Source organism: Bacillus sp. MYb209, assembly GCF_002975175.1.
In the GTDB taxonomy this organism is placed as follows: domain Bacteria; phylum Bacillota; class Bacilli; order Bacillales; family Bacillaceae_G; genus Bacillus_A.
This window is the reverse complement of record NZ_PCNZ01000020.1, coordinates 1-93,940: the sequence shown is the minus strand read 5'-3', so window position 1 is coordinate 93,940 and position 93,940 is coordinate 1. Positions and strand designations below refer to the sequence as shown.

Below are 93,940 nucleotides of genomic sequence, written 5' to 3'. Positions count from 1 at the left end.
GTAGAATACAACCTTGCCAAGGTTGGGGTCGCGGGTTCGAATCCCGTCTTCCGCTTAATTACTAAGGGGCCTTAGCTCAGCTGGGAGAGCGCCTGCCTTGCACGCAGGAGGTCAGCGGTTCGATCCCGCTAGGCTCCATATAAATAGGGAAAGCTTACATCAAATGATGTAAGCTTTTTTTGTGTTTAAATTCCACTCCAAAAGGCAACTTTTCCGTATATCGTTTAAAATGAAAAAAAGGGATTGAATAAGGGGGAGGTAATTATGAAAGTTGTCATTGCATCGGATTCATATAAAGAAAGCCTGAAAGCTATAGAGGTATGTGAAGCTATTGAAAGAGGCTTTGCAGCAATTTTTCCTAAAGCAGAGTATGTTAAAGTGCCAGTTGGAGATGGAGGCGAAGGAACGGTTGAATCTCTTGTTGGTGCTACAATGGGGAGAATTATATCACTTAATGTGACAGGGCCGCTTGGAGAGAGCGTGCAAGCCTTTTATGGTATGTCTAAGGATAAGAAGACAGCATTTATTGAAATGGCGGCAGCATCAGGATTACAACACGTTCCAATTGAAAATAGAAACCCACTTATTACAACGACAAAAGGGACAGGCGAACTTATATTACATGCATTAGATCAAGGAGCTAAACACATTATTTTAGGGCTTGGAGGAAGTGCTACAAATGATGGTGGGGCTGGTATGCTATCTGCCTTAGGCGCAAGATTTATAAATAGGAAAGGTGAGGTAATAGAACCTTCTGGAGGGACATTGCATTTGATAACCACTGTTGACCTTTCTAGGATTGATTCACGCCTGGAAGATATAAAGTTAGAAGCAGCATGTGATGTAGATAACCCTTTAGTTGGACTGAGCGGGGCATCTTTTGTATTTGCGAGACAAAAAGGTGCGAATGTAGAGATGATGAAAGAGCTAGATGAGAATTTAAAACATTATGCTAATATACTTAAACAACATGTATCTTTTGATGTATCTGAAATACCAGGTGCGGGGGCAGCTGGAGGAATGGGAGCCGCTGTCGTTGCAGTACTAAAGGGACAGCTAAGAAAAGGGATTGAAATTGTATTAGATTATACAAATTTTGATAAGTGTATAGAGGGTGCCGATCTTATTGTAACTGGTGAGGGAAGAATAGATGAACAAACAGCTTATGGAAAAGCTCCTGTTGGTGTCGCGAAGCGGGCGAAATTTCGTCATATTCCTGTAATTGCTATTGGTGGATCTGTATCTCCGAACTATACAATTGTTTATGAAAAGGGAATTGATGCAGTGTTTAGTATTACGGCTAGTCCAATGACATTAGAAGAAGCATATAAAGCGGCAGAAGAGAATATCGAAATGACAGCAAAAAATATTGCAGCAGTATGGAAACTAGCATCAGAAAAACGCTTCTAAATGTAGAAGCGTTTTTTAATCTATTTATTTGAGGATATCTTGTGTAATTCTAGGTAGTAATGGAGAAAAGCACTGATAAAAATATTAGCTGATAGAAAAGTTAGTTGGTTCATCAAGTTAACTTTATACATAGAATAGTTTAAAAATTGGGATTCCAACGTAAATGTAAGTGAATAAAATGTATATCCATGCAGAAAAATGTCGAGTTGAGTCAGACTATATAAAAGATTTAAAATATTTAGTGAAGGCATAAAAGGGGGATACTATCTATGAAAAAAGAAATCTCAGTTATTGGAGTTCCAATGGATTTAGGACAGATGCGTCGCGGGGTTGATATGGGACCAAGCGCGATCCGTTATGCAGGGGTAATTGAAAGAATCGAAGAAATTGGATATAGCGTAAAAGATATGGGAGATATATGTATAGAGAGAGAAAAAGAAATAGATGAAAATACAAAGTTAAGAAACCTTACACAAGTTGCAACTGTATGTAATGAGTTAGCAAGTAAGGTTGATCATATTATAGAAGAAGGTCGGTTTCCACTTGTATTGGGCGGCGATCACAGTATTGCTATCGGTACGCTGGCTGGTGTAGCGAAACATTATAAAAATTTAGGTGTTATTTGGTATGATGCACACGGTGATTTAAATACAGAAGAGACTTCACCATCTGGAAATATTCACGGTATGTCACTTGCTGCAAGTTTAGGATATGGACATTCTTCACTTGTAGACTTATACGGGTCATATCCAAAGGTGAAGAAAGAGAACGTTGTAATTATCGGTGCACGTGCATTAGATGAAGGAGAAAAAGACTTTATTCGTGAAGAAGGCATCAAAGTATTCTCAATGCATGAAATTGATCGTATGGGTATGACGGCTGTTATGGAAGAAACAATTGCGTATTTATCTCATACTGATGGTGTTCATTTATCATTAGATTTAGATGGGCTTGATCCTCATGACGCACCAGGAGTTGGAACACCTGTAATTGGTGGTCTATCTTATCGTGAAAGCCACTTAGCGATGGAGATGTTAGCAGAAGCTGATATTGTTACATCTGCTGAGTTTGTTGAAGTAAATACAATTTTAGATGAGAGAAACAGAACAGCAACAACAGCGGTTGCTTTAATGGGTTCTTTATTCGGTGAAAAACTGAAATAAATGTAAGAAAAGCAACTGTGAAGTTGCTTTTTTTATTGGAAAATAGGCGTATAATAATGACTTATATTATACTGTAGGGTAAGAAAGTTTGACATCTTACCAATTTAAGCTAAAGAGGGCGTTTGTAATTGTCGTTTGTTTCATGTATGGTATAATTAACTAGTTGTTGGAAATACATACAGATAGAGCATAAAACAATATTTCAATATATGGATAGAATTGCTCGTAAGTAGGAGGAAGGGTTAGCATGCCTTTTGAAGATACGACCATTTTGAAATATCTTAGTACGGCATTAGATATTGCTGTTGTATGGTTTATTATATATAAGCTAATTCTTATAATCCGGGGCACGAAGGCTGTTCAACTTTTAAAAGGTATTACAGTTATTATTGTCGTCCGGATGATCAGTATTTTACTTGAATTGCATACGCTATATTGGCTAACGGAACAAGTATTAACGTGGGGATTCTTAGCTGTTATTATTATCTTTCAGCCAGAATTGCGAAGAGCACTTGAGCAGCTAGGACGAGGTAGCTTGTTTTCGCGTGTAGGAACTCACGAAGATGATGAACCCGAAATTGTTGCAACAGCGATAGCGAAAGCAACGGAATATATGGGAAAACGTAGAATTGGTGCATTAATTACGTTGTCAAAAGAGACTGGGATGGGTGACTATGTGGAAACGGGTATTCCGCTGAACGCAAATGTGTCATCAGAATTACTCATTAATATTTTTATCCCTAATACGCCTCTTCATGATGGAGCAGTAATTATGCAAGGAAGTACAATTAAAGCAGCAGCATGTTATCTTCCGCTATCAGAAAGTCCGTTTATTTCTAAGGAGTTAGGAACAAGGCATCGCGCTGCAATGGGAGTTAGTGAAGTTACTGATAGTATTACGGTAGTTGTGTCGGAAGAAACGGGTCAAATTTCTTTAACGAAAAATGGTGAGTTACATCGTGATTTGAAGACAGAACAGCTAAAGGATATGTTATTAGCTGAATTTAGTGGGAACGAAAAAACGACTTCTTCGTCTTTATGGAATTGGAGGAGAAAGCGTCATGGATAAGTTAATGGAGAATCATTGGTTTTTAAAAGGAATCTCATTACTATTGGCGTGTATGCTTTTTATGTCAGCAACTTTAACTGAAAAAAATACGACATCGAGTATATTACCTTTCGTAAATGAAACGAAAGAAACATTAACTGATTATCCTATTACCCTTAAGTATGATGAAGAGAAATATATTGTAAGTGGTATTCCAGCAGGTGGAGTCAAGGTGAAGTTGGAAGGCCCAAAATCAGCAGTTGCTACAGCAAAAGCAAAAAAACAATTTGATATATCAGTTGATTTGCGAGATAGTCAAAAAGGAACTTATGAAGTTTCTTTAAAAGCGAATGGGCTTCCAGATGATGTGAAAGGAACAGTCCAACCAGCAACAATTAAAGTCACTCTGCATGAAAAAGCGAAAAAGTATGTTCATGTAGACTTGAAATTATCAAATGAAGATCAGATGCCAGCGGGTGCTACTCTTGAAAAATCAGTTATTAAGCCTGATACTGTTGAGGTAGTTGGGACGAAAGAAGAAATAGAAAGTATTTCATCTGCTAAGGCATATATCGATTTAAAAGGTGTTAATAAAACTGTTACAAAAACACCAGACGTTACATTATACAATAAAGAAGGAAAACGCTTAAATGTAAGAACAAATCCATCTAAAATTAGTGTAACGTTGAATGTAGCAACGCAAGCTACAGCAAATAACGTCGAAAAAACAGTTCCTTTAACATATGCGAAAAAAGGGAATTTACCAGAAGGTTTAGCTGTTACAAATATTAGTGTTGAACCAAAAGAAGTAACGATAGCAGGTCCAAAAGACATTTTGGATAATATACAATCTATAGAGGGGGTCGAGGTAGATCTTAGTCAATTGACGGATTCTACAACATTCGATGCCTCTGTTTTATTGCCAAAAGGCGTAACAAGTGCAAAACCAAATCAAGTGAAGGTTTCCGTAGGGGTACAAAAGGTAAAACAAACGAAAAGTAAAACTATTGATGGTATCCCGATTCAAAAAAATGGAATTCCGAATGATGTTACTGCTCAGCTACTTTCGCCACAAGATGGAAAGATAAGCGTTGATATTTCAGGAGAAGCAAGTATAGTAGATAAAATAACAGCTGCTCAAATAACAGCTGCGATTAATCTGCAAAATGTATCTCCGGGGACGAATGATGTTTCTATTCAAGTGAGCGGTCCTGGTAATATTTCGATAGAAGCAAAACAAAAAAGTGCTAAAGTCACAATTGTGAAGAAAGAAAAGCCGGATAAAGAAGTACAAGGTAATATTGAACAACCAGATTCAAAAAACAATCAAGAAAATCAAACTGAAAAACCAAAAAATCCTGAACCGGATCCAGGACAGGATCAGGAAAAAGATAAAGACAAAGATAAAGACAAAGATAAAGACAAAGATAAAGACAAAGATAAAGACAAAGATAAAGAAAATGGCCAAGAAATGAGCCAAGAACCAACAGTAGATAATCAAAAAGGAGCGAATAATAATGGGTAAATATTTTGGCACAGACGGAGTACGCGGGGTTGCAAATAAGGAATTAACACCTGAATTAGCATTCAAAATTGGACGTTTTGGCGGCTATGTATTAACAAAAGATACAGATCGTCCAAAAGTAATTATTGGCCGTGATACACGTATATCTGGACATATGTTAGAAGGAGCTTTAGTAGCGGGTCTATTATCAACTGGAGCAGAAGTAATGCGTCTTGGTGTTATTTCTACACCAGGTGTGGCTTATTTAACAAAAGCTTTAGATGCACAAGCGGGTGTTATGATTTCTGCATCTCATAATCCAGTACAAGATAATGGAATTAAGTTCTTTGGTTCAGATGGCTTTAAATTAACAGATGAGCAAGAAGCAGAAATTGAAGCGTTATTAGACAAAGAGGTTGACGAGCTACCACGTCCAACAGGGACTAACCTTGGACAAGTGAGCGATTACTTTGAAGGTGGACAAAAGTATTTACAATACATTAAACAAACTGTAGAGGAAGATTTCTCTGGTTTACATATCGCTTTAGATTGTGCACACGGTGCGACATCTTCTTTAGCTCCATACTTATTTGCAGACTTAGAAGCTGATATTTCAACGATGGGAACTTCACCGAACGGTATGAACATTAACGATGGAGTAGGTTCTACGCATCCAGAAGTATTAGCTGAGTTGGTAAAAGAAAAAGGCGCTGATATCGGACTTGCTTTTGATGGAGACGGAGACCGTTTAATCGCTGTAGACGAAAAAGGAAACATCGTTGATGGCGATCAGATTATGTTTATTTGTGCGAAGTACATGAAAGAAACTGGTCAATTGAAACATAATACAGTTGTTTCAACAGTTATGAGTAACTTAGGTTTCTACAAAGCACTGGAAGCAAACGGTATTACAAGTGATAAAACAGCAGTTGGTGACCGCTACGTAATGGAAGAGATGAAACGTGGTGGATATAATCTGGGCGGAGAACAATCAGGTCACATTATCTTACTTGATTACATTACAACTGGTGATGGAATGTTAAGTGCTCTTCAACTTGTAAACATCATGAAAATGACGAAAAAGCCATTATCTGAGCTTGCAGGTGAGATGACGAAATTCCCACAATTACTAGTAAACGTTCGTGTAACAGATAAAAAACTAGCATTAGAAAATGAAAAAATTAAAGAAATTATTCAAGTTGTAGAGGAAGAAATGAACGGCGACGGTCGTATTCTTGTTCGTCCATCTGGAACAGAGCCACTTATTCGTGTAATGGCAGAAGCACCAACACAAGAAGTTTGTGATGCTTATGTACACCGTATTGTAGAAGTTGTGAAAGCTGAAGTTGGCGTTGAATAATTTGCTAAATATATTTTAAAAGGAGCACAAGAAGTGCTCCTTTTTCATATGTTTTATAGACAATGAAAAAATTTTCATTGACGGTTTATATTGTTTGTTATACGATTGTCTTGTTCTTTTTCTCAAAGGAAATATTGTAAATTATACAAGCGCCAGAACTACAAGTAGTGTAGTTGACGAGGAGGAGCTTTATCGAGATTTCGGCGGATAACTCCCGGTTGTTCATCACAACCGCAAGCTTTTACTTAAAACATTAAGGTGACTTAGTGGACAAAGGTGAAAGTGTGATGAGAGAAAAGGAACGGATGAATACTAGCTGTATAAGTATATACGGACTTTAACCCAATCGAGAGGAAGGTGAAAGCCGTTACAAGCTTACAGGGCTAGCAATATGTAATCCGTTTTTTAGTACAAATAAAAATGGTATCGGACTATGTCGTTACATGTTCGCAGAGCAGCGTAAGCATTTGTAACGGCGACTAAACATGTGTGGAATCGTAGGATTTATTGGAGAGCAAGATGCAAAGGAAATTTTATTAAAAGGTTTAGAAAAGCTAGAATATCGTGGATATGATTCAGCAGGTATTGCAGTACAAGCAGAGAACGGTGTTGTTGTATACAAAGAAAAAGGCCGTATTGCAAAACTTCGCGAAGTCGTAGATGAGAATGTAGTAGCAAACGTGGGAATCGGTCACACACGCTGGGCTACACACGGTGTTCCAAGCAAAGTAAACGCGCATCCGCATCAAAGTACATCAAAACGCTTTACGCTAGTTCATAACGGTGTAATTGAAAACTATGAATTAGTGAAAAAAGAATATTTACAAGATGTAACGTTCGTAAGTGAGACAGATACAGAGGTTATCGTGCAACTTATGGAACAACAAGTAAGCACAGGACTAAGTGTAGAAGAAGCGTTCCGTAACACGTTATCTCTTTTACATGGTTCTTACGCAATCGGACTACTTGATGCTGAAAATCCAAACATGATTTATGTTGCTAAAAACAAAAGCCCGCTATTAGTAGGTGTTGGTGACAACTTTAATGTTGTGGCGAGCGACGCTATGGCGATGTTACAAGTTACAGATCAATTTATCGAGTTAATGGATAAAGAAATCGTAATCGTAACAAAAGAAAGCATTACAATTAAAAACTTACAAGGTGAAACGATTGAACGTGCACCGTTTACAGCGGAACTAGACGCAAGTGATATTGAAAAAGGAACGTATCCTCATTTCATGCTAAAAGAAATCGACGAGCAACCACTTGTAATCCGTAATATTATTCAAAAGTACCAAGGTGAAAATGGCGAGATTGAACTGGATGAAGATATCCGTAACGCAATTTTAGATAGCGATCGTATTTATATCATTGCATGCGGAACAAGTTATCATGCAGGTCTTGTTGGAAAGCAATTCATTGAGAAGTTCGCGAAATTACCAGTTGAAGTACACGTAGCAAGTGAATTCTCTTACAACATGCCATTATTAACAGAAAGACCATTCTTCATTTATATTTCACAAAGTGGTGAAACTGCTGATAGCCGTGCAGTACTTGTGCAAACAAATGAAATGGGCCATAAAGCATTAACAATTACAAACGTACCTGGTTCTACGCTTTCTCGTGAAGCTGATTATACACTTCCGCTATACGCAGGACCAGAAATTGCAGTTGCATCAACGAAAGCTTACACAGCACAACTTGCAGTACTTTCAATCTTAGCAGCTGACATTGCTAAAGCTAAAGGTGAAATTCTTGATTTCGATTTAACTCACGAACTAGGGCTTGTAGCAAACGCAATGGTAGTACTTTGTGATCAAAAAGAAGAAATGGATGCATTAGCAAAACAATTTTTATCAACAACACGTAACTGCTTCTTCATCGGACGTAGCGTAGACTTCTTCGTAGGTTTAGAAGGTGCGTTAAAACTAAAAGAAATCTCTTACATCCAAGCAGAAGGATTTGCTGGAGGAGAATTAAAACACGGTACAATTGCCTTAATCGAAAATGGTACACCAGTTATCGCCCTTGCTACACAAGAGCACGTAAACCTTGGAATTCGTGGTAACGTGAAAGAAGTAGTAGCACGCGGAGCTAACCCATGTATCATCTCAATGAAAGGCTTAGAAATGGAAGGAGACAGCTTCGTATTACCAGCTGTACACGAAGCACTAGCACCGCTAGTAGCAGTTATTCCATTCCAACTTATCTCATACTATGCAGCACTTCACCGCGAGTGTGACGTTGATAAGCCACGTAACTTAGCTAAATCTGTTACTGTTGAGTAGAAGGTTGGTAGATTTGAAATAAATGTTGCGAAGCTTTGCCCCTTTGGATAGGATTATCTAAAGGGGCATTTTTGTGTCGAAAAGAAAAAGAACATCTAAAATTGATAAGTGGATTAAAGAGGGGCGAGGAACTGGTAGTGGGGCAGATTATCAGCCTTGGCTTAAAATTCAAGATGTTTCCTCAATAGGGCGATCAACAAGATTAAAAGGTATAAAGACTGCCAGACAACATGAGTTTTTATCGAATTTGGAACGGGACTCTTTTAAAATAACCGAATATTCAGATGATGATTTAGATATTCGTGAACAATTTTCTTTATTACCACAAGAAGAGACGATAGATTACTAGACATTACGAGGGGGATTATTAATGAAAGTGAAAGAAAAAGCATATCTAAGTATAGAAGAGATTATTTCATTACCAACCTTATCAAGTACAAACATAAGTGATGATGGCAAAAACGTAGCATTTGTCAAAAAGACAGCTAACTGGAAAGACAATACATATAGGAATCATGTATGGGTATATGAAACAGATAAGGGGCAGAGTTATCCATTAACAACTGGGGATATAGGTAGTACATACCCATTATGGTCTCCAGACTCTAGGGATATCGCATACCTTAGTCTAGTTGGTGATGGGGATAATAAGAAAAATCAGATCTTTGTTAAGTCACTAGATGGTTATGGTGGGGTTCAAATTACTGATGAGAAAGAAGGGATCAGTAAATTCAAATGGGAGTCTACTGGCAGGGGTTTTTATTATGTCGCACAGTCAAAAGAATGTGAGCTGATAAAGAAACGTAAAGAACGATATGGAGATTTCCAACATGTAGGTAAGGAACATCAGAATAATTGTTTATATTACATTGAAATAGAAAAAGTGATACAAAATGATGCATATAAACACGAAAATAACGTTGTTTATCAACTAACTGATGGGAAGGATTTTCATATCCAGGAATTTGATATTTCAAATGATGGGAAGAAAATTGTATTTATGGCTACACCAAGCTCAAGTATGGAAGATTATATAAATGGAGATCTATATATACTACATATTAAAGCTAGAGAGTTACAAAAGCTGAATATAGATAAGTTGTTGGGAGGGAGCGTGTGCTTTTCTCCTGAAGGCAGCAAAATATGTTACTCGGCAAGTATAAGAGAGAAGGAGTACTATAAGACCAATATACAAGACAGTACATTAGAGATATACGATATTCATAATGGAGAGCTAATTCAACCTTTAACAGGTTTTGATAGTACGGTTATGCCATTACGATGGACAGCTAAAGGAATTTTAATAAGATGGCAGGATAAAACGAATTATCTTATTGGGTTGCTATATGAGGATGGCACTGTGGAAGTGTTAAGCGAAAAAGTAGATGGTTTTATAATGGATGCTTCTATAACGAGTGATGGAAATCATATATCCTATAATAAAGCTATAACAAATGAAACCTTTGAAATGTATTTAGACGATAAAAAAATAACGGATGAAAATAGCTTTTTTAAAGGAAGACTTAAAGGTAACAGGAAAATAATCTCATGGCAAAGTAGTGATGGTCTTGAAATAGAGGGTGTTTTATCAACCCCAGTAGAGTTTGATTCCAATAAACAATATCCTTTATTAGTAGTAATCCATGGCGGTCCGGATTGGGCATCCTTTCCCATATTCTCAGACTGCTTTAATGAGAAATACCCTATTGAGCAGTTTATCGAAAAAGGCTTTATAGTTTTAGAGCCAAACTACAGAGGAAGTTCTGGTTATGGTAATGAATTTTTAAAAGCAAACTATAGAAAACAAGGACTTGCTGACTACGATGATGTTATATCTGGAGTGGATAAACTAGTTGATCAAGGGGTTGTAGATAAGGATAGAGTAGGGGTTATGGGATGGAGCAACGGGGGATATATATCAGCTTTCTGTTCTACATTTAGTAGTAGATTTAAAGCTATTTCAGTTGGTGGTGGAATTACTAACTGGAGTACCCATTATGTAAATACAGATATCCCTTACTTTATTAGAATGCATTTAGGAAATACTCCATGGAATGATCCAGAGATATATACTAAAACATCACCAATGACGTATATTAAATCAGCCTGTACGCCTACATTAATTCAACATGGGGAAAAGGATGCAAGAGTTCCAATTCTAAATGCATATGAGCTATATAAAGGATTAAGGGATATGGAAGTTGATACAGAATTAATTATATTTAAAGGAATGGCATATAGTCCTGATCAGCCGGGAATGAATGTAGCTATTATGAAGCAGAATTTGATGTGGTTTTCACACTATATTCTTGGGGAAAGTATGGAGGGTTTTAGGGTTTTATAATGGACGTCCTCACAGGATACATAAGGAAGCTTTTTTCTTAATTAGACTTAGAAGGAAAATTAGATATAAGAAAGGGATACTTCATTACAACTGATTTATCTACGGGACAAAAAAAGATATATTAAATAGAATGATCAAACTTTTTTTAACACCTACATTTATATGAATTTAAAATAAAGCCACCCCTTTAGATAGAGTTATCTAAAGGGGTGTTTTTCTTACGATTAGTCAACTGTTTTTTAGAGTTATAATTGATTAAATGCTAGAGATTTTAAGCCAATTAGAATGCAAACCAAATACCCCTAATATATGTCCATTTTTTACTAGGGGGAAGATATGGTATGCTGGATGAAACTATGGTTTCAGGCGGTTAACCGATAATCATAGTGCATATTATGTGTAATGAGATAGAAGAGAAGCTTCAATAATTTATTTACACATGCAATGGACGCAACTTTATGACACTTGTTATAAGGTTGCGTTTTTAATTTATCGTAATACTCAACAATATGATTTTGTCCGTAACGTCGTTGTTTAATCATGTTCTGGATGATGAGGAAAAGGAGCTTCCGCAAATGTTTATTTCCACGTTTATTGATTTTATCTTTAAAAAAGGTTTTACCTGATTGAAAACGGCGTATATCAATACCAGCAAATGCATTGAGTTGCTTGTTATTGTTAAAACGAGTAATATCTCCTATTTCAGCCATCAAGCGTACTGCAGTATTCGGTCCAATCCCAGGAAGACTGCGAATGACATCGTATTCTTCACGTTGCTCAGCTACATACACCATCTTGCTAATACAGCTTTCTTTTTGGTGAAGAAGCTCTTGATAGCGCCTTGCGTATAATTTGAGCTGGTCACACAGAACATCGTTCTGAGAAACAGCAGGATAGCAAATTTTCGCTATTTCAAGTATCTGAATCGCTTTTTTCTCCGCCGTAATATTTGATATTTTTTTATTGGTGTTGGCACGAATACGATTTTTTATAATGGTTTTAGAAAGACCTAAAACACAATCTGGGTGGGGAAATAGTTGAACAAAATTTAAAAACAAATCAGATCTACTAGTAAATATTCTTTCCAATTCTGGAAATGTTAATTGGATTACTTTATGCATACGGCCGCGAATTATTGATAATTCACCATCCAGTTCACTATATAATCTAGAAAGAGATTTTAACTGATAGAATAAATTATCAGTTCCGGTAGATACCCTTCGGGTAACTGTAAAATGAGTGAGAGCTAATCGGTGTGCGTCGCTTCGGTCTGTCTTATGAATCCGCAAGGAATCACATTGTATTTTGGCTTCTAGTGGGTTTAATAAACAATATGTATACTGGTTATTTTGCATAAATCGTTCTAGCTGTCTGGAATAGATTCCTGTTGATTCGAACACAATTTCAGGTGATTCTCCGGTTTCATCTGTAAGCTTATGTATCTTTTCTTGTAGCTTTTTAAAATCAGGCTTAGTATGCTTGATTTCACTTTCGAATACACATTGTTTTTGTACATTATAAATTACCATATAACTTTTCCCCATACTGACATCAAATGCAATAACGTGTTTCATATAGCTCCTCCTCAGGTGGAATTGAAGTCTTCAACTTACACTTATCGATTCTCATTTCTTATACACGATCTCGAAGACCAACATACTAAAAACTGATTCAAATAAGGTAAGTGAAGAAGGTCAGTTTTGTATACGGATTCAGGATCCCAAAACACCCACGACCTTCTCTTCACTTCTACTATATAAAAAATAGTAGTGCGAACCAATGCCTTGGTCTGCACTACTAATCTTAGTATGTTTTATAGTAAAAAGAACAACTGAAATTGAAGGATTGATTAAGGGACTGTTGAGTGAAAATTAGTTGTTTCGTTTGAGGGCCAGATTGTTGAAAAGTAGATTTAATAAATTATATAATTTATTGTAAACTGAGTTCACACAATTATTGAGACGATTTATTATAAAACATATACTTAAACGATTATAAGTAAACATAATTTGGAGGACTAATATGACAGAGAATAAAAATGTGTTACCGGTAGAAAAACGTGAAGAATTATTCAAATCATTGAAAGCTCGTTTTGAGAAGAATATGAATCGCCATGAAGGTGTTGAATGGGCAAAAGTCGAAGCAAAGCTGGATGCTAATGCTGAGAAATTATGGTCACTTAACGAAATGGAAGTAACTGGCGGTGAGCCGGATGTTGTCGGCTATGATAAAGTGAAGGACGAGTATATTTTCTATGATTGTTCAACGGAAAGTCCTAAAGGTCGCAGAAGCCTTTGTTATGATCGCGAAGCGCTAGAGTCAAGAAAAAAACATAAACCAGAAAATACTGCTATTGATGTGGCAACTGCCATGGGCATTGAACTATTAACCGAAGAACAATATCGAGAGTTGCAAAAACTTGGAAATTTCGATATGAAATCATCAAGTTGGGTACAAACACCTTCAGATATTAGAGAGCTCGGCGGTGCTCTATTTTGCGATTATCGCTTCGGACACGTTTTTGCGTACCACAATGGAGCAGATTCTTACTATGCTGCCAGAGGGTTTCGCGGTTTGTTAAAGGTTTAAGTTTTACGTAAATAAAAAAGAGCCTGCATTCAGGCTCTTTTTCTATTTATATTTTAAAGATGAACTATTACTATGCAGCTTTACTTAATTTATATGTTTTGTGGTTGTTTTTACCGAAAAGTTTTGGGGAAACATAACCATCTAATCCAATACGTCCAGCATTCTGTCCTGCAACTAAAATGAACATAGTTAAAATAAGCAGGTTTGGGTTTACACTAACAGTTCCGCTTAATAAAAATGAAAGGTTCATTATGATTCCGAAAAATGCAGCTGTTTTTGTTAATCCACCTAAAATCAAACCTAGACCTACTAAAATTTCTCCCCATTGAACTAAAAAGCTAAATAGGTCTGCGTTTGGAAGAACAAAATGTTGAAGGAAATCTGCCCACCAACCTTGTACTGCAGGGTGACTACCTGATGCTTGAGCGATAGCTCCTTTTAGAAAACCGCTTGCATCAAAAGACTGTCCAAAAACTTTGCCTATTCCAGCAACGAGCCATGCATACCCTATGTAAAGTCGTAAAAATAATAATATGAAAGTAGCGCGTTTATCAGTTCTTAAAAAATTGATAACCATTGAAATCCCTCCAATGTATTGTATTTACATGTTTATTATATATTCATTGTGAACAAATTCACAATGAATAAAATGTGAACAAAACTTACAATTTTTCATTTGTAAAATTGTACATAAAGTATTGTGAAATTTATTTTTTGGAGGATGAAGAATAGATGAGGGATGGGAGCTCTCCACTAAAATAGATAGCTCCCATAGTAAACAAATTAATGTACGTTCTTTTAAATATCTACTATTAATTTATCTTGTCTTTTCCTTATTATTTCTCTGGTTTTATATAAGGAACTACTTGCGCAGTAGCTCCTACAGAAGCACCACGAATAAAGTCTTGGTTTTCTAACGCTTTAAAGTTTTCTGTTTTCCCGGTTAGCATGACACCTAAAATTTTCACTTGATCAAAGGGTTTGTTTTTGTTTGATTTTAAAAACTTCTGAATGTCTTCGTCATGTCCATCGTCATCGTATGGTTTAAGTGAATCAACGAACTCTTTGTACGCTTTTTTAGGTGATTTTTCTGGGTTGAATCCGTAAACCGGCATACCAGCAGGCCCTTTACTTTCATCCCTAATTGGCGATGTCATATATAGCCATACGATGTTTAAGTTGTCTGGAATTTTTTTCTTTTCCCATCATTTTTCCTCCCTACACTTATACAACGAATAGGTAATGATAAATGTATACACTTAAATTAAAGTTTTGTTCTTTATAAAAATAGGGAAGGCATATAACAATCATATGTTATATGCCTTCCCTATTATATATTTAGTAATTTATTTAGCTAATGTAAATTTAGCTTTTTTACCTTGTGAAATATCTTTAGCTTCTTTATTTCTCATAGGTCCTAGCTCAATCTCAAAGCTTTTATCTTTCCAAATCTTTTCATACTGTTCTTGGTCTAATATATATACTTGTAGTAATTCTCCAGATGTCCCTGTTTTGACCACATCGTTATAAGTATAGTTTAGTAGCATACCTTCGCCAATTGTATATTGTGCACCATCATTAACTCTCAATGTAGAGCTTATAGGAGATAGTGCGACGTCTTGTGTATCTTTGTTATCAAGTTTGAATTTTACTGTTAATAGAACAATACCATTTTTGAAATTTGCAAATCGTGGAGCCTCGACAGAATTTGGCGTGAATTGAGCAAATTGATATCCATCTAATGTAACATTGACAGCACCTAATTCTTGACTATTATTAATGCCGGATTGTTCTTTTAGCATTTTTTTATCGCCCATGTTATTAGCAGTTACTTTATCTTGATAGAAAGCTTTATCTGCTGTTACCTTTTCAGCGCCTTGTTTGTTTAAACTTAATGAAAAGTTTCCAGGGCTTCCAATTGGTGCATCAAATTTTCCTTTATTAGCTTGTGCAGTTGGAACTTTGACGGAGACCGTTGATAGGCTTGAAATTTTTGTTAAATCATCTTTTCCAAATGGATAAGCGATATAACCAGAAATGGTTTCTCCTGCCTTTACTAAATAGTCATTTGTTGGAGCAAGCTTGGATGGTAACTGGTCTTCTTTTGGGATTAAATCTTTATAGTTACTATATACCTTCTGAGCACCAGTAAATGACATGTCCAATGCCGGCATGTAGTAAATATCTTTAGTTGAATTGTTTTTCACACTATAATTTGCAAGGATAACTCCACCGTCTGTTTGATTATTAAAAGGGATATTAAAGTCGGTATGGAAACCATTTAATTCAACTAATGTATAACTATTAAGTGATACTGAAATATCCTCTGCTTTATGGATTTGTGGTTCTTTATTTTCAAAAAGAACTTTTGTTTTACCACCCGTTTCTTTCTCCATATAGGAAATCAGTTTGGAATAATCACTTGAGTTAGTAGTTGTATTTTCAGTTTTTTTGTCTTCGGATTTTTTATCTTCAGTTTTATTTTCTTTTGTTGTATCCGTTTTTTCTGTCTTACTTTCTTTGGTTTCATTTTCTTTTTGATCTTTATTTGTCGTATCGCTTTGACCGCAGCCAGTTATTAGAAAGGCTGCTACGATTACTGTAGAAAATAAAGAAATTACTTTTTTTGACATTTTTTCTTCCCCCAATTTGTTTAAAACTAGATGAGTCTGCATAATCAGACCATTTATAACATCTCTCACATTAGCCCCACGTTTTATTATAAAAAAACAAACCATTATTTACCAGTGTTTTTTGATTATTTGTTTTATTTTAATATCTTAATGGTTATTTTTAATAGAAACATAGTTGAAGCTTATATGTAGGTAAATCACAATATTTTTCCTCCGAAAGAGAAGTAAGATTATCTTTTCTATTTTAAATATTTAATCTTTTCGTTAAAGTAAATAATAGAGATATATTGAAAGGGGATAAAGACTAGATATGTGGATGAACTTGTAATGATTAGAAATTAGATAGATGAATTTTTCTCTCATAAGTGAGGGTTTATTTAGCTATCTGTAAATCATTCAAGGACTGCATATTTGGCTTGTACATCCCTTTTGTAAGGATAGATACCTATGTCGGGAAAGTTTATATCTCTTATATAAAATATGCGTCCTTTAATTTGGAGGAGTATATGATGAATCAATTAAAAAATAAAGTAGCAGTTGTTACAGGTGTAAGTCGTCTAGATGGTATAGGAGCAGCTATTTGTAAAGAATTAGCTGAAGCAGGATACGATATATTTTTTACGTATTGGACAGAGTATGATAAAGAGATGCCTTGGGGCGTTGAGCAAAATGAACAAATACAATTAAAAGAAGAGCTGATACAAAGCGGTGTTAAAGTATCAAGTATGGAGTTAGATTTAACTCGGAACGATGCACCAAAGCAGCTTATAAATACAGTTACTGAACAATTAGGGTACCCTCATATATTAATTAATAATGCAGCTTATTCTACGAATAATGATTTCTCTAATTTGACTGCCGAAGAGTTGGATAAGCATTACATGGTAAATGTTCGTGGGACTACATTGTTAAGTAGTGAGTTTGCACGTGGATTCAAGATGAAATCCAGTGGTAGAATCGTTAATATTACTTCGGGGCAATTTAAAGGGCCTATGGCTGGAGAGCTAGCATATGCAACAACGAAGGGAGCTATTGACGCTCTCACTAGTACGTTATCAGCAGAAGTGGCTCATTTAGGGATAACGGTTAATGCGATTAATCCAGGTCCAACTAATACGGGATGGATGACTGAAGAGATAAAGCGCGGGTTAACACCGATGTTTCCTTTTGGCAGAATTGGTGAACCAAAGGATGCAGCAAGGCTTATTAAGTTTTTAGTGAGCGAAGAAGCCGAGTGGATTACAGGGCAAGTTATTCATTCAGAAGGTGGATTTAAGAGATAAATTTATAAATAAAAAGAAGGTATCTCATTTCAGTGAGATACCTTCTTTTTAATCTTTCTTCAATCTTCGCGCTATACCATTCCCTAATGACTGTAATCCTTGAACGAGAATGATTAAAATAAAGACTGTTGCATACATTACTTCAGGTTCGTAGCGTAAATGCCCGAATCGATATGCGAGATCACCAAGGCCTCCAGCACCTACAAGTCCAGCCATTGCTGTTGCACCGATTAAGCCGATCGTTGCGATTGTTAATCCGAGTACGAGAGATGGACGAGCTTCTTTAACCATGACGTGCCAAATGATTTTTAAAGTAGAAATTCCCATTGCTTGATATGCTTCAATAACACCACGGTCCACTTCTAGTAAAGCCGTTTCCATTAAACGAGCAATATAGGGAGCTGTGAATACGACAAGTGGTACGATAACACCTTGCACACCAATAGATGTCCCCATTAGAAATTTTGTAAAAGGTAAAATAAAGAATAATAGAATGATAAATGGCAGAGAGCGAATGACATTAATAATTGTATTAAGAATCGGATATACGATTTTATTCTCTAGTTGGCCACCAGGTCTTGTTAAAGCGAGTGTTACACCGAGTGGTAACGCAATTAGAATAGAGATAAGTAGTGAAATAGATGTCATTTGAAAGGTTTGAATTGTTGCTTCCCATATTACGTTACCCCACTCATCCAAAAAGGACTTGTTTCCCATAATCTGTTCTACCTCCTTCTACGATGATCCCTTGTTCTTGCAAAAATGATAAGGCACGGTGTACTTCACTTTTTTCACCTTGCATATGAACGACCAGTTTCCCATATGCCTCATGTTTTAACTGCGTAATATTGCCTGATAAAATATTAGGATATACGTGGAAACGTTTTGTAGCAACAGCTAACGCGGGTTCTCCTGAAGAGGTTCCAATAAATGAAAGTGTTACGATTTCTCCAGTACTTTGTAGCTCTTTCTGTACCTCTTCTGGAATTTTAGCTGCAAATGCGCTATTTACAAATTTCTTCGTTGTTACATGTTGTGGATTTGTGAAAATATCTTTTACGGTTCCACTTTCAACGACAGATCCATGTTCCATTACAGCAACTTGGTCACATATACGCTGGATGACATTCATTTCGTGTGTAATTAGCAAAATCGTAATTCCGATTTCTTCGTTGATCTTTAATAATAAATCAAGAATAGAATCGGTCGTTTCCGGATCTAATGCGCTTGTTGCTTCATCACTTAATAAAACTTCAGGCTCATGAGATAGTGCGCGGGCGATCGCTACACGTTGTTTTTGACCACCAGATAATTCACTTGGATAGGCATCTTTTTTATTAAAGAGATCAACAATGCGTAAATACTTTTCTACCCTTTTTTCAATTTCATTTTTTGGAAGACCAGATAGACGTAAGGGTAGTGCGATGTTTTCATAAACGGTAACGGTTTTAAGTAAATTGAATCCTTGAAAAATCATGCCGATTTTTTGTCTCGCTTTTGCGAGTTCTTTCGTCGATAAGGTTGTTAAATCTTGATCGTTTACAATGATATTTCCTGTCGTTGGTTTTTCTAATAAATTTACACAGCGAATTAATGTACTTTTACCAGCGCCGCTATATCCGATGATTCCAAATACTTCGCTCTTCTTTACTTTAAGGGAAGTTGGTTTAAGAGCCTCAACATTCCCTTTTTTTGTTGAGAATACTTTGGAAATATTTTTCAATTCAATCATTATAGTCAGCTCCTACCAAGACGGTAAAACAGAACCATCGAATTTTTTCTCAATGAAATCTTTTACTTCTTTAGATTGATAAGCTTTCTTTAATTTATTTACAACAGCATCATCTTTATTTTCAGTACGAACAACGACCCAGTTCACATAGGGTGAATCTTTTCCCTCGCGGAAAATAGAATCTTTTGCGGGACTTAATTTTGCACCTAATGCAAAGTTTGTATTAATCGCAGCCGCCTTTACTTCACTTAGCTGCGTTGGTAATTGAGATGCCTCTAATTCAATAATTTTTAAATTTTTTGGATTTTCAATTACATCTTTTGCAGTCGCTTTTTCTGTAGCTTTTGGATCGATTTTTAAAACCCCTGCTTTTTCAAATAGCTTTAAAGCACGCAGCTCATTTGTTGGGTCATTTGGGACAGCAATTGCGTCGCCCTCTTTTAATTCTTTTACATCTTTTAAGTTTTTAGAGTATATACCCATAGGGAATGTTACTGTGGAAAATACTTCAGTTAATTTCATATTACGTTCAGCTTTAAATACGTCTAAATAAGATTTAGTTTGGTAGCTATTTACATCGAGGCTTTTTTCATCTAAAGATACGTTTGGTGCTACATAATCATTAAATATCTTTACATCGATTTGGAGGCCATCTTTTGCTGCAACTTCTTTCACCTTTTCAAAAATTTGTTCATGCGGTCCGCCTGTTACACCAACGGTAATCTTTTTCTCATCTAATGCTTTTACCTCTTTATCAGAATTAGCACCACATGCGCCTAACAATAATACAGCTCCACTTACAATACTTAATAATACCTTTTTCATTTATAATTCCTCCTTAATATGCGTTCTAAAATAAAAAGCACCTCTCAAAAATAAGAGAGGTGCCGAATAGACGAAATAGGTTCCTCTCTTATCTTCCAAAACGAAAATCGTTCTGCAGGAATTAGCACCTTAGCTTATACGTTATAAGCTCGGTTGCCGGGCATCATCGGGCCAGTCCCTCCGCCACTCTTGATAAGAGTATGTGTATTTAGTTTTTAAATATGGTACTAATAGTAAATCTTACAAAAAGAATTGTCAATATTATTTTCTGAATATATTTTATTTTAAGGTAATCGAAACATTGCCTTTCTTATGTCCCATCTCTACATACGTATGAGCTTCTGAAACTTCTTCCAATCGGTAAGTTCTATCAATAACAGGTTTTAGCTTTTCTGTTTCAGCTAGTTGTTTTAATAGGCTCATATCGTCTTTACTGACCTTTGCCATTGTTCCATTAACAGATACGTATTTTCCATTAGGCGTTAATGCTTTTTCACAAAGGGATTTTTTATACTTTCCAACTGCATCAAATATTATATCGTAGCACTCGCCTCGTTCAGTAAAATCTTCTTTCGTATAATCAATTGCGTTATCAGCCCCTAAAGATTTTACTAGCTCAAAATTTGAATTACTACAAACAGCTGTAACAGTCGCGCCGAAATATATAGCAAGTTGCACAGCGGCGGTACCTACTGATCCGGAGGCGCCATATATAAGTACTTGCTGTCCTTTTTTTATGTGTCCTTTTCTCAAAAAATGTAATGCTGAAGTTCCGCCGAAAGGAATAACTGCAGCTTCCTCATACGTCACATTGGTAGGTTTTAATGCTATCAATCCGCTTTCATGTACACATGTGTATTCAGCATAACCACCAACGTTAAGTCCTGTTAATGCAAAGATGTGATCTCCCTTTTTGAATTGAGTCACATCTGTTCCTATTTCTTCAACCTCTCCAGCTAATTCTACTCCAAGTATAGGTTTTCTCGGTTTTCTAAGCCCTAATACAAGTCGCATAGGAATCCAAAATAAAAGTGGACTAGTAAAGCTTCGCATTCTACAATCGCCAGTTGTTACACTTGTTGCGTGAATCTTAACTAATACTTCATTCTTTTTAGGAGTAGGTTTCTTTACGTCTTGAAGCTTGAGAACGTTAGGTGGCCCGTATTTTGTGCAAATAATTGCTTTCATAGCAACCTCCTGAATTAAGTTATTTTCCTCTACATCATATTTAAATGTTTTTTTAATCATGCTTATGGTTTCACTTCATAATAAGTAAAAGAAAGATAGTTCTTTTTTAGAGTGTAGTATTTTCCTTTTAAGAAAGTAGGTACAATAAGAATAGAGAGAAGTACTAGTGAGATTAGAATTTCAAACGAGGAGAGTGCCATTTGAAAAAAAGAAAAATAGCGGTTGTAATTGTAGCGTATACAGTGTTGATCACGACATCTATATATACATACAAAGAGCAACTGGATCATCCTATTATGAGTGATGTAGGGAAGTTGCTTCCAACGAAAATTAAACGTGTTGAAAATGCTGAGGATGAAAGTTCATTAAAAAAGTTAGTGCAAGATGCAACTGTTTCTGGAGAGAAGATTTCCATTGCAGGTATGCAACATAGCCAAGGCGGGCAGACGTATTATCCGAACGGTACGATGCTTGATATGAAAGGGTATAATGAAATATTAGAATTCGATCCGGAGAAGAAGAGGATTAGGGTGCAAAGCGGTGTCACATGGAATGACATTCAAAAGAAAATCAATCCGTATGGTCTTGCAGTTCAAGTGATGCAATCTCAAAATATTTTTACTGTTGGTGGTTCATTAAGTGTAAATGTACATGGGCGTGATATTCGTCATGAAGCATTGATTGATACAGTAGAGTCGTTCAGATTATTAATGGCAGATGGTATAGTACGTGATGTAAGTAGAGAAGAAAATGCTGACTTGTTTCCGTATGTAATTGGGGGATATGGATTGTTTGGTGTGATTTTAGATGTGACGCTACAGTTAACAAACGATGAATTGTATGAAACGCATACGAAGGTACTAGATTATAAAGAATACTCTTCATACTTTAAGAATAAAGTGCGAAGAGACGAGAATATACGTATGCATTTAGCACGTATTTCTGTTGCCCCAAATTCATTTTTAAAAGAAATGTATGTGACAGATTATGTACTGGCAGAAGATCAACAGAAGTTGAAAGAGTACAGCAAATTAAAAGAAGAAAATATTATAGCTGCGCCGAAATTTTTGCTCGGGTTATCACGTTATAGTGACTGGGGAAAGGGCGTATTTTGGGATATACAAAGAAGTTATTTTGAACGTACAGATGGTAAGTACGAAACTCGAAATAATGTAATGAGATCTGATAGTGCTTTTATGGAATACGATAATCCAAACTTGACCGAAGTTTTACAAGAGTACTTTGTACCGATAGATGGTTTTGCAGAGTATATAGATGATTTGCGAATTGTTTTAAATGAAGAGGAATTAAACCTTCTTAACATTACAATCCGCTATGTAGAAAAGAATGAGAATGCGGTGCTATCTTATGCGAAAGATGATATGCTTGCGCTTGTGCTTCTAATTAATCAAGGGCGTTCTGAAGATGAAATAAAGAAAACAAAACTGGCTATTCAGAAGATGATAGATGTTACTTTAAAGCATAATGGAAGTTATTATTTACCATATTATTCTTATCCGGAAAAGGAGCAACTAAAGAAAGCGTATCCTCGTATAGAAGAATTCCTTCAGAAGAAGAAGGAAGTAGACCCAGAGGAAAGGTTTGTGAATTTATTTTATAAGGAGTATAGCAAATGACATATAGAAGATTTGTGGCCTCACAAAGCATTATTATGATGGCGGGTAGTATGGTATTTCCTTTTTATATACTATTGCTTCGAAATGTTGGAAATAGTTTCTCGCAATTTGGCTGGGCTTATGGCTTATTTGCTTTAACTTCAGCTCTAGTATATCCGTTAGTTGGGAAAATTTCTGATAGAGTGGGTGATAGGAAACTATTAATTGTATACGCCTGGTCTATGGCTATATTAATGCTTTGTTTCCCTATTGTAACAGAAGTTTGGCATGTATATATTCTCCAAATTTTAATGGGTATTTTAGGTGCTGTGCAGCGTAATACCGAGAAGACGTCGTTAGCGCGGAAGGTAGTGCATAAGGAAGCTGGTTATGAAATCGGGAAATACCATGTATGGACATCAATTGGTGGCGGAGTAGCTATAATTGCAACTGGTTACCTAGTGGATTTCTTTACGATAGGGACTATTTTTTACATTGCTTCAGTTTTATATGTAGTTAGTGGATTTATATTAAGCCGCAGTGATAAGTAATTAAAAGTATTTCCATTCCCATTTTTACCTGATTACCCTTTATTTGTTATACTTATGGAGAAGACAAAAGAAAAGGGGACATTGCCTTTGATGAAATTTATAGTTTTAGCTATTCTCACTTTGTTTTTGATTCCATGGACTAGAAGCGGTAATAAAATTCGCGCGGTGGATAAAGGAGGAAATGAGAAAGTTGTAAAGGGTAAGAAATCATCTATTTTAGTTATTCCTGTTTTATTTTGGATAGGTATTGCAATCTATGAATATTTTTGGCTAATTGATGATCGAGCAGATTCTATTCTTACTCATTATTCTGTTGCAGTAGCGATTTTAATTGGGCTTGTTTTATTTTCACAAGAGCAGGTAGGGAAATTAGAAGGTATGTTAAAAGGACTTCTAATGTTTGTTTTACTCGCAAGTTACGGCTATTTTGGTTATTTGCACGATATAGTAATCTCGCAAAAGAAATATGATTCTGTCGTTAAGGTAGAGAAAGATATTTCAGAGCCATTTACTGAAAATGACCAACCGTTTACAGTTCCGCCTAAAACAGCGGAGAATAAAATGAAAAAGGTATTTGGTGACATTCCGAAAGTAGCTTATTTTGAGCTAGGGGAATTAACACCACAAATGGTAAACGGGGAAGCTTTATACGTAGCGCCGATTGAAGTTTCAGGTTTTTTTAAAGCACGTAAAGCAGAAACAATTCCAGGTTACGTAACGATGTCAGGTACAAATCCTGATGCGGAAGCGAAATTACATCTTGGATATAAAATGAAGTATGTACCAAGTATGTTTTTTGGTAATAAATTAGAACGTGTCGTTCGAAAAGCAGAGCCAGATTTAATCTTTAAAGGAAAACCAAAATTTGAGGTTGATGATAAAGGGAAACCGTATTATACAATGACATACGGCGAGTTTATTTCAGGAAGATCAGGTTTTGAAGTACAAGGGGTTGTCGTTGTTGATGCACAAACAGGCGATGTGAAACGATATGATAAAGGGAAGGCACCTAAGTTCGTTGATGGTGTATTAAATCATGAAACAGCATCAACGTTAAATACGTACTTCGGGAAATATATTCATGGATTCTGGAATACGAAATTCTCACAAACTGACATGAAGATTCCGACTGAATGGGGAACGAAGGAAGGTGTTACACCAATCTTCGGGAAAGATGGCAAACTGTATTATTTTACAGATTTCACCTCTCCGAAAGAAGGAGTAGATTCTGCCCTCGGTTACTCATTAGTTGATGCACGTACAGGAAAGTTGTATTACTACAACGGAAAAGAAGTAAAGGGAATTATGGACGGTTCGGCTGCTACAGAAGTAGTAGATAATTCCTTTAAGAGAGAGAAATGGCATGGAACGATGCCGGTTATTTATAACGTATATGGTAAACCTGCTTGGATTGTTCCAGTTATTGATGATGGTGGATTAGTACGTGCCCATACCGTTATATATGCTTCTAACGCGAAGGTCTTTGCAGCCGGTTCAACGCAAAAAGAAGCACTTGAAAATTATAAAAATGTACTGAGTGGAAGTGGTGATTCATTTAGACCAACTTCAAATGGGAAAGAAGCACAAAAAGAAGGTATTGTACAACGTGTGTATAAAGAAAAATCAGGTGAAAATACGATTGTCTACGTACTGTTAGAAAATGAGCAAAAAGTATTTATGATACCTGCGAAGAAATTCCCATATGCAATGTTTACAGAAGTAGGAGATCCAATTCAAATCACATATTTAGACACAGGAGAAATGATGGCATCTGTATCTAAATTTACAAATAGTAATTTGAAAAAGTAGGCGATAGAAATTCTATCGCTTTTTTTTACATTATTAAACAGGGAAATACGGTATACTTGACGTATATTTATGTTGTAACTATAATTGTTACGATTAAGTAGTTATATGAAAGGGTGAATGGAAAAAGTGAATGGAGTTAATCACGAAGTATATAAACCTGTAAAGATAAACAGGTTATGGATGATTCTTGTATTAGGGACACTTACGGCAATTGGGCCATTATCTATTGATATGTATTTGCCTTCTTTACCAAAGTTAACGGATGATTTACAAACGGGTGCATCCCTTGCGCAGCTTACATTAACTGCTTGTCTGCTTGGGCTTTCAGTAGGACAGTTATTTGTTGGTTCAATTAGTGACATTTACGGAAGGCGCAAACCTCTTATTATCGCTCTTATTATTTATGTTGCTTCTTCTTTACTTTGTGCTGTTGCACCATCTATTTGGAGTTTAGTGCTTTTACGCTTCTTACAAGGTGCTTCAGGATCTGCTGGTATCGTTATATCACGTGCAATGGTACGTGATATGTATTCAGGTTCTGAAATGACGAAGTTTTTCTCATTACTTATGTTAGTAAACGGAGCAGCACCTATTTTGGCACCGATTATTGGAGGGCAATTATTACAGTTCACATCATGGCGCGGCGTCTTTATCGTCCTTGGAGCAATTAGTGTATTCATGCTAATATCAGCTACTTTCGTATTACGTGAAACATTACCTCCTGAAGAAAGAGAGACAGGTGGTTTGTCGGGAACGCTGGCGACATACGGAAAGCTTCTGAAAGATCGTTTATTTATGGGTTATGCATTGTCGCAAGGATTAGTAACAGCTGCAATGTTTGCTTATATTTCTGGTTCACCGTTCGTGTTGCAAAATATATACGGGGCATCACCGCAAGAGTTTAGTTTGTTCTTTGCGATTAACGGTATTGGTATTATTATTGCTAGCCAAGTTACTGGCCGCCTAGCAGGGAAAGTTAATGAGAAAACTTTATTTGTTTTCGGTATTGTTATTGCGGCTGTTGGCGGTCTATCGTTACTACTTACAATCGTATTTGGAATAGGTCTAATCGGTGTTTTATGCTCGCTATTCCTCGTCGTATCAAGTGTTGGGGTTGTATCAACAACGGGCTTCTCGTTAGCAATGAGAAATCAAAGACAAGCAGCAGGAACAGCATCAGCTTTATTAGGTTTATTACAGTTCATTTCAGGAGCACTTGTTGCACCGCTAGTAGGTATTGGTGGAAGTAATACAGCACTTCCTATGGGTGTTGTTATAGCTCTTTGTGAAATTGGTGCTGTGTTATGCTATTTATTCATGGCAAAAAGAAGTGAAAAGCAGTTTGAACTGCAACAATACCAAAATTTAGAGGCTTAACAAAAAGAGCTGATTCAAACATTTCTTTGAATCAGCTCTTTTTTTCATTTCTTTGAAATAACTCATACATATTATTCATGATCGCATCATATAAGAAAGCAAGTTTATCCCATACCCAACGGTTGCTATCGACCTCTTTCTCTCCGCAGTCAATAATATCAGTATGATCTGTAATTCTATATGCCCTCTCAACGATAATAGGAGCAATCTTCGGTATACGTGGAATTTCTTTTAAAGCATCTGCAAAGTTTCCGATATAAACATGACCGATAATTTCGATTGTTAATGATTTATCAGATATATTGAGTACAGTATGAAATTTATTTGTATGTTGTTGTTTTAAATGTTGTGCTAACTGAAATGGAGCATGCTTCTTTTTTAATACGCGGCGAAGGCTCTCTGTATTTTCAATATGGAGTGATTTTTCGCGAATAAGGACACGAATATCTTCTCCCATAAAAGGTATTGTATTGTACATGGATGATTCTCCTTAGAAACTTAACTACGCTTGCGTTATGCATATGTAAGTCTAGCATGGTTTGTTCTCTACGTGTGCTTACAGTTTTGTAAGGTGGCATAGTAAAGGAGTGCAAAAGTTACTTGAATAAAGTGACGATACTGTGACAAAAATGTTGATATACATATTAAGAAATCATCTTAAGTGCAAAATTTAGGATGTTCTCGGTATAATAAAACAAGTGGAGATAAGAAAAACTGTAATTCGTAGTAGATGTAGATAAAAGGAGAATAAGAGATGAAGAAGGTTTTCGGTATTGCAATGCTTGGGGGTATGCTCCTTCTAGCGGGATGTAATGGAAATAAAGACACGAAAGATACGAAAGAACCGAAAGAAAAGGTAGAGCAATCTACTGAACAGACAGAAGATATGAAAGCGTATCGCGAGGTACATGAAAAGTATGATGCGAAGATGAACAAGGAAATTAATAAAGCGTTACAGTTATTTGAAGTGGCAAAAGAAAAGGGCGGTAAGGAAATAACTAATGCTAAATATAAGGAAGACGTGCAAAATGTAACAACGGGCATGCTAGAAGATATAGATCATATGCGTAAAGAAATTCGTGTACCGAAGTCGAAAGAACAAGAACATGAAATGTATGTTGGTTTCTTAAATGAATCGGAACAAGCAATGAAAAAATTACAGAAGTTAGCTAAAGAAGAAGACTCATCGTTGATTCGTGATATAGAAATTAATTTTTCAACAGCATCGACATACTATAAACGTTTTCAAACAGAAACGGAAAAATAACCTTGCGCATGCAAGGTTATTTTTTCTTATTTACGTAAAAATACTATATACAGTAGATACTAATAAAGTTCACCTATATGCGCCTTCAATCCTCGAATACTTAATACCCATTGAATTTCTGTTTTATTATGAGTATCAACGAAAACTGATTTTTCTAAATATATCCAATTTGATTGACTTTTCATTTTTTCAGAATTATAATTCAAAATATACAATTTGAACCAAATAATAATATAGCAATTTACTTATCCAGAGAGGTAGAGGGACTGGCCCTATGACACCTCAGCAGCGGGTTCTGAAATAGAACACCGTGCTAATTCCAGCAAGCAAGTCTTGAAAGATAAGTGATGGGCATAGTTTTATTAAGCCTTGATCTTATTTTTTAAGATCAAGGCTTTTTGTGTTTTAAGAAGTGGAGAAGGAATGATGGGAACAAATATGTCAATAAAACAAAGTAAATTCATTTGTTTAGGGGGTTATTGAAGTGTATGTTATTAAAAAACTATCGGTTATGGTATTCACGCTATGGGTTATTACGACAGTAACATTTTTAATTATGCATATTATTCCAGGGGATCCATTTTCATCAGACGCGAAAATCTTTCCTGAAGAAGTGATACAAAATATGAGAGCGAAGTATCACCTTGATGAACCGTTATGGAATCAGTATGTTGCTTATTTAGATGGCGTAGTTCATTTTGATTTTGGTGAATCTGTTCAATCGACAGGTCAAGGCGTATCAGAAATTATAACGACCGGCTTTGGCCCATCGGCCATCATTGGTCTACAAGCACTTGTTATTTCGTTGTTAGTCGGAATTGCCGCAGGTACATTTGCTGCTCTATATCACGGGAAAGTAATTGATTATAGTGTGAGCTTGCTTGCGATTCTCGGTATTTCTATTCCGAGTTTTATTTTAGCGCCGCTATTCATACAAGTATTCGCCATTCAATTTGAACTTTTACCAGTAGCGTCTTGGGGAACATTTGAGCATACTGTATTACCTTCCTTCGCATTAGCGCTCGGGCCAATCGCAGTTATTACAAGATTTGTTCGCTCTAATATGATTGAAGTGTTGCAGAGTGATTATATTAAGCTAGCGAGAGCGAAAGGTATACCAATTAAGAAAATCATTATAAGACATGCTCTTCGAAATGCGATTGTTCCGGTACTTACATTTGTTGGCCCATTAATGGCTGGACTTTTAACAGGGACTTTCGTTATTGAAAAAATCTTTTCAATTCCTGGTTTAGGAAAATATTTTGTAGATAGTATTTTTAACCGAGATTATCCGGTGATTATGGGAACAACCATTTTCTATAGTGCGCTATTAATTGTATGTATTTTTATTACAGATATCATTCATCGTATTGTTGATCCGCGCATTCGTTCTATTACGTAAGGAGGGTGATGTTTAAATGGGGGCTTATGAAATTAATGACCAGTTATTAACGAATGAAGAGAAAAAAGAATTAACGATAAATAAAGATCAGCAAACGATTAGCCGGAAAAAGGAAGTGTTTCGCAAGTTTATATCAAACCCTATAGCAGTTTTAGGGGCAGTGACGTTATTACTAATTATTGTTTTCTCGCTTATTGGCGAAAGTTTAACGTCATTTACTGCGAGTGAACAAGTAAAAGAAGCAACTAATTTACCGCCTAGTAGTGAGCATTGGTTCGGAACAGACGATTTAGGGAGAGATATTTGGGCGCGTACTTGGGCTGGTGGGAAAATTTCATTAACAGTTGGATTGGTAGCAGCAGCTCTTGATATAGGGCTTGGTGTACTTATCGGAGGTTTTAGTGGATATGTGAGAGGGCGTAATCGTCTTGGAACGTTAATTGATGAGTGGATTATAAGAGGGATTGAAGTGTTATACGGTATCCCATATTTGTTAATTGTTATTTTACTATTAATCATTATGAAACCAGGACTTTTTACAATTATAATCGCCCTTGCGTTAACGGGATGGATTGGCATGGCACGTCTCATTCGGGCGCAAGTACTTTCATTGAAACAAAGAGAATTTGTTATTGCAGCAGAGCGATTAGGCACACCTCATATGAAAATTATATATGGGCATTTAATTCCAAACTTAACAGGGATTATTATCGTAAATTTATCATTTACAATTCCAGCAGCTATTTTTTCAGAATCATTTTTAAGCTTTATCGGACTTGGAGTACAATCACCAGCAGCAAGCTGGGGGACGATGACAAACGATGCGCTCGGGACATTATTGAGCGGAGAATGGTGGCAACTATTCTTCCCAGCAATCATGATTGCACTCATTATGTTCGCATTTAATGCAATTGGTGATGGTTTGCAAGATGCAATTGATCCGAAAATCGTAAAACGGAATCGGAAGGAGAAAAAACATGGGACAGCTCTTATCTTTAGAAAAAGTAACGTTGGCCGTTGAAAAAGAGAATAGTAAACAAGCAATTGTGAAGCATGTTTCCTTTTCTATTAACGAAGGTGAAATTGTTGCACTTGTAGGAGAAAGTGGCTCAGGAAAAAGTGTTACAGCACAATCAATTATCGGTCTAAATCAAGAATCAATTCGTATTGATGATGGAAATGTATCTTTCCAATCAAAGGAATTAACTAATTTACAAGAATCAGAATGGAATCAAATTCGCGGGAAAGATATTTCCTTTATCTTTCAAGACCCGCTTTCATCTTTAAATCCGACGATGAAGGTGGGAAGACAAATTACAGAAGTAATTGTGCAGCATGAAAAAAAATCGAAAAAAGAGGCAAAAGAAATTGCGATTAACTTACTAAATGATTTAGGGATACATGAAGCAGAGAAACGCTTTGAACAATACCCGTATCAGTTAAGCGGAGGTATGAGGCAGCGTATTTGTTTAGCAATTGCGTTTGCATGTCACCCGAAGCTCGTTATTGCAGATGAACCTACAACGGCGTTAGATGTAACAATTCAAAAACAAATTATGGGGTTATTAAAAGAGCGAAAAGAAAAACAAAATACGAGTATTTTATTAATTACACACGACTTGGCGCTTGTACGTGAAGTAGCTGACCGAGTAGTAGTTATGTATGGGGGGCGTGTTGTTGAAAAAGGAACGATACAGGAGGTAATAGGTTCTCCTAAACATCCATATACGAAAAGCTTATTACAAGCAATTCCGAATATGGATGATTCAGAAAAGGTACTCCGGGCAATTGAGGGAACAACACCTTCAATTGAAACGTTAAATAGTTTTGGGTGCCCGTTTGTGAATCGTTGTCCTGTAGCGCTAAAAGAATGTATCCATCGTTTTCCGGAAAAAACATCGTATTCTGGGGAGCATAGTTCGCATTGTTGGCAACACATTCTAGAGCACAATAAAGCGAAATCAAAAGAGAAGGTGAATGCTTCATGACGACAGATTTAATAGCTGTAAAACAAGTAACAAAAACATATGGAAGTAAAAATAAAGAAATTGCGGCGCTAAAAGGTATATCACTTTCTATTCCGAAAGGAACAACTCTTGGCATTATCGGAGAAAGTGGTTCAGGAAAAACAACACTTGGTAAGCTCATAGCTGGGATTGAAAAACCAACGTCTGGTGAAATTGATTATAACGGTCAAGTTGTTCACACGCTGAAGTCAGCTAATAAGCGAAATTTCTTACAGAAAGTACAGTTTATTTTTCAAGATTCCACAGCTGCATTAAATCCGCGCTGGAAAGTACGCGATAGCGTAACAGAAGGATATATTTCATTCGGTTTAGGCGATAAAGGATTGAAAGATAAAGTCGCAGGTGATGCACTAGAGCGTGTTGGATTAGATAGACGATATATTGATCGTTATCCCCACGAATTTAGCGGAGGGCAACGTCAACGTATTGCTATTGCAAGAGCACTATTATGTGAGCCAGAAGTTTTAATCCTTGATGAACCAATTTCAGCATTAGATGTTTCACTGCAAATCCAAATTGTACATCTGCTGCAAAAGATTCAAAAGGAACAAGGCTATACATATTTATTTATCGCACATGATTTACCGATGGTTCACTATTTATGTGAAAAAGTGGCTGTCTTATACAAAGGAGAACTTGTTGAATTTGGAAATACGGACGAAGTATTCCGTAATCCACAACATTCTTATACAAAAACATTATTAGCATCAACACCAAAAATTTCAGGTTAAAGGAGAATGTAGGATGAAGAAGTTTTTACTGTTTGTCATTATGACTGTTTTAGCAATTACTTCTGTTGCTTGCGGTAAGAAAGAGACGCAAAAAGCGAGTGCTGGTAAGGGTGAAGGAGATCGATTAGTAACGAATATTAGTAGTGATCCGTATACGCTTGATTCTGCCATTGCGACAGATAGCACGTCAGGTTATGTAATTGGGCAGTTGTTTTCAAGTTTATATACGCAAGATAGTGATGGGAAATATCAAAATGAATTAGCAGAGAAAGAAGAAGTAAACGCTGATGGGACTGAGTATACAATTCATTTAAAGAAAGATATTAAATGGTCGGACGGTTCTCCTATTACAGCAAATGATTTTGAGTTTGCATGGAAGCGATTATTAAATCCGAAAACGGGTTCTATGAATGCGACAGAAATGTATTTTATTAAAGGAGCAGAGGCATATAATACTGGAAAAGGTGAAGAAGGGCAAGTTGGTATTCAAGTCGTTGATCCTCAAACATTAAAGGTGACACTTGAGCACCCAGTTGCTTCTATTAAACAAAAATTAGCAAGTTCATTATTTATTCCATTATCTAAAAAATCGATTGATGATAATAATAAATTAAAAACAGATCCAAAAGAGTTAATTACGAACGGACCATTCACGTTAAAAGAATGGAAGCATAACCAAGCTATTACAGTACAAAAAAATAAAGAATACTATGATAAAAAGGTAACATTAAAAGAAATTGAGTTTCGTATTATTCCAGATTCTAAAACAGCGTACCAATTGTACAAATCAAAAGAATTAGATTTGCTAAGTAGCTTACCACAAGAGATGATTGAAAAAGAAAAAGGAAACAAAGAATATAAGCGCGTTGCAGGATTCTCATCTTATATTTATTCGTTTAACGTAGAAAAAGAGCCGTTTACAAATGCGAAAGTACGTAAAGCATTTTCATTAGCGGTTGATCGTAAGTTTATCGTTGAAAAACTGTATAAAAATAATGCACAGGAAGCATATGCATTCGTTCCAGAAGGAGCAAAAACACAAGGTGGTCGTGATTTCCGTAAAGAAAAAGGTGATTACGTAAAGTTCGATCCAGCAGAAGCGAAAAAATTATTAGAAGAGGGTATGAAAGAGCAAGGTTGGTCTACATTACCTGAAGTAACATTAAAATTCACTACAGATACACAGCATAAAAAAGTAGCAGAAGCAATGCAAGAAATGTTTAAGAAAAATCTTGGTGTAGATATTAAATTAGAAAATAAAGAGTGGAAGAGTTACATCGACACATACAAGCAAAGTGATTTCCAATTAGCTTATATGGGATGGGGCGGCTCTCTATTAGATCCAATTACTAAACTAGATTTATATGCAGGTGATGGTCCAAACAACTATGCAAAATGGCATAATAAAGAATTTGACGCTTTAGTAAAAGAAGCAGAAGTTGAACAAAACGAAGATAAGCGCTTTGACTTATTGCATAAAGCAGAAGATATTATGTTTGATGATGCACCATTAATCCCAATTATTTTCCCAAGCTCTTCGTATTTACAAAAATCATCAGTATCTGGCGTCCAATTCATTATCGGTTCTAGCCCAGAACTAAGATACGTAAAAATTAAAAAATAAAGAAGTAGGCAACCGCCTACTTCTTTATTTTATTTCTCTTTTATATTCTTTTTTCGTTCCGTCAGAGAAGACAACTTCTAAAGCGAATTTTTGATAGTCTTTATCAAGTTTGAATACATTTACTACTTGATCAATTACTTCTTGATCTGGTGTGTTTTTATCAAATTTTAATTCTTGTAGAAGAGGGCTTAACTTTGTAACAGCCTCGTCACCTGTGAACTTTACATCTGTTTTATGGTCTTCAATTTTTGCTTCCATTTTCTTATCCGCTGCTACATTTTTATAATCAGCTTCGTAGTCTTTCTTCGTATCTTGATAGTCTGCTTTTAAATCAAATTCATTAAAGTTTAGTTTTAAATCTGCAGGAGCCTCATTTTTTGCTTCTTCAGTTGTCTTTTTATTAGAAGTTGCATCTTCTTTTGCAGGAGCTTTGCATCCTGTTAATGCAGGTACTAGCATAAGAGCTAATAAAGCTGATAGTAAAATTCTCATCATAAATTCCTCCTTAAGGTAACTTCGTTCTATACAAGTTTTTCCCAATTTCATGTAATTATGTATGTGTTGAAAATAAATTATTTTCTTATAGCTTCAAGGATTAATCCGCAATTTAAATCAAAAAGGATTTGTATGTATATGGTAAATTGAAGTTGTGAGGAGGTACTGAAATGCATGAAGAATATAAAGAGATGATAAAAAAAGCAATCGAATATGTAGAGAATCATTTGCATGAAGAGCTTACAACAGAAAGAGTGGCATTTCACAGTGCAGTATCGATGTACCATTTTCATCGTATTTTTCAAAGTTATATCGGGATGAGTGTAACGGATTATGTTCGTAAGAGAAGATTAACTCATGCTGCACAAGCTTTAGTGTCGACTGAAAGAGCAGTCATTGATATTGCAGTGCAATATGGTTTTTCCTCACAAGAGGCATTTACTAGAGCTTTTAAAAGAATGTTTCAATTACCACCAAAAAAATATCGAAAGTATTTCCAGTCATTTTATATAGAAAGAGAGGGTGTTTCAATGGAAAAAGGTATACCAAAAGGATGGGTATTAAGCGGAAGTCATCCTGCTGAATATGAGATGGGTTTAGATTACGAAGTTGTTCATCAAGGAAAAGTATCTGCATATATAAAAGCGAAAGAGAACGTTACGCATGGAGGCTTTTCGACATTAATGCAAATGTTCCGAGCGGATAAATATGTAGGTAAGAGATTACGTTTAACAGCATTCATTAAGAGTGAGAATGTAAAAGATTGGGCAGGATTGTGGATGCGAGTAGACGGAAAAGATACAGAGCCTATTGCTATGGATAACATGCAAAATCGTCCAATTAAAAATACGAATAACTGGCAATCGTACTCGGTTGTACTAGATATAAAAGAAGAAGCACTTGGTATTGCATTTGGTGTTTTATTATCAGGAGAAGGTTGTGTCTGGCTAGATAGTATTCGATTTGATGAAGTGGATGAAAAAATTCCTTCAACAGATTTGGCAGAAAATTTTTATGAAACACTCTTAGAAGAACCTGTGAATTTGCAATTTGAAGAAGTAGAAAAATAAAAGGTAAGGAGAAAAGATATGCTCAAATATGTAAAACTAATAAGTGTTAGTCTAGTAGTATCTTCGGGTATTATGGGAATCAATTATTTAATTAGTTATCTTTGGTCAGGACATATACCTTCGTTGACGTGGAGAACATATTTGATGTTTATGATTATATTTATTATGAGTTTTAGTTCAATACAAAAAGAAGGGAAAGAGGATTATTGACGATAGTCTTCTTCGCATTTCTTTCATTAACATACAAATGTTTATCACTGTATTCGAGATTATTTCCCGCAACATACGCAGCGAATGGTTATTATACAATAATATTTAGCGGAGTTAATTTAGAGAAAAATATTATTTCGTTATTGTTTATTATTTCAGTTACACAATTGGTAGCGGGAATCGCTATAGTTATAAAAGGAATGGTAAAGGGAAGAAGCTCTGTAGTTAAAGAAGTATAAAGTAAAAAAGGTATCCCACGAAGGATACTTTTTTATTAGTACTTATTATTTTGCAACTTCTGTCCACTTGTAGTTAAATTCACCGCCAAAGTCAGTTGTTACAAGTCCTTTAATAAATCCGCGTTGTAAGTAAGAGCGACCTTGTTGGTATAAAGGAGCGACAGCGCCATCTTGTAATAAGATTTTTTCAGCTTGCTTCATTGCTTCCCAGCGACCTTTTTCATCACCAGCTAAATCAGTTTTTACTTTACGAATAAGCTCGTCGTACTCTTTGTTAGAGTATTTATCGAAGTTATAAGCACTATCTGTTGTGAATAGATCTAAGAATGTAATAGGATCCGCGAAGTCAGGGCCCCAGCCATCGATTCCGATTTCGTAATCACCACTTAATAGTAGTTTTAATTGTTGCTTACGTGGTTGAGGCTTTAAGTTCACTGTTAATCCATCTAGATTCTTTTCTAGTTCACCTTTTAAATATTCACCAGTCTTTTTAGCTAAAGCATTATCACTTGTTAATAGTTCAATTGTTACTTTGTCAGTACCAAGTTCTTGTTTCGCTTTTTTCCAGTTTTCTTTTGCAGATTTCACATCATCTTTGACTAGATTTCCGTTTTCTTTACGGAAGTCGTTGCCTTCTGGACTTTTTGCGAATTTCGCAGGAACCATTCCTTCAGCTGGGACAGCACCGTTATTTAAAATTGTTTCTACGTATGCTTTTTTATTCATTGCTCCGTTAATAGCGAGGCGTGCATGTTGATTTTTTAATGTTGCATTTTTTTGATTTAGTCGTAAGAATTGAATGCCGACTTCAGCGCGTTCCTTGAAGTTTGGATCACCCTTATATTTATCAACAAACTCCGCAGTTAAAGCAACACGATCAATTTGTCCTGAATCATATAAGTTAACTTCTGTAGACTTATCTTTAACGACATTAAAGTTGATTTCTTCTAGTTTTACAGTTTTAGCATCCCAATAGTTAGGGTTCTTCTTCAATTGGAAGCTTTGTTCATGTTTCCAGTTATCTAACGTGAAAGCCCCGTTGTAAATTAAATGCTTTGTTTCTAAACCGTATTTATCACCTTGAGATTTTAAATACTCTTCATTAATTGGTAAGAATGTTGCAAATGTCGTTAAGCTTAAGTAGTAGGGAACAGGACGGTCTAGTTGTACTTCTAAAGTTTTGTCATCAAGAGCTTTGACGCCTAATTGATCAACCGGTAATTGTTTTTGATTTATTTGTTTCGCATTCTGTATGTCGAAGAATAAGAATGCATATTCAGCTGCTGTATCAGGATTTACGGCACGTTGCCAAGCGAAGACAAAGTCTTTTGCTGTAACAGGAGTACCATTTGACCATTTTGAATCACGAAGATGGAATGTATATTTTGTTTAATCGGGACTAACGTCAACCGACTCAGCAACACCAGGAATAGGTTTATTATCTTCTCCTATTGCATATAAGCCTTCAAAAACATTTCGCATTACATTCATGGATTCCCCATCTGTTGCTTTTGCGACATCCATTGTTGGAATTTCTGAAGCAAATGACAAGTTAATTGCCTGTTTATCAGGTGCTTTATCGTTTGCTTTCGCTCCGCTTGCATTATCTTTATTTCCCCCGCAAGCAGTTAGTAGTAGACTCGCCCCTAAAACTGATGCAACAACAGGTACAACTTTTTTTTCATTGTTCTTTCCTCCCTAAATGTGTTGTTCGTAACGTCATAATGTCCATGTCTTGAAGTGTAGCTATAGAAGAAGAGAAAACATATTATAAATATGTGTATATAGGTAATCAGGTGTTCTATATGTATATACATGTTGAACTATAATCTGTCGTTATATGTTTCAACTTAGTAGACATTACATTTTGGTGGTAAAATATTTCGTTTCTTTGATTATTTAGAATATTAACACTGGAAAGAACTATATGTCAATAATAAAAAACAGAGTATTAATTTCTTAAAATAATATATTAAGAAACAGATTTCCTTGTATCGGGGAATCTGTTTCTATTAATCTAATTTTCGATTTTTGCCCACTTGAAGTTTAACTGGCCTGCAAAGTCAACTTGCACAATTCCTTTTACATAAGAACGCTCTAGATAAGATTCTCCTTTTTGGTAAAGAGGAGCGATAACAGAGTCCTTAAATAATATTTTCTCTGATGCTAGTAACGCCTCCCAGCGAGCTTTTTCATCACCAGCCAAGGTAGTTTTAACTTTTTCAATTGTGTCATCAAACTCTTTATTAGAGTAATGATCTAAGTTGTAAGGGTTATTCGTCGTAAATAGTTCAAGGAATGTAATTGGATCAGCAAAGTCAGGGCTCCAACCGTCAATTCCAATTTCATATTCACCTTTTAATAATAATGAAACCTGCTGCTTACGTGGCTGAGGTTTTATATTAATTGTTAAGCCATCTAGGTTCTTTTCTAGTTGTTCTTTTAAAAATTCTCCTGTTTTCTTCTCAAGGTCACCGTCACTTGTTAATAGTTCTAATGTTATTTTTTCAGAACTAAGTTCTTGTTTTGCCTTTTTCCATAATTCCTTTGCGGATTTTGTATCTGTTTTCGTTAAGTCACCGTTCGCAGAGCGGAAGTCTGTTCCATCTGGCCCTTTCGCAAATTTTTTCGGAATGAGACTGTACGCTGGTGTAGAGCCATCATTCAATAGCGTATTTACAAAGGATTTTTGATCAATTGCTTTATCGATGGCTTGGCGTACAGATACGTTTTGCAGCACTTTGTTTTGTTGGTTCATACGTAAAAATTGTACGCCTACATTTGGACGTTCTTTAAAGTTCCCATCTTTTTTATACTTATCAACGAAATCAGATGTTAATTTTATACGGTCTAATTGTTTTGATTCAAATAAATTTACTTCCGTTGATTTCTCTTTTACAACGTTGAAATTGATTTCTTCGAGTTTGACATTATCTTTATCCCAATAGGTAGGGTTTTTCTTGAATTTAAAGCTTTGTTCATGCTTCCAATCGTTTAGTGTAAAAGCTCCGTTGTACAAGATTTTGTTATCTTCTAAAGCGTACTTATCACCTTGTGCTTTAAAAAATTCCTCGTTGATTGGTAGAAATGTTGGGAACGCCGTTAAGCTAATAAAGTATGGAACAGGACGCTCTAGTTCTACCTCAAACGTATGGTCATCAATTGCTTTTACACCAAGTTGATCGGCTGGAAGCTCTTTACTGTTAATTTTTTTAGCGTTTTTAATATCAAAGAATAAAAAAGCATATTCAGAGGCTGTTGCTGGATCAACAGCTCTTTGCCAAGCGAAGACAAAATCTTTCGCTGTTACAGGTGTGCCGTTCGACCATTTTGAATCTCGTAAATGGAATGTGTATTTCGTTTTATCGCTACTCACTTCATGAGACTTTGTGACACCAGGAACAGGTTTATTACCCTCGCCAAGATTGTATAAACCCTCAAATACGTTTCTCATTACTTGACCAGAATCAGTATCTGTAGCACGAGCCGTATCCATTGTTCGAATCTCAGTAGGTGAAGATAAGTTTAAAACTTGCTTACTAGGTGCCTCATCTTTTGCATTTGCTCCGCTCGCTTCGTTTTTATAACTACCGCAACCAGATAATAAAATACTTACTCCTACAACTGATGCAATACTGGGTACAAACTTCTTTTTCATTTGATTTTCCTCCTAAATAGTTAATAAGATTGGATGATGATGAGGGCAATGAAAAATAAAAAATCCCTCTTTTCGTATTGAGAAAGAGGGATTTTTACGTACAAGTTATGCACCCGTATATAAACGAAGTCCCTCATTCTATCTTTCAAGCATAAAGCTTGCAGGAAGTGGCACAGTATTCAAAATGAACCTGCTGCCGAGGTTTCAAAGGGCCAGTCCCTCCACCTCTCTTGATACAATGAGTAAACAAATGAATTTTATTAATTTTTGCGTTTCTTTGATAATTCAAAATCTTACACCTTAGATAATGAAGTGTCAATCAAATGGGGTATAGTTTAAATTTTCAGTTTTATTAAAAATAAAAAAAACCACTGCATATGGCAGTGGTTTCCCTACTAGAAGTTAAAGTTATCTGGATCTGGACCAACGCGATGATTTTCATTTAAAGCTTGAATTGCTTTCATATCATCCGAGCTTAATTCAAAGTCGAAGATGTTTGCATTTTCAATAATGCGGTGTTCTTTAATAGACTTAGGGATTGTCACAACTTCATTTTGTAGATCCCAACGTAAAATAACTTGTGCAGTTGATTTATTATATTTTGTCGCAATTTCTTGTAATGTTGGATTATCCAGTAGTTGTCCTTGCATTAATGGTGACCAAGCCTCAAGCTGGATGTTATGTTCTTTACAGAAAGCATGTAATTCTTCTTGTGCTAAGCGAGGGTGGTATTCCACTTGGTTGACTATTGGCTTAATTTCAGCAATTTCAAATACGTCTTGTAAGTGGTGAATGTGGAAATTACTCACACCGATAGCACGAACACGACCATCTTTATAAAGCTGCTCTAAAGCTTTCCATGATTCAGTGTATTTTCCTTTTACAGGCCAATGTACTAAGTATAGATCTAAATATTCTAGACCTAATTTTTCTAATGTAGTTTCAAACGCTTGTAATGTTGACTCGTAACCTTGATCACTATTCCAAACCTTTGAAGTGATGAATAACTCTTCACGAGGAATACCAGATTCTTGAATTGCCTGTCCAACGCCTTCTTCGTTTTTATATATCGCAGCAGTATCGATACTACGGTATCCATTTTTTATAGCTGCTTTTACAGAATCAATTACTTCTGTACCATCTTCAACTTTAAAAACACCTAAGCCGAACCAAGGCATTTTCACGCCGTTATGTAATGTTGTATAGTCCTTTAAACTTGTTAAAGTCATATTAATTCCCCCTAGCTTTTTTATTGGTTGCTTCAACTGCTTGTTGAATGACTCCTAAAAAATTATTTTCATATAGAACTTTTAAGCCTTCAGCCGTTGAACCTCCTGGTGTTGTTACTTGTTCGCGGAGCATAGCTGGATCCTGATTTTGCTGGAGCATAGCGGCAGAGCCAGCAATCATTTGAATAACAAGGTGTTTTGCTGTTTCCTCATCAATACCATAGCTTTTCGTTGCTTCAATTAAACCTTCAGCAAAGTGATAGAGGAAAGCAGGTGCACTACCAGTAACTGCGGTAAGTTGGTGAACTTCCTCTTCGGTACAAGGTTGCGAGGTACCGATGCCTTTTAAAAGAAGTTGTAACGTTTCTTGATGTGTTTCATCTACAGAATGTCCCGTCGTATATAAGGAGATAGACTTGCCAATTCCAGCAGCTGTATTTGGCATAATCCAAGCAACAGGTATTCCTTGAGGGAGTCTTTCTTCTAGATAAGATGGTCCGATTCCAGCAGCAACTGTCACAACAAATTGATCAGTTAGAAGAGGAGAAAGCTCCGCTAATAGCTGTTCATGTGCGACAGGTGGCATTGCTAAAACAATTGTATCTACAGATTTAATATGTTGTTTCCAATCAGTTGTAACAGATATATCATATTGATTTTGTAATTGCTTCAATTTTTCTATGTTGCTTCGATTGGAAACAATAATTTCTTCGATGTATTCTTTACTTGTTGTAAGTAGTCCGGCAAATATAGCTTCTGCCATACGACCGGCACCAATAAATAAAATTCGATGTTTATTAGGCATATCCTTTATTCCTTTCTGATGAGAATATGTTATAAAAAACGATACCATTTTTAAGAGAATTTTGTAAAAAGAAAAGGCTTATCGTAAGTGGAATAGGTAAGGGGGGAGGTTTTGTGTATCGATGGCTTGCTAGAATGGAAGAGGAATTATAAAAAACAAGATCGTATAAATAATTATATTTAGAAAATAATTGTAATCAGAAAACCCCTGAAGCGCATATGCTTCAGGGGTTTGTTAATAGATTATAAGTTTATGCTTTTGTCATACCAAGCAATACAGCGCCGCCGATAATTAAAACACTACCTAGTGCAATAAAGATCAATTGACGTTTTGTTTTCTTTTCACCTAAGAAGACAATCGCACCGAATGTTGAGATAACGATTCCAGTTTGAGATAATGGGAAGCTTGTTGCTACTCCAACACGTGGTAATGAAAGAAGTAAGAATAAGTTTCCTGTTCCCCATAGTAAACCAGATAAAGCATTACGCATTGCATATTTGTTAAATGGTTTATGTTTAGATGTCAGTACAACTGCACCAACAAACATACCAACTGCCTGTGGTAAAATAGCAGACCAACCATCAATGTTATACCAACGAATAATAATTACATATACAAGATAACCGAAAGTAGAAACAATTAAAGTAAGAAGTCCCTTTTTCAATTGTCCTGGTGGCTGTGCATTTTCTTTATCATCTAGTGATGTGAATACAACACCAACTACGATTAATAGGATTGCAATCGTTCCCAGAACAATCGTTGTAGTAGTAGTCCACTCACGAAAAGCGATAACTCCAAAGATAGAAGTTGCAACAAGTTGCATACCAGTAGAAATAGTTACAGTAGTTGAAACACCTAGTTTTTCAACTGTTTTTAATTGGTTTACTTGTCCTAAAGCCCAGAATAAACCTGAAATAAAGCCAACAATCAAGACTGTCATTGTTAAAGTTGGTTGAGTAAATACATACATAATTGTTGCGAAGAATAGAGCACCGATTGTCATACCTACCGTTTGGCTATATGCACCACCGCCCATTTTTACGCTTACTAATAAGATGTTTCCCCATGCGATTGCAGGAAGAAGCGCTAATAAAATGTCCATTACAAGACTCCCTTCGGTTTTCTATACCAATATAATTACATATCGTTCTAACGATCGGTAATGCCCCACTAATAGAGTAGAAGATTACCGATCGCTAAAACAGGATGAAGAATTTACGATATAAATGCGTTTTCATTTCTTCATTTTTTGAAACACTTTCATATAATAACAGGAAATTACCTATTTTAGAAAGTGAATTCAAATAAAATGTATATTTAAATAAGAAATAAAATTAAGTCATTAATAAAATCATTTTATTTTTCGGGAAATAAAAAGCAACTTTTGTCGAAAGTTGCTTTAAGAAGTAGTGATTTTTCTATTAATGAGTTGAATACATAGTAAGAATAAAAGGGACATACTAATCGTTATGATTACAAGTGTCCAAGCTAGTTGCATATTACTTGCATCAATAGCCATATAAATCGCCGTTGGAATCGTCTGAGTTTTGCCAGGTATATTTCCTGCAAACATTAAAGTTGCACCAAATTCACCGAGTGCGCGAACAAAGCTTAAAATCATACCACTTAGTAACGCAGGAAATGCAAGCGGGAGTGTAACATGTAGAAAAACTTGATATTCACTTGCACCAAGATCGCGCGCGCCATCTTCAATTTGTACATTTGCGATAGAGAATCCTGTTTTTGCTGATTGGTACATGAGCGGAAATGCAACGACTGTAGAAGCAATGATAGCAGCAGTAGATGTAAACATAATGGACTGCTGAAATAATGATTCAATCCACTTTCCAATGGGACTGTTATTTCCGAAAATGATAATTAGAAAAAAGCCGATAACAGTTGGTGGAAGCACCATTGGTAATAAGAAAATAGTTTCTAATATTACTTTATATCGCCATGAGGAGCGTGCTAGCGCTCGCCCGATAATCGTTCCTAAAATTGTAACGATAATGGTGGCGCATGCAGCTACTCGTAAGGATAGAAAGACTGGTGACAAAATAGCATCAAAGTTCATAGCAATTATGATAGGACAGTAAATCCGTATTTCTTAAAGATAGATTGCGCATCTTTTGATTGTAAATACTCATAGAATGAAGTCGCCTCTTTCTTATGCTTTGATTCTTTTATTACGCCTAAAGGATAGTGGATTGGCTCATGAGAAGTAGCTGCTGCCGTCTCGCCAATTTTTACTTTGTCTGAAATGAGAGCATCTGTTTTGTATACAATACCAGCATCAACATTACCTGTTTCTACATATGTTAACACTTGGCGAACATCTTTTGTAAATACGATTTTATTTTGAACGTCATTCCAAAGATTTTCATGTGTGAGAGAAGCTTTTGCATATTTTCCTGCAGGTACAGATTCAGGTGTACCAAGTGCAATTTTCTTGATTTTTTCATCTTTTAAATCTTGAAATTTTGTAAGAGAACTATCTTTTGGAACGACTAGAACTAGTTCATTTCCAAGAAGATTTTTCCCTTCTTTTTCATTAATGAATCCTTTTTTAACAAGAGTTTGGAATTTATCCTCTGCTGCAGAGAAGAATAAATCAGCAGGTGCACCTTGTTCAATTTGTTGTTGAAGTGCACCAGAAGCACCGAAGTTAAAAGAAAGTTTAATGTTAGGCTCTTTCTCTTTATATTGTTTTTCAATTTCTTTTAATGCATCTTGTAAGCTAGCAGCAGCTGATATAGTCAGTTCGACTGTTTTTCCCTCTTTAGCAGCTGACTTTTCTTTCTTTTCCCCGCTTGTACAAGCAGCACTAAATATAAGAAGGAAAGAAAGTATAAGTGCCCCGATGGATCGTAATGTGAATTTGTTCATAAAAAAATCCCCTTTCGTTTTGACATATTCAATTATAACTAAATATAACTAATTATAACTAGTTATAATTGAATATAATTTGAACGATATAGTTGTTTTTAAAAACTAGGAGAAATATTCTTTTCTTTGTTACAATGAAGGGAGAAAGTGAGGAATCGTCTATGGATCATCATTCCTACACAACGGAAGAAGTAGCAAAGCGATTAAAAGTATCAAAATTAACTGTATACGACTTAATTAAAAAAGGAGAACTTCCTTCTTATAGGGTTGGTAGACAAATGCGCATTGATGCAGCTGATTTAGAACAATATATAAAGCAAATGAAAACAGGTAAGACGCAATTTACTCCTGTAAGGAAGGCCGAAATTAGTAGTTCGAATACACGCATCATTAGTGGTCAAGAACTAACGTTAGATATGTTGGCAAAACATATAGAAAATCGTTTACCAAACTCTAATATATTAAGAGCATATCAAGGTAGTTTAACGAGTTTGGTGAAGATGTACCAAGGAGAAGGAAGCGTCGTTAGTTTGCATTTATTTGATGGCGAAACAGGTACATATAATGTTCCTTACGTAAAACGTATTTTAGTTGGACAACCATATATTATGATTAATTTATTAGCAAGAAATGTTGGGTTTTATGTGCAAAAAGGGAATCCACAAAATATAAAAACATGGGCTGATTTAGCTCATTCATCTATACGATTTGTAAATCGAGAAAAAGGTTCTGGTATTAGGGTGTTAGTGGATGAGCAATTGCGAATTCAAAAATTAAATAAAGAAGATATTAGCGGGTATGAATGGGAAGAATCGAATCACCTTGGTGTTGCTTCGCAAGTCGCGAATGGAAAAGCTGATGTTGGGGTAGGATCAGAAAAGTTTTCCCAAATTGTAAATGTAGACTTTATTCCGATAATGAAAGAACAGTATGATTTAGTACTTCTGAAGAATAAAGAAAATGAGGAACTTATTGAGGTTATAAAAGGAATTTTGCAATCTGAAGAGTTTCACAATGAATTAAAAGCAATTAGTGGATATGATATAAGCAAAACAGGCCAAATTATATATGAAACAAACTAAAAAGCTGCTTGTCTATAAGACGAGCAGCCTTTTCTATATAAAGGGGATTGGGGAAACAAATTGTTAAACGAGACTTTGAGCAAGTGCGTAAATGAAAGCTGTAAGAAGAGTCGCTCCACTTGCAAGTCCGATAAAATCTGATTTGTTGAAAGTACTATTGTTCATCATAATCTCTCCTTATTTGTTTAATGTAGTTGCAACTGCTTTTGCATCGACAAGTGCGGATAGCACCATGCCCATTGTATTTAAAAATTTGTTTGATTTCATTTTGTTCATCATACGTATCCGCTCCTTTTCGAATTGTTGTTGCCCTGCTTTCTGTCTTAATTATATGAAATATAGGTAGTTGTAACTATCGAATTAGCTTACGAGAGAATTACACTTTTGTAAGAAAAAAAGACATTCGTGTAAGAATGTCTTTTAAAGCATATTGATATGATGTTGTTCCTTAATTGTTTTTAAAAAGCTGTGCATCAAATTGCTCATGTAGCTATCTTTACGGCGAATGAAAACAGTTGAAATACTATCGTATTTCTCGGGAATTGGATGGCAGTGTACTTTACCTGCTGTAGAAAGGTGCTGCACCGCAGACTGGGGGACGAGTGTAATCCCAAGACCGAGCGCCACACTATTTAATATTGTTTCTAATATGTTAAATTCCATAATTCTTTTTGGTAGCAAACCTTCATCTTTAAGCCATCGTTCTAGCTTGGAACGGTACCCACATCCTTGATTAAAAACGAGTAGGGGTGTCGTAGTAAATTCTTCTATATGAAAAGCTTTATTTTGTGTAACAAGCATTAATTTTTCGGTACTAACATCGTATTGTTCAATTAGTGGATGTTTAATAGGACCTGATATAAAGGCACCATCTAATTGATGATCAAGTACTTCTCTAATAAGTTCTTCCGTTAGACCGGCTTGTAATGATAAATCGACATTTGGATAGCTTTTATAGTAAGAAGACAAGATGGTAGGTAATGTACTGACTGTTTCGACTGTACCAATTTTTAATATACCAGATGGTGTTTCACTATCTAAAAATACTTGTTTTAGCTCTTCGACATCTTGCAAAATTTTATTAACATAAACGAGCATTTTTCTGCCTTCAGCTGTTAAAGTCATACCTCGCTTATGACGGTAAAAGAGCGGGGTTTTCAGCTCGTTTTCTAATTGTTTAATACGTGCGGTTACATTTGATTGTACGTAATTTAATTCCTTTGCTGCGTTACTTACACTACCGCGGTCGGCAACGCTTTGGAAGATTTGTAAGTCTCGTAATTCCATTTTATGTTCCTCCTTGATGTTAACTATCATTATAAATGATAGTTAACATCATTTTGAATCATTTTACGTGATATATTTTTTCTTTTACAATTCTCTTTGTGCAAATAGATAGAAGCGGGGGATTGTAGTGAGAAAAGGTCAAATGATAATAGGTGCTTTGGCATGTTTAATTGCAAGTATGTCATGGGGAGCGATGTTTCCAGTTGCTGATCATGCGCTAGAATACATAGATCCATTTTATTTTTCGTTTATTCGTTATGGGGCGGTAGCAATTGTACTGATTGTATTATTGCTAATGAAAGAAGGAAAGAAAGCATTTCGCTTAGAAGGAAGAGGGAAGTTACTCGTCTTTTTTGGAACAATGGCGTTTACTGTATATAATGTGTTAATTTTTTTAGGACAAATGTTAATGGGAAAATCAGGTGTAATGGTAGCTTCTATTATGGAGGCGCTTATGCCGATGATTTCAATTTGTATTTTATGGGGATATAAACATATAAAACCGAAGAAGTATATGATAACGAGCATGATTATCGCATTCGTAGGGGCTGTATTTGTTGTTACGAAAGGGGAAATGAGTTTCTTTTTAACATTGAAAGATAATATGTTTTCACTAGCGTTTATATTTGTTGGTGTTGTAGGATGGGTTATTTATACGATGGGTGGTCAAACGTGTAGTGATTGGTCAACATTACGCTATTCAACATTAACTTGTGTGTTTGGGACAGCAGTTACAGGAATTATAACTGTAATCATTACGGCACTTGGATATGTATCAGTTCCAAGCTTGGGAACGATTTCTATTGTGAAATATGATTTGTTATTTATGATGACATTACCAGGTATCATAGCACTACTTGCTTGGAACTACGGTGTGAAAATTTTATCATCAATTAATGGTATTTTATTTATTAACTTTGTGCCAATTACTACTTTAGTTATTATGATGATGCAAGGATATAAAATAACGACATTTGATGTAGTAGGAACATTATTTGTTATTGCAGCGCTTATTCGTAATAATGTTTGTCAGAGAAAAGAAGAAAATATAAATAAACAAGTTTTACAAGAAGAGCAATTGCGTCAAGCTGTTTAATAGGCAACTGGAGGATTTTTACATGTTAGAAAGTTTATTGTTTTTCTTTGCCGTTGGAGTTGCCTGCGAACTTGCAGCAATTAATCGGAATGGTCGTAAGAAGATAGAACAGCAGGCTGAGCTGATAGAGCTTTTAAAAGAGTTACAGGAAAGAAAAATTTAAAAAGACGACCGGGCATAGACGGTCGTCTTCTTCTATATAAAGGGGAAAGGGGACGCAAAGTTTATATAAGCGTAGCAGCGTAAATAAAAGCAGTAAGAAGAACCGAGCCGCTAGCTAATCCTAAAAAATCTAATTTGTTAAAAGTTATGTTATTCATTATAAATTCTCCTTACTTGTTTAATGTAGTAGCAACAGTTTTTGCATCGACAAGAGCGGATAATACCATGCCCATTGTATTTAAGAAATTGTTCGTTTTAAAATTGTTCATCATATATATCCGCTCCTTTTCAAATGGTTGTTGTTACTTTCTGACTTAATTGTATAAGAGATTGGGGGAAGTCACTATCGAATTAGCTTACAAGAAAATTACACTTTTGTAAGAATTGAAATTTAACAATAAATACTTATTTTTATTACCAACTCCTAAAACTTAGTGTTATAATCGTTGTAAGAATATGATTCCAATTCGGATGTTTAGAAAGGAACGAAATGAATGTATAAACCAATTACATTTTCGTTGAAATATATATTTAAAATGGCTGGGAAAGTAGAAGTACAAGGGAGAGAGAAATTACCAGAAGGTGGCCCTTACGTTGTTGCTTGCACACATACAAGCTTTATGGACGTTTTAATGTTAGCGGCAGGAATGTACCCAACCCAAATTCATTACATGGCAAAAAAAGAATTGTTTGAAGGGAAATTTAAAAACTGGTTTTTTAAAAATGTAAATGCATTCCCTGTAGACCGTGCGAATCCAGGGCCAAGCACATTGAAAATTCCATCGCGTTTATTAAAAGAAGGAAAAGTAGTAGGGATTTTCCCAAGTGGGACGAGATCATCAGAAGACGTTTCATTAAAAGCTGGGGCTGTTACAATTGCAATGCGTTCTAACGTCCCGTTAATACCGGCAGCTTATGTGGGTCCATCAAGTGTAAAAGAATTGATAAAAGGAAAAAAAGCGCAATTAGTTTTTGGAGACCCAATTCAAATTGATGCTGAAGAACAAATAGATCGAAAAACGGCTATGAAAATGATGACAGATGAATTAAATGCAAAATTTGAAGAACTAAGGGAAGTTTTGCAGCAAAATCAAAACTAAAAAAAGACGACCGGGCATAGACGGTCGTCTTTTTCTATATAAAGTGAAACTTTAATCAGTGGGGGTTTTGTTCATCCCCCACTGATTATTAGTTGAACCAATCGGGCGTTTACAGGCAGTGGATCTCCCACCTAACTTCTTTGCTCCAGCTGAATTTTGAGGTGGGAGTCTTACTGCCCGTTAATGCGGGATAAAGGGGAAAAGGGACACAAAGTTTATATAAGCGTAGCAGCGGAAATGAAAGCAGTAAGAAGAACCCCGCCGCTAGCTAGGCCTAAAAAATCTAATTTGTTAAAAGTCATGTTATTCATTATAAATTCTCCTTACTTGTTTAATGTAGAAGCAACAGCTTTTGCATCGATAAGAGCGGATAATACCATGCCCATTGTATTTAAGAAATTGTTCGGTTTCATTTTGTTTATCATATAGATCCGCTCCTTTTCGAATAGTTGTTGCCTTGTTTCTGACTTAATTGTATGAAATATTGCGGAGAGTCACTATCGAATTCGCTTACAGGAAAATTACACTTTTGTAAGAAAAACGAATGAAAGTGTAATGATGAGAAGATTTGACATATGTTCATGTGATTTATTAAGTTAAAAGTAGAGGTGAGTGTATGGCTAATATTAAAGATATTGCAAAGATGGCTGGGGTTTCAGTTACGACTGTTTCGAGGGTATTAAATGATCACCCATATGTAAATGAAGAAAAAAGGAAAGTTGTTTTAGAAATAGTTGAGAAATTGAATTACTCACAAAATGCAAATGCTGTTCATTTATCAAAAGGGAAAACGAATATTGTTGGTGTGATTTTACCGTATATTAATCACCCGTGTTTTGATGCGATGGTGGGTGGAATGATGGAGGTCGCATTAGCTCACAACTATCGAGTACTTCTTTGTCAAACGAATTACAATAAAAAAGAAGAAATGAAAAGTTTACATATGTTGAAAACAAAGCAACTAGACGGTCTTATCATTTGTTCTCGTGCTAATGAGTGGGAAATTATAGAGCCGTATGCAGCGTATGGATCAGTTGTCGCTTGTGAGGATAATGATATTGAAAGCATATCGAGTGTATATACAGATCATTTTAATGCCTTTCAATTAGGGATGAGTTACCTTATTGAAAAAGGTTATAAGAAGATTGGATATTGTACGGGAAGAAAGTTAGGGCCAAGTAGTAAGAAACGTTTTGATGCTTATAAACAACAACTACAATTAATAGATGAAGAAGTGATGGAAAATCGGATTTTCACAGAATGCTTTACATTAGAAGATGGTGTAAGAGTTGCACATCAATTCAAGGAGATGGAGAATCCTCCTGAAGCATTAATAGTGGCAGGAGATGAAGTTGCTATTGGGATTATGACAGAAGTTGAAAAATTAGGTATTAAAGTTCCTGAGGATTTAGCGATTATTGGTTTTGATAATCAACCGATTTCTCAAGTTTTACAACTGACAACCATTGACCAAAATTTAAAGGGAATAGGTAAGACGGCTTTTGAAATGTTTTACAGGCAAGTAAGCGATGAGAGTTCTAAACAAGAAAAGATGGAAATTCCGTATAAACTTGTGGAACGCTCTACAGTTTAGCCTTAATCCGTTATGTGTATAATCACATAACGGATTATTTTGTGAAATGTCTTTGACAGGAAACGCGTTTCATACTTTATAAAAGAGTTACACCGGTCTGTAATAATCCATGGATTCTTTTCAAGTGTTAAAACAATGAATAGAATTTGGAGGAATATGCATGAATGAACTTTTATTAAGTATGAAAAAATATGTAGAGGATGACGAACAAATTTTAGCATTTGTGATAGGGATATTTGAGAAAGATGATTTTACCTTATCATATCGGCATGGGATTTTCGTTGCTACGACTAGACGTCTCTTTTTTTACGGGAAATTTCCTTACTATCCTGCAACATTTGAAGAGTATTCGTATTTGCATATAGACGACATAAATTTTCATCCGCATTTAGTATTTACTTGCAATCAGGAGACGGTGACAGCTAAGTATATTCAGAAAGGTAATGTGGAGCGCTTCGCTCGTACAGTTAGGGCAAATGTGAATAATTAATCAGGCGTTTGTTTAAACATAATAACATTAATGTTATGAGAAGAATTGCGTAATAAAAACCACTTCTAAACCTCTAGGAGATAGTGATACAATGTCAAATGGGGGGAGGGATGAACTATGGTTAATCAACGTATAAAGGAAATAGCATTAATTACAATCGGTTCATTACTATTTGCAATTGGTATTAATTACTTCGCAATTCCAAACCGTTTATCAGAGGGTGGAATCATCGGTTTAACGGTTGTTACTTATTATTTATTTGATTGGTCACCAGGAATTGTGAACTTTGGTTTGAATGCAATTTTATTAGCTGTAGGTTATAAATTTTTTGATAAGAAAACGATGGTTTACACAATTATAGGTATTGTGGAAACATCTTTGTTTTTATATGTTACAGAACATATCGAATATCAAGTAAATAGTGATACGTTACTAGCGGCTTTATTCGCTGGTGTATTTGTAGGTGTCGGATTAGGATGTATGTTCAAAGCTGGAGGTACATCAGGAGGGTCGGCAATTTTAGCTCGACTAGCAAATCAATATTTAGGTTGGAGTGTTGGTAAAGGCGTACTTATTATTGATATCGTTGTAATTGCTGGTTCTGTATTTATAATAGGACAAGAAAAGGCAATGTATACACTTGTTGCTGTATTCATCGGAGCGAAAGTAATTGATTTTATTGTAGAAGGAATGGATACAAAGACTGCTGTTACGATTATTTCGAATCAACCAGACTTAATTCGTGAGGCTATTACGAAAAACATGACACGTGGTGTTACTGTATTAGAAGGACGCGGCGGATATACTGGTAAAAATAAAGAAGTATTATATGTCGTTATTAATAAACAAGAGCTTGTTAAGTTAAAGCAAGTTATCGGCCGAGTTGATGAAGATGCCTTCGTTGTCATTCACGATGTACGTGATGTACTTGGCGGTGGTTTTAAAGCAAGCTAAAAGATGAACGAGAAAATTCGTTCATCTTTTTTTTTTTTTTATTCTTACAAAAATGTAAGGGTAATGTAATGGGATTGAATGGTAGATCAAATTCCTGCTCTTTAGAATGGATGTATAAGTATCCTGCAGAGGAGGAAGATCAGTATCATGAAGAAAAAAATGATTACTACTGTAATAGCTGTGGTAGCGATAGTAGTAGTATTACTACCTACGAAACTTGGACCAGTTATTGATAAATATAATCCGCTTTATACGACGAAAGAATACTATACAATTGTGGATACGATTGGTCAGCATGTCGGTGATGAATGGTATGAATATGAATTTATTGCATTTGATGAACGTGGAAGAGAACAAAAAATAAAGAAAACTGTTAAACGTATGTTAAAGAGAGACGAAGCGTTAAAGGTGTTCGCAAAAGGGCGTTACGGTGAGTCAATTGAAGAGATTGAGACTACAAGTATTCCTATAAATGCGAAGAGTAAACTTTTGGCGATGAGATAGTGAAAATATACCCCCATCTATTTTTTGTCGAAAGGAAAAATACTAGGTGGGGGTATTTATTCGGTGCATAAAAATGCCCTAGTTCATATAAACTAGGGCATTTTTTATATAAAGGGGAAGGGGACACATTGTAGTAACAAAAATGAAAGTATAAGAAGATTGGGTTACTAGCAATGTAATTTGGTTATGTGAGTGTTCTTCTTATTTGGCTTACTTTCTAACCTTATTGTACGAAATATAGGTAAGGGAAACTATCGAATTACATTACACATAGCTTACAAATCTGTAAGCCTTCTGTAATGTAATTCGATGGTTAAAATATAGTGAATTTCATATAGTGTAACTAGAAAGTCTCACTGTATTACTTTCTGTTTGTAATGTTAATGAAGAATGAAAAACCAACTAATTTTTAATAGACCTCATCTTTATTTAGATGGGGTTCTTTTTTTAACCTTACAACATTGTAAGGTTTACGTAAGTTAATTCGATAGTAAATTTGTCATATTTTTTGCATAATAGATACAAATAGATAAAAAAAAATTAGGGATATATTAAGAAGGGAGAAAACTGGGATGCGTAAAGAAGAAGTAGTGAAGTTTCCAATTAAAGATTTCTGTAGCTACTTTACTGTTGCCGTAGTATGTATTGGATTATTTGATATAATAACAAATTTAATTGTTAACTAATATAGATTATAAAACAAGAAGGGGGACCCTTTCTTGTTTTTTTATGGGGGCATAAAGGTGAAATGGATTGATAGCCATATACATATTGATCAATATGAGAATGATCAATGGGTTGTTAATAAAATGCCACGTTTCGATTTAGGTTGAAAAAACACCAAGCATCTCGCTTGGTGTTTTATTATGACTCTAATTTTTTCGCACGTCTTAATAATAAAAGAAAGACAATTATAATGAACCCAATTATGAGGAAGAACCCATATTGTTTTATATAATCAATTATGTCCTTCGCACTTGTTGGCTGTTCAACGTGAATGCCGTATTTATTAGTAGTAATATGAATATCTTTCATTTTTACTTCATTCGTTTCCTTTTGTAAATCAATCCACTCTATGTTTGGAATACTTTCTAGTTCTTTTAATACTTCTTTTAATGGTTTAACGCCCAAGTAAGGATGATAAAATGCACCGATAATTCCATCGGATAATTTTTCGACAGATAAAGCACGTTCTTTCATTTTTGCTATAGCTTGTGGCTTATCTTCTTCAATAAAGCCAACAGTTTCAGGAATTAATTTCATCCCATGTAAAAATGAAGGTGTACTTATATAAGCCGGTGAGTGCATCGATTTCCAAGTTGTATCGTTTAGTTGTATTTGTCCTACATAAGTTGAAAAATATTGTGATAGTATTTCATATCCTTTTTGAGACATTGTATAGTGCGGAGCTTCAAAAGCAAATGGATACAATTTAGCTTCTACAAGCTCTGTAATCCCTTTTTCAATATGCTCTTTAATATACTTTTCTTCAAAGGCTTTTCCGTTTTCAACGTATTTATTATAGTCCTCTGTAGATTGGAAATCGTCTTTTGTTTTTGGTTTTTCATGGTTCGGTTGACGAATTGGTTGATCAGTTTTTACATCCCAAAATTCAAAACCTTCGCCAGTTTCACTATCATAAAATTGATGGGTGTAACCATGCATAACGATAGAGCCACCATTATCTTGCATAAAGCGTAAAACATCGATTAATTCAGAGTTATCCTTTAGATGTACTGTTTTTCCTGTGTCTGGATCTTTGTAAACAGGGATAACGGTAATCATATAAGGGAGCTTTTTCTCTTTTAGTAATTCAGCGATTTCTTTTAATTGCTTTACATCTACAGCTGGGTGAACGTCTTCAAGACGTAAATAAGCTGTAGTTTTATTTGTCATAGGCTCTTGCCCGAAGTAAGAAAACAACATTTCACCGACGTAATGGGACATCCAATCAAAAAGGTTCGGAGTTGCAATATAATATGATGTTCCTTGCTGAACGATTAACGGATGGGTTCCATCGGCACTCAAGGCGTAAGCAAGAGCTGTTCCTTTTGTTTCAACCTTCTTCATTAAGCGTTCTTCATGTAATTCATTTTTTAACTGGAGAGTCGGATATTCTATAGTGTGAGTTCGTATATCGGTTTCTTTCGAGGTAATGAAAGAAAAACGATTAGATAATTGTTCAACATTTTGCCCTAAAACTAATACTGGACCTGAGAAGTTTTCTAGAAATTGTTTTGCTTTAGTAGAAAAATCTTCTTTTTTCTCTCCGATATAAACAATATGTGTATAAGAAAATGAGTTAGTAGTTTCATTCATTTCTTTTAAACTTTTTACTGTTATATTATTTGTAAAGTGTCCTAACTGAGTATTAAGGATTTGTACATTGTTTGTAATTTTGTTGTCTTCTGTACTATACAAAATAAGTACTTTTGGCTTGGATGATGTTTGTGCAGAGATATGTATAGGAATGAGTAGTAAAATGCTAAAAAAGAGTAGTAGGAATTTTTTCATTTATATATGCTCCTAGTTTATATATAATTCAATTTACAATTATATACAATAAATGAGTTGTAGTCCATGTAAGTTACATTTTTGTACGTATTTACCAACTGTTTTTTCGCAAAATCGGTCTAAAGCATGATGATAATATGTATAGTTATTTGCTATGATTAAAGAGTAAGAGAGTAAGAGAGTAAGAGAGTAAGAGAGTGATAGAGTGTGGTAATTGTAAAGGGAAGGCTGAAAGGGGACAAATTTCAGCGGAGAAAGAGGTAGAGGTAGTGAAGAAATTCTTTGTAGGATTTTTAGTTGTTCTTGGAGTTTATTTATATTTCCAAGGTAAGTCTGAAGGAATGGATAAGCTAATAAATGGGACAAGCTATGTTGATTCAGAAGAAGCAAAACAGATGAAACAAATCATTATAGAGGAAGCAAAGAAAGTAAATCTCCCGGAATGGATACCTCTTACAATTGCCGAACATGAAAGTAGGTTAAATCCAAGAAGCGTTGGAGATAACGGGACTTCATTCGGGTTGTTTCAATTACATCGTGGTGGTGGGCTTGCACCAGATCATTTAACAGATGAAGAGTTGAAAGATCCACGTACAAATGCACAAATTGCAATGCCGCATTTAATGAAAGGGTACAAGCGCGGGGTGCAAAAAGGTTTGACTGATTTTGCATTACTAAAATATATAGCGAATACATCTGGATGGCCAGGAAATTTAGGGCCAGAGTGGACGGATAATAATATGAAGTATAACATCGGATTAGAGGATGTATACTATCGAAATAAAGGCGTGATAAAAGAGTAGGTTTTTTATACCTACTCTGTTTTTCTATGAATAAATTCATCCTTTTGTCTCGTGAAATACTGTGCTAATTGTATTTTCACATCTTCTAGTTTTGTAGAAACTTGCGGTATTTTATATCCTACGTACAACGGTGAAACTACAAACCTAGGAACAACTTTACAAATGATTTTTCCATTCTGGTGATAGAAGAATAAATTATAACTACTACACCCTTTATGGAAATCTGTCAGTATGTAACGTACAGTTTGCTGAATGTAATTTGCCATTTCATCTATAAATGAAATATCTTCAATGATGATGTTAAATTCAGTAAAACCGATAATCGGACGCTCAGAAATATTAAGTTCAATGTGTTCGTTTTTTTGTACAATTACCCCTTGGAAATTTTCCTTGTCTACGTTTTCTAGATAGTCTACATATTTCATTCCGATAATTTGCATATGTGCATGATGCAAACTTCCACCTGAAAATGGGCCGTGATTTTTATATAAGATAACAGATGTAAATTCATCACTTTTCTGTAAGTCTAACCAATGTTTAATGGAGAAACGAATTAGTGATCTCATATGTTCTTCTGTGTATGTTGCGATATGATCATCACAATTATCGGTTTCGATTAGCACAGTCTGAAATGTATCTTTTAATGTAGGGAATTTATTTTTTACCCAAATAATTGAGCCCTCGGTTGCTAAAATATCAGTTAAATTTTCTCTGTCGCAAAAAGGACAAGTAGCGCTTCGGTTACGAATACTTTCTGGTTTTTGTTTGCCGATATCATTCAAAAAATAAAGTTGTTGTGTATCCATTTCTCTATACCCCTTTAAAATGTGTGTAAAACTGCCGTCTAATACATTCGGGAAAGGGAGGAGGAAATCCTTTAAAGGAAACAGGGCAAAAAGTAAAAGACAAGATATCCTCATTGTAATAGGGTACCTTGTCTTTTATTTTTTCTTTAATAGTGTGTATGGATAATATAGAGCATTTTCATTTTGTTTCTTTTTTCTATTTTTTATTGTGTATAAGGCAATTGCTGTACTTACGATTACAATAATGGCTTTCTTCATATTCATATACCCCTTTTTATTGTTGGTTTAATTCTTGGCTAACTGCTTTTGCATCGACTAAAGCGTGTAAAACCATTTTTACCATGTTCATCATATTCCTTCACTCCTTTTTATAATTCGTTTAGTTCTTTTACAACTGCTTGTCCGTTCACTAATACCTCGAAGATTGTTTTTATGATTTCTTTCATCATGATTGTTTCCTCCTTGTTTTTGTCTCTCTTGTTTATATCTTTATTGTATAGGGAGGCATCTTTTCGTACTATCGCTTTCCATTACGTGAACATAACAGTTTTGTAAGATTTGATGTCACTTATTGAAATGTTTAGTCTATCTTCATTATTTTCAGAAAAATGACTATTCAAACATGGAATGGGAAAGTATAATAAAGAAAAGAAGTAAGTATTAAATTCCGTACGAAAGGGGTGAATGAGATGAAACGTTCTTTAGCTGCGCGTGCCAAATTTTTAGATTATATCTATTTTTGTCGTGCGATTTTTCATGGTGTAGTTGTTAACGGGATACGTATGCCCTTTTTTAACAATTGCATAGTAGCTATTGAACGATAGAAGTCTCTTCACCCATTTTTGATAAACGTGTGAAAAGGGAGCTATTTGGCTTCCTTTTTCTATGCCAAAAACCATGGGGAATGTTTCTTTCCCATGGTTTTTTATATTGAAAGGAGTACGGAAAATGACAATTTGTAGTGTAAATAATGTAACGAAATCTTTTGGTGGAAACATCATATTTGAAAATATATCGCTTGAAATAAAGAATGGTGAACGTATTGGATTAGTTGGTCGTAACGGTAGTGGGAAGACAACTATCTTTCAGCTTCTAACAGGAATGGAGAGTTTGGATGCGGGAGCCATTCATATGAAGAAAGGTACATGCATCGGTCATGTAGCACAAATTCCAAAATTCAATAATGAAATGAATGTATATGATGTATTAAGCTCCGCTTTTAAAAAGGAAAAAGAGTTGGAGATAGAAATGCATGCTTTAGAAAAAAATATGGCGGAAGAACAGGAATCATCTGCTTTACAAAAATTGATGGAGAGATACGGAGTAATTCAAGAAAGGTACGCGTTTCTCGGTGGCTATGAAATAGAAGCGAATATTATGAAGGTAGCAAATGGTCTACAGGTGACGGAACTATTTCCTCGATCATTTATGGAGTTAAGTGGTGGAGAACAAACAAAAATAAGCCTTGCGTACATGCTATTGCAGAAACCGGATTTACTTCTATTAGATGAACCAACAAATCATCTGGACTTATTTGCAGTCGAGTGGTTAGAGCAATTTCTAAAAGAATATACGGGAACAGTTATGGTCATTTCACATGATCGCTATTTCCTTGATGAAGTTGTAACGAAAATTTTTGATTTAGAAGATGGAGAAATTCACGCATATCATACGAACTATTCACAGTTTGTTGAGGAAAAGGAAGAAAGGCTGCTTCAAGAATTTCAAGCGTATCAAGAACAGCAAAAGAAAATAAAGAAAATGAAAGAAGCAATTAAGCGTCTACGTGAATGGGCAAATCAAGCGAATCCGCCGAATGAAGGATTGCATAAGAGAGCGAGAAATATGGAACGTGCGTTAGAGCGTATAGAGAAATTAAAGAGACCCATTTTGGAAAGAAAACAGATGGGACTTCAGTTTGAAGGGCAAGAGAGAAGCGGAAAAGATGTCGTTGTAATGAAAGAAGTTAGTAAAGGATTTGCTGACCGATCTTTATTCGAGAAAGCAAATTTGCATATTCGTTTTCAGGAGCGCGCAGCCATCGTTGGACGTAATGGTACAGGAAAGACTACGTTATTAAAACTACTACTAGAAGAAATAGAGCCAGATGCTGGTGAAATTCGGATTGGTAGTAGTGTGAAAATCGGTTATTTATCGCAGCATGCGTATGGGAATATGAAGAACAATGTATTGGAAGCTTTCAGAGAGTGTGTAGCTGTAACAGAGGGAGAAGCAAGACATATATTAGCTAGATTCTTATTTTACGGACCTGCTGTGTTTAAGAAGGTGGAGCAACTTAGCGGTGGGGAAAAAATGAGGCTGAGGCTCGCGCAACTTATGTATCAAGACATCAATTTTTTAATTTTAGATGAGCCGACAAATCATCTTGACATTGAATCAAGGGAAGTTTTAGAGGAAGCCCTTGAACAATATAATGGGACTATTTTAGCTGTTTCACATGATCGTTATTTCTTAAATAAATTATTTGAAAAGACATATTGGATTGATGAGCACAAATTATTTGAGTTTGCAGGGAATTATGCATGGGCTCGTCAAAAATGGGAAGAAAGAATTGAGAAACAAGTAGTGAAACAGAAGCAGCAAGGGAGTAAAGCGTTAGAAGTGATACCTATAAAAAAGCAGGAGTCTAGAAATTTAGAGAAAGTTGAAAACGAGTTAATGCATATAGAAGAAGATATATATGCACTTGAATGTAAAATGGAAAATGTAGTTGATGTTGAAATGCTTGAACAATTATATGAAGAAAAAACGAAAAAAGAGTTGTTACGAGCAGGGTTATATAACGAACTAGAGAATATTGTGGATTAAAGAAGATAGAATGAAAAAGAGCAAGTTGTTTTCTCATATTTTGAGGGAGGGCTTGCTCTTTTTTGTGTAACGAAGGGGTAAAAATTGGTATAATTTTCTTGTTATCATGATAAGAAAATGAGCTTTATGCTACGGAAACGTGAGGAGAATTTTATGTTAGGATACGCACGGATTGCTACAATCGTTATGATCTGTTTCGTTTACGCAAATCATGTTTCACGTGAAACAGCAAATTTACAAATTTTTGTCGGCATTGCACTATTCATTTATATTGTGAATCATATTCTGCTTGTAAAAGCAAAAGAGAGTAGGAAACTCATTTTTTATACCTTGCTCGCAAACGGTATTGTCACAGCATTATTAGGGTTTTTATTTCCCGAGACATGTTTGTATTTAATTATATTTGGAATTGATGCGGTAGGATTATTTATTCATGATTGGCGTAAAAGTATGACTTGTTTTTTTATCGCTTTTTTCTTTCTTTGTTGGTTTATAAATATAATGCATACGTACCAACATACAGGGAGTCTGGAATTGGAGAGTAATGCAATTAACTTTATGTTCATCGTTTTCAGTGCTTTAGCTGGAAGTTTAATAAAAAAACTTACGGCTGCTCGGCAAATGGTAGATGAGCAATATGAGAAATTAGCTTTATCCCATACAGCTTTAAAAGAAGCACATGAACAATTACGGCTATATGCAAAAGAGGTAGAAGAATTAACTGCGGTTCGAGAGAGAAACGATATTGCCCGAGAAATTCATGATACAGTTGGTCATAATATGACAGCTTTACTTGTTCAGTTACAACTAGCTGAGGCTTTATGGAAACAAAAATCGGACGCTACGGAAGAGGTTTTACATACATGTCATGGGTTAGCTAGAAAATCACTTCAAGAAGTGAGAGCTTCTGTGCATGCCTTAAAAGAAGAAAGTAAACTAGGGAACATAATAGAGAATATGCGTGAAATGTTACATGGATATTCTAAAGCGACGAAAGTACAAGTATCTTTTCAATTACAAGGGGATCCGGTTGTGATTCCGTTGTCACTACAGCCTACGTTGCTTCGTATTATGCAAGAGTCTTTAACGAATGCAAAACGTCACGGGAAAGCTAGTTTATGTGAAGTAAGTTTGGTTTGTTCAGTGGAACAAGTTCAGCTATGTATTTCGGATAATGGTATGGGAGTCAATGAAGTAAGCCCTGGGTTTGGGTTGCTTAATATGAAAGAACGTGTAGAGGAGCATGGTGGAAGCATTCAATTTGAGAGTGAAATAGAAAAAGGTTTTCGCCTGAAAATTGAATTCCCACTGCGAGAAAAAACATGGATAATAGGGGGAGCGTTATGATTCGAATTATGATTGTTGATGATCAATCACTGATTCGTGATGGATTGGCAATGATATTAAATTTACGTCCGGAACTGGAAGTGGTGGGGACGGCTAGTGATGGGGATGAAGTCGTACAAAAGGTGAAACAATTACAGCCTGAACTTATTTTGATGGATATCCGTATGCCTCGTATGAATGGTGTTGAAGGAACTCGTTTAGTTAGAGAAAAGTTTCCTCATATAAAGGTTCTTATGTTAACGACTTTTAGTGATAGTGAGCTTATTTTTGAAGCATTAGAGCAAGGAGCGAGCGGATATTTATTGAAGGACATGGAGACGGATGCAATCGTTCAAGCCATTTTAACGGTACACGGTGGAGGTGCTGTGCTTCCTCAAGGTATAACAGCGCAAATTGTAAAGGAATTAAAAAAGACAAAAGTAGCAGTAGAGTGCCCCACGCCAGAACAACTAGAACAATTAACTGAGCGTGAAGTAGATGTTTTAAGGGAAATTGGGCTTGGTTTAAATAATAAAGAGATTGCCAAAAAGCTATTCATTACAGAGGGAACTGTAAAGAATCACGTTTCTAATTTGATTAGTAAGCTAGAACTGAGAGATCGAACACAAGCAGCAATATACGCAGTAAGATATGGTGTTACGACATACACATGACTTTTGGCATATATAAGTGTGAAAAAGCAGCGGAATTTGCTGCTTTTTTATTTTGTATTTCTATCTCAAGGGTGATGGAGAGAAGAAGAAATTTTTCTACAATGAAAGTATAGATGAATGCAAAGGGGCTGAATCAATATGTTAGTCATAGATCATATTACGAAATCATTTGGCAAGAAGGAAATCGTAAAGAATGTTTCTTTTGAAGTGAAAAAAGGTGAAACATTTGGATTGCTTGGACCAAACGGAGCGGGGAAATCAACGACGATATCAATGATTTGCGGGTTAATTCCATACGATAGTGGTGATATAAAAGTTGGTGGGAAATCTGTAAAAGAGTATCCATTAGAAGCGAAAAAGAAAATCGGTATTGTCCCGCAAGACATTGCGCTGTATCCGACACTTTCAGCAAAGGAAAATTTGATTTTTTGGGGAAAGATGTACGGTTTAAATGGAAAAGTTGCAAAAGAGCGAGCAGAGGAAGTGTTAGCTTACGTCGGTTTACAGGATCGGGGAAAAGATAAAATTGAAACATTTTCAGGTGGAATGAAAAGGCGTATTAATATTGGTGCAGCACTTATGCACGAACCAGAGTTATTAATTATGGATGAACCGACAGTCGGGATTGATCCGCAATCGAGAAATCATATTTTAGAGACTGTTAAAAAGTTAAATGAAAAAGGTATGACGGTCATTTATACGAGTCATTACATGGAAGAAGTTGAGTATTTATGTGAGCGAATTGCCATCGTTGATCATGGAAAGGTAATTGCATTAGGAACGAAAAGAGAGTTATGTAATCGTCTGACAGATGGATTTATAGTGAAATTGCAATTAAATCGCTATAGTACGGAACTGCTACAAAAGTTGAAAGCACTACCTGTTGTTGAACGGATTATTTTTGACGAAGATAATAGCACGATTGACATTGGATTAAATGGTGGCGAGGCAATTGGTACAGTTGTTTCCGTAGTTGTTGAGAACAACGCGCAAATTTTAAAGCTGGAAGTACAAGAACCGAATTTAGAAGTACTCTTTTTACAATTAACAGGACGTTCACTGCGTGATTAAGGAGGTTAGTGCGAGATGAAAAGTTTCATTATTGCATGGAAAGATTTAAAAATCCGTTTAATTGATCGCCGCGGATTTATGATGATGTTAATTATGCCGCTTTTATTAACAGCGATTTTAGGTTCAGCGTTAAGTAATGTATTTGATAGTGGTGGACTACCGAAAACAGTAATTGGCTATTATCAAGGGGGGACGGATGAGTTTGCAGATGTCTTTCAAAAAGATGTATTGCAATCTAAAGAAATAAAAGATGATGTGAAAGTAAAGGTAGTTAATTCTCAGGAAGAGCTTGAAGATATGTTAAAGGAAAAGAAAATCGATGTAGGAATTGTCATCCCAAATAAATGGAGCGAACAAATACAAGATGGAAAATTAAAAGAACCAAAGGTGCTTATAGACCCATCAAAAGATATACAAGCGAAAATTGCCGAATCAATGATCCGCTCTTTTTCAGAACGTGTTCAAACAGTCGCAGTATCTACTAAGAGTGTTGTAACAGAATTAGCGAAATCTCAGCAGGGTGATGTAGCACAAGTTGCAAAAGAAGTAAGTGGAAGCCTACAGACGATAGCAACTGCAAGTGTGGATAACATCCAAAAAGGAACGATAGGTAAAAAAACAGTTGCAGCGATGCAATATTATGCAGCAGCAATGTTAGTCATGTTTTTACTATATAACATAACAGTAGGTGCAAAGTCAGTTGTAACAGAGCAACGAACTGAAACGTTGGCACGTTTGTTCAGTACACCGACGAGCTCATTTTCAATTTTATTCGGGAAGTTTTTAGGTACATTACTATTTGCCTGTATACAATTTGGAATATTTATAGTTGCTACACACTTTATGTTTCATGTGGAATGGGGCGAAGACGTGTCTCAAATAGTAGTGTTGGGAATTTCTTATGCAATTTGTGTTTCTGGTTTATCTATGCTAATTGCAGCCTTTATTCGTGAGGAAAAAACGGCAGATTTAATGGGGGGAATCGGTATTCAAATACTAGCTATATTAGGGGGATCAATGTTACCGATTTACGTATTTCCCGATACACTTCAAACAGTTGCGAATATTGCTCCGAATAAATGGGCACTTACTAGCTTCTTAAATATTATGTCGGGGACATCTTGGGATGTGCTATTCCCTGTCATTTTAAGTTTATGTAGTGCAGGAATTATCTCCGTTATGATTGGAACGTTACGTTTACGTACGAGATAGGAGGGGAAATGATGAAGAAGGTTTGGGCACTTTGTTGGCTAGAATTAAAACAAATTTTAATTAAGCCACAAAGTTATATACTCATGTTTGGAATGCCTATTATTTTCACACTCATTTTCGGTGGACTTTTAGGTGGAAGTGGGAATGAGAAAGTAAATGTTAGTTTAGTAGATAAAGATGGTTCTGTATTATCTGGCAAGTATTATGAGGAAATAAAGAAAAGTGATTTAATTTCTATAGAAAAGGTAACGTATAGGGAAGGGACACAGAGGATTGAAGGCAAGAAATCATCTGGTATAATCATCATTCCGAAAGATTTTCAAAAGAGTATGCTAGATGGAAAAGTAGAAAATATTCAATTTCAAGCCAGTGCTGATTTTACGGGTGGAACTTCTGTAGAGCAAGTATTAGCAAGTGCATTAAAAAAGATGGAGATAGAAGTTAGTGCAGCAAGAGATTTTGAGAAGAAAAGTAACACTTCGTGGGAAACGATGTATGAAACAATTTATACAAAAATAGATCCTGTTTCGATTCAAAAAGAATCGATTTTACACGATGATCAAAAGTTAAATAACGTTACAGGGCGAACTACGGGTTTTTCAATTCTATTCGTCATGATTGTCATGTTAAGTGCGACGGGAACTATTTTGAAAGCTAGACAACTTGGTGTTTGGTCTCGTTTATTAGGGGCACCAGTTTCAAAAGTTCAAATACTAGCAGGATATATCCTTTCCTTCTTTTTAATAGGGTGGATTCAATTTGGTATTTTAATGATATTAACGCATTCATTATTTGATGTGCAGTGGGGAAATTTATTAGGGGTTATTACACTCGTTTCAGTATTGTTATTAGCGGTTATTGGTCTAGCTTTATTATTGGCAAGTATCGTGAAAACAACAGAACAGCAGTCAGCATTAGGGAATATCGTTGTAATTTCAACGTGTATGATTAGTGGTCTTTATTGGCCAATCGAAATTGAGCCTTCATGGATGCAAGCGGCGGCAAATTTTGTTCCGCAAACGTGGGCGATGCGTGGCTTTACGGAGTTAATTGTAAGGGGAGGTACATTAGCAGATATAGGAGGATATATTGGTATACTCATTTTATTTGCAGGAGTATTTTTCGTAATTGGTTTAACAAGAATACGTTACGACTGAAAAAAGAAAGCAGAGTTACAGCTTTACGCGCTGAACTCTGCTTTCTTTTTGTGTGGTATCTTCCCTCATTGAAATTATAATAGCGATCCCGAGCATAATAAAAAAAGCTAAAAAGAGGACGAACTTTGGGAAGAACGGGAATAGTAATAACGCCCCGACTATTATGATTGTTAATAGTACATAGTGCAGGACATATTGGAATAGGTTGTCCATATTTTCGCCCCCTTTTTGGTAATTACTTGTTAATATTCTATGCTGGGCTATTAGATAATAGAATGAATTTTTTGCTAAGTTTACCTAAATTAAAGATTGATAAATAATTTTGAAAAAACTCTCAAAATATTTATATAGAAATAATTGACAAAATATACTGAAAGATATAAGCTAATAACCATAAAGTCTACCGGAAAAGTCGGAATAAGATTGTTACCCCTCAAAAAAACATCTATTTTTTTACATTTAAAACCGACTTTTCCGATTGGCTATAAAATGTTACTGTGGGAGGCATACATAAGGCAAGCAGTTCATAAAGTGTAATTATTAAAAAAAGTTAGGGTGGGGACAATGAAGAAAAAGACAAAAAAATGGGCTGGTGTATTTTCAGTATTACTGAGTAGTTCGTTTGTGTTATCTGCTTGCGGGGGACAGGAAGATACGGCTTCTACAGAACCAGTTAAACAGCAAGATTTAAAAAATATAAAAATCGAAAAGATTGCTGCTACAGATAAGACGAAAGTACCTGATAAAGCAAAAAATCGAAAAGACACGTTAGTTGTTGGGATTAGTAAACCGGGTGGTGTCTTTTTACCATACTTCCAACAAAATGGTTGGGATGGAAATGTAACCTCTGTTATTTTTGCGTCTCTTGTATCGACAGATAAACAAGGAAAGCCAACTCCAGAATTAGCTGAGAAATGGGATGTTTCTTCTGATCAGTTAACATATACATTCCATTTACGTAAAGATTTAAAATTTAGCGATGGTTCACCATTAACAGCAGATGATGTAGCGTTCACATTGACACTTTTACATGATAAGGCATATGAAGGTGAGATAGACATCTCTCAATATGCTGTTAAAGGTGGTAAAGAATATAAAGAAGGAAAAGCAACTTCTATTGAAGGAATTCAAGTTGTTGATCCACAGACAATTAAAATTACGACTGAAAAAGTTAATTCTCAAACACTAACTGCTTTAGGTGGACCGGTGCTATCAAAAGCGTATTATGGAAAAGACTATAAACAAAATACAAGTTTAGATTATTTAAAAGAGTTATATGGAAAACCGATAGCTGCGGGTCCATATAAATTTGAAAAGTATATTCCAGGTCAAGAAGTTCGTTTTGTAGCAAACGAAAATTATTATGCAGGAAAACCGAAAATTCCAAACTTCATTTATAAAATTACTGCTGGTGATACGAAACTACAATTGTTCCAAACAGGCGAAGTTGACTATACTGGCCTAGGTACTGGTGATGAAATTCTTGAACAGGCGAAAGGTTTACAATTCGCGAACATTCAAATCGAAACAGCGGCATCATTTAATTATATTTATATGAATAATAATAAGCCGTACTTAAAGGATAAAAAGGTTCGCCAAGCACTTATTTACGGATTAGATCGTAAAAAGTATGTTGATACAGCATTAAAAGGATACGGTACAGTAGCTAACGTACCAATCCATCCAACTTCTTGGGCTTATACGGAAGAAGGGGTTAATAAATATGAATACGATAAAGAAAAAGCGAAAAAATTATTAGATGCGGCAGGATGGAAAGTTGGTTCGGATGGAATTCGTGAAAAAGATGGTCAAAAATTAAAGCTTTCTTATTTTGGCCCAAGTTCGGCTAAAGATAGTGATCTATTAATTCCAATTGCGAAAGAGAATTATAAAGAGATAGGAGTAGAATTTAATCCTGAATTTATGGACTTTAATACTATGCTTTCGAAGGTAAACAAAGGTGACTATGATTTAGCTTCTGTTTCGACACCGATTACAACTGATCCAAGTGAAACAGCTGGTGAATATTTATCTGGTGTCAATGAAAAGAGCCTTGGTTATAAAAATGCGAAAGTAGATGAGTTAATTAAAAAAGGTATTGAGACAGTTGATATTGAAAAACGTAAACCGATTTATAAAGAATTGTATAAAGAATTAAGTGATGACCCACCAGTAATCCTATTAAACTACCGTAGAACAATTACTGGTTATAACGGGAATATAAAAGGAATTGACCCTGAAAAATACAATAGTATTAGTGCAAACTTACCAGTATTATCATTTGAAAAATAACGATAAGAATGTATAAGTAGAAGGCATTTTTTCATCCGGCAATTAATAGTGCCGCTTTGAAAAAATGTTCTTCTATTTTAAGCATAAGATTGGAGAGAAAAAGGGTGAAAACATATATCATTCGTAGGCTGTTACAAATGATTCCTACATTGTTGGGTGCGTCAGTTATTATCTTTTTTTTGTTCGCGCTTCTTCCAGGTGACTATATTGATTCAAATCCAAAGATTACACCACAAAGAGCTGCGGAGCTTAGAGAGCTATATGGTTTAAATAAACCAATTGTTGAGCGATATTTCCACTGGCTAGGTAATGCATTGCAGGGGGATTTTGGTTTTTCTCTTCAATATCAAGAACCTGTAACATCATTGTTAAATAAATTCATATGGAATTCATTTATTGTTGCGGTTATTGCATTGTTTTTTATTTGGCTAATTGCACTTATTATCGGTGTATTTTCAGCGACAAAGCAACATTCCTTATTCGATAAGCTTGTAACAATTGGTGTTTTTGCAGCGATGTCATTTCCTTCATTCTTTATCGGTTTGTTTTTAATTAAAGTGTTCGCGGTTGATTTAAAGTTATTACCGATAGGCGGGATGATTGATGTTGGTAGTAATTCGACTGGACTTGCTTACGTAATAGAAGTTTCAAAGCATATGGTTTTACCGGTGTTTATTTTAACTCTCCTTGGAGTAGGCTCATTAACTCGCTATTTTAGAACGAGTATGTTAGAAGTTATACGGCAAGATTATATTCGAACGGCTAGAGCAAAAGGTTTAAAGGAGAAGACTGTTATTTATAAACATGCATTAAAAAATGCAATTTTACCGGCTATTACATTGCTTGCATTTGAGTTACCAGGATTGTTTTCAGGGGCAATTATTATTGAACAAATTTTCAACTGGCCAGGTATCGGCAATATTCAATTAGAAGCGCTTAATTTCCGTGATTATACAGTATTAATGGCATTTACGATGTTTCTTTCTTGTTTAACAATTTTTTCAAACTTTTTAGCGGATGTTGTATATGCAGTTGTTGATCCACGTATTCGGTTGAAGTAAGGGGGGAAAGAGATGGAAACTGTTACAGCAATTACAGAGAAAAAAGCAAAAAAGAAAAGACGGAATGAATCATCACCGTGGAGGCAAGCTTTTAAAAGGATAAAGAAAAATAAGATGGCACTTATAGGGTTTTATGCATTAGTTTTTATGTTTTTATTTTGTTTTATCGGTCCATTCTTTTCACCGTATGCATCCGGAAAAATACAAGTTGCGCTAATTAACAAACCACCTAGTTTTTCTCATTGGCTTGGTACAGATCAATTAGGAAGGGATATTTTAACAAGGCTTATGCAAGCGGGGCGGATTTCATTAACAATTGGCTTAGCTTCAATGGTTTTATCAGTTATACTAGGAGCTTTATTAGGAGCTATTGCAGGTTTTTACCGTGGTATCGTCGACAATATTATAATGCGCCTTGCCGATATTTTAATGTCGATGCCAGGATTACCGTTACTTATTATAATGGGTGCTATTTTATCAGAATGGAAAGTACCATCTGATTATCGTCTTTATGTCATTATGATTATTTTAAGTTTAGTAGGATGGCCAGGACTTGCCCGTCTCGTACGGGGGCAAATTTTATCGCTTCGAGAACAATCGTTTATGCAGGCTGCTGATGTGTTAGGAATAAAAGATTACCGCAAAATTGTATATCATTTAATCCCAAATGTTTTACCAATATTAATTGTTGTATCAACATTAGGTGTTGCGGGTTCTATATTAGGAGAGTCTGCACTAAGCTATCTAGGTCTTGGTGTCGTTCCACCTACACCATCGTGGGGAAATATGATTAGTGCAGCAAATTCATTAATCGATTTCCAAAAGCGTCCGTGGTTATGGATCCCGCCCGGTTTTGCAATCTTTATAACAGTTGTATCAATTAATTTACTGGGCGATGCACTTCGTGATGCATTAGATCCAAAGATGAAGCGGTAGGTGAGGAAGCATGAGTAAAGCAGTAGTAGAGCTAAAGGATTTACAAACACACTTTCAGACGGAAGAAGGTACAGTAAAGGCTGTCAATCATGTTAGCTTTTCAGTTCGGGAAGGTGAAACAGTTTGTGTAGTAGGCGAATCAGGTTGCGGGAAAAGTGTAACGGCCTTATCTATTATGGGACTTATTGCTGAATCTGGCGGTATCGTTGGTGGCGATATTCTTTATGAAGGAAAAAGCCTTTTAGGAATGAAAGAGAAAGAACTTCGTAGTTTAAGAGGAAATGATATCGCGATGATTTTCCAGGAACCGATGACATCGCTTAATCCAGTCTTCACTGTTGGAGAGCAAATTGTTGAGCCGTTAAGAGAGCATGAACTACTTAGCAAAAACGAAGCATACAAAAAAGCAATTGAATTAATTCGTAAAGTCGGTATTGCTCGTGCTGATGAAATTGTCCATTCTTATCCGCACGAACTAAGCGGTGGCATGTTACAACGTATTATGATTGCTGTTGCACTTAGTTGTAATCCAAAGTTATTAATTGCAGATGAACCGACAACAGCTCTGGATGTTACGATTCAAGCGCAAATATTAGACTTATTAAGACAAGTAAAAGAGGAATTTAAAACGTCTATCTTATTAATTACACATGATCTAGGTGTTGTAGCGGAAATGGCCGATTACGTTGTTGTTATGTATGGTGGTAAAGTCATTGAAGAAGCTCCAGTAGTAGAGCTATTTCAAAATCCTAAACATCCATATACGAAAGGGTTGCTAAAATCAAAACCAGTAATGGGGAAACGAACAGATAAACTTTATTCTATTCCAGGGCAAGTTCCGAATTTAGTTGGCTTAGATGAGTTTTGTTACTTTAGCGGTCGTTGTGAGCATTGCATGGAAATATGCAAAAATGAAGCGCCAAATTTTAATGTGCATGATGAGGATCATAAAGTAGCTTGTTGGTTATATGAGGAGCGTGCTGGGCAATGAGTGAACCATTATTAGAAGTGACGAACTTAAAAACGTATTTTCCGATTAAGGGCGGCGTATTTAGTAGAACGATTGGACATGTGAAAGCGGTAGATGGGGTAAGCTTTACAATTGATAAAGGAGAAGTGTTTGGCCTTGTAGGAGAGTCTGGAAGTGGGAAAACGACGATAGGGAAAACAATTCTCCGTCTCGTTCAAAAAACAGAAGGTGAAGTGAAATTTAAAGGTCAAGATGTTCATGCTTTATCAAAAGAGGAGCTGAGAAAGCATCGTCCTAATATGCAGCTCGTCTTTCAAGATCCATTTAGCTCATTAAATCCAAGAATGAGAATTGGAGAAGCACTTGGGGAACCGATGTTGGCTCACGGACTAGCAACGAAAGAAAATGTCCGCGAAAAAGTGATAGAGGTACTGGAGTTATGTGGTTTAGCTCCGTATCATATTGACCGGTACCCTCATGAGTTTTCCGGAGGGCAACGTCAGCGTATCGTTATTGCAAGAGCAATGGTATTAGATCCAGAATTTATTGTGGCTGATGAGCCTGTTGCGGCATTAGATGTATCTATTCAAGCGCAAATCATTAATTTATTTAGTGAATTACAGGAGAAAAAGGGATTATCCTATTTATTTATTTCACATGATTTAAGTGTTGTGGAGCATTTATGTACGAAAATTGGAATTATGTATTTAGGAACTATTGTGGAAACAGCACCACGTGATGAGTTATTTGCGAATCCACTTCATCCATATACAAAAGCATTATTATCAGCAGTGCCAATACCGGATCCAACGGTTAAGCGAGAACGGATTATTTTAGAAGGGGATATTCCAAGTCCGGCAAATCCGCCGTCAGGTTGCCGGTTTCATACACGCTGCCCCTTTGCTACAGATATTTGTAAAACGAATGTACCAGAATTCCGTAATGTGGGTGAAGATCATTTTGTTGCTTGTCACCATGTGTAAAAAAAAGGACTCTTTCAAAAAGTGAAAGAGTCCTTTTTTTTATTTACTAGATGAAGGTTGTTTCAATACAAATTGCTCGATTGCATGAGCAACACCATGTTCATTGTTTGTTAATGTTACAACGTCACATAGTTTTTTTACATCTTCTTCGGCATTTCCCATTGCAACTGATAAGCCAGCAACTTGTAACATTGGCACGTCATTAAAGTTATCGCCGATTGCAACAGTATCTTCAATTGGTATATTGAAATAAGCTGCCATTTCTTGCAAACCATTGCCTTTATGGCCATGCTTATCCATAATTTCTACATTAGTAGGAGCTGATGCCGTAACTGAAATGTCCGTATCTTCTTGTAAAGTTTGTAATAGCTGTGAACGATGAGCAGCATCAAATGTTAAAATGAAGAATTTAGATATTTCTAATTCTGGATTATTTACGACATCTTCGATTTTTTGGAAATCAGTAATTAAGTTAGATTTCTTTTGTTTTTCTGTAATTCTTTCAAGTTCCTCAAGTGTAACATCTAGTGTATGTTTGTTTTCTTCGAATGCCTGCATGACTTGACCTTGCCATGTATAAGGAGAATAAACCCCTTTATTTGTGTACAACTTATATGGGAAACCTTCAGATTCTAGTAATTTTGCAAGCTTGTATACCTTATCATTTTGTAAACAACGCGAGTTAATTACTTTTCCGTCCACATAAACAATTGCCCCATTGCTTGCTCCAACTGGAAGAGATAGTTGATATTCTTCCAATAATTTCAAAGCATCCTCTTTTGCACGGCCAGAACAAATCATTACAATATGACCAGCTTCTTTTGCGGTTTGGATAGCTTGTAAGTTTTCTTTGGAGATTTCAAGATTAGATGATAGTAGTGTACCATCCATATCTAGTGCGATTAATTTCAAAATGACCACCTCTTTGTTTCCATTATACATAGTTATATAGAGGAAACATATAAACTTATCTTGGAAAGATAGTATTTTATCCCGCATTAATTGCCAGTAAAAGCTCGATTGGTGGGGGGAATAATCATAGGGAATGGAACCCTCACTGATTAAAGTTCCACTTTGTTTTGTAACAAAATAGAGATGAATAATATTACATTTCGCTTTATGACCGTAATATTACACTATTGTTACAAACATGATTGTAGTAGAAAATGCATTAAAACAAGGTTTTTGAGTGTTTATTTAAAAAAACGTAAAAAAAGTGTAATAAAATTTACGTAATTATATTGCAACGTAATAATAGTTATGTTACATTAATGTTACAAACGTTACGTAATTAATTTCAATGTAACGTTAACGTGAAAACTATGAAATAATCATTTCTTGGAAATTACATATAGATAACTTATAAAAAAGGAGAATGAATGATATGAACAATGAGCAAGTATTAAACGTAACAAAAGGTGACTTCTTAGGATCAGCAAGCGGAGCAGTAGTATTAACAGCATTAATCGTATTTCTTTCAAGCGTATTAGTATAATAGAAGTTTTGTAACAAAAATAAGAGAAGGGAGAATGAAAATTATGAACAACGAGCAAGTATTAAACGTAACAAAAGGTGACTTCTTAGGATCAGCAAGCGGAGCAGTAGTATTAACAGCATTAATCGTATTTCTTTCAAGCGTATTAGTATAATAGAAGTTTTGTAACAAAAATAAGAGAAGGGAGAATGAAAATTATGAACAACGAGCAAGTATTAAACGTAACAAAAGGTGACTTCTTAGGATCAGCAAGCGGAGCAGTAGTATTAACAGCATTAATCGTATTTCTTTCAAGCGTATTAGTATAATAGAAGTTTTGTAACAAAAATAAGAGAAGGGAGAATGAAAATTATGAACAACGAGCAAGTATTAAATGTAACAAAAGGTGACTTCTTAGGATCAGCAAGCGGAGCAGTAGTATTAACAGCATTAATCGTATTTCTTTCAAGCGTATTAGTATAATAGAAGTTTTGTAACAAAAATAAGAGAAGGGAGAATGAAAATTATGAACAACGAGCAAGTATTAAATGTAACAAAAGGTGACTTCTTAGGATCAGCAAGCGGAGCAGTAGTATTAACAGCATTAATCGTATTTCTTTCAAGTGTATTAGTATAATAAAAGTTTTGTAACAAAAACAAGAGAAGGGAGAATGAGGAATATGAACAAGGAACAAGTATTACAAGTAACAAAAATGGATATTTTAGGATCAGCAAGTGGAGCTGCAGTATTGACAGCGTTTATTATATTCCTTACAAATGTATTAGTATGATGAATATTGATAACAATAAGTTTTTATACACCGTACGTACCATTATTCTAAAAAAATAAAGACTCTAGCATATTAGTAAATAGTTAATATGTTGGAGTCTTTTTTGTTTTCCTCTCATATATCCCCTCAAGTATTAATGTTATCCTCTTATCTCGCAAAAGCCCGCTGATTAAAGTTTCACTGTATTTTAAAGAGAAAAAGGTCGAATTTTATATGTAAGAAAAAAAGAGGAATTTGACAGAAAAGATAGAAAACTTTAAAGGTCAGAATTTGTTAGCTTGCTAACTAATTTCTATTAATGAACATTGGAAGCGCTTTCGATTAGGTTTAATTATGGACCATTTAATCTATTTACAGGGGGATGAAGATGTTATGAAACAAAAATCTATGGATACGCTAGCTGCACAAATGGAGGACTTTTTTCCAGTACGTGATGTAGATCATTTGGAATTTTACGTAGGAAATGCAAAGCAATCAAGTTATTACCTTGCGAGAGCATTTGGATTCAAAATTGTTGCTTACTCTGGATTAGAAACTGGAAACCGTGAAAAGGTATCTTATGTTCTTGTGCAAAAAAATATGCGTTTTGTTGTGTCCGGAGCTTTAAGTAGCGATAATCGCATCGCGGAGTTTGTAAAGACTCATGGTGATGGCGTGAAAGATGTAGCATTACTTGTTGACGATGTTGATAAAGCATATTCGGAAGCAGTAAAACGTGGTGCCGTCGCAATTGCTCCTCCTGAAGAGTTAACAGATGAGGACGGTACATTGAAAAAAGCAGTTATTGGTACGTATGGTGATACAATTCACACGCTTGTAGAGCGTAAAAATTATAAAGGAACATTCATGCCAGGATTTCAAAAGATAGAGTTCAATATTCCATTTGAAGAATCCGGTTTAATTGCTGTAGATCATGTCGTTGGTAACGTTGAGAAAATGGAAGAATGGGTTAGTTATTATGAGAACGTCATGGGATTTAAACAAATGATTCACTTTGATGATGACGATATTAGCACAGAGTATTCGGCATTAATGTCAAAAGTTATGACGAATGGAAGCCGTATTAAGTTTCCAATTAATGAACCAGCAGATGGAAAAAGAAAGTCACAAATTCAAGAATATCTAGAGTTCTATAACGGAGCAGGTGTACAGCATCTCGCTTTATTAACAAGTGACATTGTAAAAACAATTGAAGTGCTTCGTGCGAATGGTGTTGAGTTTTTAGATACGCCAGATACGTATTACGATGAGTTAACTGCACGGGTGGGGAAAATTGATGAAGAAATTGATAAATTAAAAGAATTGAAGATTCTAGTAGACCGTGACGAAGAAGGTTATTTATTGCAAATTTTTACGAAACCAATTGTAGATCGTCCAACTCTATTTATTGAAATCATCCAACGTAAAGGTTCTCGTGGATTTGGCGAAGGGAACTTTAAAGCGTTATTCGAATCAATTGAAAGAGAACAAGAGCGTCGCGGAAATTTATAAAATTTGTATCCACCAGCAAGAGTTCCTTTGTTGGTGGAAATTTCATTTTCATAGGGAGGAATCATGATGAAATTTGTTACATTTCGTCTCCCATCGAAAGAAATGCGAGCTGGATGGCTTGAAGGTGACAAAGTAATCGATATGAATCTTGCGAGTGATGGACAATTACCTTCTTCTATGTTCGCCTTTTTAGAGAAAGCAGATGAGTATGTAGAAGTATTGCGTAATATTAGGAATCCTGAAAAGGGTATATATTCCTTAGAGGAAGTTCAATTAGCAGCGGCAATTCCTAATCCGAGTAGCATTCGAGATTTTTATGCATTTGAACAGCATGTAAAAACAGCCCGCGGGAGAAGAGGGCTAGATGTTGTACCTGAATGGTATGATATCCCGGTTTTTTATTTTACTAACCACCGTGCTGTTATTGGACCAGATGATTTTGTTATTGGTCCGAAGAAGTCTAAAAAAATTGATTATGAGTTAGAGATTGCTTGCGTAATTGGGAAAGAAGGACGAAACATTCCTCGTGAGCAAGCGGAAGAATATATTTTTGGGTACTGCATTATGAACGACTGGAGTGCAAGGGACTTACAAGCAACAGAAATGAAAGTAGGGCTTGGCCCAGCGAAAGGGAAAGACTTTGCAACTTCATTAGGAGCGTATCTCGTTACGAAAGAGGAATTAGACGTTTATCGTAATGGTGATCGTTATGATTTAGAGATGACTACTCATGTAAATGGGCAACTGTTATCAAAAGGAAATTTCCAAGATATTTATTATACATTCGCTGAAATGATTGAACGTGCTTCGGAAGACGTTACGTTATATCCAGGAGATGTGATTGGTTCTGGGACAGTAGGAACAGGATGTATTTTAGAACTTGGTACAGAAGAGTGGCTACAAGATGGAGATGTTGTAGAGCTGTCGATTACTGGTTTAGGTACGTTACGTAATACAATCAAAAAAGAAATGGAAGCAGGTGATGGGCATGTTTTATCGTCACATGGGGGAGCTACCTCATAAACGACATGTACAATTTCGTAAAAAAGATGGATCGCTTTATCGTGAGCAGGTAATGGGGACAAAAGGTTTCTCTGGTACCCAATCTATTTTGTATCATCATTATATGCCAACAGAAGTAGGGCATGCGGCATTATCGCATTCTTGTCAGTTACAGTATGAAGAGGATGCCTTTCTTGCTCATCGCCACTTCCGTACGAAAGAAAATAAAAAAACTGGTGATGCAGTAAGCGGAAGAAATTTTATGCTTGGGAATGAGGATTTATTAATTGGAGTAGTGAGTCCAACAGAAAAAATGGATTATTTTTACCGTAATGGTGATGGCGATGAAATGTTATTTGTTCATTATGGAACAGGAAAAATTGAAACGATGTTTGGAACGATTCACTATAGAAAAGGTGATTATGTAACAATTCCAATTGGAACGATTTATCGTGTTATTCCAGATGAGGGAGAGACTAAGTTTCTTGTTGTAGAGGCAAATAGCCAAATTACAACACCAAGTCGCTATCGCAATGAATATGGGCAATTGTTAGAACATAGTCCGTTTTGTGAAAGAGATATGCGTGGACCGGAGAAATTGGAGACATATGATGAAAAAGGTGAGTTTGTCGTAATGACAAAGTCGAGAGGTTATATGCATAAGCATGTTTTAGGGCACCATCCGCTAGATGTTGTTGGGTGGGATGGTTATTTATATCCGTGGGTCTTTAATGTGGAGGATTTTGAACCAATTACAGGTCGTATTCATCAGCCACCACCAGTACATCAAACATTCGAAGGGCATAATTTCGTCATTTGCTCTTTCGTACCGCGTTTATACGATTATCATCCAGAATCTATTCCGGCACCATATTATCATAGTAATGTGAATAGTGATGAAGTACTGTACTATGTAGAAGGTAACTTTATGAGCCGAAAAGGTGTAGAAGAAGGTTCTATTACGCTTCATCCAAGCGGCATTCCTCATGGGCCGCATCCTGGAAAAACAGAAGCGAGTATAGGGAAGAAAGAGACACTTGAACTGGCTGTTATGATAGATACATTCCGTCCGCTTCGTATTGTAAAACAAGCACATGAGACGGAAGATGAAAAGTACATGTATAGCTGGATTGAAGAGGATTCATATACTGTGAAATAAGTAAAAAGAGGCATGCTCAATAAAGGAGCATGCCTCTTTTGTGGAATCGACATGTATAATAATACCAAAAACAGTTATGAAAAGATATATAGATATGATTGTGTGAATCTTTTTATAGAAAGAATGATAAGGGTATAGCGCGTATCTTAATAGTTTTCTGTTTATTTCGACAAAAGTATTGACTAAAAAACATACCGTGGGTAAAATGAAAAAAGTAAATTAAATTTTCAGAAAACTAAAATCATGGAGGAGCACAGTATGAAGCAAATTTTTCAAAAGAAGCCGATTTCAACGTTACTGCAAGAAAGTAAACAAAAGACATTATCGAGAACGTTAGGGGCACTTGATTTAACAATGCTTGGAATCGGAGCAATTGTTGGAACTGGTATTTTTGTTCTTACTGGCGTTGTAGCAGCGAAACATTCTGGACCAGCTATTATATTATCATTTGCTATAGCTGCATTAGCTTGTGCCTTTGCTGCATTTTGTTACGCTGAATTTGCTTCTTCAGTTCCTGTCTCAGGGAGTGTGTACACGTACACGTATGCGACGATGGGAGAAGTATTTGCATTCTTAATTGGATGGGATTTAATGCTCGAGTATTTATTAGCTACATCTGCTGTAGCCAATGGATGGTCAGCGTATTTTCAATCGTTATTAAAGGGATTTGGGATTCATATCCCGACCATTCTCTCCTCGGCCCCTGGTACAGGAAAGGGTGGAATAATTGATCTACCTGCAGTTCTAATTATTCTAGTTATGACAGCTCTTTTATCTAGAGGTGTTCGTGAAAGTGCACGAATAAATAATATCATGGTATTTATTAAAATAGCGGTTGTTCTTATCTTTATCTTTGCTGGTTTTAATTATGTGAAACCTGAAAATTGGGCGCCTTTTATGCCATTTGGTTTAGATGGTGTAATGGCTGGAGCTGCTACAGTATTCTTCGCATTCATAGGATTTGATGCAGTTTCAACAGCTGCAGAAGAAGTGAAACGTCCGCAACGTGATTTACCAATCGGCATTATCGCATCGTTATTAATTTGTACTATTCTTTATATCGTTGTTTCACTTATTTTGACAGGAATTGTTCCATACGGACAGCTAAATATATCAGATCCAGTTGCCTTTGCACTTCAATTTATTGGACAAGATAGTTTAGCGGGAGTAATTTCGGTAGGAGCAATTACAGGGATTACAACTGTAATGCTAGTTATGATGTATGGGCAAGTTCGTGTTTCGTATGCGATGAGCCGAGATGGGCTGTTGCCGAAGCGTCTTGCTAAAGTTCATCCGAAATTTAAAACACCATTTTTAAATACATGGACAACGGGGATTATTGCAGCACTTATTTCAGGATTAATTGATTTAAATGTTTTAGCACACCTTGTAAATATGGGGACATTGTCAGCCTTTGCACTTGTAGCAGTTGCGGTTATTGTCCTGAGAAGAACTCATCCTGACTTACCAAGGGCATTTAAGGCGCCTCTTGTACCATTTTTACCAGCGTTAACGGTAATTTTTTGTTTATACTTAATGCTTCAGTTATCCGGAACAGCGTGGATTAGTTTTGGGGTATGGATGGTTATTGGTATAGCAGTTTACTTTTTATATAGCCGAAAACATAGTGCTTTAAGTAATAGTAAAAAAGAAGAAGATGTAGCAAATTTATAAGTGGAAAAATCCATTCTAATTCTGTTAGAATGGATTTTTTATTTTGAAAATTTACATTTTTCTGAATATGTTATAAGATAATTGTTGGCGAACTAAAGGGGTGAAAATGTGAAAAATACATGGCGTGAGCTAAGAGAGATGGATCGTAACGTATGGATTCGATTTATCGGTGAGACTTTGAACGGAATTGCGATGATGATGTTAATGCCTTTTTTTGCACTATATTTAAAAGATAAGGTAGATTCTTTATTACAAGTTGGGATTATTATGGCGCTTTCTCCAATTGCTGCAAGCTTTGGCTCGCTTATAGGCGGAAGAATAGCTGATATATATGGAAGAAAGCCAATTATGGTATTTTCAATGGCTAGTAATGCATTATTAATGCTCGGTTTTTTATTTATCGAAGGATTTATTCCATACGCTATTTTATCTATTTTTTTAGGGTTGAGTAATTCGCTATTTCATCCAGCTGCATCAGCGATGGTTGCGGATGTAACGGTGCCAGAAAAAAGAACAGAAGCATATGGTTTATTACGAATGGGACACAATATTGGTGCTGCAATTGGGCCGATAATGGGGGCATCAGTAGTTGTTTTATCGAAGAACCTCGTGTTTATTATCGCTTCGTCTGCCATGCTGTTTTATGCACTACTTGTGTTAGTACTTATTAAAGAAACAATGCCGAAAATTACGGATATAACGGAAAGAAATAAAGAGAAAGAATCCGGAGCAGTTTGGAAAATTTTAATGCGAGATAAGGCGTTAATGATTTATTTGTTAGCGGGTATTGTTATTTCTATGGGATTTTCTCAAACAGAAGGTATGTTACCTCTTCACTTTGATAACGAAATGAAGAATATTTTTGGAACTAACAATCCATACCCATATTTAATGGCATTAAATGGTCTATTAGTTGTTTTGTTTCAATTTCAAATTTCAAAATGGGCGACAGATAAACCTGTCGGAAAAACGATGTTGTACGGAGCGTGTTTGTTTGGAATTGGTTTGTTTTTTATAGGATGGTTACCGAAGTGGTTTGGAGAATTTGATACAAATGCTACAATCATTTTAATGACGTTAATGTTCGTTTATGCCATATATACGTTAGGCGAGATGATTATGTCGCCTGTACAGATGACATTTGTAGCGAATTTAGCCCCTGAGCATTTGAGAGGAACTTATATGGGAGCGGCAAGTTTGCAGTGGATTACAGGAAGTGCATTCGGTCCACTTCTTGGAGGGTTTTTATTAGATCGATTACTTGGTCATCTCTTATTTACAATTTTAGCTATAGGATGTGTAGTTGCAGGTATTGTATATGTTTCTTTAGATCGTCTCGTTGAACAAAGGCAAAAAGACACACTGACCAAACAATCTTCTTAATAAAATAGATGACATACACAAAAAGGGGATTTCTACATATTTTAGGTACATAACTAGATTAGATTGCAATTTCATTTTAAAATTTAATTTTGTGTAGTATATGAAGAAAAGGAAATAGAAAAAGTGTAGAAAACCAATAAGTGGTATCATTTAATTATTTGTGGAAGTTACATTTTATTTCAAATAGGAACTACCTATTTTTATAAAAAGTGCTAAAATAGAAAAATGAAAACAATTGGTTAGGGTGATTTCAGTGACAAAAATTAAATTAGGTTTATTATACGGTGGAAAATCAGCTGAGCATCAAGTTTCGTTACAAACGGCTCTTGCTGCTATTAAAGCATTAAATCAAGATAAATTCGAGATTCATCCAATTTATATTACAGAGCAAGGCCAATGGATGCGTGGAGAGCGTATTGAAGGCGAAGTAACAAATGTTGAGGCGTTACAAATGAGTGGGGAAGAAAATACTATCTCCCCTGTATCATTAAGTACAGAAATTATCCCAACTGCAAATTCTAAACAAGAAGATGCGATTGATGTTATTTTCCCATTATTACATGGACCGAATGGTGAAGATGGAACAGTACAAGGGTTATTAGAATTACTAAACATTCCATATGTAGGTAACGGTGTATTAGCATCAGCTGCTGGTATGGATAAAGTTGTTATGAAAAATATCTTTGCAGAAGCTGGATTGAAACAAGCGAAATATGCATCTTTCATTCGTAGCGCATGGGAAAAAGATCGTGAAACAGCGTATGAAAAAGTAGAAGAAGTATTAGGATATCCTTGCTTCGTAAAACCAGCAAACCTTGGTTCAAGTGTTGGTATTAATAAGTGTAACGATCGTGAAGAGCTTGAGAATGCATTCGAAGAGGCATTCCAATTTGACCGTAAAATTATTGTAGAAGAAAATATTGTAGGTCGTGAAGTAGAAGTTGGTGTATTAGGTAATGATGAGCCGAAATGTTCTGTTGTAGGTGAAATTGTACCGAAAAAAGATTTTTATGATTACAAATCGAAATACATCGATGGTGATACAGCGTTAATTATTCCAGCTGAAATGACAGAAGAAGAGTCTAATGTAATTAAGCGAGATGCAATTATTGCATTCCAATCATTGGATGGTTCGGGCTTAACACGAGCTGATTTCTTCTTAACGAAAGATGGAGAAGTATATATTAACGAAGTAAACACAATGCCAGGATTCACGCCGTTTAGTATGTTCCCTCTATTATGGCAACATACAGGGTTACCGTATCCGGAATTAATTGAAGAGCTAATTCGCTTAGCGATTGAGCGTCACGAAGAAAAACAAAAAATTAAATATACAATCTAACAAAAAAGGAGGAAGCACTATTCGAAGGAATAGTGCTTCCTCTATGTAAGGAGTGTTTTCATGATAAATCGAACGTTAAAACAAGTAGAGCAGATGATAAACGGTACTGGATTAGCAGAGCAGTATGAGGGAATTACTATACAAGGAGTGTCTATTGATACGAGGGAAATTGAAAAAGGAAATTTATATGTTCCGATTCAAGGTGAACGTTTCGATGGACATGCTTTTGTAGATAAAGCTGTTGAAAACGGGGCGATTGCTACATTATGGATGAAAGATGTAGAAAACCCACCTGAAAACCTTCCAGTTATTTTTGTAGAAGATACACTAGCGGCATTGCAAATGTTAGCGAAAAACTATCGTGATCAATTGGATGTAAAAGTTGTTGGTGTAACGGGTAGTAATGGTAAAACATCTACGAAAGATATTGTAACAAGTATTCTTGCGACTAAATTTAAAGTTCAAAAAACAGAAGGTAATTTCAACAACCATATCGGTTTACCTCTTACTATTTTAAATTTAGAGGAAAATACAGAAGTAGCTGTATTAGAAATGGGCATGTCAAGCCGAGGAGAAATTGAATTTCTATCTAAGTTAGCTCGTCCTAATGCAGCTATTATCACGAACATTGGTGAGGCACACTTAATGGATTTAGGCTCTCGTGAGGCGATTGCTGAAGCGAAGTTAGAAATTGTTACAGGTTTACAAAAGGGTGGCGTGTTCGTATATAATGGAGATGAGCCGCTATTAACGAATCGTGTTCCAGAAATGAATTTAGCAGCTGAAACAGTTACATTTGGTGATGCGAGAGCAAATGATTATTATCCAACTACTGTAACATTACAGGCTACTGGGACACACTTTAAGATGAACAGGGATGAAACTTTGTCATTCTATCTGCCAGTACTAGGAAAGCATAATGTATATAATACGCTTGCTTCAATGGCAATTGCAAAACATTTTGGTGTAACGTGGGAAGAAATGAAAAAGGGTTTAGTAACACTTCAAATGACAGGTATGCGTATGGAAATTGTAAAAACAGATAGTGGTTTAACAATTATCAATGATGCTTATAATGCTAGTCCAACAGCTATGGAAGCTGCGTTCCACCTAATGAATGGTTTAGATGGATTTGCTAAAAAAATTGTTGTACTTGGTGATATGTTAGAACTTGGAAATCAAGAAGTGCAATTTCATTATGAAGTAGGTAAATTAATTGATCCAGCAAAAATCTCATATGTATTCACATATGGTAGATTAGGGGCTCAAATTGCTGAAGGTGCAAAAATTAATTTCCCTAAAGACCGTGTAAAAGCGTATGATAGTAAAGAAGAGTTAATAAAAGAGTTGCAAGCAGTAGTCGGTACCAAAGATGTTGTATTAGTAAAAGCATCTCGCGGCATGAAATTAGAAGAAGTAATTACGATGTTGAAATAATTGGTGTATATAAATAGGGATGATAGTTACGAAAATAGTGAAAACTTATAATAAGCGCTTACAGTAAATGATAAAAAAATAAAAGTAAAGAAAAAAGCTCTGAATATGAAATAAGGTAACAGTTGGGGTTTGCTTTTTACACCTACAAAACTTATAATTGATAAAGTGAATAACGTTTAGAAGTATTTTCGTGAAGAATATACGCCCGGTTATATACGTGAGTATTCAGGAAAAGGGCTTTTCCGCAAGTTCGGAAAACGCCTTTTTTTAAATGATAAGTATAGGATAGAAAAGGAGAAGTAACATTGACAACATTTCGAGAATTAGGATTAAGTGAGTCTTTACTGCAATCTGTTGAAAGCATGGGCTTTGAAGAGGCTACGCCGATTCAAGCTGAAACAATTCCATATGCATTGCAAGGTAAGGATATTATTGGGCAAGCGCAAACAGGTACAGGGAAAACAGCAGCATTCGGATTACCACTATTAGATAAAGTGGATACAAATAAAGAAGCAGTTCAAGGTATTGTTATCGCGCCAACGCGCGAATTAGCAATTCAAGTTGGAGAAGAGCTATACAAACTTGGTAAACATAAACGTGTTCGTATTCTACCAATTTATGGTGGTCAAGATATTAACCGCCAAATTCGTGCTCTAAAAAAACACCCACACATTATTGTTGGTACGCCGGGTCGTATTTTAGATCATATTAACCGTAAAACACTTCGCTTACAAAACGTAGAGACTGTTGTTCTTGACGAAGCGGATGAAATGTTAAACATGGGCTTCATTGAAGATATTGAAGCAATTTTAACAGATGTGCCAGAAACACATCAAACATTATTATTCTCAGCGACAATGCCAGATCCAATCCGTCGTATTGCTGAGCGTTTCATGACTGAGCCTCAACACATTAAAGTAAAAGCAAAAGAAGTAACAATGCCAAACATTCAGCAGTTCTATTTAGAAGTGCAAGAAAAGAAAAAGTTTGACGTGTTAACACGCTTACTAGATATTCAATCTCCAGAGCTTGCAATCGTATTCGGTCGTACAAAGCGTCGTGTTGATGAATTATCAGAAGCATTAAACTTACGCGGTTATGCAGCAGAAGGTATTCACGGTGACTTAACACAAGCGAAGCGTATGTCTGTATTACGTAAATTTAAAGAAGGTGCTATTGAAGTTCTTGTTGCAACAGACGTTGCTGCACGTGGTCTTGATATTTCAGGCGTAACACACGTATACAACTTCGATATCCCACAAGATCCAGAATCATACGTTCACCGTATTGGTCGTACTGGCCGTGCAGGTAAAAAAGGTATTGCAATGTTATTTGTAACACCACGTGAATCAGGACAATTAAAAAATATCGAGCGTACAACAAAACGTAAGGTTGATCGTATGGAAGCACCGACACTTGACGAGGCATTAGAAGGTCAACAACGTTTAATCGCTGAAAAACTTCAAAGCACAATTGAAAGTGATAACTTATCATACTACAAGCGTATTGCAGAAGAAATGTTAGAAGAGAATGACTCTGTAACAGTAGTAGCTGCTGCTTTAAAAATGATGACAAAAGAGCCAGATACAACTCCAATCGCTTTAACATCAGAACCACCAGTTGTTTCAAGAGGTGGCGGTTCTAAAAAACGCGGTGGTAACGGTGGTAACGGAAGTGGATACCGTGATGGTAACCGTAATCGTAGTCGTGATGGACGCGGCGGTGGCGATGGTCGTAACCGTGATCGCAATCGTGATGGACGCGGAAGTGGCGATGGTCGTAACCGTGATCGCAATCGTGATGGTGGTAGTGGTAGCCGTGATGGTGGTAGCCGTGATGGTAACCGTGGTCGTAAAGGTGAAGGTCGCCCTGGATCTTCAAATGGACGCGGCGAAAGAAAGCATCATAGCCGTCCACAAGCTTAATAAAAAAGAGAATGCCCTTTGCTGGCATTCTCTTTTTTTATTTCTATAATTGTGCATACTACATAATAACTCGTATAGAAATGAGGTGCTATATGCTTGTAAGACTTGGGTATGTTGCGATGAGTGTGCATTTGAAGAATGCTTCTCCATCTCAAACGATGACATATGCACAGTTTCAACGGATTGATGATCGAGAGGCTGCGATTCGTAAACTCGAAAGAATCGCTAATTCGAATTTGGAAAATTGCTTACGGTTATTAAAGCATAATAAAGGGCATGATATATCTTTCTTTCGACTTAGTTCCAAGCTTATTCCTTTAGCGAATCATGAGGAGTTGTTAGATTGGAACTATATTCGTCCTTTAAAAGAAAATCTGAAAGAATTAGGTGGATATGCAATTCGTATGAATATGCGAATTGATTTCCATCCAGATCACTTTGTTGTGCTAAATTCACCTGAGGAGAGTATTTTCAAACAATCTGTAAAGGCATTGCAGATGCACAAAAAAATGTTAAAGGGTATGGGAATTGAACATAAGCAACGATGTGTATTACATGTGGGAGGAGGTTATAACGATAAGGAGCTCGCATTAGAACGCTTTATAGAAAATTGGTCAACTGTTCCAAGAGGTATTCAAGAGATGATTATATTAGAAAATGATGACACGACCTTTTCTTTAGAAGAAACATTGTATTTAGGTGAGAAATTAGACATTCCAGTCGTGTTTGATTTGCACCATCATATGATGAATAATGACCAGGAAGATTGGCATGAAGATTGGGCACGTGTTGTACATACGTGGGAATCGTCTTTGTTACCAGTTAAAATGCACATCTCTAGTCCTAGAGATGGAAAAGACCCGAGAGCACATGCGGATTTTATTGATGTAGATACCTTCTTATCTTTTTTGAAAAAGATAAAGGGGAGTGTTCCGCAAATTGATTGTATGATTGAGGCGAAGAAAAAGGACGAGTCTTTATTTCAACTAATGAGAGAGTTAAGTAAACAAACAGATGTGGAAATTGTCGATGGTGCGAGCTTCTATATTAAATAAGCTCTGCGCCATCGGTTTTTTTTGTCCCGCTATTTGCGGGCGGTAAGACTCCCACCTCAAAATCCGGCGAATGCGAGGGAGTTAGGTGGGAGATCAACTGCCCTTAAAAGCCCGATTGGTTCAACTAATAATCAGTGGGGGATGGACCAACCCCACTGATTAAAGTTTCACTTTATTAAAAAAGGGGTGCACATGCCGCCGATGATCAGTCCTGTTAAATGGCTTATAGGATTGGCAGAGGGATTAAAGAAAGTAAATAGTAGTAATATAAGTATCGTTATTGAAAAAATAGCGATGTCTCTTGGTTTTGAAGAACGATATCGACTATACAATAAAAATAATTGTGCGCCTAGTAATCCGAAAATACCACCAGATGCTCCGGCGTGAATATATTCAAGAGGCATAATAATATAAGAAGAAATATTCCCGAGAATGCCAGAAAGGAAAAAAATAATGATGAAAGAAAAGTGTCCTAGTTGTTTTTCAATAGAAGAACCAAGTGCAAATAAACAAATACTATTAGAAAGAAAATGTTGTAAGTCTACGTGTACAAGTAAGGAAGTTATGACACGCCACCATTCTCCTTTAGCGATATATTCATTGTAGGCTGCCAGGTGAAAGAGGGAAAAGTCGCTCAATATAATCATGACTAATTGTATAAGAAGTAAAGAGATGATAATTGGTTGTAGGGAAATGCGAGTGGATGGTATTAGCATGTTGTTAGTATCACTCCTTTTGCATCAGAAAGATTCTCTGTTATTCTTACAATATGAATGAAGAAAGTTAAATAGAAGAAGGGGATTTTGAAATGATTGTAGGGATTGGGATCGATATTATTGAGTTAAATCGAATTGAAAAAATGCTAGATGGAAAGCTTAAATTTATGGAACGTATTTTAACTGAAAGAGAACGTGGTGTTGCCGAGGGACTGAAAGGAAGTCGTCTTACAGAATTTGTAGCTGGAAGATTTGCAGCAAAAGAGGCGTATTCTAAAGCGGTAGGGACCGGTATCGGGAAAGAAGTGAGTTTTTTAGATATTGAAGTAAGGAATGATGATAGAGGTAAACCGATTATTATTACAAATACAGAGCATATTGTTCATTTATCAATTAGTCATAGTAAAGAATTTGCTGTTGCTCAAGTTGTTTTAGAAAGCTCGTCACGCTAGTCTGCATATTTTATATCTTTGTCTCATATATTTGAGGTAGCGATAAGGAAGGCATATCTTCCATTCATTTATAGGGGCAAAGGGGCTGAAGTGATGAAAAGGCGTCTGTTTTTAGTTCTTGTCGGTTTATTGACCGTTTTTGTGTTGGCGGGTTGTATGGAAAAGAAACAGGAAGATGTTGTGAGAGATTTAGAAGCGAAAGTTAAAAGTATGAAGAGTTATCAAGCTGAAGCGAAATTATCTATTAAAACAGGAAATGAGCCTCAGGAGTACAATGTAGAAATTTGGCATAAAGAACCTTCGTATTATCGTGTGAATTTGCAGAATGCGAAAAAGGATCAGAGTCAAATTATTTTAAGAAATGATGAAGGTGTATTTGTATTAACACCGGCGCTTAATAAGAGTTTCCGTTTTCAAAGTGATTGGCCGCAAAATAGTAGCCAGGCTTATTTATATGAATCACTGGTAAGAGATATTTTGCAAGATAAGAAAAATCTCTCTTTCGAGAAAACAGATAAGTATTATGTATTTAAAACAAAAACAAATTATCAACATCAAAATATGTTGCCGAAACAAGAAATTAAGCTGAATAAAAGTGATTTAACACCAGTTTCTGTGAAACTGATGGATAATGATCAAAATGTCCTTGTAAAAGTAGATTTCACTAAAGTAAAGTTTGATGCAAAGTTTGATAAAGGTGCATTTGATACGAAGCAAAATATGTCTAGAGCACAAGTGGATGTTCAGACGGCAGCGAAAGAAGACAAACCGTTTGCTATTTTGTATCCACGTGATACGCCGCAAGGCATGACTTTGAAAGAGGAAGAAGAGTTGAAGACAGACAGCGGCAAGCGTGCAATACTCACATATACTGGAAGTGAGAAATCCTTTACTTTAATACAAGAAAAGGCAAAAGTTGCAGAGGCCTCATCGGCGGTAAGTGTAAGTGGAGAGCCGGTTGATCTTGGTTTCACGATTGGTGCATTGACGAAAGACTCTGTAACGTGGTCGCATAACGGAGTGGAATATATGCTTGTGTCTAAAGGTTTAGAGCCGAATGAGTTGTTGATGGTTGCTCGTTCGGTTACAGCGAAGCAGGTGAAGTAAACTTCTTAGACGTGGTGATATATGTGCACCACGTCTTTTCTTAGTTTGAAGGTGGATTTCACAAAAGAAGCATATAAAAGAATAAGCTTCGCATATCGTGTATAAGGAAGTGTATTTATGGAAGAAGCACCGTTTTACCGTGACACTTGGGTGGAAGTGGATTTAGATGCGATCTATAACAATGTTACACATATTAAAGAGTCTATTCCAAGTGATGTAGAGATTTTTGCTGTAGTTAAAGCGAATGCATATGGGCACGATTATGTGCCGGTGGCTAAAACTGCATTAGAAGCAGGAGCAACAAGATTAGCAGTTGCCTTTTTAGATGAAGCCTTAGTGCTTCGGAGGGCTGGTATTACTGCACCGATTTTAGTATTAGGTCCTTCCCCGCCCCGTGATGTAAATGTAGCTGCTGAAAATGATGTAGCATTAACTGTTTTTCAAAAAGAATGGGTGGAAGAAGCGATAAAGCTCTGGGATGGTTCATCAATAATGAAATTCTATATTAATTTTGATAGTGGTATGGGGAGAATCGGAATACGTGAACGCAAAGAATTAAAAGGGTTCTTAAAGAGTTTAGAAGGTGCGCCATTTTTAGAGTTGGAAGGAGTATATACGCATTTTGCAACAGCGGATGAGGTTGAGACTTCTTACTTTGATAAGCAATATAATACATTCTTGCAGCAGCTAAGTTGGTTGAAAGAATTTGGAGTGAATCCTAAATTTGTCCATACAGCCAATAGCGCCGCAACGTTAAGGTTTCAAGGGATTACATTTAATGCGGTGCGAGTTGGTATTGCAATGTATGGATTATCCCCATCTGTAGAAATACGTCCTTTTTTACCATTTAAATTGGAACCGGCGTTGTCACTTCATACGAAAGTTGCTCATATTAAGCAAGTGATTAAAGGAGATGGGATTAGTTATAATGTCACATACCGAACGAGAACTGAAGAATGGATTGCGACAGTTGCAATTGGATATGCAGATGGCTGGCTTAGAAGATTGCAAGGGTTTAAAGTACTTGTAAACGGTGAAAGAGTACCGATTGTAGGGCGAGTGACAATGGATCAATTCATGATACATCTTCCTTGTGAAGTGCCACTTGGTACGAAAGTTACACTCATTGGGAGACAAGGTGATGAGTATATTAGTGCTACCGAGGTTGCTGAATATTCCGGGACTATTAATTATGAGATTATTGCAACGATAAGCTTCCGTATACCGAGAATATTTATACGACACGGTAAAGTTGTAGAAGTAATCAATTATTTGAACGATATATAGAAGAAGGTATTATTGCTCAGCATCTCGTCATTTAGGGGATTTTCGCTAATGGAAAATAGGCCCTTTTCTGCTAGGGAGCTTCTTTTTATAATTGTTATTAATATAAGTTACAATGAAATGTTGCGGAAAGGATTGCTGTATTTCTTGTTTGAAAGAGATAAAAAGTAAAAGACGATGAATGTTTTGTTTATGAATTGGAAAACATAAGCAAGGAATAAGGAAGTCTTTGCAACAGGCTCCATACAATGGTATTATTACAATAGGTGTCATATATATATTTGGGTGTGTAGTTGACGGTGGAGGTGTATTTTTGTGTCCGAATCAAGTGTAACTACTGAAATCGTGGTTCGGTTGCCAAAGCAAATGGTAACGGAATTGGACGGAATTGGAAAACAAGAGAATAAGAATCGCCATGAACTAATTTGCCAGGCAACACAACTGTTATTGCGTCAACATAAGACGAAGAAACGCTACCAACATGAATCAATGCGACGTGGGTACATTGAAATGGGAAAAATTAATCTTGGTATTGCATCTGAAGCTTTCTTAGCAGAGTATGAAGCAGCTCATACAGTAGAACGCTTAGTTAGCGGGGGGTAATATTTTGATTGTAAAACGCGGCGACGTGTATTTTGCAGACCTTTCCCCAGTTGTTGGTTCTGAGCAAGGAGGCGTTCGTCCGGTTCTTGTCATTCAAAATGACATCGGAAATCGTTTTAGTCCGACTGTGATTGTAGCGGCTATTACTGCACAGATTCAAAAAGCGAAATTACCCACTCATGTGGAAATTGATGCGAAAAAGTACGGTTTTGAGAGGGATTCTGTTATTTTACTTGAGCAGATTCGAACAATCGATAAGCAACGCTTAACGGACAAAATCACTCATTTGGATGAAGTGATGATGAGTCGTGTAGATGAAGCGTTACAAATTAGTTTAGGACTAATAGATTTTTAAATCGGCAGTTTAAGTTGCTCTCTTTACAGGGCAACTTTTTTTTATTATAGAGGAGGTTACGGTTGGATATGGAAATGGTAGATAATCGACAAGGGTTAATGAAAATGTTAGTGAAAGAATTAGGCTTTACAGAAAAGCAAGTTCGTCATGTTATTCAATTAACAGAAGAAGGTAACACAGTTCCATTTATCGCTCGTTACCGAAAAGAATGGACAGGGTCCCTAGATGAGGTGCAAATTCGTGCAATCTTAGAAAGATGGCAATATATGATGCAACTAGAAGATAGGAAAGAAGAGGTTCTTCGTCTTATTGGTGAAAAGGGTAAACTAACCGAAGAGTTGCGTCGTCATATTGTTGCTGCAACAAAACTTCAAGAAGTAGAAGATTTATATCGTCCATATAAAGAAAAAAGAAGAACGAAAGCTACAATTGCTAAAGAAAAAGGATTAGAACCGTTAGCTGAGTGGCTATTATTATATAAAAAAGAAAATCCAGCAGAGAAGGCTATGGAATTTGTTAATGCAGAAAAGGAAGTGGCGTCTGCAGAAGATGCGTTGCAAGGTGCGCAAGATATTATTGCGGAACTTGTTTCGGATAATGCGGCATATCGTAGTTGGATTCGCAATACTACTTTCCGAAAAGGGATTATGTCTTCATCTGTAAAAGATAAAGAAAAAGATGAAAAGAATATATATGAAATGTATTATGGCTATGAAGAACCGTTGCAAAAAGTAGTGCCGCATCGTGTACTAGCTATGAATCGTGGTGAAAAGGAAGACGTATTAAGAGTTTCTGTTATCACGCCAATTGAAGAAATTCTTCAGTTTTTACATAAAAGAATGATTCTTGATGAAGCTTCTAAAAGTGCGCATTATGTACAATTAGCGATGGAAGATGGATATAAGCGATTAATTCAACCTTCAATAGAAAGAGAAATTCGTAAAGAATTAATGGAAACGGCCGAAGAACAAGCGATTCATATTTTCTCTGAGAATTTACGTAATTTATTATTACAACCTCCGATGAAAGGGAAAGTTGTGTTAGCGGTGGATCCAGCATATAGAACCGGTTGTAAATTAGCCGTAGTAGATGATACAGGAAAAGTTCTTCACATAGATGTTATTTATCCGCATCCGCCTGCTCGTAAATATGAGGATGCAAAAACGAAAATCATTTCAATTATAGATAAATATGAAGTTGAAATGATAGCGATTGGAAATGGTACAGCTTCGAGGGAAACGGAAGAATTTATAGTAGATGTATTACAAAATGTAGAACGAGATGTATTTTACATTATTGTAAATGAAGCGGGTGCTAGTGTGTACTCCGCATCTGATGTAGCTCGCGAGGAGTTTCCGAATTTACAGGTTGAAGAAAGAAGTGCTGTTTCAATTGGGAGACGTCTACAAGATCCACTTGCAGAGCTTGTGAAAATTGACCCTAAATCTGTTGGAGTGGGACAATATCAACATGATGTATCTCAAAAGAGATTAAATGAATCATTAACATTTGTAGTAGAGACGGCAGTTAACCGAGTTGGTGTTAATGTAAATACAGCTTCAGTTGCATTGTTGCAATATGTTTCGGGGTTATCAAAAACAGTTGCGAAAAATATTGTAGCTAAGCGTGAGGAAGATGGGAAATTCACGAAGCGAACTGAGTTAAAGAAAATACCGCGTTTAGGTGCAAAAACATATGAACAATGTATCGGGTTTTTACGTATATTAGAAGGAGCGAATCCATTAGATCGCACAGGGATTCATCCAGAACAATATAAAAATGTTGAATTACTATTAAAGAGCTTAGGGTTATCGAAGAGTGATGTGGGGAAACCAAACTTGCAAAAGAGTTTAGAAGGAGTAGATATTTCTAAATTATCTCAAGAGACGGAGATTGGTGAGCCAACATTAGTTGATATTATGGATGCTTTAATTAGCCCGGAACGAGATATGAGGGATGAGTTGCCAAAGCCACTTTTGAAAAAGGGGATTTTAAAATTAGAAGATTTAAAGCGTGGTATGGAATTAGAGGGAACGATCCGCAATGTTGTTGATTTCGGTGCCTTTGTTGATATTGGTGTGAAGCAAGATGGTTTAGTGCATATTTCTAAACTAAGCAAACAATTTGTAAAGCATCCATTAGATATTGTATCCGTGGGACAAATTGTAAAGGTATGGGTAGATGATATTGATACGAAAAAAGGTCGTGTTGCATTATCAATGTTACCGATTGAATAGTAAGAAAAGAGAGCAGATGAAACTGCTCTTTTTTTTTATGAACTGGAAAGTTTAATTGATTATGAGCTTTGATGTATTTTACTATAATAAAACCAGCATTCATTTAGTAACTTGATTTGATACCGGTTTTTCTCAAAATATGCACGTTGCATTTGTTTCTTTAGCCACGTGGGCATAGGAATCCCTCCTTGTTTAATCCTGCTCTCAAAAAAGTAGCTCCTTTTAGTTAAGGTAACTTTGATGAGAGGTTGGTGAGTGGATTTCTAGCAATGCTGCATTTTTAGAAATCACGCTTCTTGAATGAGGATGGGTATATGTACTATTTACTATATGTATAAGAAGGGAGAAAAGTGTAAAAATATTTTTTAGTTTAGGAGGAATGAGAATGGATGAGCAAGAAATTCAGAGGTTAGTGGAAGAGGTATCGTTACAATGCTTTGGAATGCCGTTTTTACATAAAGCGATGTTTAATAGTAGGTTACGTACAACTGGTGGGCGCTATCTATTGAAGAATCATAATATAGAATTGAATTATCGATATTACGAAATATATGGTAAAGAAGAGCTAGTCGGGATTGTTAAACATGAACTTTGTCATTATCACTTACATATCACAGGAAAAGGGTATAAGCATCGAGATAGAGATTTTCGTGAGTTATTAAAGAAAGTAGGTGCACCACGTTTTTGTAAACGAATGATTAGTGAGGAGGAAACGAAAGTTTCTATGTATGAATGTATGGGGTGTTCGTTTCAATATGTAAGAAGACGTCAAATAAATACACAAAGATATGTATGTGGAAAGTGTAAAGGACAACTAAAACTGGTAGTGAAAACATCTTGACAGTGAAAACGCAATCCAGTATATTATAAACATGTCACGTTTGCGCAAGACGTTGTGAAAAAACTTCTTGACTTACGATGAGAATTTTTATAAGATACAAATTGTCTTCATTATTCCGCAGTAGCTCAGTGGTAGAGCTATCGGCTGTTAACCGATCGGTCGTAGGTTCGAGTCCTACCTGCGGAGCCATACAGAGAAGTACCCAAGTGGCTCAAGGGGCTCCCCTGCTAAGGGAGTAGATCGCTAACGCGGTGCGAGGGTTCGAATCCCTTCTTCTCTGCCATACATATTGGCCCGTTGGTCAAGTGGTTAAGACACCGCCCTTTCACGGCGGTAACACGGGTTC

91 protein-coding genes, 3 tRNA genes, 4 pseudogenes and 3 riboswitches are annotated in these 93,940 nt (G+C 35.8%); of the genes and pseudogenes, 70 read left to right on the top strand and 28 right to left on the bottom strand.

Going from position 1 to position 93,940, the window contains the following annotated elements:
- Positions 1-65 precede the first annotated feature (65 nt).
- The 10 genes and pseudogenes from CQZ94_RS22830 (at position 66) to CQZ94_RS22785 (ending at position 11,117) form a co-directional block, all read left to right on the top strand.
- A tRNA-Ala gene (locus CQZ94_RS22830) sits at positions 66-138 on the top strand.
- A gap of 126 nt (positions 139-264) precedes the next feature.
- Positions 265-1,410 (top strand): glycerate kinase, encoded by a 1,146-nt coding sequence (locus CQZ94_RS22825; RefSeq protein WP_105587204.1) that lies wholly within the window; start codon positions 265-267, stop codon positions 1,408-1,410.
- Positions 1,411-1,679: 269 nt separating this feature from the next.
- A complete protein-coding gene (rocF, locus tag CQZ94_RS22820; protein ID WP_105587203.1) occupies positions 1,680-2,573 on the top strand; it encodes an arginase in 894 nt (297 codons plus the stop codon).
- A 247-nt stretch (positions 2,574-2,820) separates the two neighbouring features.
- On the top strand, positions 2,821-3,642 hold the full coding sequence (gene cdaA, locus CQZ94_RS22815; RefSeq protein WP_002115347.1) for a diadenylate cyclase CdaA: 822 nt from the start codon (positions 2,821-2,823) through the stop codon (positions 3,640-3,642).
- Entirely contained in the window at positions 3,635-5,146 is a 1,512-nt protein-coding gene (locus CQZ94_RS22810) for a CdaR family protein (RefSeq protein WP_105587202.1), read from the top strand. The genes cdaA and CQZ94_RS22810 overlap by 8 nt, the downstream gene beginning before the upstream one ends.
- Entirely contained in the window at positions 5,139-6,485 is a 1,347-nt protein-coding gene (gene glmM, locus CQZ94_RS22805; protein WP_105587201.1) for a phosphoglucosamine mutase, read from the top strand. The genes CQZ94_RS22810 and glmM overlap by 8 nt, the downstream gene beginning before the upstream one ends.
- A 287-nt stretch (positions 6,486-6,772) precedes the next feature.
- Positions 6,773-6,958: pseudogene (locus tag CQZ94_RS22800) on the top strand (hypothetical protein).
- Positions 6,959-6,970: 12 nt separating this feature from the next.
- On the top strand, positions 6,971-8,773 hold the full coding sequence (gene glmS / locus CQZ94_RS22795; RefSeq protein WP_105587200.1) for a glutamine--fructose-6-phosphate transaminase (isomerizing): 1,803 nt from the start codon (positions 6,971-6,973) through the stop codon (positions 8,771-8,773).
- A 73-nt stretch (positions 8,774-8,846) separates the two neighbouring features.
- Positions 8,847-9,113 (top strand): annotated as a pseudogene (locus tag CQZ94_RS22790) (TnsA endonuclease N-terminal domain-containing protein); the annotation flags it as partial.
- 30 nt (positions 9,114-9,143) lie between these two features.
- Positions 9,144-11,117 carry a S9 family peptidase gene (locus CQZ94_RS22785; RefSeq protein ID WP_105587198.1) on the top strand — a complete coding sequence of 658 codons (1,974 nt, stop codon included), beginning with the start codon at positions 9,144-9,146 and terminating at the stop codon, positions 11,115-11,117.
- A 362-nt stretch (positions 11,118-11,479) separates the two neighbouring features.
- Here the strand turns inward: CQZ94_RS22785 and CQZ94_RS22780 are convergent, their stop codons facing one another.
- Positions 11,480-12,691, bottom strand: coding sequence for an IS110 family RNA-guided transposase (locus CQZ94_RS22780; RefSeq protein WP_105587197.1), 1,212 nt, complete (start codon positions 12,689-12,691; stop codon positions 11,480-11,482).
- Positions 12,692-13,139: 448 nt separating this feature from the next.
- Here CQZ94_RS22780 and CQZ94_RS22770 point away from each other — a divergent pair, with 448 nt between their 5' ends.
- Positions 13,140-13,706: a DUF4256 domain-containing protein gene (locus CQZ94_RS22770; protein ID WP_105587196.1), complete on the top strand. Its 567-nt coding sequence runs from the start codon at positions 13,140-13,142 to the stop codon at positions 13,704-13,706.
- Between the two features lie 70 nt (positions 13,707-13,776).
- On the opposite strand, the gene CQZ94_RS22765 is transcribed toward CQZ94_RS22770, so the two are convergent.
- From CQZ94_RS22765 to CQZ94_RS22755, 3 genes and pseudogenes are all read right to left on the bottom strand, one after another.
- A complete protein-coding gene (locus tag CQZ94_RS22765) occupies positions 13,777-14,283 on the bottom strand; it encodes a DoxX family membrane protein (protein ID WP_105587195.1) in 507 nt (168 codons plus the stop codon).
- Positions 14,284-14,542: 259 nt separating this feature from the next.
- Positions 14,543-14,899: pseudogene (locus CQZ94_RS22760) on the bottom strand (anti sigma factor C-terminal domain-containing protein); the annotation flags it as partial.
- 153 nt (positions 14,900-15,052) lie between these two features.
- Positions 15,053-16,339: a DUF5068 domain-containing protein gene (locus tag CQZ94_RS22755; protein ID WP_105587194.1), complete on the bottom strand. Its 1,287-nt coding sequence runs from the start codon at positions 16,337-16,339 to the stop codon at positions 15,053-15,055.
- Positions 16,340-16,845: 506 nt separating this feature from the next.
- On the opposite strand from CQZ94_RS22755, the gene CQZ94_RS22750 reads away from it, so the two are divergent.
- On the top strand, positions 16,846-17,622 hold the full coding sequence (locus tag CQZ94_RS22750) for an SDR family oxidoreductase (protein ID WP_105587193.1): 777 nt from the start codon (positions 16,846-16,848) through the stop codon (positions 17,620-17,622).
- Between the two features lie 48 nt (positions 17,623-17,670).
- On the opposite strand, the gene CQZ94_RS22745 is transcribed toward CQZ94_RS22750, so the two are convergent.
- The 4 genes from CQZ94_RS22745 to CQZ94_RS22730 form a co-directional block, all read right to left on the bottom strand.
- The gene (locus CQZ94_RS22745) at positions 17,671-18,339 is read right to left on the bottom strand and encodes a methionine ABC transporter permease (RefSeq protein ID WP_105587192.1); all 669 of its coding nucleotides are present in this window, start codon (positions 18,337-18,339) and stop codon (positions 17,671-17,673) included.
- The gene (locus CQZ94_RS22740; RefSeq protein WP_105587191.1) at positions 18,314-19,354 is read right to left on the bottom strand and encodes a methionine ABC transporter ATP-binding protein; all 1,041 of its coding nucleotides are present in this window, start codon (positions 19,352-19,354) and stop codon (positions 18,314-18,316) included. Before CQZ94_RS22740 ends, CQZ94_RS22745 begins: the two co-directional genes overlap by 26 nt.
- Before the next feature lie 12 nt (positions 19,355-19,366).
- A complete protein-coding gene (locus tag CQZ94_RS22735; protein ID WP_105587190.1) occupies positions 19,367-20,179 on the bottom strand; it encodes a MetQ/NlpA family ABC transporter substrate-binding protein in 813 nt (270 codons plus the stop codon).
- 85 nt (positions 20,180-20,264) lie between these two features.
- Positions 20,265-20,378: riboswitch (SAM riboswitch) on the bottom strand.
- A gap of 80 nt (positions 20,379-20,458) precedes the next feature.
- Positions 20,459-21,367, bottom strand: coding sequence for an NAD(P)-dependent alcohol dehydrogenase (locus CQZ94_RS22730; RefSeq protein WP_105587207.1), 909 nt, complete (start codon positions 21,365-21,367; stop codon positions 20,459-20,461).
- A 200-nt stretch (positions 21,368-21,567) separates the two neighbouring features.
- Between CQZ94_RS22730 and CQZ94_RS22725 the strand changes: the two genes are divergently transcribed.
- The 4 genes from CQZ94_RS22725 (at position 21,568) to CQZ94_RS22710 (ending at position 26,720) form a co-directional block, all read left to right on the top strand.
- The gene (locus CQZ94_RS22725) at positions 21,568-23,004 is read left to right on the top strand and encodes an FAD-binding oxidoreductase (RefSeq protein WP_105587189.1); all 1,437 of its coding nucleotides are present in this window, start codon (positions 21,568-21,570) and stop codon (positions 23,002-23,004) included.
- Positions 23,001-23,534: an MFS transporter gene (locus tag CQZ94_RS22720; protein ID WP_105587188.1), complete on the top strand. Its 534-nt coding sequence runs from the start codon at positions 23,001-23,003 to the stop codon at positions 23,532-23,534. The genes CQZ94_RS22725 and CQZ94_RS22720 overlap by 4 nt, the downstream gene beginning before the upstream one ends.
- Positions 23,535-23,624: 90 nt before the next feature.
- The gene (locus CQZ94_RS22715) at positions 23,625-25,343 is read left to right on the top strand and encodes a DUF3981 domain-containing protein (protein WP_105587187.1); all 1,719 of its coding nucleotides are present in this window, start codon (positions 23,625-23,627) and stop codon (positions 25,341-25,343) included.
- A gap of 117 nt (positions 25,344-25,460) precedes the next feature.
- Entirely contained in the window at positions 25,461-26,720 is a 1,260-nt protein-coding gene (locus tag CQZ94_RS22710) for a multidrug effflux MFS transporter (protein WP_105587186.1), read from the top strand.
- 31 nt (positions 26,721-26,751) lie between these two features.
- Here the strand turns inward: CQZ94_RS22710 and CQZ94_RS22705 are convergent, their stop codons facing one another.
- Positions 26,752-27,198 (bottom strand): hypothetical protein, encoded by a 447-nt coding sequence (locus CQZ94_RS22705; RefSeq protein WP_105587185.1) that lies wholly within the window; start codon positions 27,196-27,198, stop codon positions 26,752-26,754.
- Between the two features lie 276 nt (positions 27,199-27,474).
- On the opposite strand from CQZ94_RS22705, the gene CQZ94_RS22700 reads away from it, so the two are divergent.
- The 6 genes from CQZ94_RS22700 (at position 27,475) to CQZ94_RS22675 (ending at position 33,771) form a co-directional block, all read left to right on the top strand.
- Positions 27,475-27,987: a hypothetical protein gene (locus CQZ94_RS22700; RefSeq protein ID WP_105587184.1), complete on the top strand. Its 513-nt coding sequence runs from the start codon at positions 27,475-27,477 to the stop codon at positions 27,985-27,987.
- A 242-nt stretch (positions 27,988-28,229) separates the two neighbouring features.
- Positions 28,230-28,334: riboswitch (SAM riboswitch) on the top strand.
- Between the two features lie 137 nt (positions 28,335-28,471).
- Positions 28,472-29,389, top strand: coding sequence for an ABC transporter permease (locus tag CQZ94_RS22695; RefSeq protein WP_002140132.1), 918 nt, complete (start codon positions 28,472-28,474; stop codon positions 29,387-29,389).
- Positions 29,390-29,405: 16 nt separating this feature from the next.
- On the top strand, positions 29,406-30,410 hold the full coding sequence (locus CQZ94_RS22690; RefSeq protein ID WP_105587183.1) for an ABC transporter permease: 1,005 nt from the start codon (positions 29,406-29,408) through the stop codon (positions 30,408-30,410).
- Entirely contained in the window at positions 30,367-31,377 is a 1,011-nt protein-coding gene (locus CQZ94_RS22685; protein WP_105587182.1) for an ABC transporter ATP-binding protein, read from the top strand. Before CQZ94_RS22690 ends, CQZ94_RS22685 begins: the two co-directional genes overlap by 44 nt.
- Entirely contained in the window at positions 31,374-32,147 is a 774-nt protein-coding gene (locus tag CQZ94_RS22680) for an ABC transporter ATP-binding protein (protein WP_002202036.1), read from the top strand. Before CQZ94_RS22685 ends, CQZ94_RS22680 begins: the two co-directional genes overlap by 4 nt.
- A 13-nt stretch (positions 32,148-32,160) precedes the next feature.
- Entirely contained in the window at positions 32,161-33,771 is a 1,611-nt protein-coding gene (locus tag CQZ94_RS22675; RefSeq protein ID WP_105587181.1) for a peptide ABC transporter substrate-binding protein, read from the top strand.
- A 24-nt stretch (positions 33,772-33,795) separates the two neighbouring features.
- On the opposite strand, the gene CQZ94_RS22670 is transcribed toward CQZ94_RS22675, so the two are convergent.
- Positions 33,796-34,263: a YusW family protein gene (locus CQZ94_RS22670; protein WP_105587180.1), complete on the bottom strand. Its 468-nt coding sequence runs from the start codon at positions 34,261-34,263 to the stop codon at positions 33,796-33,798.
- A gap of 173 nt (positions 34,264-34,436) precedes the next feature.
- On the opposite strand from CQZ94_RS22670, the gene CQZ94_RS22665 reads away from it, so the two are divergent.
- The 3 genes from CQZ94_RS22665 to CQZ94_RS22655 are packed head-to-tail and all read left to right on the top strand — an operon-like array spanning position 34,437 to position 35,785.
- The gene (locus CQZ94_RS22665) at positions 34,437-35,336 is read left to right on the top strand and encodes a helix-turn-helix transcriptional regulator (RefSeq protein ID WP_105587179.1); all 900 of its coding nucleotides are present in this window, start codon (positions 34,437-34,439) and stop codon (positions 35,334-35,336) included.
- An 18-nt stretch (positions 35,337-35,354) separates the two neighbouring features.
- Positions 35,355-35,546, top strand: a complete 192-nt coding sequence (locus CQZ94_RS22660; RefSeq protein ID WP_105587178.1) for a hypothetical protein — start codon at positions 35,355-35,357, stop codon at positions 35,544-35,546.
- Complete coding sequence (locus CQZ94_RS22655) at positions 35,543-35,785, top strand: hypothetical protein (protein WP_105587177.1); 243 nt, start codon at positions 35,543-35,545, stop codon at positions 35,783-35,785. Before CQZ94_RS22660 ends, CQZ94_RS22655 begins: the two co-directional genes overlap by 4 nt.
- 45 nt (positions 35,786-35,830) lie before the next feature.
- Here the strand turns inward: CQZ94_RS22655 and CQZ94_RS22650 are convergent.
- The 7 genes and pseudogenes from CQZ94_RS22650 to modA form a co-directional block, all read right to left on the bottom strand.
- Positions 35,831-37,342: pseudogene (locus CQZ94_RS22650) on the bottom strand (peptide ABC transporter substrate-binding protein).
- A gap of 460 nt (positions 37,343-37,802) precedes the next feature.
- Positions 37,803-39,443: a peptide ABC transporter substrate-binding protein gene (locus tag CQZ94_RS22645; RefSeq protein ID WP_105587176.1), complete on the bottom strand. Its 1,641-nt coding sequence runs from the start codon at positions 39,441-39,443 to the stop codon at positions 37,803-37,805.
- A 135-nt stretch (positions 39,444-39,578) separates the two neighbouring features.
- A riboswitch (SAM riboswitch) is annotated at positions 39,579-39,683 on the bottom strand.
- Positions 39,684-39,838: 155 nt separating this feature from the next.
- Positions 39,839-40,672, bottom strand: coding sequence for an aldo/keto reductase (locus CQZ94_RS22640; protein WP_105587175.1), 834 nt, complete (start codon positions 40,670-40,672; stop codon positions 39,839-39,841).
- Position 40,673: 1 nt separating this feature from the next.
- Complete coding sequence (gene proC / locus CQZ94_RS22635) at positions 40,674-41,477, bottom strand: pyrroline-5-carboxylate reductase (protein WP_105587174.1); 804 nt, start codon at positions 41,475-41,477, stop codon at positions 40,674-40,676.
- A gap of 250 nt (positions 41,478-41,727) precedes the next feature.
- The gene (locus tag CQZ94_RS22630; RefSeq protein ID WP_002113377.1) at positions 41,728-42,579 is read right to left on the bottom strand and encodes a GRP family sugar transporter; all 852 of its coding nucleotides are present in this window, start codon (positions 42,577-42,579) and stop codon (positions 41,728-41,730) included.
- Between the two features lie 297 nt (positions 42,580-42,876).
- On the bottom strand, positions 42,877-43,551 hold the full coding sequence (gene modB, locus CQZ94_RS22625) for a molybdate ABC transporter permease subunit (protein ID WP_105587173.1): 675 nt from the start codon (positions 43,549-43,551) through the stop codon (positions 42,877-42,879).
- A 5-nt stretch (positions 43,552-43,556) separates the two neighbouring features.
- Entirely contained in the window at positions 43,557-44,363 is an 807-nt protein-coding gene (gene modA / locus CQZ94_RS22620; protein ID WP_105587172.1) for a molybdate ABC transporter substrate-binding protein, read from the bottom strand.
- 134 nt (positions 44,364-44,497) lie between these two features.
- Here modA and CQZ94_RS22615 point away from each other — a divergent pair, with 134 nt between their 5' ends.
- On the top strand, positions 44,498-45,445 hold the full coding sequence (locus CQZ94_RS22615) for a helix-turn-helix transcriptional regulator (RefSeq protein ID WP_105587171.1): 948 nt from the start codon (positions 44,498-44,500) through the stop codon (positions 45,443-45,445).
- A 63-nt stretch (positions 45,446-45,508) separates the two neighbouring features.
- Here CQZ94_RS22615 and CQZ94_RS22610 read toward each other — a convergent pair whose 3' ends face one another.
- A complete protein-coding gene (locus tag CQZ94_RS22610; RefSeq protein ID WP_105587170.1) occupies positions 45,509-45,610 on the bottom strand; it encodes a DUF3948 family protein in 102 nt (33 codons plus the stop codon).
- A gap of 255 nt (positions 45,611-45,865) precedes the next feature.
- Complete coding sequence (locus CQZ94_RS22600) at positions 45,866-46,732, bottom strand: LysR family transcriptional regulator (protein WP_105587168.1); 867 nt, start codon at positions 46,730-46,732, stop codon at positions 45,866-45,868.
- A 127-nt stretch (positions 46,733-46,859) separates the two neighbouring features.
- On the opposite strand from CQZ94_RS22600, the gene CQZ94_RS22595 reads away from it, so the two are divergent.
- Both CQZ94_RS22595 and CQZ94_RS22590 read left to right on the top strand, forming a co-directional pair.
- The gene (locus CQZ94_RS22595) at positions 46,860-47,828 is read left to right on the top strand and encodes a DMT family transporter (RefSeq protein ID WP_105587167.1); all 969 of its coding nucleotides are present in this window, start codon (positions 46,860-46,862) and stop codon (positions 47,826-47,828) included.
- A 22-nt stretch (positions 47,829-47,850) separates the two neighbouring features.
- A complete protein-coding gene (locus CQZ94_RS22590; protein WP_105587166.1) occupies positions 47,851-47,991 on the top strand; it encodes a YrzO family protein in 141 nt (46 codons plus the stop codon).
- Between the two features lie 61 nt (positions 47,992-48,052).
- Here the strand turns inward: CQZ94_RS22590 and CQZ94_RS22585 are convergent, their stop codons facing one another.
- Complete coding sequence (locus tag CQZ94_RS22585) at positions 48,053-48,148, bottom strand: DUF3948 family protein (RefSeq protein WP_070127837.1); 96 nt, start codon at positions 48,146-48,148, stop codon at positions 48,053-48,055.
- A gap of 336 nt (positions 48,149-48,484) precedes the next feature.
- Here CQZ94_RS22585 and CQZ94_RS22575 point away from each other — a divergent pair, with 336 nt between their 5' ends.
- A complete protein-coding gene (locus CQZ94_RS22575; protein ID WP_105587165.1) occupies positions 48,485-49,090 on the top strand; it encodes a lysophospholipid acyltransferase family protein in 606 nt (201 codons plus the stop codon).
- 215 nt (positions 49,091-49,305) lie between these two features.
- Here CQZ94_RS22575 and CQZ94_RS30940 read toward each other — a convergent pair whose 3' ends face one another.
- The gene (locus tag CQZ94_RS30940; protein WP_142395909.1) at positions 49,306-49,401 is read right to left on the bottom strand and encodes a DUF3948 family protein; all 96 of its coding nucleotides are present in this window, start codon (positions 49,399-49,401) and stop codon (positions 49,306-49,308) included.
- 305 nt (positions 49,402-49,706) lie between these two features.
- Here CQZ94_RS30940 and CQZ94_RS22565 point away from each other — a divergent pair, with 305 nt between their 5' ends.
- The 4 genes from CQZ94_RS22565 to CQZ94_RS22550 all read left to right on the top strand — a co-directional run bounded on the left by CQZ94_RS22565 (position 49,707) and on the right by CQZ94_RS22550 (position 52,632).
- Positions 49,707-50,684 carry a LacI family DNA-binding transcriptional regulator gene (locus CQZ94_RS22565; protein ID WP_105587164.1) on the top strand — a complete coding sequence of 326 codons (978 nt, stop codon included), beginning with the start codon at positions 49,707-49,709 and terminating at the stop codon, positions 50,682-50,684.
- Between the two features lie 160 nt (positions 50,685-50,844).
- Entirely contained in the window at positions 50,845-51,174 is a 330-nt protein-coding gene (locus CQZ94_RS22560; RefSeq protein WP_105587163.1) for a PH domain-containing protein, read from the top strand.
- Positions 51,175-51,291: 117 nt separating this feature from the next.
- Positions 51,292-52,128: a YitT family protein gene (locus tag CQZ94_RS22555; protein ID WP_105587162.1), complete on the top strand. Its 837-nt coding sequence runs from the start codon at positions 51,292-51,294 to the stop codon at positions 52,126-52,128.
- Positions 52,129-52,275: 147 nt separating this feature from the next.
- A complete protein-coding gene (locus CQZ94_RS22550; RefSeq protein ID WP_105587161.1) occupies positions 52,276-52,632 on the top strand; it encodes a YxeA family protein in 357 nt (118 codons plus the stop codon).
- Between the two features lie 864 nt (positions 52,633-53,496).
- On the opposite strand, the gene CQZ94_RS22535 is transcribed toward CQZ94_RS22550, so the two are convergent.
- The gene (locus tag CQZ94_RS22535) at positions 53,497-55,146 is read right to left on the bottom strand and encodes a DUF2334 domain-containing protein (protein ID WP_105587160.1); all 1,650 of its coding nucleotides are present in this window, start codon (positions 55,144-55,146) and stop codon (positions 53,497-53,499) included.
- Positions 55,147-55,415: 269 nt separating this feature from the next.
- Here CQZ94_RS22535 and CQZ94_RS22530 point away from each other — a divergent pair, with 269 nt between their 5' ends.
- Positions 55,416-55,949: a transglycosylase SLT domain-containing protein gene (locus CQZ94_RS22530; RefSeq protein ID WP_105587205.1), complete on the top strand. Its 534-nt coding sequence runs from the start codon at positions 55,416-55,418 to the stop codon at positions 55,947-55,949.
- Positions 55,950-55,960: 11 nt separating this feature from the next.
- Here CQZ94_RS22530 and CQZ94_RS22525 read toward each other — a convergent pair whose 3' ends face one another.
- A complete protein-coding gene (locus CQZ94_RS22525) occupies positions 55,961-56,755 on the bottom strand; it encodes a DUF4931 domain-containing protein (RefSeq protein ID WP_472926931.1) in 795 nt (264 codons plus the stop codon).
- Between the two features lie 135 nt (positions 56,756-56,890).
- Positions 56,891-57,019, bottom strand: a complete 129-nt coding sequence (locus CQZ94_RS30935; RefSeq protein WP_142395908.1) for a spore coat protein B — start codon at positions 57,017-57,019, stop codon at positions 56,891-56,893.
- Positions 57,020-57,444: 425 nt separating this feature from the next.
- On the opposite strand from CQZ94_RS30935, the gene CQZ94_RS31850 reads away from it, so the two are divergent.
- The 7 genes from CQZ94_RS31850 to CQZ94_RS22485 all read left to right on the top strand — a co-directional run bounded on the left by CQZ94_RS31850 (position 57,445) and on the right by CQZ94_RS22485 (position 65,024).
- Entirely contained in the window at positions 57,445-57,579 is a 135-nt protein-coding gene (locus CQZ94_RS31850; RefSeq protein ID WP_105587158.1) for an RAxF-45 family protein, read from the top strand.
- Between the two features lie 124 nt (positions 57,580-57,703).
- A complete protein-coding gene (gene abc-f / locus CQZ94_RS22510) occupies positions 57,704-59,584 on the top strand; it encodes a ribosomal protection-like ABC-F family protein (RefSeq protein ID WP_105587157.1) in 1,881 nt (626 codons plus the stop codon).
- A gap of 153 nt (positions 59,585-59,737) precedes the next feature.
- A complete protein-coding gene (locus CQZ94_RS22505; RefSeq protein ID WP_105587156.1) occupies positions 59,738-60,931 on the top strand; it encodes a sensor histidine kinase in 1,194 nt (397 codons plus the stop codon).
- The gene (locus CQZ94_RS22500) at positions 60,928-61,584 is read left to right on the top strand and encodes a response regulator (protein WP_105587155.1); all 657 of its coding nucleotides are present in this window, start codon (positions 60,928-60,930) and stop codon (positions 61,582-61,584) included. Before CQZ94_RS22505 ends, CQZ94_RS22500 begins: the two co-directional genes overlap by 4 nt.
- 138 nt (positions 61,585-61,722) lie before the next feature.
- On the top strand, positions 61,723-62,655 hold the full coding sequence (locus tag CQZ94_RS22495) for an ABC transporter ATP-binding protein (RefSeq protein WP_105587154.1): 933 nt from the start codon (positions 61,723-61,725) through the stop codon (positions 62,653-62,655).
- Between the two features lie 15 nt (positions 62,656-62,670).
- Positions 62,671-63,867, top strand: coding sequence for an ABC transporter permease (locus CQZ94_RS22490; RefSeq protein ID WP_105587153.1), 1,197 nt, complete (start codon positions 62,671-62,673; stop codon positions 63,865-63,867).
- An 11-nt stretch (positions 63,868-63,878) separates the two neighbouring features.
- Positions 63,879-65,024: an ABC transporter permease gene (locus CQZ94_RS22485; protein ID WP_105587152.1), complete on the top strand. Its 1,146-nt coding sequence runs from the start codon at positions 63,879-63,881 to the stop codon at positions 65,022-65,024.
- 15 nt (positions 65,025-65,039) lie between these two features.
- Here CQZ94_RS22485 and CQZ94_RS22480 read toward each other — a convergent pair whose 3' ends face one another.
- Positions 65,040-65,237 (bottom strand): hypothetical protein, encoded by a 198-nt coding sequence (locus CQZ94_RS22480; protein ID WP_105587151.1) that lies wholly within the window; start codon positions 65,235-65,237, stop codon positions 65,040-65,042.
- A 351-nt stretch (positions 65,238-65,588) separates the two neighbouring features.
- On the opposite strand from CQZ94_RS22480, the gene CQZ94_RS22475 reads away from it, so the two are divergent.
- The 5 genes from CQZ94_RS22475 (at position 65,589) to CQZ94_RS22455 (ending at position 71,266) form a co-directional block, all read left to right on the top strand.
- Entirely contained in the window at positions 65,589-67,316 is a 1,728-nt protein-coding gene (locus CQZ94_RS22475) for an ABC transporter substrate-binding protein (protein ID WP_105587150.1), read from the top strand.
- Between the two features lie 104 nt (positions 67,317-67,420).
- Positions 67,421-68,377 carry an ABC transporter permease gene (locus tag CQZ94_RS22470; RefSeq protein ID WP_105587149.1) on the top strand — a complete coding sequence of 319 codons (957 nt, stop codon included), beginning with the start codon at positions 67,421-67,423 and terminating at the stop codon, positions 68,375-68,377.
- Between the two features lie 12 nt (positions 68,378-68,389).
- Positions 68,390-69,313: an oligopeptide ABC transporter permease gene (gene opp4C / locus CQZ94_RS22465; protein ID WP_002063509.1), complete on the top strand. Its 924-nt coding sequence runs from the start codon at positions 68,390-68,392 to the stop codon at positions 69,311-69,313.
- 10 nt (positions 69,314-69,323) lie between these two features.
- A complete protein-coding gene (locus CQZ94_RS22460; RefSeq protein WP_105587148.1) occupies positions 69,324-70,304 on the top strand; it encodes an ABC transporter ATP-binding protein in 981 nt (326 codons plus the stop codon).
- Positions 70,301-71,266, top strand: a complete 966-nt coding sequence (locus CQZ94_RS22455; RefSeq protein ID WP_105587147.1) for an ABC transporter ATP-binding protein — start codon at positions 70,301-70,303, stop codon at positions 71,264-71,266. Before CQZ94_RS22460 ends, CQZ94_RS22455 begins: the two co-directional genes overlap by 4 nt.
- A gap of 39 nt (positions 71,267-71,305) precedes the next feature.
- On the opposite strand, the gene CQZ94_RS22450 is transcribed toward CQZ94_RS22455, so the two are convergent.
- Positions 71,306-72,178, bottom strand: a complete 873-nt coding sequence (locus CQZ94_RS22450; protein ID WP_142395906.1) for a Cof-type HAD-IIB family hydrolase — start codon at positions 72,176-72,178, stop codon at positions 71,306-71,308.
- A gap of 463 nt (positions 72,179-72,641) precedes the next feature.
- Here CQZ94_RS22450 and CQZ94_RS22445 point away from each other — a divergent pair, with 463 nt between their 5' ends.
- The 15 genes from CQZ94_RS22445 to uvsE all read left to right on the top strand — a co-directional run bounded on the left by CQZ94_RS22445 (position 72,642) and on the right by uvsE (position 85,999).
- The gene (locus CQZ94_RS22445; RefSeq protein WP_002009865.1) at positions 72,642-72,761 is read left to right on the top strand and encodes a DUF3948 family protein; all 120 of its coding nucleotides are present in this window, start codon (positions 72,642-72,644) and stop codon (positions 72,759-72,761) included.
- A 43-nt stretch (positions 72,762-72,804) separates the two neighbouring features.
- On the top strand, positions 72,805-72,915 hold the full coding sequence (locus CQZ94_RS22440; RefSeq protein ID WP_001058532.1) for a DUF3948 family protein: 111 nt from the start codon (positions 72,805-72,807) through the stop codon (positions 72,913-72,915).
- A 34-nt stretch (positions 72,916-72,949) separates the two neighbouring features.
- The gene (locus CQZ94_RS22435; protein ID WP_002074222.1) at positions 72,950-73,069 is read left to right on the top strand and encodes a DUF3948 family protein; all 120 of its coding nucleotides are present in this window, start codon (positions 72,950-72,952) and stop codon (positions 73,067-73,069) included.
- Between the two features lie 34 nt (positions 73,070-73,103).
- Entirely contained in the window at positions 73,104-73,223 is a 120-nt protein-coding gene (locus CQZ94_RS22430; protein WP_002074222.1) for a DUF3948 family protein, read from the top strand.
- A gap of 43 nt (positions 73,224-73,266) precedes the next feature.
- Positions 73,267-73,377, top strand: coding sequence for a DUF3948 family protein (locus CQZ94_RS22425; protein WP_001058532.1), 111 nt, complete (start codon positions 73,267-73,269; stop codon positions 73,375-73,377).
- Between the two features lie 43 nt (positions 73,378-73,420).
- Positions 73,421-73,531: a DUF3948 family protein gene (locus CQZ94_RS22420; RefSeq protein WP_105587145.1), complete on the top strand. Its 111-nt coding sequence runs from the start codon at positions 73,421-73,423 to the stop codon at positions 73,529-73,531.
- A gap of 372 nt (positions 73,532-73,903) precedes the next feature.
- Positions 73,904-75,022, top strand: coding sequence for a 4-hydroxyphenylpyruvate dioxygenase (gene hppD, locus CQZ94_RS22415; RefSeq protein WP_105587144.1), 1,119 nt, complete (start codon positions 73,904-73,906; stop codon positions 75,020-75,022).
- 66 nt (positions 75,023-75,088) lie between these two features.
- Positions 75,089-76,045 carry a fumarylacetoacetate hydrolase family protein gene (locus CQZ94_RS22410; protein WP_105587143.1) on the top strand — a complete coding sequence of 319 codons (957 nt, stop codon included), beginning with the start codon at positions 75,089-75,091 and terminating at the stop codon, positions 76,043-76,045.
- Positions 76,011-77,183, top strand: coding sequence for a homogentisate 1,2-dioxygenase (locus tag CQZ94_RS22405; protein ID WP_105587142.1), 1,173 nt, complete (start codon positions 76,011-76,013; stop codon positions 77,181-77,183). Before CQZ94_RS22410 ends, CQZ94_RS22405 begins: the two co-directional genes overlap by 35 nt.
- Positions 77,184-77,441: 258 nt before the next feature.
- Positions 77,442-78,857: a branched-chain amino acid transporter BcaP gene (bcaP, locus tag CQZ94_RS22400; RefSeq protein ID WP_105587141.1), complete on the top strand. Its 1,416-nt coding sequence runs from the start codon at positions 77,442-77,444 to the stop codon at positions 78,855-78,857.
- Positions 78,858-78,965: 108 nt separating this feature from the next.
- On the top strand, positions 78,966-80,240 hold the full coding sequence (locus CQZ94_RS22395; protein ID WP_105587140.1) for an MDR family MFS transporter: 1,275 nt from the start codon (positions 78,966-78,968) through the stop codon (positions 80,238-80,240).
- Positions 80,241-80,493: 253 nt separating this feature from the next.
- Positions 80,494-81,582: a D-alanine--D-alanine ligase gene (locus tag CQZ94_RS22390; protein WP_105587139.1), complete on the top strand. Its 1,089-nt coding sequence runs from the start codon at positions 80,494-80,496 to the stop codon at positions 81,580-81,582.
- A gap of 60 nt (positions 81,583-81,642) precedes the next feature.
- A complete protein-coding gene (gene murF, locus CQZ94_RS22385; RefSeq protein WP_105587138.1) occupies positions 81,643-83,019 on the top strand; it encodes a UDP-N-acetylmuramoyl-tripeptide--D-alanyl-D-alanine ligase in 1,377 nt (458 codons plus the stop codon).
- A 305-nt stretch (positions 83,020-83,324) separates the two neighbouring features.
- Entirely contained in the window at positions 83,325-84,944 is a 1,620-nt protein-coding gene (cshA, locus tag CQZ94_RS22380; RefSeq protein WP_105587137.1) for a degradosome RNA helicase CshA, read from the top strand.
- A 92-nt stretch (positions 84,945-85,036) separates the two neighbouring features.
- Positions 85,037-85,999 (top strand): UV DNA damage repair endonuclease UvsE, encoded by a 963-nt coding sequence (uvsE, locus tag CQZ94_RS22375; protein WP_105587136.1) that lies wholly within the window; start codon positions 85,037-85,039, stop codon positions 85,997-85,999.
- 167 nt (positions 86,000-86,166) lie between these two features.
- Here uvsE and CQZ94_RS22370 read toward each other — a convergent pair whose 3' ends face one another.
- Positions 86,167-86,715, bottom strand: a complete 549-nt coding sequence (locus CQZ94_RS22370) for a rhomboid family intramembrane serine protease (RefSeq protein WP_105587135.1) — start codon at positions 86,713-86,715, stop codon at positions 86,167-86,169.
- A 92-nt stretch (positions 86,716-86,807) separates the two neighbouring features.
- Here CQZ94_RS22370 and acpS point away from each other — a divergent pair, with 92 nt between their 5' ends.
- The 6 genes from acpS to CQZ94_RS22340 all read left to right on the top strand — a co-directional run bounded on the left by acpS (position 86,808) and on the right by CQZ94_RS22340 (position 92,753).
- Positions 86,808-87,167: a holo-ACP synthase gene (acpS, locus tag CQZ94_RS22365; RefSeq protein ID WP_002009969.1), complete on the top strand. Its 360-nt coding sequence runs from the start codon at positions 86,808-86,810 to the stop codon at positions 87,165-87,167.
- 156 nt (positions 87,168-87,323) lie between these two features.
- Positions 87,324-88,274 (top strand): LolA family protein, encoded by a 951-nt coding sequence (locus CQZ94_RS22360; RefSeq protein ID WP_142395911.1) that lies wholly within the window; start codon positions 87,324-87,326, stop codon positions 88,272-88,274.
- Between the two features lie 117 nt (positions 88,275-88,391).
- Positions 88,392-89,561 (top strand): alanine racemase, encoded by a 1,170-nt coding sequence (gene alr, locus CQZ94_RS22355; RefSeq protein WP_105587133.1) that lies wholly within the window; start codon positions 88,392-88,394, stop codon positions 89,559-89,561.
- A 312-nt stretch (positions 89,562-89,873) separates the two neighbouring features.
- Positions 89,874-90,161: an antitoxin EndoAI gene (locus CQZ94_RS22350; protein ID WP_000004570.1), complete on the top strand. Its 288-nt coding sequence runs from the start codon at positions 89,874-89,876 to the stop codon at positions 90,159-90,161.
- 4 nt (positions 90,162-90,165) lie between these two features.
- Positions 90,166-90,516 (top strand): type II toxin-antitoxin system endoribonuclease NdoA, encoded by a 351-nt coding sequence (ndoA, locus tag CQZ94_RS22345; RefSeq protein WP_000635965.1) that lies wholly within the window; start codon positions 90,166-90,168, stop codon positions 90,514-90,516.
- Between the two features lie 68 nt (positions 90,517-90,584).
- Positions 90,585-92,753, top strand: a complete 2,169-nt coding sequence (locus CQZ94_RS22340) for a Tex family protein (protein WP_142395910.1) — start codon at positions 90,585-90,587, stop codon at positions 92,751-92,753.
- 59 nt (positions 92,754-92,812) lie between these two features.
- Here CQZ94_RS22340 and cmpA read toward each other — a convergent pair whose 3' ends face one another.
- Entirely contained in the window at positions 92,813-92,929 is a 117-nt protein-coding gene (gene cmpA, locus CQZ94_RS22335; RefSeq protein ID WP_001143642.1) for a cortex morphogenetic protein CmpA, read from the bottom strand.
- Positions 92,930-93,138: 209 nt separating this feature from the next.
- On the opposite strand from cmpA, the gene CQZ94_RS22330 reads away from it, so the two are divergent.
- The 3 genes from CQZ94_RS22330 (at position 93,139) to CQZ94_RS22320 (ending at position 93,877) form a co-directional block, all read left to right on the top strand.
- Positions 93,139-93,594 carry a SprT family protein gene (locus tag CQZ94_RS22330; protein WP_105587131.1) on the top strand — a complete coding sequence of 152 codons (456 nt, stop codon included), beginning with the start codon at positions 93,139-93,141 and terminating at the stop codon, positions 93,592-93,594.
- A gap of 114 nt (positions 93,595-93,708) precedes the next feature.
- Positions 93,709-93,783 (top strand) — tRNA-Asn (locus CQZ94_RS22325).
- 3 nt (positions 93,784-93,786) lie between these two features.
- Positions 93,787-93,877, top strand: a tRNA-Ser gene (locus tag CQZ94_RS22320).
- The last annotated feature ends 63 nt before the right edge of the window (positions 93,878-93,940 follow it).

Excerpts from the sequence above, each read along its gene's own strand:
- CQZ94_RS22825 (WP_105587204.1), top strand. The coding sequence starts at position 265 with ATGAAAGTTGTCATTGCATCGGATTCATATAAAGAAAGCCTGAAAGCT.
- rocF (WP_105587203.1), top strand. The coding sequence starts at position 1,680 with ATGAAAAAAGAAATCTCAGTTATTGGAGTTCCAATGGATTTAGGACAG.
- cdaA (WP_002115347.1), top strand. The coding sequence starts at position 2,821 with ATGCCTTTTGAAGATACGACCATTTTGAAATATCTTAGTACGGCATTA.
- CQZ94_RS22810 (WP_105587202.1), top strand. The coding sequence starts at position 3,635 with ATGGATAAGTTAATGGAGAATCATTGGTTTTTAAAAGGAATCTCATTA.
- glmM (WP_105587201.1), top strand. The coding sequence starts at position 5,139 with ATGGGTAAATATTTTGGCACAGACGGAGTACGCGGGGTTGCAAATAAG.
- glmS (WP_105587200.1), top strand. The coding sequence starts at position 6,971 with ATGTGTGGAATCGTAGGATTTATTGGAGAGCAAGATGCAAAGGAAATT.
- CQZ94_RS22785 (WP_105587198.1), top strand. The coding sequence starts at position 9,144 with ATGAAAGTGAAAGAAAAAGCATATCTAAGTATAGAAGAGATTATTTCA.
- CQZ94_RS22780 (WP_105587197.1), bottom strand. The coding sequence starts at position 12,691 with ATGAAACACGTTATTGCATTTGATGTCAGTATGGGGAAAAGTTATATG.
- CQZ94_RS22770 (WP_105587196.1), top strand. The coding sequence starts at position 13,140 with ATGACAGAGAATAAAAATGTGTTACCGGTAGAAAAACGTGAAGAATTA.
- CQZ94_RS22765 (WP_105587195.1), bottom strand. The coding sequence starts at position 14,283 with ATGGTTATCAATTTTTTAAGAACTGATAAACGCGCTACTTTCATATTA.
- CQZ94_RS22755 (WP_105587194.1), bottom strand. The coding sequence starts at position 16,339 with ATGTCAAAAAAAGTAATTTCTTTATTTTCTACAGTAATCGTAGCAGCC.
- CQZ94_RS22750 (WP_105587193.1), top strand. The coding sequence starts at position 16,846 with ATGATGAATCAATTAAAAAATAAAGTAGCAGTTGTTACAGGTGTAAGT.
- CQZ94_RS22745 (WP_105587192.1), bottom strand. The coding sequence starts at position 18,339 with ATGGGAAACAAGTCCTTTTTGGATGAGTGGGGTAACGTAATATGGGAA.
- CQZ94_RS22740 (WP_105587191.1), bottom strand. The coding sequence starts at position 19,354 with ATGATTGAATTGAAAAATATTTCCAAAGTATTCTCAACAAAAAAAGGG.
- CQZ94_RS22735 (WP_105587190.1), bottom strand. The coding sequence starts at position 20,179 with ATGAAAAAGGTATTATTAAGTATTGTAAGTGGAGCTGTATTATTGTTA.
- CQZ94_RS22730 (WP_105587207.1), bottom strand. The coding sequence starts at position 21,367 with ATGAAAGCAATTATTTGCACAAAATACGGGCCACCTAACGTTCTCAAG.
- CQZ94_RS22720 (WP_105587188.1), top strand. The coding sequence starts at position 23,001 with ATGACATATAGAAGATTTGTGGCCTCACAAAGCATTATTATGATGGCG.
- CQZ94_RS22715 (WP_105587187.1), top strand. The coding sequence starts at position 23,625 with ATGAAATTTATAGTTTTAGCTATTCTCACTTTGTTTTTGATTCCATGG.
- CQZ94_RS22710 (WP_105587186.1), top strand. The coding sequence starts at position 25,461 with ATGGAAAAAGTGAATGGAGTTAATCACGAAGTATATAAACCTGTAAAG.
- CQZ94_RS22705 (WP_105587185.1), bottom strand. The coding sequence starts at position 27,198 with ATGTACAATACAATACCTTTTATGGGAGAAGATATTCGTGTCCTTATT.
- CQZ94_RS22700 (WP_105587184.1), top strand. The coding sequence starts at position 27,475 with ATGAAGAAGGTTTTCGGTATTGCAATGCTTGGGGGTATGCTCCTTCTA.
- CQZ94_RS22690 (WP_105587183.1), top strand. The coding sequence starts at position 29,406 with ATGGGGGCTTATGAAATTAATGACCAGTTATTAACGAATGAAGAGAAA.
- CQZ94_RS22685 (WP_105587182.1), top strand. The coding sequence starts at position 30,367 with ATGGGACAGCTCTTATCTTTAGAAAAAGTAACGTTGGCCGTTGAAAAA.
- CQZ94_RS22680 (WP_002202036.1), top strand. The coding sequence starts at position 31,374 with ATGACGACAGATTTAATAGCTGTAAAACAAGTAACAAAAACATATGGA.
- CQZ94_RS22675 (WP_105587181.1), top strand. The coding sequence starts at position 32,161 with ATGAAGAAGTTTTTACTGTTTGTCATTATGACTGTTTTAGCAATTACT.
- CQZ94_RS22670 (WP_105587180.1), bottom strand. The coding sequence starts at position 34,263 with ATGAGAATTTTACTATCAGCTTTATTAGCTCTTATGCTAGTACCTGCA.
- CQZ94_RS22665 (WP_105587179.1), top strand. The coding sequence starts at position 34,437 with ATGCATGAAGAATATAAAGAGATGATAAAAAAAGCAATCGAATATGTA.
- CQZ94_RS22660 (WP_105587178.1), top strand. The coding sequence starts at position 35,355 with ATGCTCAAATATGTAAAACTAATAAGTGTTAGTCTAGTAGTATCTTCG.
- CQZ94_RS22645 (WP_105587176.1), bottom strand. The coding sequence starts at position 39,443 with ATGAAAAAGAAGTTTGTACCCAGTATTGCATCAGTTGTAGGAGTAAGT.
- CQZ94_RS22640 (WP_105587175.1), bottom strand. The coding sequence starts at position 40,672 with ATGACTTTAACAAGTTTAAAGGACTATACAACATTACATAACGGCGTG.
- proC (WP_105587174.1), bottom strand. The coding sequence starts at position 41,477 with ATGCCTAATAAACATCGAATTTTATTTATTGGTGCCGGTCGTATGGCA.
- CQZ94_RS22630 (WP_002113377.1), bottom strand. The coding sequence starts at position 42,579 with ATGGACATTTTATTAGCGCTTCTTCCTGCAATCGCATGGGGAAACATC.
- modB (WP_105587173.1), bottom strand. The coding sequence starts at position 43,551 with ATGAACTTTGATGCTATTTTGTCACCAGTCTTTCTATCCTTACGAGTA.
- modA (WP_105587172.1), bottom strand. The coding sequence starts at position 44,363 with ATGAACAAATTCACATTACGATCCATCGGGGCACTTATACTTTCTTTC.
- CQZ94_RS22615 (WP_105587171.1), top strand. The coding sequence starts at position 44,498 with ATGAAGGGAGAAAGTGAGGAATCGTCTATGGATCATCATTCCTACACA.
- CQZ94_RS22610 (WP_105587170.1), bottom strand. The coding sequence starts at position 45,610 with ATGAACAATAGTACTTTCAACAAATCAGATTTTATCGGACTTGCAAGT.
- CQZ94_RS22600 (WP_105587168.1), bottom strand. The coding sequence starts at position 46,732 with ATGGAATTACGAGACTTACAAATCTTCCAAAGCGTTGCCGACCGCGGT.
- CQZ94_RS22590 (WP_105587166.1), top strand. The coding sequence starts at position 47,851 with ATGTTAGAAAGTTTATTGTTTTTCTTTGCCGTTGGAGTTGCCTGCGAA.
- CQZ94_RS22585 (WP_070127837.1), bottom strand. The coding sequence starts at position 48,148 with ATGAATAACATAACTTTTAACAAATTAGATTTTTTAGGATTAGCTAGC.
- CQZ94_RS22575 (WP_105587165.1), top strand. The coding sequence starts at position 48,485 with ATGTATAAACCAATTACATTTTCGTTGAAATATATATTTAAAATGGCT.
- CQZ94_RS30940 (WP_142395909.1), bottom strand. The coding sequence starts at position 49,401 with ATGAATAACATGACTTTTAACAAATTAGATTTTTTAGGCCTAGCTAGC.
- CQZ94_RS22565 (WP_105587164.1), top strand. The coding sequence starts at position 49,707 with ATGGCTAATATTAAAGATATTGCAAAGATGGCTGGGGTTTCAGTTACG.
- CQZ94_RS22560 (WP_105587163.1), top strand. The coding sequence starts at position 50,845 with ATGAATGAACTTTTATTAAGTATGAAAAAATATGTAGAGGATGACGAA.
- CQZ94_RS22555 (WP_105587162.1), top strand. The coding sequence starts at position 51,292 with ATGGTTAATCAACGTATAAAGGAAATAGCATTAATTACAATCGGTTCA.
- CQZ94_RS22550 (WP_105587161.1), top strand. The coding sequence starts at position 52,276 with ATGAAGAAAAAAATGATTACTACTGTAATAGCTGTGGTAGCGATAGTA.
- CQZ94_RS22535 (WP_105587160.1), bottom strand. The coding sequence starts at position 55,146 with ATGAAAAAATTCCTACTACTCTTTTTTAGCATTTTACTACTCATTCCT.
- CQZ94_RS22525 (WP_472926931.1), bottom strand. The coding sequence starts at position 56,755 with ATGGATACACAACAACTTTATTTTTTGAATGATATCGGCAAACAAAAA.
- CQZ94_RS30935 (WP_142395908.1), bottom strand. The coding sequence starts at position 57,019 with ATGAATATGAAGAAAGCCATTATTGTAATCGTAAGTACAGCAATTGCC.
- CQZ94_RS31850 (WP_105587158.1), top strand. The coding sequence starts at position 57,445 with ATGAAACGTTCTTTAGCTGCGCGTGCCAAATTTTTAGATTATATCTAT.
- abc-f (WP_105587157.1), top strand. The coding sequence starts at position 57,704 with ATGACAATTTGTAGTGTAAATAATGTAACGAAATCTTTTGGTGGAAAC.
- CQZ94_RS22505 (WP_105587156.1), top strand. The coding sequence starts at position 59,738 with ATGTTAGGATACGCACGGATTGCTACAATCGTTATGATCTGTTTCGTT.
- CQZ94_RS22500 (WP_105587155.1), top strand. The coding sequence starts at position 60,928 with ATGATTCGAATTATGATTGTTGATGATCAATCACTGATTCGTGATGGA.
- CQZ94_RS22495 (WP_105587154.1), top strand. The coding sequence starts at position 61,723 with ATGTTAGTCATAGATCATATTACGAAATCATTTGGCAAGAAGGAAATC.
- CQZ94_RS22490 (WP_105587153.1), top strand. The coding sequence starts at position 62,671 with ATGAAAAGTTTCATTATTGCATGGAAAGATTTAAAAATCCGTTTAATT.
- CQZ94_RS22485 (WP_105587152.1), top strand. The coding sequence starts at position 63,879 with ATGAAGAAGGTTTGGGCACTTTGTTGGCTAGAATTAAAACAAATTTTA.
- CQZ94_RS22480 (WP_105587151.1), bottom strand. The coding sequence starts at position 65,237 with ATGGACAACCTATTCCAATATGTCCTGCACTATGTACTATTAACAATC.
- CQZ94_RS22475 (WP_105587150.1), top strand. The coding sequence starts at position 65,589 with ATGAAGAAAAAGACAAAAAAATGGGCTGGTGTATTTTCAGTATTACTG.
- opp4C (WP_002063509.1), top strand. The coding sequence starts at position 68,390 with ATGGAAACTGTTACAGCAATTACAGAGAAAAAAGCAAAAAAGAAAAGA.
- CQZ94_RS22460 (WP_105587148.1), top strand. The coding sequence starts at position 69,324 with ATGAGTAAAGCAGTAGTAGAGCTAAAGGATTTACAAACACACTTTCAG.
- CQZ94_RS22455 (WP_105587147.1), top strand. The coding sequence starts at position 70,301 with ATGAGTGAACCATTATTAGAAGTGACGAACTTAAAAACGTATTTTCCG.
- CQZ94_RS22445 (WP_002009865.1), top strand. The coding sequence starts at position 72,642 with ATGAATGATATGAACAATGAGCAAGTATTAAACGTAACAAAAGGTGAC.
- CQZ94_RS22440 (WP_001058532.1), top strand. The coding sequence starts at position 72,805 with ATGAACAACGAGCAAGTATTAAACGTAACAAAAGGTGACTTCTTAGGA.
- CQZ94_RS22435 (WP_002074222.1), top strand. The coding sequence starts at position 72,950 with ATGAAAATTATGAACAACGAGCAAGTATTAAACGTAACAAAAGGTGAC.
- CQZ94_RS22430 (WP_002074222.1), top strand. The coding sequence starts at position 73,104 with ATGAAAATTATGAACAACGAGCAAGTATTAAATGTAACAAAAGGTGAC.
- CQZ94_RS22425 (WP_001058532.1), top strand. The coding sequence starts at position 73,267 with ATGAACAACGAGCAAGTATTAAATGTAACAAAAGGTGACTTCTTAGGA.
- CQZ94_RS22420 (WP_105587145.1), top strand. The coding sequence starts at position 73,421 with ATGAACAAGGAACAAGTATTACAAGTAACAAAAATGGATATTTTAGGA.
- hppD (WP_105587144.1), top strand. The coding sequence starts at position 73,904 with ATGAAACAAAAATCTATGGATACGCTAGCTGCACAAATGGAGGACTTT.
- CQZ94_RS22410 (WP_105587143.1), top strand. The coding sequence starts at position 75,089 with ATGAAATTTGTTACATTTCGTCTCCCATCGAAAGAAATGCGAGCTGGA.
- CQZ94_RS22405 (WP_105587142.1), top strand. The coding sequence starts at position 76,011 with ATGTTTTATCGTCACATGGGGGAGCTACCTCATAAACGACATGTACAA.
- bcaP (WP_105587141.1), top strand. The coding sequence starts at position 77,442 with ATGAAGCAAATTTTTCAAAAGAAGCCGATTTCAACGTTACTGCAAGAA.
- murF (WP_105587138.1), top strand. The coding sequence starts at position 81,643 with ATGATAAATCGAACGTTAAAACAAGTAGAGCAGATGATAAACGGTACT.
- uvsE (WP_105587136.1), top strand. The coding sequence starts at position 85,037 with ATGCTTGTAAGACTTGGGTATGTTGCGATGAGTGTGCATTTGAAGAAT.
- CQZ94_RS22370 (WP_105587135.1), bottom strand. The coding sequence starts at position 86,715 with ATGCTAATACCATCCACTCGCATTTCCCTACAACCAATTATCATCTCT.
- acpS (WP_002009969.1), top strand. The coding sequence starts at position 86,808 with ATGATTGTAGGGATTGGGATCGATATTATTGAGTTAAATCGAATTGAA.
- CQZ94_RS22360 (WP_142395911.1), top strand. The coding sequence starts at position 87,324 with ATGGAAAAGAAACAGGAAGATGTTGTGAGAGATTTAGAAGCGAAAGTT.
- alr (WP_105587133.1), top strand. The coding sequence starts at position 88,392 with ATGGAAGAAGCACCGTTTTACCGTGACACTTGGGTGGAAGTGGATTTA.
- CQZ94_RS22340 (WP_142395910.1), top strand. The coding sequence starts at position 90,585 with ATGGAAATGGTAGATAATCGACAAGGGTTAATGAAAATGTTAGTGAAA.
- cmpA (WP_001143642.1), bottom strand. The coding sequence starts at position 92,929 with ATGCCCACGTGGCTAAAGAAACAAATGCAACGTGCATATTTTGAGAAA.
- CQZ94_RS22330 (WP_105587131.1), top strand. The coding sequence starts at position 93,139 with ATGGATGAGCAAGAAATTCAGAGGTTAGTGGAAGAGGTATCGTTACAA.